Origin of the sequence: Chryseobacterium sp. C3, from assembly GCF_014218905.1 — a bacterium.
Classification (GTDB): Bacteria; Bacteroidota; Bacteroidia; order Flavobacteriales; family Weeksellaceae; genus Chryseobacterium; species Chryseobacterium mucoviscidosis.
In genome coordinates this window covers 150,528-265,870 of record NZ_JACLCU010000002.1, presented here as the reverse complement: position 1 = coordinate 265,870, position 115,343 = coordinate 150,528, and the positions used below count along the sequence as shown (strand labels likewise).

General features: G+C 34.1%; 109 protein-coding genes and 1 riboswitch (2 of these 110 cut by a window edge). Of the genes, 44 read left to right on the top strand and 65 right to left on the bottom strand.

Annotated elements, in window-relative coordinates; translation table 11 throughout:
- The 4 genes from H6W53_RS05025 to H6W53_RS05010 all read right to left on the bottom strand — a co-directional run.
- Positions 1-107, bottom strand: the beginning of a protein-coding gene (locus H6W53_RS05025) for an alpha-amylase family glycosyl hydrolase (RefSeq protein WP_185205068.1). Its footprint begins 1,243 nt before the window's first position; 107 of the gene's 1,350 nt are visible here — the first part of the coding sequence; the start codon lies at positions 105-107; its stop codon lies off the left edge, out of view.
- A gap of 316 nt (positions 108-423) precedes the next feature.
- Positions 424-1,017 carry an IS1096 element passenger TnpR family protein gene (locus H6W53_RS05020; protein WP_087709095.1) on the bottom strand — a complete coding sequence of 198 codons (594 nt, stop codon included), beginning with the start codon at positions 1,015-1,017 and terminating at the stop codon, positions 424-426.
- Between the two features lie 132 nt (positions 1,018-1,149).
- A complete protein-coding gene (locus H6W53_RS05015) occupies positions 1,150-2,181 on the bottom strand; it encodes a sensor histidine kinase (protein ID WP_087709096.1) in 1,032 nt (343 codons plus the stop codon).
- Positions 2,182-2,232: 51 nt separating this feature from the next.
- A complete protein-coding gene (locus H6W53_RS05010; RefSeq protein ID WP_076396546.1) occupies positions 2,233-2,910 on the bottom strand; it encodes a response regulator transcription factor in 678 nt (225 codons plus the stop codon).
- Positions 2,911-3,097: 187 nt separating this feature from the next.
- Between H6W53_RS05010 and H6W53_RS05005 the strand changes: the two genes are divergently transcribed.
- From H6W53_RS05005 to H6W53_RS04995, 3 genes are all read left to right on the top strand, one after another.
- Positions 3,098-5,710, top strand: a complete 2,613-nt coding sequence (locus H6W53_RS05005; protein ID WP_185205067.1) for a TonB-dependent receptor plug domain-containing protein — start codon at positions 3,098-3,100, stop codon at positions 5,708-5,710.
- Between the two features lie 31 nt (positions 5,711-5,741).
- Positions 5,742-6,965, top strand: coding sequence for a hypothetical protein (locus H6W53_RS05000; protein WP_185205066.1), 1,224 nt, complete (start codon positions 5,742-5,744; stop codon positions 6,963-6,965).
- Between the two features lie 192 nt (positions 6,966-7,157).
- On the top strand, positions 7,158-8,321 hold the full coding sequence (locus tag H6W53_RS04995) for a hypothetical protein (RefSeq protein WP_194304446.1): 1,164 nt from the start codon (positions 7,158-7,160) through the stop codon (positions 8,319-8,321).
- A gap of 103 nt (positions 8,322-8,424) precedes the next feature.
- On the opposite strand, the gene hemL is transcribed toward H6W53_RS04995, so the two are convergent.
- From hemL to H6W53_RS04975, 4 genes are all read right to left on the bottom strand, one after another.
- Positions 8,425-9,708, bottom strand: coding sequence for a glutamate-1-semialdehyde 2,1-aminomutase (hemL, locus tag H6W53_RS04990; RefSeq protein ID WP_185205065.1), 1,284 nt, complete (start codon positions 9,706-9,708; stop codon positions 8,425-8,427).
- A 73-nt stretch (positions 9,709-9,781) separates the two neighbouring features.
- Positions 9,782-10,840, bottom strand: coding sequence for a glucosaminidase domain-containing protein (locus H6W53_RS04985; RefSeq protein ID WP_185205064.1), 1,059 nt, complete (start codon positions 10,838-10,840; stop codon positions 9,782-9,784).
- Positions 10,841-10,855: 15 nt separating this feature from the next.
- The gene (locus H6W53_RS04980; RefSeq protein WP_185205063.1) at positions 10,856-11,764 is read right to left on the bottom strand and encodes a 1-aminocyclopropane-1-carboxylate deaminase/D-cysteine desulfhydrase; all 909 of its coding nucleotides are present in this window, start codon (positions 11,762-11,764) and stop codon (positions 10,856-10,858) included.
- A 225-nt stretch (positions 11,765-11,989) separates the two neighbouring features.
- A complete protein-coding gene (locus tag H6W53_RS04975; protein ID WP_185205062.1) occupies positions 11,990-12,322 on the bottom strand; it encodes a hypothetical protein in 333 nt (110 codons plus the stop codon).
- 40 nt (positions 12,323-12,362) lie between these two features.
- On the opposite strand from H6W53_RS04975, the gene H6W53_RS04970 reads away from it, so the two are divergent.
- Both H6W53_RS04970 and H6W53_RS04965 read left to right on the top strand, forming a co-directional pair.
- Positions 12,363-12,545, top strand: coding sequence for a DUF5522 domain-containing protein (locus H6W53_RS04970; RefSeq protein ID WP_029294953.1), 183 nt, complete (start codon positions 12,363-12,365; stop codon positions 12,543-12,545).
- A 1-nt stretch (position 12,546) separates the two neighbouring features.
- Positions 12,547-13,071, top strand: a complete 525-nt coding sequence (locus tag H6W53_RS04965; protein WP_076396528.1) for a DUF4136 domain-containing protein — start codon at positions 12,547-12,549, stop codon at positions 13,069-13,071.
- Between the two features lie 63 nt (positions 13,072-13,134).
- Here H6W53_RS04965 and H6W53_RS04960 read toward each other — a convergent pair whose 3' ends face one another.
- A complete protein-coding gene (locus tag H6W53_RS04960; RefSeq protein ID WP_185205061.1) occupies positions 13,135-13,449 on the bottom strand; it encodes a hypothetical protein in 315 nt (104 codons plus the stop codon).
- A gap of 222 nt (positions 13,450-13,671) precedes the next feature.
- Between H6W53_RS04960 and H6W53_RS04955 the strand changes: the two genes are divergently transcribed.
- Positions 13,672-15,207, top strand: a complete 1,536-nt coding sequence (locus H6W53_RS04955; protein WP_185205060.1) for an endonuclease — start codon at positions 13,672-13,674, stop codon at positions 15,205-15,207.
- Between the two features lie 71 nt (positions 15,208-15,278).
- Here H6W53_RS04955 and H6W53_RS04950 read toward each other — a convergent pair whose 3' ends face one another.
- Genes H6W53_RS04950 through namA form a run of 3 tightly spaced genes read right to left on the bottom strand, consistent with a single transcriptional unit; the run spans position 15,279 to position 17,011 of the window.
- The gene (locus tag H6W53_RS04950; RefSeq protein ID WP_185205059.1) at positions 15,279-15,611 is read right to left on the bottom strand and encodes a CCC motif membrane protein; all 333 of its coding nucleotides are present in this window, start codon (positions 15,609-15,611) and stop codon (positions 15,279-15,281) included.
- Between the two features lie 17 nt (positions 15,612-15,628).
- Positions 15,629-15,922: a DUF2752 domain-containing protein gene (locus H6W53_RS04945; protein ID WP_185205058.1), complete on the bottom strand. Its 294-nt coding sequence runs from the start codon at positions 15,920-15,922 to the stop codon at positions 15,629-15,631.
- A 36-nt stretch (positions 15,923-15,958) separates the two neighbouring features.
- Positions 15,959-17,011, bottom strand: coding sequence for an NADPH dehydrogenase NamA (gene namA / locus H6W53_RS04940; RefSeq protein WP_185205057.1), 1,053 nt, complete (start codon positions 17,009-17,011; stop codon positions 15,959-15,961).
- A 99-nt stretch (positions 17,012-17,110) separates the two neighbouring features.
- On the opposite strand from namA, the gene cdd reads away from it, so the two are divergent.
- From cdd to H6W53_RS04925, 3 genes are all read left to right on the top strand, one after another.
- Entirely contained in the window at positions 17,111-17,593 is a 483-nt protein-coding gene (cdd, locus tag H6W53_RS04935) for a cytidine deaminase (protein ID WP_185205056.1), read from the top strand.
- 1,320 nt (positions 17,594-18,913) lie between these two features.
- Positions 18,914-19,090, top strand: a riboswitch (cobalamin riboswitch).
- Positions 19,091-19,120: 30 nt separating this feature from the next.
- Positions 19,121-20,950 carry a TonB-dependent receptor plug domain-containing protein gene (locus tag H6W53_RS04930; protein ID WP_185205055.1) on the top strand — a complete coding sequence of 610 codons (1,830 nt, stop codon included), beginning with the start codon at positions 19,121-19,123 and terminating at the stop codon, positions 20,948-20,950.
- A gap of 16 nt (positions 20,951-20,966) precedes the next feature.
- Complete coding sequence (locus H6W53_RS04925; RefSeq protein WP_185205054.1) at positions 20,967-22,013, top strand: DUF5074 domain-containing protein; 1,047 nt, start codon at positions 20,967-20,969, stop codon at positions 22,011-22,013.
- 58 nt (positions 22,014-22,071) lie between these two features.
- On the opposite strand, the gene H6W53_RS04920 is transcribed toward H6W53_RS04925, so the two are convergent.
- The 12 genes from H6W53_RS04920 to H6W53_RS04865 all read right to left on the bottom strand — a co-directional run bounded on the left by H6W53_RS04920 (position 22,072) and on the right by H6W53_RS04865 (position 33,217).
- Positions 22,072-24,417, bottom strand: coding sequence for a hypothetical protein (locus H6W53_RS04920; RefSeq protein WP_185205053.1), 2,346 nt, complete (start codon positions 24,415-24,417; stop codon positions 22,072-22,074).
- Positions 24,377-25,420, bottom strand: a complete 1,044-nt coding sequence (locus H6W53_RS04915; RefSeq protein ID WP_185205052.1) for a hypothetical protein — start codon at positions 25,418-25,420, stop codon at positions 24,377-24,379. The genes H6W53_RS04920 and H6W53_RS04915 overlap by 41 nt, the downstream gene beginning before the upstream one ends.
- 397 nt (positions 25,421-25,817) lie before the next feature.
- Positions 25,818-27,239, bottom strand: coding sequence for a CCA tRNA nucleotidyltransferase (locus H6W53_RS04910; protein WP_185205051.1), 1,422 nt, complete (start codon positions 27,237-27,239; stop codon positions 25,818-25,820).
- Between the two features lie 24 nt (positions 27,240-27,263).
- Positions 27,264-27,608 carry a nuclear transport factor 2 family protein gene (locus H6W53_RS04905; RefSeq protein ID WP_185205050.1) on the bottom strand — a complete coding sequence of 115 codons (345 nt, stop codon included), beginning with the start codon at positions 27,606-27,608 and terminating at the stop codon, positions 27,264-27,266.
- Between the two features lie 96 nt (positions 27,609-27,704).
- Positions 27,705-28,253: an L-threonylcarbamoyladenylate synthase gene (locus H6W53_RS04900; RefSeq protein ID WP_185205049.1), complete on the bottom strand. Its 549-nt coding sequence runs from the start codon at positions 28,251-28,253 to the stop codon at positions 27,705-27,707.
- Positions 28,254-28,293: 40 nt separating this feature from the next.
- Positions 28,294-28,602: a GIY-YIG nuclease family protein gene (locus H6W53_RS04895; protein WP_185205048.1), complete on the bottom strand. Its 309-nt coding sequence runs from the start codon at positions 28,600-28,602 to the stop codon at positions 28,294-28,296.
- Between the two features lie 72 nt (positions 28,603-28,674).
- Positions 28,675-29,178 (bottom strand): DinB family protein, encoded by a 504-nt coding sequence (locus H6W53_RS04890; RefSeq protein WP_185205047.1) that lies wholly within the window; start codon positions 29,176-29,178, stop codon positions 28,675-28,677.
- Between the two features lie 87 nt (positions 29,179-29,265).
- Positions 29,266-29,706, bottom strand: a complete 441-nt coding sequence (locus H6W53_RS04885) for a GNAT family N-acetyltransferase (RefSeq protein WP_185205046.1) — start codon at positions 29,704-29,706, stop codon at positions 29,266-29,268.
- Between the two features lie 60 nt (positions 29,707-29,766).
- Positions 29,767-30,246 carry a nuclear transport factor 2 family protein gene (locus H6W53_RS04880; protein WP_185205045.1) on the bottom strand — a complete coding sequence of 160 codons (480 nt, stop codon included), beginning with the start codon at positions 30,244-30,246 and terminating at the stop codon, positions 29,767-29,769.
- Positions 30,247-30,623: 377 nt separating this feature from the next.
- Positions 30,624-31,814 (bottom strand): cystathionine gamma-synthase, encoded by a 1,191-nt coding sequence (locus tag H6W53_RS04875; protein WP_317169734.1) that lies wholly within the window; start codon positions 31,812-31,814, stop codon positions 30,624-30,626.
- A 37-nt stretch (positions 31,815-31,851) separates the two neighbouring features.
- Positions 31,852-32,178 carry a gliding motility protein GldC gene (gene gldC, locus H6W53_RS04870; protein WP_076396489.1) on the bottom strand — a complete coding sequence of 109 codons (327 nt, stop codon included), beginning with the start codon at positions 32,176-32,178 and terminating at the stop codon, positions 31,852-31,854.
- A gap of 55 nt (positions 32,179-32,233) precedes the next feature.
- Entirely contained in the window at positions 32,234-33,217 is a 984-nt protein-coding gene (locus tag H6W53_RS04865) for a gliding motility protein GldB (RefSeq protein WP_185205043.1), read from the bottom strand.
- 51 nt (positions 33,218-33,268) lie between these two features.
- Here H6W53_RS04865 and H6W53_RS04860 point away from each other — a divergent pair, with 51 nt between their 5' ends.
- The 7 genes from H6W53_RS04860 (at position 33,269) to H6W53_RS04830 (ending at position 37,634) form a co-directional block, all read left to right on the top strand.
- Positions 33,269-33,907 (top strand): leucine-rich repeat domain-containing protein, encoded by a 639-nt coding sequence (locus tag H6W53_RS04860; RefSeq protein ID WP_185205042.1) that lies wholly within the window; start codon positions 33,269-33,271, stop codon positions 33,905-33,907.
- Positions 33,908-33,911: 4 nt separating this feature from the next.
- Positions 33,912-34,439: a GNAT family N-acetyltransferase gene (locus H6W53_RS04855; protein ID WP_185205041.1), complete on the top strand. Its 528-nt coding sequence runs from the start codon at positions 33,912-33,914 to the stop codon at positions 34,437-34,439.
- 58 nt (positions 34,440-34,497) lie between these two features.
- Positions 34,498-35,289 carry an NAD(+) synthase gene (gene nadE / locus H6W53_RS04850; RefSeq protein ID WP_185205040.1) on the top strand — a complete coding sequence of 264 codons (792 nt, stop codon included), beginning with the start codon at positions 34,498-34,500 and terminating at the stop codon, positions 35,287-35,289.
- Between the two features lie 304 nt (positions 35,290-35,593).
- Complete coding sequence (locus H6W53_RS04845) at positions 35,594-36,094, top strand: ribonuclease domain-containing protein (RefSeq protein WP_185205039.1); 501 nt, start codon at positions 35,594-35,596, stop codon at positions 36,092-36,094.
- Positions 36,095-36,161: 67 nt separating this feature from the next.
- Positions 36,162-36,470 (top strand): GIY-YIG nuclease family protein, encoded by a 309-nt coding sequence (locus tag H6W53_RS04840; protein WP_185205038.1) that lies wholly within the window; start codon positions 36,162-36,164, stop codon positions 36,468-36,470.
- 66 nt (positions 36,471-36,536) lie between these two features.
- Entirely contained in the window at positions 36,537-36,848 is a 312-nt protein-coding gene (locus H6W53_RS04835) for a barstar family protein (protein ID WP_185205037.1), read from the top strand.
- A 189-nt stretch (positions 36,849-37,037) separates the two neighbouring features.
- A complete protein-coding gene (locus H6W53_RS04830) occupies positions 37,038-37,634 on the top strand; it encodes a Crp/Fnr family transcriptional regulator (protein WP_185205036.1) in 597 nt (198 codons plus the stop codon).
- Between the two features lie 61 nt (positions 37,635-37,695).
- Here H6W53_RS04830 and pafA read toward each other — a convergent pair whose 3' ends face one another.
- Positions 37,696-39,342, bottom strand: a complete 1,647-nt coding sequence (pafA, locus tag H6W53_RS04825) for an alkaline phosphatase PafA (RefSeq protein ID WP_185205035.1) — start codon at positions 39,340-39,342, stop codon at positions 37,696-37,698.
- Between the two features lie 142 nt (positions 39,343-39,484).
- Between pafA and H6W53_RS04820 the strand changes: the two genes are divergently transcribed.
- The 6 genes from H6W53_RS04820 (at position 39,485) to H6W53_RS04795 (ending at position 44,615) form a co-directional block, all read left to right on the top strand.
- Positions 39,485-40,159, top strand: coding sequence for a hypothetical protein (locus H6W53_RS04820; protein WP_185205034.1), 675 nt, complete (start codon positions 39,485-39,487; stop codon positions 40,157-40,159).
- A 161-nt stretch (positions 40,160-40,320) separates the two neighbouring features.
- Positions 40,321-40,644: a hypothetical protein gene (locus tag H6W53_RS04815; protein ID WP_185205033.1), complete on the top strand. Its 324-nt coding sequence runs from the start codon at positions 40,321-40,323 to the stop codon at positions 40,642-40,644.
- Positions 40,645-40,647: 3 nt separating this feature from the next.
- Positions 40,648-41,184 carry a GNAT family N-acetyltransferase gene (locus H6W53_RS04810; protein ID WP_185205032.1) on the top strand — a complete coding sequence of 179 codons (537 nt, stop codon included), beginning with the start codon at positions 40,648-40,650 and terminating at the stop codon, positions 41,182-41,184.
- Positions 41,185-41,448: 264 nt separating this feature from the next.
- Positions 41,449-42,024 carry an ATP-grasp domain-containing protein gene (locus H6W53_RS04805; protein ID WP_185205031.1) on the top strand — a complete coding sequence of 192 codons (576 nt, stop codon included), beginning with the start codon at positions 41,449-41,451 and terminating at the stop codon, positions 42,022-42,024.
- A 473-nt stretch (positions 42,025-42,497) separates the two neighbouring features.
- The gene (locus H6W53_RS04800) at positions 42,498-43,544 is read left to right on the top strand and encodes a hypothetical protein (protein WP_185205030.1); all 1,047 of its coding nucleotides are present in this window, start codon (positions 42,498-42,500) and stop codon (positions 43,542-43,544) included.
- 21 nt (positions 43,545-43,565) lie between these two features.
- Entirely contained in the window at positions 43,566-44,615 is a 1,050-nt protein-coding gene (locus H6W53_RS04795; protein WP_185205029.1) for a C-type lectin domain-containing protein, read from the top strand.
- A 101-nt stretch (positions 44,616-44,716) separates the two neighbouring features.
- Here the strand turns inward: H6W53_RS04795 and H6W53_RS04790 are convergent, their stop codons facing one another.
- From H6W53_RS04790 to H6W53_RS04775, 4 genes are all read right to left on the bottom strand, one after another.
- A complete protein-coding gene (locus H6W53_RS04790) occupies positions 44,717-45,643 on the bottom strand; it encodes a malate dehydrogenase (RefSeq protein ID WP_029294870.1) in 927 nt (308 codons plus the stop codon).
- 203 nt (positions 45,644-45,846) lie between these two features.
- Positions 45,847-46,398: a biliverdin-producing heme oxygenase gene (locus tag H6W53_RS04785; RefSeq protein WP_185205028.1), complete on the bottom strand. Its 552-nt coding sequence runs from the start codon at positions 46,396-46,398 to the stop codon at positions 45,847-45,849.
- Between the two features lie 26 nt (positions 46,399-46,424).
- Positions 46,425-48,617, bottom strand: a complete 2,193-nt coding sequence (locus tag H6W53_RS04780; protein WP_185205027.1) for an ATP-binding protein — start codon at positions 48,615-48,617, stop codon at positions 46,425-46,427.
- Positions 48,618-49,000: 383 nt separating this feature from the next.
- On the bottom strand, positions 49,001-50,014 hold the full coding sequence (locus tag H6W53_RS04775) for a nucleoid-associated protein (RefSeq protein ID WP_185205026.1): 1,014 nt from the start codon (positions 50,012-50,014) through the stop codon (positions 49,001-49,003).
- 208 nt (positions 50,015-50,222) lie between these two features.
- Between H6W53_RS04775 and H6W53_RS04770 the strand changes: the two genes are divergently transcribed.
- The 4 genes from H6W53_RS04770 (at position 50,223) to H6W53_RS04760 (ending at position 51,403) form a co-directional block, all read left to right on the top strand.
- Positions 50,223-50,387, top strand: coding sequence for a hypothetical protein (locus H6W53_RS04770; RefSeq protein ID WP_165762972.1), 165 nt, complete (start codon positions 50,223-50,225; stop codon positions 50,385-50,387).
- Between the two features lies 1 nt (position 50,388).
- The gene (locus H6W53_RS04765; RefSeq protein ID WP_185205025.1) at positions 50,389-50,745 is read left to right on the top strand and encodes a hypothetical protein; all 357 of its coding nucleotides are present in this window, start codon (positions 50,389-50,391) and stop codon (positions 50,743-50,745) included.
- 79 nt (positions 50,746-50,824) lie between these two features.
- On the top strand, positions 50,825-50,956 hold the full coding sequence (locus H6W53_RS21620) for a hypothetical protein (protein ID WP_256041157.1): 132 nt from the start codon (positions 50,825-50,827) through the stop codon (positions 50,954-50,956).
- 51 nt (positions 50,957-51,007) lie between these two features.
- Positions 51,008-51,403: a hypothetical protein gene (locus H6W53_RS04760; protein WP_087709157.1), complete on the top strand. Its 396-nt coding sequence runs from the start codon at positions 51,008-51,010 to the stop codon at positions 51,401-51,403.
- Between the two features lie 51 nt (positions 51,404-51,454).
- Here H6W53_RS04760 and H6W53_RS04755 read toward each other — a convergent pair whose 3' ends face one another.
- Entirely contained in the window at positions 51,455-51,970 is a 516-nt protein-coding gene (locus H6W53_RS04755) for a thioredoxin family protein (protein ID WP_185205024.1), read from the bottom strand.
- A 113-nt stretch (positions 51,971-52,083) separates the two neighbouring features.
- On the opposite strand from H6W53_RS04755, the gene H6W53_RS04750 reads away from it, so the two are divergent.
- Positions 52,084-52,641 (top strand): hypothetical protein, encoded by a 558-nt coding sequence (locus H6W53_RS04750; protein WP_185205023.1) that lies wholly within the window; start codon positions 52,084-52,086, stop codon positions 52,639-52,641.
- A 107-nt stretch (positions 52,642-52,748) separates the two neighbouring features.
- Here the strand turns inward: H6W53_RS04750 and H6W53_RS04745 are convergent, their stop codons facing one another.
- The 4 genes from H6W53_RS04745 to H6W53_RS04730 all read right to left on the bottom strand — a co-directional run bounded on the left by H6W53_RS04745 (position 52,749) and on the right by H6W53_RS04730 (position 56,770).
- The gene (locus tag H6W53_RS04745) at positions 52,749-53,072 is read right to left on the bottom strand and encodes a helix-turn-helix domain-containing protein (RefSeq protein WP_185205022.1); all 324 of its coding nucleotides are present in this window, start codon (positions 53,070-53,072) and stop codon (positions 52,749-52,751) included.
- Positions 53,073-53,074: 2 nt separating this feature from the next.
- Positions 53,075-53,497, bottom strand: a complete 423-nt coding sequence (locus H6W53_RS04740) for a transposase (protein WP_185205021.1) — start codon at positions 53,495-53,497, stop codon at positions 53,075-53,077.
- Positions 53,498-53,590: 93 nt separating this feature from the next.
- Positions 53,591-55,114, bottom strand: coding sequence for a hypothetical protein (locus tag H6W53_RS04735; RefSeq protein ID WP_185205020.1), 1,524 nt, complete (start codon positions 55,112-55,114; stop codon positions 53,591-53,593).
- A 21-nt stretch (positions 55,115-55,135) separates the two neighbouring features.
- Complete coding sequence (locus H6W53_RS04730; protein ID WP_185205019.1) at positions 55,136-56,770, bottom strand: tail fiber domain-containing protein; 1,635 nt, start codon at positions 56,768-56,770, stop codon at positions 55,136-55,138.
- Between the two features lie 412 nt (positions 56,771-57,182).
- Here H6W53_RS04730 and H6W53_RS04725 point away from each other — a divergent pair, with 412 nt between their 5' ends.
- Both H6W53_RS04725 and H6W53_RS04720 read left to right on the top strand, forming a co-directional pair.
- Entirely contained in the window at positions 57,183-57,797 is a 615-nt protein-coding gene (locus H6W53_RS04725) for a response regulator (protein ID WP_185205018.1), read from the top strand.
- A gap of 16 nt (positions 57,798-57,813) precedes the next feature.
- On the top strand, positions 57,814-59,817 hold the full coding sequence (locus H6W53_RS04720) for a sensor histidine kinase (protein ID WP_185205017.1): 2,004 nt from the start codon (positions 57,814-57,816) through the stop codon (positions 59,815-59,817).
- 324 nt (positions 59,818-60,141) lie between these two features.
- Here the strand turns inward: H6W53_RS04720 and H6W53_RS04715 are convergent, their stop codons facing one another.
- The 16 genes from H6W53_RS04715 to H6W53_RS04645 all read right to left on the bottom strand — a co-directional run bounded on the left by H6W53_RS04715 (position 60,142) and on the right by H6W53_RS04645 (position 85,188).
- Complete coding sequence (locus tag H6W53_RS04715) at positions 60,142-61,215, bottom strand: endonuclease (protein WP_002977387.1); 1,074 nt, start codon at positions 61,213-61,215, stop codon at positions 60,142-60,144.
- A 266-nt stretch (positions 61,216-61,481) separates the two neighbouring features.
- On the bottom strand, positions 61,482-62,222 hold the full coding sequence (locus tag H6W53_RS04710; protein ID WP_228457505.1) for a phosphatase PAP2 family protein: 741 nt from the start codon (positions 62,220-62,222) through the stop codon (positions 61,482-61,484).
- Between the two features lie 200 nt (positions 62,223-62,422).
- Positions 62,423-64,483 (bottom strand): heavy metal translocating P-type ATPase, encoded by a 2,061-nt coding sequence (locus H6W53_RS04705; protein ID WP_002977380.1) that lies wholly within the window; start codon positions 64,481-64,483, stop codon positions 62,423-62,425.
- Between the two features lie 30 nt (positions 64,484-64,513).
- On the bottom strand, positions 64,514-64,966 hold the full coding sequence (locus H6W53_RS04700; RefSeq protein WP_002977378.1) for an MgtC/SapB family protein: 453 nt from the start codon (positions 64,964-64,966) through the stop codon (positions 64,514-64,516).
- Between the two features lie 21 nt (positions 64,967-64,987).
- Positions 64,988-66,946, bottom strand: a complete 1,959-nt coding sequence (locus H6W53_RS04695; RefSeq protein WP_002977376.1) for an LTA synthase family protein — start codon at positions 66,944-66,946, stop codon at positions 64,988-64,990.
- A gap of 160 nt (positions 66,947-67,106) precedes the next feature.
- Positions 67,107-68,000 carry a cation diffusion facilitator family transporter gene (locus H6W53_RS04690; protein WP_002977374.1) on the bottom strand — a complete coding sequence of 298 codons (894 nt, stop codon included), beginning with the start codon at positions 67,998-68,000 and terminating at the stop codon, positions 67,107-67,109.
- 27 nt (positions 68,001-68,027) lie between these two features.
- Entirely contained in the window at positions 68,028-68,906 is an 879-nt protein-coding gene (locus H6W53_RS04685; RefSeq protein WP_002977372.1) for a bestrophin family protein, read from the bottom strand.
- Between the two features lie 17 nt (positions 68,907-68,923).
- Positions 68,924-69,688 carry a methyltransferase family protein gene (locus H6W53_RS04680; protein ID WP_228370503.1) on the bottom strand — a complete coding sequence of 255 codons (765 nt, stop codon included), beginning with the start codon at positions 69,686-69,688 and terminating at the stop codon, positions 68,924-68,926.
- Positions 69,689-69,726: 38 nt separating this feature from the next.
- Positions 69,727-71,040: an efflux RND transporter periplasmic adaptor subunit gene (locus H6W53_RS04675; RefSeq protein ID WP_002977368.1), complete on the bottom strand. Its 1,314-nt coding sequence runs from the start codon at positions 71,038-71,040 to the stop codon at positions 69,727-69,729.
- A gap of 4 nt (positions 71,041-71,044) precedes the next feature.
- Entirely contained in the window at positions 71,045-75,409 is a 4,365-nt protein-coding gene (locus tag H6W53_RS04670) for a CusA/CzcA family heavy metal efflux RND transporter (RefSeq protein WP_002977367.1), read from the bottom strand.
- A gap of 156 nt (positions 75,410-75,565) precedes the next feature.
- Positions 75,566-75,895, bottom strand: coding sequence for a DUF6660 family protein (locus H6W53_RS21700; RefSeq protein ID WP_050791101.1), 330 nt, complete (start codon positions 75,893-75,895; stop codon positions 75,566-75,568).
- A 417-nt stretch (positions 75,896-76,312) separates the two neighbouring features.
- Entirely contained in the window at positions 76,313-77,584 is a 1,272-nt protein-coding gene (locus H6W53_RS04665; RefSeq protein ID WP_002977365.1) for an ATP-binding protein, read from the bottom strand.
- Positions 77,585-77,640: 56 nt separating this feature from the next.
- A complete protein-coding gene (locus tag H6W53_RS04660; protein WP_002977363.1) occupies positions 77,641-82,518 on the bottom strand; it encodes a hypothetical protein in 4,878 nt (1,625 codons plus the stop codon).
- Positions 82,515-83,588, bottom strand: a complete 1,074-nt coding sequence (locus tag H6W53_RS04655) for a ComEC/Rec2 family competence protein (RefSeq protein ID WP_002977362.1) — start codon at positions 83,586-83,588, stop codon at positions 82,515-82,517. The genes H6W53_RS04660 and H6W53_RS04655 overlap by 4 nt, the downstream gene beginning before the upstream one ends.
- A 72-nt stretch (positions 83,589-83,660) precedes the next feature.
- Entirely contained in the window at positions 83,661-84,266 is a 606-nt protein-coding gene (locus H6W53_RS04650; RefSeq protein WP_002977361.1) for an alpha-ketoglutarate-dependent dioxygenase AlkB family protein, read from the bottom strand.
- Positions 84,267-84,411: 145 nt separating this feature from the next.
- On the bottom strand, positions 84,412-85,188 hold the full coding sequence (locus H6W53_RS04645; RefSeq protein ID WP_027383734.1) for an XRE family transcriptional regulator: 777 nt from the start codon (positions 85,186-85,188) through the stop codon (positions 84,412-84,414).
- A gap of 61 nt (positions 85,189-85,249) precedes the next feature.
- Here H6W53_RS04645 and dinB point away from each other — a divergent pair, with 61 nt between their 5' ends.
- Complete coding sequence (gene dinB / locus H6W53_RS04640; RefSeq protein ID WP_027383735.1) at positions 85,250-86,395, top strand: DNA polymerase IV; 1,146 nt, start codon at positions 85,250-85,252, stop codon at positions 86,393-86,395.
- A gap of 8 nt (positions 86,396-86,403) precedes the next feature.
- Positions 86,404-89,478, top strand: coding sequence for a DNA polymerase III subunit alpha (locus H6W53_RS04635; protein ID WP_002977358.1), 3,075 nt, complete (start codon positions 86,404-86,406; stop codon positions 89,476-89,478).
- A gap of 16 nt (positions 89,479-89,494) precedes the next feature.
- Here H6W53_RS04635 and H6W53_RS04630 read toward each other — a convergent pair whose 3' ends face one another.
- From H6W53_RS04630 to H6W53_RS04580, 12 genes are all read right to left on the bottom strand, one after another.
- The gene (locus H6W53_RS04630) at positions 89,495-89,836 is read right to left on the bottom strand and encodes a DUF2511 domain-containing protein (RefSeq protein WP_002977357.1); all 342 of its coding nucleotides are present in this window, start codon (positions 89,834-89,836) and stop codon (positions 89,495-89,497) included.
- 79 nt (positions 89,837-89,915) lie between these two features.
- Positions 89,916-90,437, bottom strand: a complete 522-nt coding sequence (locus H6W53_RS04625; protein ID WP_185205016.1) for a hypothetical protein — start codon at positions 90,435-90,437, stop codon at positions 89,916-89,918.
- Entirely contained in the window at positions 90,418-90,762 is a 345-nt protein-coding gene (locus H6W53_RS04620) for a restriction endonuclease (protein ID WP_185205015.1), read from the bottom strand. Before H6W53_RS04620 ends, H6W53_RS04625 begins: the two co-directional genes overlap by 20 nt.
- A gap of 11 nt (positions 90,763-90,773) precedes the next feature.
- Complete coding sequence (locus tag H6W53_RS04615) at positions 90,774-91,223, bottom strand: hypothetical protein (protein ID WP_002977355.1); 450 nt, start codon at positions 91,221-91,223, stop codon at positions 90,774-90,776.
- 55 nt (positions 91,224-91,278) lie between these two features.
- A complete protein-coding gene (locus tag H6W53_RS04610; RefSeq protein ID WP_002977354.1) occupies positions 91,279-93,024 on the bottom strand; it encodes a DUF262 domain-containing protein in 1,746 nt (581 codons plus the stop codon).
- Between the two features lie 82 nt (positions 93,025-93,106).
- A complete protein-coding gene (locus H6W53_RS04605) occupies positions 93,107-94,132 on the bottom strand; it encodes a hypothetical protein (RefSeq protein ID WP_002977353.1) in 1,026 nt (341 codons plus the stop codon).
- 90 nt (positions 94,133-94,222) lie between these two features.
- Complete coding sequence (locus H6W53_RS04600) at positions 94,223-94,753, bottom strand: hypothetical protein (protein ID WP_002977352.1); 531 nt, start codon at positions 94,751-94,753, stop codon at positions 94,223-94,225.
- Between the two features lie 79 nt (positions 94,754-94,832).
- Entirely contained in the window at positions 94,833-94,955 is a 123-nt protein-coding gene (locus tag H6W53_RS21615; protein ID WP_002977351.1) for a hypothetical protein, read from the bottom strand.
- A gap of 124 nt (positions 94,956-95,079) precedes the next feature.
- Positions 95,080-95,781 carry a hypothetical protein gene (locus H6W53_RS04595; RefSeq protein WP_002977350.1) on the bottom strand — a complete coding sequence of 234 codons (702 nt, stop codon included), beginning with the start codon at positions 95,779-95,781 and terminating at the stop codon, positions 95,080-95,082.
- A 61-nt stretch (positions 95,782-95,842) separates the two neighbouring features.
- Positions 95,843-96,832 (bottom strand): hypothetical protein, encoded by a 990-nt coding sequence (locus H6W53_RS04590; protein WP_002977349.1) that lies wholly within the window; start codon positions 96,830-96,832, stop codon positions 95,843-95,845.
- A gap of 40 nt (positions 96,833-96,872) precedes the next feature.
- Entirely contained in the window at positions 96,873-97,595 is a 723-nt protein-coding gene (locus H6W53_RS04585; protein WP_185205014.1) for a hypothetical protein, read from the bottom strand.
- 235 nt (positions 97,596-97,830) lie between these two features.
- Positions 97,831-98,670: a hypothetical protein gene (locus tag H6W53_RS04580; RefSeq protein ID WP_002977347.1), complete on the bottom strand. Its 840-nt coding sequence runs from the start codon at positions 98,668-98,670 to the stop codon at positions 97,831-97,833.
- A 167-nt stretch (positions 98,671-98,837) separates the two neighbouring features.
- On the opposite strand from H6W53_RS04580, the gene H6W53_RS04575 reads away from it, so the two are divergent.
- The 10 genes from H6W53_RS04575 to H6W53_RS04530 all read left to right on the top strand — a co-directional run bounded on the left by H6W53_RS04575 (position 98,838) and on the right by H6W53_RS04530 (position 105,969).
- Positions 98,838-99,572, top strand: coding sequence for a hypothetical protein (locus H6W53_RS04575; RefSeq protein ID WP_002977346.1), 735 nt, complete (start codon positions 98,838-98,840; stop codon positions 99,570-99,572).
- 442 nt (positions 99,573-100,014) lie between these two features.
- On the top strand, positions 100,015-101,448 hold the full coding sequence (locus tag H6W53_RS04570; protein ID WP_027383737.1) for a transglutaminase family protein: 1,434 nt from the start codon (positions 100,015-100,017) through the stop codon (positions 101,446-101,448).
- Between the two features lie 67 nt (positions 101,449-101,515).
- On the top strand, positions 101,516-102,565 hold the full coding sequence (locus H6W53_RS04565; RefSeq protein ID WP_050791099.1) for a hypothetical protein: 1,050 nt from the start codon (positions 101,516-101,518) through the stop codon (positions 102,563-102,565).
- Between the two features lie 8 nt (positions 102,566-102,573).
- On the top strand, positions 102,574-103,689 hold the full coding sequence (locus H6W53_RS04560) for an RHS repeat-associated core domain-containing protein (protein WP_002977342.1): 1,116 nt from the start codon (positions 102,574-102,576) through the stop codon (positions 103,687-103,689).
- A gap of 10 nt (positions 103,690-103,699) precedes the next feature.
- A complete protein-coding gene (locus tag H6W53_RS04555; protein ID WP_002977341.1) occupies positions 103,700-104,068 on the top strand; it encodes a hypothetical protein in 369 nt (122 codons plus the stop codon).
- 48 nt (positions 104,069-104,116) lie between these two features.
- Positions 104,117-104,461: a hypothetical protein gene (locus H6W53_RS04550; RefSeq protein ID WP_027383739.1), complete on the top strand. Its 345-nt coding sequence runs from the start codon at positions 104,117-104,119 to the stop codon at positions 104,459-104,461.
- Between the two features lie 4 nt (positions 104,462-104,465).
- Positions 104,466-104,816 carry a hypothetical protein gene (locus H6W53_RS04545; protein WP_002977339.1) on the top strand — a complete coding sequence of 117 codons (351 nt, stop codon included), beginning with the start codon at positions 104,466-104,468 and terminating at the stop codon, positions 104,814-104,816.
- Between the two features lie 24 nt (positions 104,817-104,840).
- Positions 104,841-105,191, top strand: a complete 351-nt coding sequence (locus tag H6W53_RS04540) for a hypothetical protein (protein ID WP_002977338.1) — start codon at positions 104,841-104,843, stop codon at positions 105,189-105,191.
- Positions 105,192-105,236: 45 nt separating this feature from the next.
- A complete protein-coding gene (locus H6W53_RS04535; RefSeq protein WP_002977337.1) occupies positions 105,237-105,791 on the top strand; it encodes a hypothetical protein in 555 nt (184 codons plus the stop codon).
- A gap of 28 nt (positions 105,792-105,819) precedes the next feature.
- Entirely contained in the window at positions 105,820-105,969 is a 150-nt protein-coding gene (locus H6W53_RS04530; RefSeq protein ID WP_002977336.1) for a hypothetical protein, read from the top strand.
- Between the two features lie 31 nt (positions 105,970-106,000).
- On the opposite strand, the gene H6W53_RS04525 is transcribed toward H6W53_RS04530, so the two are convergent.
- The gene (locus H6W53_RS04525; RefSeq protein ID WP_002977335.1) at positions 106,001-106,261 is read right to left on the bottom strand and encodes a helix-turn-helix domain-containing protein; all 261 of its coding nucleotides are present in this window, start codon (positions 106,259-106,261) and stop codon (positions 106,001-106,003) included.
- A gap of 642 nt (positions 106,262-106,903) precedes the next feature.
- Between H6W53_RS04525 and H6W53_RS04520 the strand changes: the two genes are divergently transcribed.
- Genes H6W53_RS04520 through H6W53_RS04510 form a run of 3 tightly spaced genes read left to right on the top strand, consistent with a single transcriptional unit; the run spans position 106,904 to position 113,788 of the window.
- The gene (locus H6W53_RS04520; RefSeq protein ID WP_002977334.1) at positions 106,904-109,912 is read left to right on the top strand and encodes a SusC/RagA family TonB-linked outer membrane protein; all 3,009 of its coding nucleotides are present in this window, start codon (positions 106,904-106,906) and stop codon (positions 109,910-109,912) included.
- Positions 109,913-109,922: 10 nt separating this feature from the next.
- Positions 109,923-111,296 carry a RagB/SusD family nutrient uptake outer membrane protein gene (locus H6W53_RS04515; RefSeq protein ID WP_027383741.1) on the top strand — a complete coding sequence of 458 codons (1,374 nt, stop codon included), beginning with the start codon at positions 109,923-109,925 and terminating at the stop codon, positions 111,294-111,296.
- Positions 111,296-113,788, top strand: a complete 2,493-nt coding sequence (locus tag H6W53_RS04510) for an alpha/beta hydrolase family protein (RefSeq protein WP_002977332.1) — start codon at positions 111,296-111,298, stop codon at positions 113,786-113,788. Before H6W53_RS04515 ends, H6W53_RS04510 begins: the two co-directional genes overlap by 1 nt.
- A 10-nt stretch (positions 113,789-113,798) precedes the next feature.
- Here the strand turns inward: H6W53_RS04510 and H6W53_RS04505 are convergent, their stop codons facing one another.
- Together H6W53_RS04505 and H6W53_RS04500 are read right to left on the bottom strand one after the other, a co-directional pair.
- Entirely contained in the window at positions 113,799-114,068 is a 270-nt protein-coding gene (locus H6W53_RS04505; RefSeq protein WP_002977331.1) for a DUF6520 family protein, read from the bottom strand.
- Positions 114,069-114,096: 28 nt separating this feature from the next.
- On the bottom strand, positions 114,097-115,343 hold the 3' portion of the coding sequence (locus H6W53_RS04500) for a MauE/DoxX family redox-associated membrane protein (protein WP_002977330.1). It continues 265 nt past the right edge of the window; the window shows 1,247 of its 1,512 coding nt (coding positions 266-1,512); its start codon lies off the right edge, out of view; the stop codon is at positions 114,097-114,099.

Below are 115,343 nucleotides of genomic sequence, written 5' to 3'. Positions count from 1 at the left end.
GTGTGTTTCCAGTCCTTAGGTAAATCCATCATGTTTTTTGCAGCTTTTTGCGTGGTACAGGAAATGATTCCTAAACCTATCGCAGCGATTAAAATTAACTTTTTCATTAATTCTCTTTTAACAAAAATAGGGATTGTGATCGGAAAAACGGAAATCTGAACCTCTAATTTTGAATAGAAAATTAAATTAAAGTATGCAGTAAGTTCTATTCTGAGCTGTTTTGATCGAAAGCCCGAAATCCTAGCCGGGATTGAGCGGCATGTCTGAGCTCTTTTCGTTTTTTCGGCGCGGCAGCGAAGCTGCCGCGCTGAAAAAAACGAAAAAGCGAGTAGCGAAAGCGCGAAACAGCTCCTGATTATACTACTGCACAAAAAAAGCCCCAAACTTGCGTTCAGGGCTGTATATTTTTAGAAATCCTTCCGGTTATCTTTCATCATCGTTGTCGTCCTCATCATCGAAAGCATCGTCGTTGTAGTCTTCTTCCTCATCATCATCAAAAGCATCATCATCTTCGTCTGCAAAGTTTCCGGTAGCTCCGAAGTCATCAAACCCGAAATCATCATCCATTAATGGCATTGCCGATTTCTTTTTGGATCCTCCACTTCCGTTTTTGCTAGGCGCTTTCAAAGGAACATTTCCAAATCTGTAAACCGTGATCGGGTAATTAACGCCTTTTGTTTCGTCGATAACTTCAACCAATTCACAGAAAAATTCCCAAAGGTCAAGAAGTCCGTACTGGAACTGAGCTTTATCTCCTGCATTTTCGAATGCCTCATCGATGTACACATCCGACATAATTTCTCCGTCGCCATCGTCACTCATATCTTCTAGCGGAACGCTTTTTACAATTGTTCCATCTTCTTCAAGCAGATTAAAAGTGGAAAGCTCGTCTCCCTGCAAGCTGAATGCACTCTTAATGCCTAAATGTAAGTTCCAAAGCGTCTGTTTCCCTTTTACTTCGATATCCCGGAAAATATCTTCTTTTGCATCTAATATTACGCGGATTTTATAAACCATCAGTTTTTAAATTACTTTTTTTGCCGTTGTTATTATGATAAATCTCTGTTGCAAATATAAAATAAATGAGATGTGACAAAAAAATATTTCATCATTTTTTAAAATATTTTTTTTTCATACATTTTGCAAAAATTATTTACTTTTTTCCAGCATGAAACTGAATTTCGTACCTTCAAGATAAACGCTTTCCACAGTGATGTTTTCGTTGTGCGCTTCAAGGATATGCTTTACAATGGCAAGACCAAGCCCGGAACCTCCTTCCCTTCTGCTTCGGCTGGTTTCCACACGGTAAAATCTTTCAAAAATTCTCGGCAGACTTTCGGATTTAATGCCCATTCCGTTGTCTATGACCTCAATTAAGACTTTATTTTTAAGAACGCTGGTTTTTACGACTACTTTTGCTTCCTGTCTGTTGGCATAATGAATGGCGTTTGAAATTAAATTAATAAAGACCTGTGAGATCTTCTGCTTGTCTGCTTCCACAAAAATCTGCGGCTGCAGAGTCTGGATCTGCATACTTGCATTGTGTTTTTCTGCTTCGAGGTCAAGAAGATCAAAAATTTCTTTGATTAACAGATTAACGTCAAATCTTGAGACTGTAAGATTAATTTCGCCGGCTTCAAGCCTGTTGATCATATCGAGATCCGTTACAATGGCAATTAAACGCTCTACGGATTTATCAATTCTTTCCAGATATTTATCGCGGATGGTAAGATTATCCACTCCACCGTCTCGCAGTGTTTCCACATATCCCTGAATGGAAAAAAGGGGTGTTTTCAGTTCGTGGGAAACGTTTCCGATGTATTCTTTACGGTAACTTTCCATTTCTTTCATCATATCCAGCTCGGTAACTTTTCTCTGATTGAGATCTGAGAATCTTTCTCCGAGTTCTTTAATGGTGATATTTTCATCATCATCATGAACAATTTCCTGCGGCAAAAGCTGTGAAAGACCACGAACCTGCTTTTTACCATAATAATTGAACAATAGTTCCAATACGATATAATTGATGATAAAAATCAGGACAAGACAAATAATCAGTCCTATTTTAAAAAATGGTGTACTGTAATAGATATCCTTTAGTGAATCGAAAATGATTACTAAAAGAAACATCACCAATGTCAGAAGACAAGAGGCGACGAGGGTAAGTCTGTAAAATTTCAATTTTACAAAGTTTTATTGGTTGATGTAAAGGTAAGAAATTGAAATTGAGTATTAAACAATAAGTTTATACCCAATTCCTTTTAATGTCTGAATCGTGTTGATTCCCAGTTTTTCTCTCAGTCTTCTGATGTGGACGTCGATGGTTCTTTCTCCCACGATTACGTCATTTCCCCAGACTTTTTCCAGAATTTCTTCTCTTTTGAAAACTTTTTCTGTGTTGGAAGCCAATAAGTACAAAAGATCGAATTCTTTTTTGGGAAGCAGAAACTGCTGTCCGTTTTTAGAAACCCTGAAGTTGTCTTTATCAATAATTAAATCTCCGATTTCGATTAATTTAGAATTATCAGATACCTGAGAAGTTAACTGCAATAAAGCGTTTACTTTAGAGATCAGAATTTTCGGTTTGATTAATTTAACAATGTAGTCGTTTGCACCTGCCTGAAAACCGGCCAATTGTGAAAACTCTTCGCTTCTTGCAGAAAGAAAAACAATTAAAGTTTTTTGCAGTTCTTTAATTTTTCTAAGTTCCTGGCAAGTTTCGATACCGTCTTTTTCGGGCATCATGACATCCAATAAAATCAGATCCGGAACAATTTCCTTTGCTTTGTCGATACCTTCATTTCCATTAGTGGCTGTATAAATGTCGTAGCCTTCCTTTTCCAAGTTGTAAGACAGAATCTCTAAAATATCCAGTTCGTCGTCGATTAAGAGGATTTTCTTTTGGTTCATTTTTAATTTTTACGAGTCAAAGTTAATAATATTTTAATCACTGTTTAACAAAACGGGTATCGTTCACATAAAGTTAACAATTATATTCTTTTCTTAATGTTTAGTTAAGAAAAAATTAAATTTCCCTAAACCATTTACCCCATCAATTCTTTATTCCTTTGCACCGAAAGAATATAGTAAAAAAGAAATGAATTTTAGAAAACTGAGTATCGCAGTTTTGTTTTTAACAACATCGGGAACTGTACTTTACGCTCAAGAGACCAAGACCGACACCGTAAAGAAAGAAAAGAAAATCGAAGGTGTAGTTATTCAAGGAAGCAGTAGTAAGAAAACTGAAACCGCGGTGATGATTGAGCAAAAAAAAGCGATTGTTCAAAAACAAGCAGTAAGTGCCGAAGAAATCTCCAGAAAAGGAATTTCCAACGTAGAGCAAGGTCTTACCAAAGTTACAGGGATTACAACTGTAGAGGGGCGTGGTCTTTTTGTACGAGGTCTGGAAGAAAGATACAACTATCTATTGATAAACGGACTTGGAGCTCCCTCTAACAATCCTTTCCAAAAAATTATTGCCTTGAAACAATTCCCAACGGATGTTGTGGGCAAATTGAACATCTATAAGACTTTCAACTCGAATCTTTACGGAGATTTTGCGGGAGCCACTTTCGATATTGAAACACTAACGATTGACAAGGCTTTTTCTAAAATAGAATTTAGTGTTGGAGTAAATACGCTAAGTACTTTCAGAGATAACTTTAAAGTAGCTGAAGGAGCTAAAGGAATTGAGGCTTATCTTGGACTTAATTCTAGAGACAGAAGGCTTCCTAGCGAAATAAGAGACTACAGACCAAATACTTATAATTTTTCCAAAGAGCAATCTCAGAATTCTTTTAAGGATTCATGGAATGTGGATAATATCAAAACTTTACCTAATACAAACATCAGTTTTACGACGGTTCAAAAAATGAAGGTCGGAGAAACAGGAAATATAGGAGTTTTATTATCTCTGAATCAGGGATCAAAATATACGTACAGAGAAGGTGACAATAATCAGTTCAGAGATAACGGACAGGTTGTGGAACTTAGCAATCTTTTAAGAAAAAAGAGCTATGTATATGAGCTTGAGTCTTCTGCATTGTTTGGAGTAGGATATAAAAATAAAGGAACAAATGTTAATTTAAATGCTATTTATCTTCAGAATTCCTCGAACATTATTGAAGATTTCACTGGATATAAAAACTTCAGTGTTGAAGACAACCGTTTCTTCAGAACCAATCAGCAGGATATTTCAAAATTCTTAGATTTGCAGCTTACGGCATCACAGAAGCTTGGAGAACGCCATTTATTCAAAGCCGGAGGTAGCTATGTAATGAACAACTACAGCCAGCCGGACAGAAAAATCTTTGAACTTACTTTACCTAATGATTACAGCAATGCTGTATTTTCCTATGGAGGAAACAATCTCATCAGACAGTATCTTGATGTAAATGGAAAATTTTATGCTTCAGGTTTTGGAGAATATTCTGTATTTCTTGGACAGAAGGGAGATCGTAAGGACTATCCGCTTCAGCTTACAGTAGGATACAACGGGTTTTCTGATATCAGAAAAAATTCTTACCGTTTTATCTTCGGAACTCCGAAAGGGGTGAACACTCCTGTTTATATTGATGTGGATAATATTCAGTCTACATTGAATAACTCCATCATCAACAACAAGCTCTTTTACAAGGAAGATACCGATGCATATTCTTATCTTTCTAACATTTACCAGTTTGTAAATGCGGGTTACCTTAATTTCGATTACAAACCGAGCGATAGTTGGGATATCTTACTAGGCGGTAGAGTGGAAAATGACATGAGAATCATCCGTTACAGCAAACCAGGAAATTCTACCAGATTAAATCTTACTACAAACAAAAATTATATTCTCCCGTCTCTTTCCATTAAAAAGGCAATTGATAATAAAAATAACATCAGATTATCCGTAAGCAAAACAATTACAAGACCTATACTTATTGAGACAATGCCTATTGAGTACATCAATCCGGATAATACCACTGTAAGAGGTAACGAGAATATTGTAAACAGCGAAAACTACAATATCGACCTGAAATGGGAATACTATCCTACCAACAAGGAAATGTTTACGATCAATGCTTTTGCCAAAAGAATTGATAATGCTATTGAAAAATCCATTGCTCCCTCAGGAAATGCAAGTGGTGTTGTTATCACATTCTACAATGCACAAAAAGCTACAATAGCAGGAGTTGAACTGGAAGGTATTATCAGCTTGGGAAGAATCTCAGATGCTTTGGAAAAATTTACATTAGGAACAAACGCTACTTTTATGTACTCTGATGTAAAGAGAAGTGAAGACCAGCTAAAAACAGAAAGACCTAATATACCGGGATTTACAGACGATCAGCTTCACAAAAGAGGATTGCAAGGTGCGGCTCCGTACACCATCAATGCAGACTTGAAGTATGAGTACAAAAACTCCAAAAATCTCAGCAGCACATTGTCTTTAGTATATAACGTTTCCGGATCAAAAATATATGCTGTCGGAGGTTCCGGTACAGACAATTACTATGAAAAACCATTTAATCAGTTAGATTTTGTTTATCAGAACCAGATCGACAAAAACTGGAACATCAAATTCAGAGTACAAAATATTCTGAACAGCAAATATAGAGTAGAACTTGGAGACAACAGCTACTACCCTGTCAATACAAAAGACAACTACACACTTAACAATTATTTTAACGGAACCAACTTCAATTTTACCGTTGGCTACACATTCTAAAAAATTATTAAAAATTAAATCTTAGTATAAAATGAAAAAGAATCTTTTAACTTTACTTTCTTTAACTCTTGCATTGAGTTTCTCGGTATCTTCTTGTACCATTGATATTAATGATGGAGATAATGGCAGCACAACAGTAACTCCGGGCACAACAGAGAGTGTACTGAGCGGCAGCGGAACGCTTTCCGGAACAATTACTAAAGATATTATTATTAAAAAAGGCACATATATTTTAGACGGAATCGTAAAGGTGACCAACGGGGCTACTATCACTATTGAAGCAGGTGCCATTTTCAACGCAGTAACTACAAAATCAAGCAGCTTGGTTATCTTACAAGATGGAAAAATAAATGCTGTAGGAACGGCTTCAGAACCTATTGTATTTACTACCACAAACAAACAGCCGGGAGACTGGGGCGGAATTACCATTTACGGAAACGCTCCTATAAAAGCTGTAAATGGTCTTTCACAAGCTCTTTCTGAAGATGGAAACAGTGTTTATTACGGTGGTAATGATGCTAATTCCAACTCGGGAACAATGAAGTTTGTTCGTGTAGAATATGGAGGAAAGAAAATAAATGACGGCACTGCCGAAACCAATTCTATGACGTTCTATGCAGTAGGAGCAGGAACAACTCTTGAAAACCTTGTTTCTTATAAAGGAACAGACGACGGATATGAATTCTTTGGAGGAACTGTAAGTGCTAAAAATCTTGTTTCTTACGGAAATTATGATGACTCTTTCGACTGGCAGGATGCGTGGAGCGGACAAAACAATACCAACTGGTATGCTTTCCAGACAGGAACAGGAAACTTCGGAATGGAAGTGGAAGCCTCTGCAAACGTAGACAATACAGCACCGAAAATATCTAACATTACATTAATAAGAGACAATAATACCAACCCTGAAGTAGCAGGTTCTGTGGAAATTTCAGCAATTCAGTTCAAGAGACAAGGAACAGGAATTTTTTCGAACGTTTACATCAGCGGATACAAAAATACAGGTGGAAAAAATGCTTATGCAGTTCTTATTCAGGATGATGCTACAAATACCAATCAGGTAAATGCAAACCCTAGTAAGGTTACCGTATCTCCAATTAATTATTTAAATTCTGATAATGCAGGTGTTTGGGGATATGCACAGACAAACGGCGGAAAAACTTTCACTAACTCAACTGCGGTTACGAAGGTTTCTTTAACTCCGGGAGCTTGGGCTATGGTAGATGGAGTGAACCTTTTGGCTGCATTACAATAAAAAAGTATTTTTCTTCATATTAAATTCAAAAAACGGCATCGGAAAGATTTTTCCGATGCCGTTTTCGTGAATACATTCAATTTTATATTCATTAAAATACAATTGGGAAAATAAGAAGAAAAATGGTAATTTGGTCTTTTCAAATAAAGATCTTAAAATAATCTGTTTGAAAAAGTAAAATTTAAAAACATTATGAAAAACCGCTTTCAGCATATTTTAGCAGCTCTTATTATCAGTACATCGCTTGTTGTTCATTCCTGCAGTAAGGAAGATGAAGATGTAGCCACCATTCCGGTGGTAGGAATTGCAAAAGATCCAAGTAATTTCAAAGGGGAAGTTACAAGTGGACAGGTTGTAACACTGGACGCCACAAAAGTATATGTACTTAATGGTGCTGTTACTGTAAAAAACGGAGGAAAACTTGTTATTCCGGCAGGAACGAGAATTGTTGCCACAGCAGGAGCATCTTCTTATCTTTTAGTGGAACAAGGCGGACAGTTGTACGCGAACGGAACCTTTAATTCTCCTGTTTCCTTCAGATCTTCCACAGAGACTTCGGGAAGTTGGGGCGGTGTCGTTATCTGCGGAAAAGCTCCTGTAAACACTGGTACAACCAACGCTTCGGAAATTTTAAATTCCGCTTACGGGGGAACTTCGGCAACAGATAATTCCGGTTCTCTGACGTATGTGAAAATTGAAAACGCGGGAGTGAGTTTTTCAACCAATGTAAAATTCAACGGACTTTCTCTTTTTGGGGTAGGAAGCGATACGAAAGTAGAAAATATTGCTCTGATTAATAGCGCAGAAGACGGAATCCAGATGTATGGAGGAACGGTAAATCTTTCCAACATCGTCTCCATCGGAAACGAAGATGATGCTTTTGTATGGACAGACGGATGGATCGGAACCGCTACCAATATTTTCACTAAAAGAAAGACAAACGGTTCTGGAAATGCCGCAATAAAAGGACTTAACAATGCTTCGAATCCTGCTGCAACTCCAGTTTCCAGCCCTACTGTTAAAAATGTGACGCTTTTAGGCGGAACTTCGGGAGAATCCAAAGCCATCAGATTATATTCCGGAACGTATGCTAGTTTTGAAAATGTAGTGGTTTCTAACTGGACCAACGGATTTTCTATTGAAAGTGATCCGACTGTGACCTATATTAACGGACAAAGTAAAATTAAAGATGCCTTTTTCGACACAAATGTTACGAATAAAGTAACTGCTACCTCCACTTCAGGTTCCAGTGTAACACTCTTAAGCAATACCTACAACGAAAAAACAGATGCAATCGGGGCAGGAAATAAGCTTGGAAGTCCGGCTTGGGCAATCGGTTGGTCTTCTTTACAGTAAAAATTAATTGTATAACATAAAACAATCGGCTTCAGATAAATCTGAAGCCGATGCTGTTTCAATAAAGGACAGAAATAAATCTACTCCTTCAATATTTTTTCAACTAAGAATATTCGAATTTTCTTACTGCTTCCAGCGTCATATCAATTTCTTTATCTTTAATCGCATCACTGATGAAATACGTTTCATAACCACTTGGAGGAAGATAAACTCCGTTTTGCAGCATCTGATGGAAGAAATTATTGAACAATGCATGATTGGCTTCCTGAGCTTCATCAAAATTAGAAACCCTGTTAATATGGAAGAATACAGACATCATAGATCCTTTTCTGTTGATTTTGTGGGGAATTCCTTTTTCGTTTAAAATTTTGCCGATTTCAAAATCCAAAGTTTCCGTAGTTTTTGCCAGTCTGTTGAAAAATTCCGGATCATTTTTTATCAACTGTAAAGTTTTCAGTCCGGCTCTCATGGCTAAAGGATTTCCGCTTAATGTTCCTGCCTGATAAACGCCTCCTTTTGGAGCCAGATGATCCATAATTTCGTTTCTTCCTGCAAAAGCGCCTACCGGAAGTCCGCCTCCGATCACTTTTCCGTATGTTACCAAATCTGCTTTTACATTGTACAGTTCCTGAGCTCCTCCAAAAGCTAATCTGAAACCGGTCATCACCTCATCAAAAATTAATAAAGCTCCGTTTTCGTCGCAGATTGCTCTTAATTTCTGAAGAAATTCATTTTCCGGCAAAACACAACCCATATTTCCGGCAACCGGCTCAATGATTACCGCTGCAATTTCGCCCTGATTATGTCTGAAAAGATCTTCAACCTGCTCAAAATCATTGTATCTTGCCAGTAAAGTATCTTTTGCCGTTCCAGCCGTTACGCCCGGAGAATTCGGATTTCCGAAAGTTGCCGCACCACTACCCGCTTTTATCAGAAATGAATCTGAATGACCGTGATAGCAGCCTTCAAATTTTATAAACTTATCTCTTCCTGTAAAACCTCTCGCGAGTCTGATCGCGCTCATACAGGCTTCCGTACCCGAAGAAACCATTCTGATCTGATCTACATTCGGAACGTTTTCTGTAATGAATTTTGCGATTTCCGTTTCCAGTTCTGTGGGTGCTCCGAAAGAGAATCCTTTTTCAGCCTGAATTTTCAGTTCTTCCAAAACTTCGGGATGCGTATGTCCTAAAATAGCAGGTCCCCACGAATTGATGTAATCGATGTAGGTATTATCATCCGCATCCGTAAGATAGGCTCCTTTTGCAGATTTCATAAAAACAGGCACTCCTCCTACAGATTTGAATGCTCTCACCGGAGAATTTACACCTCCCGGAATGTATTTGTAAGCTTCTTCGAATAAAGCTGAACTTCTTTGGTATTTCATATGTCGTTGTTGGCTGAAAGTTGATAGTTGTGGGTTTAACAATCAACCCACAACTATCAACCATCAACAAATTTTAGTTTCTGGGTTTTTTATCAATCAAATAAATTACTTGTCCGGCAGAAGGTTTCTGTCCTTCATCCATTCTGTTTTTGGCGTATAATTTATTTAATTTAATTCCGAATTTCTGGGCGATATCATGCATATCTTCGCCTGCTTCGGCTTTGTAAGTTGCAGTAATTCCGTCTGAGTTTTTAGATTCGAGGAAAACAATTTCATTTTTTTTCAGAACATCGCTTTCCAGTTCATTCCATTTCACCAGTTTGCTTTCGCTGATTTTGAATTTTTTGGCAATGAATTCTACGTTGGTATCTTCAGGAATGATGATGTATTTTAATCCGTCATTCGGATGACTTTTAATTAAAATGGTATTAAGAATTTCCGCTTTTGTTTTAATTCTTTCCACTCTTTTCTGTTGCTGAACGTAAGAAGTCTGTTTGTAAGGAACCTCAACGGTTACAGGTGTTTTCGTCTTTTTGATATATTTTTCAGGTTCAAGCTGAGCCATGAAAGTTCTGTCGTCTTTCAGATCCGGATACAATTTCAGAACGGCGTATAAAGCTTCTTTTGAGTTGGTATTGTCGAATTCGTACAATTTATACCTTTCAATTTTCCCGATTAATATTGAAGCGTATCGGGGATTTGTTGCATAACCTGCTTTTTTAAGACCTGTTGCCCACGCTTTATAATCTTTCATATCTAAATTGAAAAGATTGGCGTAATATTTTCTTGTGGATAAAAAGATGGAATGATCTTCATACGACTGTCTCGGATCGTCGTAAACCCGGAAACATTCATTCGGAGCATCATCGGTGTGCTTCATTGTTTTTCCGGTCCAGTCTTCCTTACATTTAATCCCGAAATGGTTTTTGCCTTCCAGAGCCAATCGGCTTTGTCCGCCTCCTGTTTCCAAAAGTCCCTGTGCAAGCGTAATAGAAGCCGGAATTTTATATTTTTCCATTTCTTCCACTGCATATTTTGCAAATTTCTGGATGTACTGATCTTCGGTTGCCCAGGTCTGAGCTGAGAATTTTGATAAAACTAAAAGGCTTACGATGGTGAAAAGTCTTTTCATGTTTTTCAATTTAAATTATATAATTAAATTTCTGTTCTGTTTTTCTAAAAGCAAATTGGCTCCTTCAATCCCCTGCAAACCGCCGGTGTGGAAGCACAAAATTTTGCTGTTCTCAGGAAAATAATCTTCATCTATCAATTCGAAAATTTTCTGCATCATCTTTCCTGTATAGACCGGCTCCAGCGGAATTCCGTATTTCTCTTTAAAATCATTAATAAAACGGACATTTTCGTCCTTTATTTTGCCATAACCTCCAAAACCTGAATCTATTAGATCAAAATTTTTCTTAGAAGTTAGTTCAACGATTTTATTTTCCAGCGAATCGTCGTCAACCGCTTTAAAACCTATAACTTTCTGATTTTCTTCACTGAATTTTAAAATTCCGGCAACCGTTCCTCCTGTTCCGACTGCGGTGCAAAGATAATCAAAATCTTTTGTATCGTCATTCAGCATCATTTTTACGCCTTCTACAGCAGCTTCATTGGTTCCTCCTTCCGGTACGATGAGCGCTTCCGGGAATTCTTTTTGTAAAAATTCAGTCATTTTTTCTTTGTAGCGATATTCTTCCCTCGTTACAAACTTCAGATTCATTCCGTTTCTTCTGGCAAAAAGTAAAGTCGGATTGTCGCGCCATTTGTCTTTCAGCTCCTCTCCTCTTATAATTCCTAAAGTCGGAATATCTGCTAAATTTCCAACCGCTGAAACGGCAGAAATATGGTTTGAAAATGCACCTCCAAAAGTAATGATGTAGGGCTTTTCAGGATTTCCGGACAGATAATTATTAATATTGAAAAAAAGCTTCCAGTATTTATTTCCTGAAATCTGAGGATGAATTAAATCTTCCCTTTTCATAAAAAGTTTTACCTTTTTATCAATGGGAATTTCCTGAATCGGGATTTTTTCGGATGGAATATTTAATACCATTTAGGCTGAATCTTTTTTACAAAAATAGTGTTTTTTGGGTGTTAAGTTTTGCTTTGTACAGGTGAGGTTTATCATTGAAGGTAAGGATGGGCAATTTTATTTTTACATATTTGACCACCCCGTCAAAAATTCTTTCGAATTTTCGCCACCCCTCCAGAGGAGGGGAATTTTGTGACGTGTTATTGGAAATCTAATCTCTGAGAACTATTATCGACTAACTATTTTCTAATTTTTAAGGTATTTTCTGAAACTCCAGAACTTTCTTTTTTTGAGATAGTTCAAATTATGTTCGTTGGAATAAGCTTCTCTTTCAAAAGAAATTCTTTTATAAGCCTGATAACTGTCCTTCAGTTTAAAAAACCAGTAATAATATTCGATTACATAAAAAATATAGAAGAAAATGATGAGCATTTCCAACTGTTGTCTTAAATGTATTTTTTCATGATTAATCAATATTTTATTTTTCTTATCTTCGGGATTCCTAATGAAGATAAAAGGAAACAGAGCGATGCCGTTGATTTTTAATTTTTTTAAAGGCTTTTGGCATATAATTATCATACTAACAAATATAAAGTTTTTTGACTTAGAGATTTAACCTATGGCACTTTTTGACATCAAAGAAGGTGAAGACTTTTACTACAACGAGCAGGGTTATAAAGTTTTTACAGAAAAGTTTCATCTGAAGAGAGGACATTGCTGTAAAAGTGGCTGTAGACATTGTCCTTACGGATACGATAAAAAGACCGATACATTTATTAAAAACGATAAAAAAAATAAATAAAATGAAGCGATATATCTTCTTACTGTTGGCTTCGGCTACTTTGGGTTTAACGTCTTGCAGTCCTTTCAACGTACGTTCTGACTATGCGGACACGGCAAATTTTAATTCATACAAAACTTATAAATTAAGAATTGATGATTTAAAACTGAATGATATTGATAAAGACAGAGTTTTGAATGAACTGTCGAGACAGCTTCAAAGCAAAGGTCTTCAATCCGGAGAAAATCCGGATCTGATTGTAAATGTAAAAGCCAACCATAAAAAAGTAACGGACGTTACCACCACTTCACCTTACGGAGCATGGGGTTGGGGCGGACCTTTCGGATGGGGAATCGGCATGAACAGAACCTGGACGAGCAATTATAATGAAGGAGCCATTATTGTGGATCTGGTAGATGCTAAAACCAATAAACTGGTTTGGCAGGGAATCGGAAGCGGAATTTCTGTTGACAGACCTAAAGCGAAACAAAAGCAAATTCCTGAGATCATGGCGGAAATTATGAAGAATTATCCTCCGATGAAATAAGATATAAATCAATCAAATATATAAGAAAGTCAATGCAGTAATTGCATTGACTTTTTTATTGAATTAATGATGTCTGGTTCCTTTATGATGATAGCCCACATTTTGGGGATGAGCTTCATAATTTTTCTGAATTCTATCATTCTGGAAATTCCGGTTTACAGATTTTTCTGAAATTTCGGGGGTTTTGAGGTGGACTTCTTTTCCGTTTTTGTACATTTTACCATCTGTGGTTAAATAAGTTTCATCCTTCTGATAGACTTTGCCGTCTTCTCCTGTGAAAATTTCAGGTTCATTCTTTGAGTTTTTCATCTTTCGGCTAAGATAAACCAAAGTCCCACCGGTAATTAATGCCAGTGCGATTTTTATTTTGTGATTCATAATGGTGATTTATAAAGAACAGCACAAAATATCTGCCAAAGCGCAGGATGAAAATTATCTTTTTTTAATTCATAAAATCTAAAAGAGACCTTCAAAACAGGTTCATTCTCAACAAAAAGCAAAGATTTAACAGTAGATATAATTCTATGCATAATTAAATTTAACAATTCCGTAATTTTTTATTGATAAATTTATAGTAATCTTAAAGTCTAAAATCTTGACATGAAAAAACATTTACTAATGGTTGTATTTGCTTGTGTTTTAGCAAATGCTCAGGCTCCTTCGGGATACTACAACTCTGCTAACGGACTTTCCGGAGCTTCATTAAAAACGGCATTAAGCACTATTATCACGAATGGACATCTGGACAAAGGCTACAACGGACTCTGGACGGCGTACAAAACAACCGACATCGACAAGAACTATGAAAACGACGGCTCTATTCTGGACATTTATTCGGAAAAACCTGTGGGTACAGATCCTTACAAATTTACTCCGGTTACCAACCAATGCGGAACGTATTCGGTGGAAGGAAACTGCTATAACCGTGAACATATTATTCCTCAGAGCTTTTTTAATGAAGCCTCTCCTATGGTTTCAGATATTCATTTTATCAGAGCTACGGACGGAAAAGTAAACGGAATGCGTTCTAATTATCCTTTCGGAAAAGTGGGAACTGCAACGTTTACTTCAAAAAACGGTTCTAAGCTTGGAAATTCTGTTTCTTCCGGTTTCTCGGGAACAGTGTTCGAGCCTATTGATGAATTTAAAGGTGATGTAGCAAGAATGGTATTTTATTTTGTGACGAGATACCAAAGCAAACTCTCCACGTTTACATCCGGAAATATGTTGGGCAGTTCTGCTTTTCCGGGTTTGCAGACTTGGGAACTGAATGTTTTATTGGCTTGGCATAATCAGGATCCTGTTTCTCAGGCGGAAATTAACAGAAATAATGCTTCTTACACTTATCAGGGAAACAGAAATCCTTTTATTGATAATCCGAATTATGTAAATCAAATCTGGGGCTCCGCTTCTGGTTCGGGAGGTACATCTACTCCACCAAGCTCGTCAAGCTGCGGTAACGAAACATTTGAGACCATTCCTTCTGAAAGTTCGGCTTCTTATTTAACAAGAACATGGACAAATAATGGTATTACATGGACAGCAACGGATGCAAGAACAGATCAGACGATTTCCAACAAAGCGATCACGATAAGAGACGGTGCATTAACATCAAGCAGTTCAGCCAACGGAATTGGCTCATTAACGGTAACTACCCAACTGAAATTTACAGGTTCCAATGACACCTTCACCGTTAAAGTAAACGGAACAGCGGTAGGAACCGTACCTTACAATACATCTGCAACCACCACCACTATCAGCAATATTAATGTTTCGGGGAACGTCGTTATAACTTTAGAAAACAATTCTACCACCAACAGAGTTGCTATTGATAATCTGAGCTGGACATGCTATTCTGGAACGGCAAGACAGGTTCAAAGTATTTCTTCCGAATTAATTTCAGATCAGAATACGTTACAGATTTCGCCTAATCCTGTTTCCAACAATGAAATTTTTGTGAAAGGTGAAACGCAGAATATTAAGAAAGCGGAGATCTATAATCTTCACGGAAAAGTAATGCAGACAATCGATCAGCCTTTTAAAAACAGTAAAAATTCTATTAAAATTAAAAATCTGGAGCAGGGAATTTATATTTTAAAATTAGATGCTTCTTCATTGAAGTTTATTGTGAAATAAATTTTTCTTTAAGAAATAACAAAGCCTTCTCTCGATTGAAAGAAGGCTTTTATTTTTAAATTAATAAGGAATTACTGTCCCATCAAATCTCTCATTCTTTCCTGCATCAGTTGCGGGTCTTTCATAGCGTCCCATCCAAGGGTAGAGATCATGACAACAACGTAAACTACATATAAAATACTTAATACAATTCCGATGATTGCCATTATTTTTCCGGCATTCAATTGCCCGTAGTTTGAATAAACCGTCGGGTTTTTTCTGTAAAGTTCTCCGTCTTTTTTAGCCAGTACCAGTGCAATGATCCCTGCAATAAGTCCCGGAAGTCCGTAACAGCAACATCCGACAATTGATACAATTCCTAAGATTAATACCGCCGTTGCGTTAGGTAATTTTTGTTGTTCCATAGTTATAATTTAATTGATTAATGTATAGATAAGTATAAATGTTTATAAAAATAAGAAGTCACCATAATAACTGCATTGATGATAGCAAGAAAAACCAAAATATTACTGTAATTCCGTTTTCTGTCTACGAAATTCAGAAAGACTGTTCCGAAAAAAAGCAATAAAGTGTAGACCGCAGGAAACATATGAAATGCTTCTCCAAACCTGCCTTCAAAAACCATGACAATAGCTCTCTGCGTTCCGCACCCAAAACAATCTATTCCAAAGAATTTCTTGATGGGACAAGGCAGCATAAAGTCTTCTATTTTCATTGTAATATATGGTTATGATTCTCAAATATATAAAAATTATTTAGAAATTTTTGCTCTTAAATACTGATGAGGAAAAAAGCAGTCTTCATCCATTTCAAATGAACCCTGAACGGCGATGTAAGGATTTCTTAAACTTTCTCTGGCAATAAAAATTAAATCTGCCTCTCCTTTCTGCAGAATTTCCTCTGCCTGATTGACTCTCGTAATTAATCCTACTGCTCCTGTTTTTGTTTCTGCCTCATTTTTAACCTGCGAAGCAAGTGGAACCTGATAACCATCATGAACCGGAATTTTTACTCCGTGAATATTTCCTCCGCTGGAAACATCAACAAGATCAACCGAATGGTTTTTAAGGATTTTAGCAAGCTCAGCACTGTCTTCTATTTCCCAGCCGTTTTCTGCATATTCTGTTCCGGAAATTCTTACAAATAAGGCAACGTTTTCATTTAATTCTTCATTAACTGCGTCTACGATTTCAACTAAAAACCGTATTCTGTTCTCAAAGCTACCGCCATATTCATCGGTTCTGATATTGGAAAGCGGTGATAAAAACTGATGGATAAGATAACCGTGTGCTGCGTGAATTTCTATGACATCGAAACCTGCATCTACAGATCTTCTTGCTGCCTGTCTGAAATTCTCAACCTGTTCTTTGATTTCCTCGATGGTTAAAACATGTGGAATTCTTTCAGTCGGATGATACGGAATCGGACTTGGTGCAATGGTTTCCCAGCCTTCTTCAATCGGGATCTGTACATTGTTCCATGTAGATCCTTTTCTTCCGGCATGCGCAAGCTGAATTCCTATTTTGGTTTCTGAATTCCGGTGTACAAATTCTACAATTTTCTTTAGTTTTTCTGCCTGTTCGTCGTTCCAGATTCCCATACAGTGGTTGGTAATTCTTCCGCGGGGTTCTACTCCCGTTGCTTCAACGATGATTAATCCTGTTCCGCCCTGCGCTCTGCTTCCGTAATGCACAAAATGGAAATCGTTGGCTAATCCGTTTTCGGAAGAATACATACACATTGGAGACATTACCCAACGGTTTTTCAACTCAACATTTCTGAATCTGATTGGAGTGTATAACATTTTTTGATCTGATTTTTAAAATTTTTAAAGAATGTGATGGTGTTGCCCACCTCATGAAAAAAAGGTAAATTTATCCCCCTTTTTTTAAACCTACAATATATGAAAAAAGAAACTCATATCAGTTACGAATATTTTAACAATAAAGGCGAACTGAACGATATAGAAAAAAAATTATTTGCAAAAGCGAAAGAAGCGCGCGAGAATGCTTATGCTCCCTATTCTCATTTTCTGGTTGGCTGTTCTGTGCTTCTGGAAAACGGAGAAATTTATACCGGGAACAATCAGGAGAATGCAGCATATCCTTCCGGACTTTGCGCTGAGAGAACGGCTTTGTTCTGGATCGGGGCAAATTTTCCGTCCGAAAAAATAAGGAAAATCTTTATTGTGGGCGGACCGAAGGAGTTTTCTGAGAAAAATCCACCGATTCCGCCATGCGGATCGTGCAGACAGAGCATTATTGAATATGAAACGAAGCAGAATGAAAATATTGAGCTTTATTTTTCTAATCTGAATGATGAGGTGGTGAAGGTACATTCTATTAAGGATCTTCTGCCGTTTTATTTTGACGGTACTTTTTTATAGTTAAAACTTGTTTAAACTAATTTCAGAATTAACCGCAAAAGGGACAAAAGATAATATTAAAGTGAATTTCCTGAATAATCAAAGCGCTCAAAAGAATAAAAATCAAAGATTTTTAAAAACTATTGTTTTCTTTTTTATTTATAATAATCAACTTTAAGTAATTGATTGTCCGTTTATTAACCTAAAGCTTCGACAGGCTCAGCTTGACATCGCTAGAAATCAAGCGTTTAGTATTAGAGGTGTCACACTGAGCTTGTCGAAGTGCCTGTTATAAATAATTGATTTTCATATCAGTGCATAGTAATAGGTTGTTTAACGGATATTCAATTAAGTAAAAAATTTAGTAGATCTTTTGTGACTTTTGCGGTTAAATAAAGTTTAAACAGACTTTTAAAATGTTTAAATAATAGTAAATAAGAATTCAAGGTTGGATTTTCGCAAAGGCACAAAGTTGTTTAAGATAGTATGCTTTAAGGCGCAAGGATTTTATCTGCGATAAAATTTTATCAGCATTATAAAAGATAATTTTTGATTTTCTCCTTGCGTCTTAAAAGAATAGAACTTTTATCAAACCTTTCACCTTAGTTTTTTTCAATAAGAATATCTTTATTTTAACAAGTTTAAACAAACTCTTAACTTCTGTTTGGACTTTTATTTAAGGGAAAGTTTTTTAAGAAGGGACTTTCTTTCATCACATAAGTCACATGAGATTTTGAATGATGCGTATTTAAAATAGAAGAACCCATTAGTTTTTGAAAATCTTTGATTTTCTTCCTTAGTGATGCTTATTTTAAAGTAATTAAAAAACTTGTTTATGCTTTTTACCACAAAAGGATGCAAAAGATTTAAACACTTTAGTTTTTTAAGTTTAATCCTTGAAATGGAAAAAAAAGAGCACATAAGTTTAAAAAATCAGAGATTTTTTCTCTTTGCAGACTTTTGAAATACTTCAAATCAATTCAATAAAGTCTTTTGTCTTTTTTGCGGCTAAATTTAAAATGAATTTAAAGAAACTTAAAGTAAGTTTTTAATACATTTTAAATAATTCTGGCTGAAAATAATTATTTATCTTTCAATAGAATCTGAATTGTATAAAAATTTTTATTTTCTGCGGTTTTATTTTCCTAGCCCAGATTGAGCGGCATGTCTGAGCTCTTTTTTGGATTCGGCGACGGCAAAAGCCGCCGCCGAATCCAAAAAAAGCGAGTAGCGAAAGCTGGAAAAAGCTCCTGAAATTGTTTTTCGTATGTAATGCAACAAATCATTGTTTTATTAAAAAGGTACTTAACGGGTATTTTTTTGTCAATAAATTAAAAAAGTTATCTTTGCAAAAATTTTGGTTTCCATTAATTTGGAATGAAAAGGGAATTGGGCGAAAATCCCAAACTGTCCCCGCAACTGTAAATCGCATATAAGATTTCTACGATAAACCACTGTGAAAACGGGAAGGTGTAGAAAGCGAAAGTCAGGAGACCTGCCAAAATGTAATCTTAAAAACATTGCTTTCGGAGGAAAAGTAAAATAGGAATGGCATTAAAAAGATCTTTAGTACTGCTTTTTGCATCATACGGTTGTTTTCTTTACGCGCAGGAGAAAACTATTGACACCGTTTATGTTTTTGACAATCAGATGAATAAGGCAAAACTTTTTCATCCGGTTACTACAATTACTCCCAAAGACATCGAAAAAAATTCCGCTAATCTATCTGAAACGTTACGTTTTCAGTCGCCTGTTTATATTAAGGAAAATGGCCGCGGTGCGGTTTCTTCACCTTCTTTCAGGGGAACAACGGCGCAGCAGACTGCTTTTGTGTGGAATGGGATTAACATCAATTCTGTTCTTTTAGGACAGGGAGATGTTAATAATATCGCGATTTTCGGCTACGATGCGCTTGAAGTGAAAGCTGGCGGCGGAAGTGTGCTTTACGGAAGCGGAGCGATCGGAGGAAGTATTCACCTTAACAATGAGCTGAAATTTAATGAGGGTTTTCATGCAACTTTACATAGTGAAGTGGCTTCTTATGAGACGTTCCAGAATTATTTCAAAACTTCTTTCAGCAATGCGGATTTCAGTTTTAAGGCATCCGGAAATTATTTCATCAGTCAAAATAATTATGAGGTTCCTGAAAAGCAGTATATCAACCGAAACGGTAAATATTTTAACGGTACAGCGAACATTGGCTTCAGTTACAAAATTGCCCGAAATCAGAAAATTTCTTGGCAAAGCCAGTTGTACGACGCGGAACAGAATTATCCGATCTTCACGGAAAACGGCAATCGTACGAAATATGCAGCGCAGACTTTCCGAAGCCTTCTTACCCACGATGTGAATTCGAAATCGATCTCAAACAGTCTGAAAGCGGCTTACACGGAAGAAAATTTCCAGTATTTCGGAGTGTTTGAAGCTCCTAAAACCAGTGGCGGAACGGGAAAAATCCTGATTTTTAAAGATGATTTCAATTATTTCATCACGCCTAAACTGAATGTTAATCTTATCGGGGAGTTTCAGATCAATAAAGGAGAAGGCTATCAACCCGGAATTGAGAATGTAAGAAGAAATATTTATTCTGTTGCAGGATTGTTGAGATATTTCCCTACCCAAAAGCTGAGACTGGAAGCCGGAATCAAGAAGGATTTTATTGAAAATATAGAATCGCCTTTACTCTATTCTTTTTCAGGCAAATGGAAGGTTTCTGACTGGTACAGTTTAGGGACAAGTTTTTCAAAGAATTTCAGGTTTCCTTCTTTTAATGATCTTTACTGGAATCCGGGTGGAAATTTAGATCTGAAATCTGAAACGTCTTTGCAGACTGAAATGAGCCACGAATTGGCGTTCGGAAAATTCATGTTGAGTCTCACGCCTTATTACATGAAAATAGAGGATATGATCCAATGGATTCCCACTTCTATGGGATATTGGTCACCAAGAAACGTAAGAAATGTTGAGTCATATGGTCTTGAGTCTAAAATTGGGTTTCAGCAAAAGTTTTCAAAGGAACATTCTTTAAAAATAAATACGGGATACAGCTATACGAGATCTGTAGATCTTGAGACGAAAAATCAGCTGATGTATGTTCCTCTTCATAAGGTTTTCGGGAATGCAGATTATCAGTACCGATTTATGAATCTGTATGTTCAGGGAATGTTTACGGGTAAGACTTTTACCACTTCTGATGAGAATAACGATTATCTTATAAAACCATATTTCGTCCTGAATGCAGGATTGTCTGCAACTGTTGCCAAAAAGTATACTTTAGGATTGAGGGTAAATAATATTACCGACGAGATCTATGAAACGATGGCTTATTATCCATTACCTAAAAGAAACTACAGTTTTTACATCAACTTAAATTTTTAAAATCAATTATTATATTATGAAATTCAACAGACTTTTTCAGCTTTTACTGGCTTTGATCCTTGTGATTAATGTTTCATGTAGTGATGATGAATATGTAATGCCGTCGCGAGGTGATTATGAAAACGGATATTTTATTGCGAATGAAGGTAACTTCGGAACACCTACAGCGAGTGTTTCTTTTATTTCTAAAGATCTTTCTGTATTGGAAAACGATATTTATAAGAAAAATAACAACGAAAATCTGGGTGATGTTTTGCAGACGATCACATTCAGTGATGACAGGGCTTTTTTGCTTCTGAACAATTCGAATAAAGTACAGGTTGTTAACCGTTATAATTTCAAAAAAACCGGAGAAATTACGGCTCAGTTGGATAACCCGAGATACATGACGATCAGCAACGGAAATCTTTATGTTTCCAACGATAAGTATAACGGAGGAAAATATGTGAATGTTTACAAGCTTTCTGATCTTTCTTTTGTGAAGAAAATTCCTTTCGCTTCCACTTCTACAGCGGAAAGAGTGGTAGAAGCAGGAGGAACAGTATTTGTGCAGAATGCTACTTACAGCTATGGAAGTACGCTTACGAGAATCAATACTTCAACCAATGAGATCATTAATACGGTTGCTGTTCCTAACGGTGAGATCGAAAAAACCATCAGTTACAATAACAATGTGTATGTAATTGCTTCAGGAGCATCTAATTCTTACATTTATGAAATTTCTCCTGCAGGAACGATTACAAAAACTACGACTTTAACTGGTATCGCCAATGCAAGAAATCTTGAAATTGATGGTGGAAAATATTACTTTACTTCTTCGAACAAGATTTATACAATGGATATGAATTCGACAACGGCTCCTTCTGCTCCTCTAATCAATAATTTTGTAGACGGAGGACAATATTTTACGCTGTATGGCTTCTCTGTAAAAGACGGAAAAATCTTTGCAGCCGATGTAAAAGGTTTTACCGCTCCATCTGAAGTTACAGTATATAACACTTCAGGAACAGTTCTGAAAAAATTCGTAACAGGAATCGGATCTAATGCCGCTTATATGAATTAATTTTTTTTGAAATAATATTAAATAATTACGGCGGAGCTGAAAGCTCCGCCGTAATTATTTAACGCCTTGCCTTAAAGTAATCCTCAAAAAATTCGCATCCGCTCATCATATCTTCATACTGTCCTGCATATTTACTTTTAAGATCCTGATAATATCTGTTTTTTTCAAGTCTTCTGTCTTCATATTCGTCAGATCGGGAAAAACGGTCAGAATTTTCCTCACCATTAAAATCATAATTATAATTTTCACACCTTCCCTGCATTCTGAGACATAACGCTTTGAATTTTTCAGTTTTCGCATTTTCCAAAGCTTTTCCGTAGTATAATTTTGCCAGACCAGCCGTATTAAATTCCTCATTATCTTCACGGATAGAAAAATTTCCTGCTGAACTTACGAAATATCTTCTCATCATCCACGCATTCCCATACTGTGACATGTTGTAGTAACAGTTGGCAACCAGAAAATAGTAATAATCCCTGTCTTTTTCCTGTGGATTATTGGCTTTGCCGAGATATTCGATTAGTTTTTTGGTTACAGATAATTTAGTTACTCTGAATTTTTCTCTTTCCTCAATAAAATCCGGAGTATATTTTAGATGATAGAAAGGATTCTGATCAAAAATTTTACCTGAAGAAGAATAGCTGTCTTTTCCATTATTCTCCCAAAGTGTATTCTGTGCTTCATAATATTCTGCACCCAGTTTTTTAAATATATGTAAGGCTGAATTCAGTTTATTCTGTCTTATATATTTTGTTCCCAGAAGATCGTACAGATTATTAACCGACTTTTGTTTCATTTTAAAATTATTGAAAAACAAATCGTTTCCGGAATTTACTTTTTCAGTCTTTTTAATGAAACTCTGCACCTGCTCAGGAGAATAGACTGCATCGATGTAATTAAAATAATCTACAAAATAATCTCCGTAAGTATGATGGTCACTTTTTAACGATTTGAAATAAACCAGACTGTTTAACCTCTCATTCAGAGAAGCATACAAAAGTGCTGCATCATCCGTATTTCCGAGATATTCCAGTTCTCTTCCCAGTGCAAAAATAAACCGTTCGTTTTTTCTGTTTTTAATGATAATTTCTTTTGCAGCAGCAGGAATTACAGCTTTTCCGTAAGTCTGATTTGCAAAAAGATTTAATGCCTTGATCTGCTCTGCATTTTCCCGGATTTTAGAATCTGCCGGCAACGTTCTTTCCAAATTATTTATTTGCTTCAGACTTTCAGAATAATTTTTCGTCATAAACAAAAGTTCAGCTTTTGCAAACTTCCAGAAATCAGGATTCTGTACTTTCGATAAATCTGCGGAATTGATAAACTCTAAAAGTTCTTTTGCATATTCTCTGTCCGCTTCCACTCTTCCAAAGACATTCCTTACCGACTGATATTCCTGGTCATACTGAGAACTATATCCGGAATCCGGAATGGCTGGTTCAAACAAAGAATAATAAGGTGTAAAAATCCAGTCTTCCAGTTTACTGATCTCGCGCGACACCAAAAAACCCAGTCCGTCAAAATTAGAATTTAAGGCATAAATTTCTTTAAGATTATCAATATTTTTACCGGAATTGTAGATGCTGTACATCATTAAAACCCGGGCTTTATCTTTTGGATCATCTATCGATTGTAAGACCTCATCTTTTGATAATTTATGATCGAAAGCCTGCCATGAAACAAAACGCTTTGCGGGACATTTGGCAAAAACTCTGGCAAAGTAAATATTTTTAAGCACCTGATTTTTCTCTTCGATTGCCTTAAAATGTAAAGCCCAAGTATCAATAATATCATTTGATTTTTCCACAGAGAAATATTGAGCATAAGTCTTCGCCAAAGACTTCATATCCCCATTGTAAAAAGCGAGACGAACCGCAAGAAACGCATATCTTTTTCTAATCTCTGAATTTTTAGTTTTGGAAGCTAAAGCAATTGCCTGATTTAATAAAACTGTTCTCTTCTGAGCAGCTGTATTTTCATTTCTTTCCCACGGATCTTCCTGCCATGAATTGAAAAACTCACAGTTTTTGGCAAATTTCAGATAATTAACAGCTTCATTATCTTTAGCTGAATATAAATATTTTATAAAAGTATTGCTGCTTTTTTCATTGATATCCGAAAAACCATATTTTTCCAGAGCAAAACTAATTTCATCTATTGAAACTTTATTCTTACAGTATTTTCTCCAAAGAACTTCATTCTGCGAATCTTTAATTTCAGGTTCTTCATCGTCATTGTTATAGCCAAAATAAAGAGATGAATAGTAAAAAGACCGATATTCCTGATAAGAAAAATTATCCGGGTCAAGAAAATAAAACCGTACATCATCGCCGTAAGGATAAAATCCACACGCAAAAAACAGATTACTTAGTAAAGTCGCTATAAAAATGGCTGATCTCTTCATTGGTGTAATTATTTAACTGATTAGCATCTAAATGAAAAAGCGATACGGTAATTTCTTTATCCAGCTTTATATTTTTTCTGATTAATGCAATAGCTTTATTGATTTGTTCTGGTGTAATTTCTTCATATTTGATCTTATCTCCTACTCTCAGATAATCCTTATAATCAATCACGGTATCTTTTGTTACTTCGTACCACAATGGTTTTGTTTCTTTCAGTACTTTTTTCAGATCATTTCCGTTATATAAAACTCCTTTAAACTGATTGTTCTGATAAAACTGCATCCAGGAATATAAAGGAAGCGCAATATCCATATGCAGCGGATATTTTTTCTTTGTATTGAGATAACTTTCCATCTCTTTAAGATCTAAAATTGAATTTTTAGAATCATCCGCCAAAGGATTGATTAAATTATAGCACATTAATGTAACTTTATCAACTGGTGGAACTCCCATTTTTTCAGGATATTTGTATGGATACAATCTCAGAGTAACAGAAATTTCTTTTTGTGAAATCGGCTTTAATTTTTTTAGAAAATAAAAATATTGATCTTTTGTAGAAGCTGTCCAGTCACAATCGATCTGAATTTCATTAACAGCAATGGAGTCAAACTTCTCGTTGGTAAATTTATTGATGAGAAAGTTGACATTATCTGCCAGTTTATCAAGATCCTTTTCCGAACTTTTTTTAAATACAATATTTTTAATGTAAACAGTAGGAATAACAGTGTATTTCTTCGGTAAATTTTCTTCGCAGTAAGATGATAGCCTTACATTGGTTTTTGAAATCGGAAAACTTCCCATCGCTTCGGTGTAATCAACTTCAAAATATTTTACATACAGCTTTTCGACATTCTGCTGTTCAAGCATATTTTTTTCGGGAAGAGAAACTTCAGAATATGTATCTGTTTTCCAATAGTAAAAGGCATTATGAACTTTTTCCACCTTATTTTCACAGGAAAGAATAAGGAAAAGAAGAGGGAGAACTAAAAAGATTTTTTTCACCAGTAAAATTTTAAATAGGTTACAATTGAAGTAAAACATTTCCGCAAATGTAACAACAAAACCAATATATTTTTAATAATTCATTAACGTTTTATTAAGATTTTATTTTTGATAGTAAATTCCTCAAAATAAAAATTTCAATGATCCCAATAAACCACCAAACAGGAAACCTGAAATAGGTATAAAGCAATGTAAAATTATCAACAATGGGCTGATCTTTTGTCGCTTTTTCAATTTCAAAATCAACAGATAAAAGCGGAATAACAAATCCGAAAAATAAAAACGCAACCAGATATAAAATCCAGTTGCGTTTTCTAATTATTTTAAATTTCCAGACAACAATGTTAATAAGGAAAATTAATGCTAAAATGATATAATCAAATGTCCCGAAAAGCATCTAGGCAAGTGTCAATCCCAGTTTTTCCGCTTCAGCAATCACAAAAGTTCTCGCTTCCTCGCTGTCGTTTCCAATTTCGCCTTCCAGAATGGCTTCTTTTACTTTTTCCTTTAAAATTCCGATCTCGCGCCCCGGTTTTAAATTAAACATTGCCATAATTTCTTCTCCTGAAATCGGCGGCTGAAAATTTCTTACCTGATCTTTTTCCTCAACTTCTTTAATCTTAACAGCAACATATTCAAAATTCTTCTTGAATTTCTCCTGCTTTTTAGAATTTTTGGTCGTAATATCGGCTTTACAAAGAGTGAAAAGATCTTCCATATTTTCTCCTGCATCAAACAGTAATCTTCGCAATGCAGAATCCGAAGCATCATCAGTAATCAGAGCAATCGGTCGCGACGAAAGTTTTACCATCTTCTGAACATATTTCATGTCCGGACCTAAAGGCAGTTTCAGTCTCTGAAATAATGTTTTTACCATTTTTGAGCCTAAAAACTCATGTCCATGGAATGTCCATCCTATTCCTTCAACGAATTTTTTGGTCGGTGCTTTTCCGATATCGTGGAGCAATGCAGACCAACGAAGCCACAGATTATCGGTGTTTTCAGAAATATTGTCTACCACTTCCAAAGTGTGGTAAAAATTGTCTTTATGGGTTTGTCCTTCCACTTCTTCTACTCCTTTCAGATCAATCAGTTCAGGAATAATTAATTTCATTAAACCTGTCTGTTCCATTAATTTCAGACCAATAGATGGCTTTTTGGAAAGCATGATTTTATTAAATTCCACCATGATTCTTTCCATCGAAACAATTTTGATCCTTTCGGCTTCCTGCTTAATGGCTTCCAGTGAATGTTCTTCTATTTTAAAATTTAAAGTGGAGGCAAAACGAACGGCTCTCATCATTCTCAACGGATCATCAGAATAGGTTTGTGCAGGTTCGAGAGGCGTTCTTAAAATTCCTTTTTCCAGATCTTCCACTCCGTTGAAAGGATCGATTAGTTCACCAAAATTATCCTGATTTAACGAAATTGCCATTGCATTTACCGTAAAATCTCTTCTTTTCTGGTCGTCCTCAATGGTTCCTCCTTCAACTTCCGGTTTCCGGCTGTTTTCGGTATAACTTTCTTTTCTTGCGCCTACAAATTCCAGCTCAAGATCTTTGTATTTGATCATCGCTGTCCCATACGTTTTGAAAACCGAAACTTTCATTTTCGGATCAATTTCTTTTCCTACGTTTTGCGCAAGCTCGATACCGCTTTGTTCGGTCACAAAATCAATATCCGTTGATGCTTTTCTTTTCATCAAAAGATCGCGTACGTAGCCTCCGACGACATACACAGACTGGTTGTTTCGGGCTGCAACCTCCGAAATGATTTTGAAAAGTTTTAAATTTTTATTTTGAGTAAGGTTAATTTTCATTTTCTAATACGCTAATGCCGTTCATTAATCGTAATGAGCATACATTTTATTAATTTTTCCGTCTTCATTAAAAAACATCACTTCCATCGCATGCTTATCCATAATGGATTTGTAAAATAAAGCCACAGAATCTACTCCTGCCGTAGATTTTATAAGCTCGAAGTGAAGATCAGGATATTTTTCCAGCGCTGCCTTCCAATATCCGCGAACCGCAGATTTTCCTTTAAGTGAACTTTCTTTTCCTCCTGTTGCTAATTTTATCATCGGCGTCACGATCTCTATATCATCCGAATAATGAGATAAAATAATATCCAGATCATGCGAATTCCATGCTTTGATCCATTCTTCAGCAAACTTTTGATGATCCATCGCAATTGTTTTAAAATTGAAGTTCTGCAAAGATAAAACTAAAAAAAGAAATCCTGCCGATGCGAATGAATAAGACTATAAAATAATAAACGCCGATTATTCTCTCAGAACTTTTATCCTGTTGTCACTCCAGACTTTTATTACCGACGAACCCGAATATTTTGAAACTTTTTCGCGGTCTTCTTCTACTGCATAATCTACAAGATCAATCATTTCATGAGAAATATCCGAGAATTTTAACGGACTTTTTTCTCCACTGAAATTGGCAGAAGTAGAAACCAAAGGTTTGTTGAGTTTTGTAATCAGTTTTTTGCAGAAGTCATTTTTTACCAGACGGATTCCGATGCTTCCATCTTCAGCTAACAATTCTTTTGGCAATCCTCTCGGGTTTTCATAAACAATTGTTACGGGCTTTTCGCTAAGATCAATAATTTCCCAAGCCATTTCCGGAACATCAACCAAATCCTGTAATCTTTTTTCAGATTCCACCAGAATGATCATGGACTTATTTTTTTCCCGTTTTTTGATGTCGAATATTTTGTTTACCGCTTCTATATTTGTGGCGTCACAGCCAATTCCCCAAATGGTGTCTGTTGGGTAAAGAATTGTGCCGCCGGATTTTAAAATTTCTATTATTTTTTCCATTGTTTTCTGTCATTGCGAGGAGCGAAGCGACGAAGCAATCTCAAAAAGGATTGAGAATATCTTTAATATCTTCTGTCAAATCTCTCCACTCCGGATTAATTGAATTTATTAAATCAATTTTTTTCTGTCTCGAACCTGCTTTAATTTGTTTTTCTCTAAAAATAGCATCTCCTATTTCCTGAAATGATTCCCAATAGACAAGTTTGTCAATATTATATTTAGATGTAAAGCTTAGTTCAAAAATCTTTTCTTTATGCTGATAAATTCTTTTTGGTAAATTTGATGTTACCCCAGTGTAAAGAACCGTATTGTTTTTATTGGTCATAATATAAACAAAGCCTGGTTTCATTTGTGTTCATCTTTAAAATTATGAGATTGCTTCGTCGCTTCGCTCCTCGCAACGACATAAAATTAAAAAACTTTACACCTTCGGCAAATACCTTTCTTCAATAATATTCAGATGATGAATATTGTGACCAACAATTAATTTTCCGATGGTTTCGGCAGAAATTTGGTTTCCGTTGGCGGATCCTACATTTTTTAAGGCTTCGGAATTTGCAGTTTCCAACAGAATCTGAGAAGATTTTCTGATCAGTTGATATTCTTCCAACAGTGAACTCAGTGTTCTTTCATTCGCAAAAGACTGTTTAGCGTACAATTCCTCATCAAAACCAGGCAATTCATTTTGGTCGCATCTTGCAAAAGCCAGTATTCTGTACTGAAAGATTCTTTCGGTATCGGATAAATGCAGAAGGAGTTCTTTCAATGTCCATTTTCCTTCGGCGTAAGCAAAAAGAGATTGTTCTTCTGAAAGTTCAGAATAAATTCCTACAGTTTTTTCTCCGGATTTTTTCAGTTCTTCCAGCCAGATTTCTGAGGGAATTAAATCTAAATATCTTTGAACGTATTTTTGAAAATCAGACATATATTATGAATAATAAGTAATTGGTAATGAGTAATATTTTAGTAACAATTAAGATTTCTTAAACTGTTACTCTGGTAAATTGTTACGTTATGAAATCTTCCATTCGTAAAAATTCACTTCATCGTAGATTTCGAATCCGCAGCTTGGGTAAAGCTTATTTCCGATATCATTGGATTTTCCGGTTTCAAGAAGAATTCCGGCGGCATCGGTTGATTTTGCAAGTTCTTTGGATGCTTCAATCAGTTGTTTTGAAAATCCTTTTCCACGGGAATTTTCATTCACATACAAATCATTTAACAGCCAATATCGTTTCATTCTTGTAGATGAAAAAAGTGGATATAACTGAACAAAGCCGACTAATTTTCCTTCATTTTCGGCAACAAAAATTTCGGAATCGTTATTTTCAATTCTTTCTGTTAAAAATTTTTCTGCGGCAGGAATATCGGAATCTTTATGGTAAAAAATTCTGTACTGATCGAACAGTTCAGCTAATTGCTGTACATCTGCAAGTTGGGCTTTTCTTGTCATAATGGGAATTTAAAAATTTGTCAAAGCGCAAAAAACTTCATAAAGCTTTAACAAAGTAGATTATAAATGATGGTTGTAGCTGAGAACGCGTTTCATTTTCCAGTCTTTTCCGTCCAGAATCCAGAGAATGGTAAATTTTGCACGGCTTCCCTTGTTCCATTTTCCGTTGTAAAATTCAGCAAAATCATGTTCTCCTTCTTGAATAAAAGCATACAGAGCATTATTGTTGTACAAAGGATATACTTTCATGGAATTTGGAATCAGTTCGCGTTTCACTTTGTTGGGTCCGCCACAAATATTATTTTTAATGGAGGCTTTGAAGGCTTCTTTTCCGGAAGTAATTCCGCCTTTATCGTGGTAGAATTCCAAGTCTTCGCTTACGATAGAATCATAATGAGAAAGATCGCATTTATTGAATCCGACATCGAATATCAGACTGTCTAATTTTTTCGCCGTTTTGTACAGTTCGTCAGTATTTTTAACCTGAGAAAAAGCAATCTGGCTTACTATTAACAGGAATAAAATCTGGATTTTTCTCATTATGTTTTTATTTTAAAATGTTGTTCAACACTCTGTCATTCTGACGTTAGGAAGAATCTTTTTTAATAAATTTTTGAATTTCTATTCCAACGTTTGTCATTCCGCAGGAATCTTGGCTCTAATTTTTTCAAGCGACTTTCTAACACTATCTAAAGATCCTTTCAGGATGACAAACTTTAATTGTATTTTTCAAATACTGAAAGAATTGACTACAATCCTAGCCACGATTGCAACGGCATCCTTTTGTGAAGCAAAGCGTAGCAAAAGATATAGTGGAAAGCGGGAAATAGCTCCAAAAATTTAAATAAATTCTATTTAGATTCTTTACTCCAATTCGTTCTACACAGAATGGCAAAGTGTTATAAATTGTTTTTAAACTAAGAAAAAGCTCTTTCCAGATCTGCGATAAGATCTTCTGCATCTTCGATTCCTACGCTTAAACGAACCAAATCGTCTGTAATTCCCAATTCTGCACGTTTTTCTGCAGGAATGGAAGCATGAGTCATCAAAGCAGGATGATTGGCAAGAGATTCTACTCCTCCTAAAGATTCAGCTAAAGTGAATACTTTTACTCTTTCTAAAAATTTGATGGCATCTTCTTTTTTACCCGATTTAAAAGTGAAGGAAACCATTCCTCCGAAATCTTTCATCTGAGATTTTGCCAGTTCGTGTTGCGGATGAGATTCTAATCCCGGATAAATTACCTGATCTACAGCAGGATGAGATTCAAGATATTTTGCTATCGCCATTCCGTTTTCAGAATGTCTCTGAACTCTTAAAGCCAGTGTTTTAATTCCTCTCAACACCAAATAAGAATCGTGAGGTCCCAAAATTCCTCCGCTTGCAAACTGAATGAAGTGAAGTTTTTCTCCAAGTTCCGCATCTTTAGCCACTAAAGCTCCCGCAATAACATCGGAGTGACCTCCTAAGTATTTTGTTGCAGAGTGCATGACGATATCGGCTCCCAAATCAATCGGTCTCTGAAGATAAGGCGTTGCAAAAGTGTTATCCACTGCAACCAGAATATCTTTTCCTTTGGCAACTTCAACAACCGCTTTAATGTCTACCAGTTTCATTAAAGGATTGGTTGGCGTTTCTACCCAGATTAATTTTGTTTTATCTGTAATAACGTCATTGATTTTAGAAACATCATCAAAATTCACGAAGGTAAATTTCAACTGATATTTTTCGAAAAGTCTGGTGAACATTCTGTACGTTCCTCCGTACAAATCGTCTACTGCAACCACTTCATCTCCCGGATTTAATAATTTTAAAACACAGTCGATTGCAGCCAAACCGGAACCGAAAGCTAAACCTCTCGCTCCGTTTTCGATGCTTGCCAAAGAGTCTTCCAAAGCCTGTCTTGTAGGGTTTGCCGCTCTGGAATACTCGTAGCCGGAATGTACTCCCGGACTTTTCTGTGCGAAGGTAGACGTTAAAAATACAGGTACATTCACAGAACCCGTTGCAGATTCGTGATGCTGTCCTCCGTGTATTACTTTTGTATTGAAATTCATTGTTTTATATTTTTGATTTGAAGCGGGATGATGGAAGCTGGATGTCTTTATATACTTCCAACATCAGACTTCCTTCATCCCGCTTTTTTTACATTTTTATCGCCGATTTTACTGCGAACTCTTCTGCCATCTGCTCCAACCATTGTGCCACATCTTCTTCTCCTGTTGCTCTTTGGTAGGTATTCCCCATAGAAACAAGCACCTGATGAATGAACATTTTCATCTGATCCACCGGCATTTCTTTTGTCCAGAGATCAATTCTCAAAGCTTCCATATTTTTTTCGTCCCAAACGGAGATCATGGTTGCCTTTGTTTCTTCTTTTTCAATTCCGCCGTCCTGTGCGTTCCAGGTGATGTTTTCCGGAATGTGGTTTTCATCCAGTTCTACATCTATCGTAATCTGAGTTTTTCTCATAACGTTCTTTTTATTCTACTATATATTGTTTGCCGAATATTTTACATTCAGCGTATTATCTTACTTTCGGTTTATAGCCCGACTGGTTAAAGATCACCGTTGCATCCAATCCTAAGAAATCCTGAAGTTTGGTTTCCGGTTTCTGTTTCAGATATTCTTTACAGATCTGCCATCCTGTGAAAATGGCAATCTGCGGAGAAGATTCGTTATCAATTTCCGTATAAAATTTCGAGAATGGTCCCGGAGCGATAAAACGGTCTTCCAATCTGTGATCGTCTCCAAAAATGATATTATTTTCCACGAAATAATTCCAGATGTTAGCTTCGTTGGAAACTGCCCATTCATACTGCTTCTGGGTGTAGTTCATTTTCAGATATTCCGGATATGTCGGTAAAAAAGCGTCTTTAAGAATCATGATTTTACCATTGAGAATAATCATATCGATAAATTTCTGATGATCCGGAGATTCTTTTACAAAACCTTCAGCGAAAATCTGTGCGACTTTCGGAACAATATTATTGGGGTTCATGGATTTCTGGAAATACATTTCCAAACCTTTATAATTGGGATTTCCGTCTCCCATAAAACCTGTAATATCAATAAAAAGCTGATTTCCCTTCGCATCATAAAAAATAGGATCCTGAATCATCTGCAAAGCCGATGAAAATAAAAATACTTTCGGACTTTTAAATGCTGGAAAATAAAATTTGATGTGCGAAAACAAATCCTGAAGATCGGTCTGCAGTTTTTTCTGATCTATTTTTGCGGTAGCCTCTTTGTAAATTTTAATTTCTTCAGCATCTGCTCTTCTTTTGGCAAAATCTGCATCGCTTACCGTTCCCTGAAACCAAGGAAATTTAGCTTTAAAGCTTTCCGATGAAACATTTGGATCGTAAAGTTCTTTGGAAATATCTGTAATTTCTACTTTTTCCGCCGGACTTGTAATCTCTACGTTCCATTGATTCCCGGATTCTTTTTTGCAGGAATTCAATCCTAAAATTAATACTAAAGAAAGTGCAGTAATTCTGAAAATCTTCATACTTTTACATGAAATTTAAGTGTACAAAAATACGGATTTAAACATAATGTAATGATGAAAAATAAAATAATTCCGGTCCTCATTCTGATTTTCTCTGTATCCTGTTTTCACAGTCAAAGCCTTATTTTTAAAGATAAAAATCTTGAAAAAGCGGTGATTGAAAATTTTGATCTGAACAAAGACGGAAAAATAAATCAGTTTGAAGCCGACAGAATTGAAAATTTATTTTTAGTGAATAAAGGCATTACAAATGCAGAAGATCTTCCTTATTTTAAAAATGCAAAAATGATCGTACTGGACGACAACAGCATTGTAAATCTTTCTCTGAAAAATTTGGATCATCTGCAGCTTTTTTCGTGTACAGGATGTAAAATTTCAAATTTTAAGGCAGAAAATCTTAAAAATCTGGCTTCATTATATCTTGACAACAACCAGATTGAAAATATTTCACTGAAAACGACACCCAGAATTAATCAATTAACCGTATCTTTAAATAAAATAAATACCATTGATCTAAGTTCGCTCAAATATCTGAAAAAGTTAAATCTTGAGCATAATCAGATTCAAAAACTTGATATTTCCGCAAATATCAATCTGGAAACCTTAAACGTGATGAAAAATCCCATCAAGGAAACAGACATTAAGAAAGGAGCAGCCAATGTAACGATTTTCGGATTTCAGCAACAATAATTTTATGTATTTAGAAACACAAAGACTTATTCTGAGAAAATTTGAAGAAACAGATGCAGAACGTCTGTTTCTCCTCGATTCCAATTCTGAAGTGATGAAATACATCGGAATGCCTCCTCTTTCCGACATCACCGAATCTGAAAATGTAATTAAAATGATTCAGCAGCAATATCTTGATAACGGTGTCGGAAGACTTGCTGTAATTGAAAAAGAAACCGGGCTGCTGATCGGCTGGAGCGGACTGAAATTAATTACTCAGGAAATAAACGGTTACAATAACATTTACGATCTCGGCTATCGTTTCATCCCGGAATACTGGGGAAAAGGTTATGCGCTGGAATCGGCAAAAGCTTCGCTTGATTTTGGATTTAATGATCTGAAAGCTGAAACCATTTACGCTCATGCTCATTCTGAAAACGAAGGTTCCAATCATATTTTAAGAAAATTAGGCTTCGAAAAAACCGGCGAATTCACTGAACCGGACGGAATCTGCTTCTGGTATGAGCTTCAACATAAAAATTACATCAAATAAACATTCAGAATTTTTAATTTTGAATTCCTTTAAATAAAAACAGACAAAAATATAAACAATGCAGACACAAAAAGTTATAGACCATATTGTAAACTGGCTGAAAGATTATGCAGTAAAAGCAAAAGTAAACGGATATGTAATCGGAGTTTCGGGAGGTGTGGATTCGGGTGTCGTTTCTACTCTTTGTGCGATGACCGGGCTTGAAGTTCTTGCGCTGGAAATGCCGATCCGTCAAAAAGCAGATCAGGTAAACAGAGCGCAGGATCATATTGAGGATCTGAAAAAGAAATTTCCAAACGTAAAATCAGAAACCGTTAACTTAACTCCTGTTTTCGAAAGTTTTGAAAATATTGTCAGCGCACATTCAGAAGGAAATCCCAATAACAATCTGGCTCTTGCGAATACAAGATCACGCTTCAGAATGTTAAATTTATATTATTTCGGTCAGCTTCACGGACTTTTGGTGTGTGGAACAGGAAATAAAGTGGAAGATTTCGGAATCGGTTTTTACACCAAATACGGCGACGGCGGTGTGGATGTTTCTCCAATCGCGGATCTTTACAAAACGGAAGTGTATGAACTGGCGAGAGCTTTAAATTTAATTGAAAGCATTCAGAATGCGATTCCTACGGACGGACTTTGGGATGCAGAAAGAACGGACGAAGACCAAATCGGGGCAACCTATCCTGAACTGGAAAAAATTCAGAAAGAATACGGAATAAAAACAGCAGAAGATTACGAAGGCAGAGATAAAGAGGTTTTCCAGATTTTCGACAGAATGCATAAAGCGGCAAAACATAAAATGGTTCCGATCCCGATCTGCGATATTCCGGAAGACTGGAGAGCATAAATTAATGTAACAATTTAAAAGTTTAACAATGCAACAATGGATTGCTAAACAGATAGATTGATACATTGAAGTTGTTTAAACTATTTCAGAATTAACCACAAAAGTGACAAAAGATGAACTAAACTTTTATTTAAAGTTGATCATTATAAATGAAAAAGTTCACAATAGTGTTTAAAAATCTTTGATTTTTATTCTTTTGAGTGCTTTGATTATTATAGAAATTCGCTTTAAGATTGTCTTTTGTACTTTTGCGGTTTAATAAAAGTTTAAACAAACTTATTATTACATTTTTTAATTTAATACTATGAATGGTAAAATAAGATCTGTATTTTTCATTTGTTTAGGGCTTCTTTTCGGGATGTCTGTAATGTACGTTTATAATAACTTCATTGCGGATAAAAAGGAAATTTCCTCTAAAAATCCAAGAATTGAATACGGCAGTTCTGAGATTTCGGGTTCGGCATATTCGAGTCAGGAATCTATCGATCAGTTGACGGAAGAAAAAAAGGTTATTGCTTACGTTAAAAAAAACCATCAGCTTCCTGAGTATTACATCACCAAAAATGAAGCGAGAAAGATGGGTTGGAATCCAGCCAAAGGAAATTTGTGTGAGGTTTTGCCGGGAAAAGCGATTGGCGGAGATCACTTCAGCAACAGGGAAAGAACATTGCCTGAAGGTGAAAAGTATTTTGAAGCGGATGTAAACTATCATTGCGGAAACAGAAATGCAGACCGGATTGTTTTCACGAAAGACGGTGATGTTTATCTCACGAAAAACCATTATAAGAGTTTTGAAAAGCAGTAGTTGTTAGTCATTGCGAGGAACGAAGAGAGCCTGTGCTGAGCGAGTCGAAGTAAAGCAATCTAAAAATATGAAAGCAGGTTTTATTTACATTATGACTAATAAAAACAACACGACTCTATATACAGGAGTTACTTCAGACTTACCCAAACGCGTTCAACAACATAAGGAAAATCATTATCAACAAAGTTTTACTGCAAAATATAATTTACATAAATTAGTTTATTGGGAAGCATTTCAGGAAATCGGAGATGCGATTTTTAGAGAAAAGCAAATAAAAGCTGGATCTCGGCAAGACAAGTTAGATTTAATTAATTCATTCAATCCTGAATGGAAAGATTTAATTGAAGACATTAGAGATATTATGAATCCTTATTGAGATTGCTTCGTCGCTTAGCTCCTCGCAATGACTTACATTCACTGATTTAAAATTAAAAATAAAGTTATGAGTACAATATATATAGATTTTACGGAGATCGGAGATTATGAAGATTTCTATGTCCAACTGAAAGAAAAGATCAAACTTCCTGATCATTTCGGAGATAATCTGGATGCACTTTCTGATGTGATTACAGGAGAACTGGAAATGCCTCTTCATATTGAATTTGTAAATATGACGGTCGATCAGCTTGAAATTTTTGAAGATCTTCTTCTCACGCTTGAAGATGCAGAAGAAGAAATGGAAGATTTTACTTTCACTTATTTTCTTGAGCAGTATGAAGATGATGAAGACGATCTGAACGAAGAGGAAGAATAAAACAATATACAGCCCGCAGATTAATCTGCGGTTTTTTTATGCATTAAAGTTTAATCTTAAAAAAAGTATCAATAGCAATGATTCATTTCTTAAAATCAAGGCATATTTAAGGCATCTATGTGGTATTAATAAATTTTCAATACACTTCACAAATTGTTAACTTTAGATCAAATTAATACTAAAAAACTTATGATCATTTGTGAAAACCTTTTGTTTTCTCATGGCGCTGAACTGCAACACTATAATTCCGGCGATTATGTTTTTAAGGAAGAAAGCACTCCGAAATATTATCTGCAGATAAAAACCGGAACAGTAAAAATAAGCAGCTTTTTGGAAGACGGCAAAGAATTCATTCATGGAATTCCTTTCGATGGTCATTGCCTTGCCGAAACGTATATTTTCCACAATAAAAAGTATGCTGTAAGCGGAGTTGCAATTACAGATTGTGAAATCATCAGACTTGAAAAAAATAAATTCTTACAACTTTTATTAGAAAAACCTGAACTTCTTCTCACTATGTATTCTTACACCGCAGACCGTATGCGTTACAGACACATCACTGCTGCACCGTTTTCGTTCAGAGATCCGATTACAAAGCTTACTCTTATTATGTCTCATGTAAAAGCTCATTTTGGTTTTGAAGAACAATTTTCCTTTGTGATTCCTTATACAAGACAGCAATTAGCCTCCCTCACAGGAATGCGGATAGAAACCGTAATCCGCGCAATTAAAAAAATGGAGCAGCAAAACATTGTAAAAATAGACAACAGTAAAATTTATGTTTAAAAACAAAAAAATCCTTAACTTTTTGGTTAAGGATTTTATCATTTATCTTTAAAGGAAAGTACTATTTTCCAATAACTTCCGTAATCGGATTTCCTACATTTCCGCTTGGAAACTGAATTTTAAGCAATGAAGAAACGGTAGGTGCAATATCGGTCATGAAGTACGCTTTATTGCTTTCACCATGTTGAATTCCCCATCCCATAAAAATTAACGGAATATGCGAGTCATAAGAATTCCATACACTGTGCGTTGTCCCTGTTTTTGAATACGGAGGAAGCATGGAATCATGTGAAATCAACTGAATATCTCCGCTTCTCTGCCTGTTGATTCCGTTGATGATTCTTTGTTTAATCGGCTCCGGAATAGAAGCTTCCGAAACTTTATTTACCGGAACAGCATACAAATCTGAAGGATCGCTTTCAATTTCTTTTACGGTGAAATCTACAACGTCTTCTAATTTAATATTATTTTCTTTGAGTAATTTCCTGTCGAAATAAATCTGGTAATTATCCACTGCATTGATCAGTTTATCTACCCCGAATTTTTCTTTTAACTTAAGATTGACGTTTTTATCCATTCCGTCTCCGAAGAAACCTGTCGTGATCTTATGTTCCTGTAAAAATCCTACAGAATGGGCACCACCATGATCTGCCGAAAGAAAAACAGTGTACTGTCCTTTTCCTACTTTGGAATCCAGATAACTGAAAAACTGGGCTAAATCTTTATCAAGTCGTAAATAAACATCTTCCACTTCGATGGAATTCGGACCAAATTTATGTCCTGCATAATCCGTCGATGCCAAATTGATGGCTAACATATCCACAATATCGTCTCCTCCTAACTTTTCACCTTCTATTGCGGCTTCAGCTAATTTCAGTGTCAGTGTATTCCCAAATGGTGTGTAACGGATATTGTCTTTTTTAGCCTGATAATCAGCTGCTAAATTACTGTAAGGAAACGTAGGCGTTTTGGCACTTCCCAACAATCCTTCCCATGAAGAATTATCCGGAGAACTTTCTGTGTACTGCTCGATGGGAAGCAAGGTATTCCAGCCATTAGCAACCAATTTATCCGGTAAATCCTGAGAATTGAAGGTTTTTACCCACTGTGGAAGATCATTCATATACCATGAACTTGTAATAAAGTCTCCCGTAGAATCATCAAACCAGAACGCTCCGTTCGGCGTGTGTCCAGCCGGTAAAATGGAAGCTCTGTCTTTTAAAGAAACCCCAATTACTTTTCCCTGAAAGTTGGTCGCAAGTCTCAATTCATCGGTAACCGTTGTCGACCATAGATTTTTCGGAGAATGACTTCCTACTTTTGCATTGGTTGTTCCTACAGGCTTTACACTTTCATCTGTGGTACAGTAGACATTTTGCCCGGTTTCCTTATCCGTCCAGTCGTTTCCTGCGATTCCGTGAATTGCCGGAACAGAACCTGTGTAAATACAAGTGTGCCCTAAAGCTGTAACGGTAGGAACATAGGGAATATGAACGTTATTTAAAGAATATCCTGTATTTAAAAGTCTTTTGAAGCCGTCGTTACCGTATTTGTTATAAAAACGGTATAAATAATCCCACCTCATCTGATCCACAACCAAACCTACTACCAGTTTTGGTCTTTCCAACTGAGAATTTTTGTTCTTCTGCGCATTGATTGTAAGTACGGACAAAAAAGCAGCCGCCGCAACCGAAATTTTCCTAAGCATCCAGTAAAATTTTTATTGACCACAAATTTAAGGGTTTTGAAAGTTTTGATGTGTGAAATTATAATTAATTTTAAAGTTCTAATTTGACTTAATAACTATGAAATATTTTGTGTTGTTTTTAATAGCCTTTCCGTTCATAAAATTGTCTGCTCAAAAATATATTCCATTTGATTGCGATGATTTTAATTTCAATATTGAATCCAGTGCAAATACTTCTATAAGATTCATCAATCAGTCGGATTACTTTTCATCATTAAAAGATACGGTTCTATTACCCAAACAACCGTTAATAAAAGAAAATGAGAAACTTTACACAGAATTTCAGAAAAAATTTCCCAATAAGATTTCCACTCATTGCATCAAAGCTAAAACTTTTTCCAAAGGAGAAATTTCAGAAACCTCTTATTGTAGTCAAAGACAAAACATTTTTCTCATTACAAAAGAAAAAAATTTTTACATTTTCAAACTGAATGCATTTGAAATTGATGATTTTCTATTATTTAATGAAGATAATGAAACAATATATTTCACAGAAAATTATCCGTTAATTCTGGATGAAGGTAAAATTATTTTTGATGTAGGACACTCTTATCCGGGAAAACAAATCATTAATTATTATCAATTCGAAGATAAAAAAGTTAAATATGCATCAATCGATCTACCTTTCGATTATAGAATTACCAAGTACAATATTGTTAAATATTCTAACTACAAAGTAATTACAGAACTTACAAGACATCAATTAAAAGAAACTTCTCCTAATTATTTTGAAAAAGACAAAGATGTTTTTTGTAAAAAATTCATGATCATCAATTGATTCTGATGGAATGATCAAATTTCAGAATTTACAACAATATTATTTTCAAGTAACTTCTTTAAAAAACATTTTCATTATTTTATTGAAATTAAATCAATTTTAATTAGCTTTGAAATTAACGTAAAAACACAACTTATTGCATCCCAAAAACATATCTAATCATGAAAATTATCAGACCCTTTCTTTTTTCAGTATCTCTGTTGCTATTCGGTTGGCTGTTCATCAGCAATATCAACCTCATTAATGTTGCAGCAACGCTGAATGAAGCCGAAATCAATTCTGAAGTGGGAAAGGTAAATGCTTTCAGTAATATAGATCAGCTTAAGGAATTTACCATTGAAAAGATCAATTATCTGGAAGTGATTCGGGAAAGATTTTCGGAAAATGCCATGATACGAATTGTTATGATTTCCGTTCTTGTTATAATTCAGATTTTGCTGTACGCCACAAAAAGCAGATTTCATGCCCAGAATTCTAAATTTTAATTCATGGAAATCAGAAAACTAAAAATATTTGAAGAAAATTTCATTCCTGATCCTGATTATAAAAGCTACGAAACTGAAAAGATTTTTGTGGTTTCAACCATCGAAACCGCAAATTCTTTTGAATTTAATCTGAGAGAAAAAAATCAATATTTTAAAAAGATTGAGAATTCAGAAATTGATGACATTACCTGTTTTAACGATCTTATTCAGCAAGGTCATTCGTTCGGCATTTTTGATGATGAAAAGTTGTGCGGATGGATCATCTGCGACTACCGGAAGAAAAACAACAGTCTTTTTATTGAAGATATCTGGATCAATAAGGAGTTGAGAAGACAGAATCTCGGGAGGTTACTGATCAAAAATATCAACCGTGAAGCTCGGAATCTGCAATGCAGAATTGTGGAAGCGGAACTTAGCAATACCAATTATCCTGCAATAAAATTTTTTCTGAAAGCCGGATTTCAATTTACAGGAATTAATACAAAATTATACAACAACTCCACTGAAACGGCTTTGTTTATGAGCTTTGATTTGATTTAATCAATATTTATTTTCTGTTTAAATTTAACTTATCCACAATTTTTAAAAGTTATCCACAAACAACTAACAATTTTAGAACCGCTAATGATTACAAAAGCTTACATTCAGGAGTACGGCAATGGTAAAACAGAACCTGAATTTCTGGAGGTAAGAACTGTTTTGTAATCAAGAGGAGTTGACTGCGAATTTTTTACCATCAAAAAATTACATCGAAATCACATCCAGTTTAGTGAAGAAACGCTGATTGTCGGAGATCACTCAGCAATGGTATATATTTTTAAAAGATTGGGGATCACTTCATTCACCTTATCTTACCCTCAAAGTTTAAGGCATTATTTAAAGCGAAGTGTTTGGGAAAAAACTGTGAAAAAACTCATGATGCAAAGTCATGAAGACTGTTTAAACATCTTTGTAAAGCCAAAATCTAAAATCAAGCTTTTCACAGGATTTGTCATCAATTCACAACATGATCTTCTCCGCCTTGAATCATTTTCAAAAGAGACGGCGTTATTCTGTTCATCAGCCGTTGAATGGCTTTCTGAGTTTCGGGTTTTCGTGAATCAGTCAGAAATTGTCGGAATAAAAAATTACAGCGGAGAGAGAAATCTTAAACCGAACATGGACACGGTAAAAAATGCCATTAAAGATTTTGAAAATTCACACGAAAGAACGAATGCTTACGGAATTGATTTCGGAATTCTGAGCAGTGGAGAAACTGCATTAGTTGAATGGAATGATGGTTTTGCATTGGGTTCTTATAGTTTGGACAAGGGTATTTATACGGATCTTTTAATAAACAGATGGAAAGAACTCTTTAGCATTTCAAACCTTAATTTATAGAGTTATTTTTTATTTATCCTTTATTATTAAGCTCAACCGCTTTTAAGTTCGGAATGGTGTTTAAATTTATCTAATCTTTAATTTCACTCAGCTCAAATTCCATTTTTTGACAGTAAAAATTGCGGACAGTGACTTTCTGATAAAAAACAACATCAATATTTTCTTATTTTTCACTGAATTCTTTAGTAAAAAAAGCACTTTTAACAGGTTTAAAATTAAAAAATTACAGATTTCATATTTAATTACATAAATAATTACATTTAAATTATTTACATCTTTTCTATTATATGACTAATAAAAAAGTCGTAAAACAGCACATTTTTGACATTTCAACAAATTCAAAAAATAGTGATTTAACATAATTAAATACACTTTTTTGTGAATTAAATAAAAAATTATCATAAAATAACAAACTAATCATTCATAATTTATTGTTTTATTTATATATTTACAATTGTAAAAAAAATATGATAATGAAAAACAAATTTATTTCAGCAATAAGTCTGGGTATTGTATTTATTTGTAATGCACAAGTTGGAATTAACACAAGCAATCCTGCAAGTACACTCGACATTAAAGGATCTTTTGCAACGCCTTACAAAGCCGTAACGGCAACCACTTATTCATTATTAAATTCAGATCACTATTTAGACTACAGAGGAACCTCTGCTGCTGTGTGGACTCTTCCGGCAGCTTTGGCATCTCCGGCAACTTTCGGAGGAAGAATCTATGAAATCCGTAACGGAAGTAATTTTGATGTAACAATTAATCTTAGTGGTACGGAAAAAATAGATGTTTCCACCACAGCGGTCAATCAGTCTGGTTTTACGATTCCCGCAGGATATTATGCAACTGTTAAAAATACAGGGCTCACCTCCGGAACAACCTGGGTTGTAACACTTCTTACTGCAGGCAATAGCAGTTCTGCAAATTCTACAGGTTTCAGTACATCAATTTTAGGGTACATTCCTGTTAAAACTTCTCAGAGAGCAGTACCGGCAACCTTTGGAGGAGTTTCCGTTACAGAAAGAGGATGTAAAAAATGGTCCGGAACAGGAGCAAATGGTCATACATATTGCGCTTATCAGTTGGGAGGTGCAAAAAACTTCTACGACACATTTACTTTTGCAAAACAAGTGGGAGGATATATTTCTACAATTACTTCCAATGCGGAAAGAACATTTATTTACAACAATCTTTTATCAAATACAACAGGCTACTCGCTTAATAACAGCATCTGGATAGGCTATAACAAGGTGGCATATCCTGGTAACAGCAATCAGTTCACATGGATCACCGGAGAAGACTGGACGATCGACTGGACGACCTCTCCAAATTCAACCCCGCAAAACTTCTTTGCAACCGGGGAACCCAACAACAGCGGGGGAACGGAAGGCTCATGCCATATTTTCCCAACTTCCGTCAACAGTTCAAGACAATGGAATGATCTTACAGGAAGTCTTACGGTAAGCGGAGGTGTGAGTTTTGATCAGGTTATTTTAGAATTTAATGAAGACTAAACAATAAAACATAAATTAAACATGAAAAATAAAATTATAACTATAAGCTTTGTATTGTCCATTTTTTCGATAGTAAACAGTCAGGTAGGTATTAATACCAATACTCCCGGAAGCACCTTAGATGTTAAAGGATCTTTTGCTACTCCTTATAAACAGAGTACAGCCACTTCATATAGTTTTTTATCTACTGACGAATATCTGGATTATAGAGGAACCGCCGCTGCAACATGGTCTCTTCCTGCAGCCGTAGCCTCACCTGCTACATTTGGCGGCAGAGTGTACGAAATAAGAAACGGAAGTGCTTTTGATGTTACGATTACCCCTAATGGTACTGAAAAAATAGATGTTTCCAATGTTGCAACAGCTCAGGCAAGTCTCACAATTCCTGCAGGTTACTATGCTGTAATTAAAAATACAGGGACAACTTCGGGCACAACCTGGGTAGTATCTTTGCTTACTTCAGGAAACTCCTCATCATCTGGTTCAGCAGGATTCAGTACATCTATTTTGGGATACGTTCCTGTGAAAACTTCACAAAGAGCTGTTCCTGCAACATTCGGAGGGGTAAGTGTTTCAGAGAGAGGATGTAAAAAATGGTCAGGAACAGGTTCCAACGGACATACTTACTGTGCTTATCAGCTTGGAGGGGGCAAAAACTTTTATGATACTTTTACTTTTGCGAAGCAGGTAGGAGGATATGTGGTTACCATTACTTCCAATGCAGAAAGAACATATATTAATACCAATATTTTAGCAAACACAACAGGTTACAATCTTAATAACAATATCTGGATCGGATATAACAAAGTGGCTTATCCGGGAAACTCCACAGAGTTTACATGGATTACCGGTGAAGACTGGACCATCGACTGGACGACTTCTCCAAACTCAACCCCTCAAAGTTTCTTTGCAACGGGAGAACCCAATAATAGTGGAGGAACAGAAGGATCCTGCCATATTTACAGTACATCAGGTAATGCCTCAAGACAATGGAACGATCTGATAGGAACTTCAACTACATTTAACTTCAGTGCTTTTGATCAGGTTATTTTAGAATTTAATGAAGATTAAAAACTGAAAATTCTGAATTCACATCTTTATTATATTCAACAAAAATAAAAGGCTGTCTCAAAACAGAGAACAGCCTTTTTTATATCTAAATGTGAGTCTACTTAAAACTTCAAATCTCCATTTACTTCTCTTACTGCATTCGCAGCTTCAGCAAATTTCAACTGCTCTTCCGCAGTAAGCGTTACGTTTACGATTTTTTCCACACCGTTTGCTCCGATAATTGCAGGAACACCAAGGCAGATATCATTTTGTCCGTATTCACCTTCAAGCATTAAAGAACAAGGGATCATTTTTTTCTGGTCGCAAGCAATTGCCTGAACCATTACAGAAACTGCTGCTCCCGGAGCGTACCAAGCTGAAGTTCCTAATAATTTAGTAAGTGTTGCACCTCCTACTTTAGTTTCTTCAATAACGTATTTCTGCTGTTCTGCATCTAAGAATTCTGTTACAGGTACTCCGTTTCTTGTTGCTTTGCTTAATAGAGGAAGCATTCCGGTATCACTGTGAGCAGCGATTACCATTCCGTCTACGTCAGAGATCGGAGCTTCTAACGCTTCAGCCAATCTGTATTTGAATCTTGCAGAATCTAATGCTCCACCCATTCCGATGATTTTGTGCTTAGGAAGACCTGAAGTCTTGTGTACCAGATAAGCCATTGTATCCATTGGGTTAGAAACCACGATAATGATTACTTCCGGAGAATGTTTTACTAAGTTTTCTGTAACTTCTTTTACGATTCCCGCGTTGATTCCGATTAATTCTTCTCTCGTCATTCCCGGCTTTCTTGGAATCCCCGAAGTAATAACCGCTACATGAGAACCTGCAGTTTTGCTGTAATCTCCTGTTGTTCCGGTAATTTTTGTATCGAATCCGTTAAGCGATGCTGTCTGCATCAAATCCATTGCTTTACCTTCTGCAAAACCTTCTTTAATGTCTACTAAAACTACTTCTGAACAGAAGTTTTTCATTGCGATGTATTCTGCACAGCTTGCTCCTACAGCGCCTGCACCTACTACAGTTACTTTCATAATATACTTAATTTATTGTTTTTTAATGGTATTATGGAACTTTACAGTTTCATAATATAACTTTTAAAATTTATTTATTTGAATTGTTTATCCAAATTTGGTTTACAAATGAGAACTCCCAAATTTAATAATTCCTGAAAAATTGGGCAATCTTTCAGGAATTTAATTATCTTTAAAAGTGATATTTATGTTTTATACCGTAATTAATGGACGTTCAGAAGAAAGGTATACAGTTTTTTAGCTCCGGATAAAACCTCATCATAATTTTTTTCAGAAACCTCATTATCCAGAACTTCTTTGAAATTCTTCCACATAAACCCTGTATTTTCACGGTAACAGCCAAAGAAATTGAAAGTAACATCATCAAATCCTTCTGTTTTGGAAAGCTGTTTTGCAATAACATTTCCTCCCAGAGTAGAACCTTCGATCACATACATTGCTCCCAAAGCTTCATTTTCACTGGAAAAACTCAATTCTTCAGTAGCCTTTTGATGATCGAGATCCAGACTTTTAAGATCCTGCTCAATTAAAGGAAGTTTTTTTCTTTCCTCAAGCTGAAGTTTTTCAGAGAATTTTTCAGAAAGACTTTCGAAGATCTGATCTTCGGAATGAAGAAGCATAAGATAATTTCTGCCAATGATCTTTTTATAATCTTCCAGCGTAAAAGTTCTGTCGAATATTTTTTTAGAGTTAAAAAGTTTTTCCGCGGCATCATGAAATTCTGCCGTATTTTGTTTTAGATATTCAGATACCATACCGGAATTTTAAAGTAAATTTTTAATTAAGGTTTTTTAAAGGTGAGGATAAAAGTAGTCCCGTTTTTACTGCTTTCATAGTCTACATTTCCGCCAAGTCTCTGCATAATTCTGTGTACGATGGATAGTCCTACTCCGTTTCCTTTAAACTTCTTCGCATTATCCATCCTGTTGAAAATTTTAAACATTTTATGCTTATTTTCTTCTGGAATTCCGATTCCGTTGTCTGTAATTCTGTAGACTACCGTGTCTTCTTCTTCCGTTCCGCCGATAATTACTTTCGGTTTTTCCTGATGAGAAGAATATTTAATCGCATTATTGATAATGTTTAAGAATACCTGATGAAGCATTGTTTTATCGGCAAGAACATCGGGACAATCATTAATGACCACTTCGCTTTCTGAAGTATCAAATGTTATTTTAGCATTTTCAGAGATCTTCGCGATGGTTTGTGCCGTCTGTAACCTTTCGAGTTCTATTTCGCTGTGTTTTGCACGGCTTAACTGGAGTACATCATGCATCATTTCCGCCATATTGTCGATTTCCTCGATAATGGAATTGATCTTATTTCTGCTTTTGTCTGAGCCGTCCGTAAGACTTTTCAGAAGCATTTGGGCGTTCAGTTTCATTACTGTAAGCGGAGTTCCCAGATCGTGTGAAATCGTATAAGAGAAACTGTCAAGCTCCTCATTCACCTTTTTAAGCTCATCATTAAGCCTTTTTATGGTGATATAATTTTTATGGGATGTTTCAAGGATCAGATCACGAACTGCCTGTAATGCGGCAACGTTTCTGGAATTCCATCTTTTAGAATTTCCTTTGATGTCCTCGGTAAAGATCTGGAAAGACGTTCTTGGAGAAACTACCTGTGTCTGTTCTCCGTTTTTCACAATCACATCTATTTTCTTTTCAGGATTTCCTGCCCAGTCGATGTGTTCATCAAATTCTTTACGGAACCAGATCAGCAGATTATTTTTAGATTTTTCAATAAAATAAAAAGCCACTCCTGCACATTTTTCGTCAAGACCGATCTCTTCTCCATGGTCTTTCAGAAAACTTCTGCTGAGATAGATATTTTCGTCTATATTTTTGTGCGCCCACTGTATGAGATTTTCAATAATACTCTCATCGGGCGTTTCTCCATCCGTAACGATTTTTTCATCTGCTACAATTGCCAGTCCGTCTGCTTCGGGAAGATCTTTTATTTCAGATTTATTCTCGATTAAAGAATCAAAAAGATTGTTGTATTTTAAGAATTCTTCTTTTAAGCGGGAACATTTTTCATTAAGATACAGCCGGTATTCCAGTTCTTTTTTTGATCTGAATGACGAGTAGGCATTGGACGCCAAAGCCGTAAAAATTCCTGCCTGAACACGGTCTTCAAGATCAATGTGTTTCGGTTCGGAATTCTGGCAGGTAACCAGTCCCCAAAGATAATCATCAATAATAATAGATATACTGAAACTGGAAGACGCCCCTGAATTTTTAATGTACTGCGCATGAATAGGTGACATTCCGCGTGATCCCGAATAAGTAAGATCTATTATTTCATCAGATTTACTGTATATAGGAATGGTCTCCGAATGAACGTTGCTGAAAATTCTTTTTCTTTTTTTAAGATAAAGTTCTCTTGCCTGTCTCGGAATGTCGGATTCCGGATAATGAAGACCGAGATAGCTCTCTATGTTTTCATCTCTTTTCTCAGCGATTACTTTTCCGGAGCCGTCCATCATGAATTTGTAAACCATCATTCGGTCGTAATTCACGATTTTTGAGAGGGTATTTAAAAGCTGATCCCAAATTTCCTGTTCATCATCAATGATGTAAAAATTATCGTATTTATTGGAAATTCTTTTGTTGGGATTAATGATCACTTTTTCAAATTCAAGGAAAATTTTCCCTTTGCTTCTGAAAACGGAGAAATGGTACTCTATACCATCAATAAAGATCTTGTCAAAATATGTTTCGTTTTCTCTTCTGGTAAAGTCGGCTAAAGAGTTGTATATCTCAGATTCTATAATGCTTTTAAAGCTTTCCGGAAAGTCCGTAAGCTTCTTATCAAAAAGCACATTTGCGTTTTCGATATTAAATATATCCTCAATATTCTTACTAAAAAAAGCTATGGAATGAGACCCTGCATCAATGCCAATCAGATAACCAAAACTTTGTATGTAGCCCGGAATATGGATAGGCTCCTCATGACACTCAACAAAATTCATATAATATTTTGACCTATCAAATATACGACTTTTTTTATCTAATCGGATTTTTTCTCTATAAACGCATACCACAAAAAGTTATAAAATTTCAGCAGAATATGGGTTTTAAAGAATATTTTTCTCTGTTCATCGGATATAAAGAAAATTTAAAACCAACATTATCATAATTATCGTTAACTAAATTTAACCATAAATCGTTATAAATTCTCCCAATTAGTATAAATCCGGAAAATTCACCTAAAAAACACATCAAAACACTTTTATTTTTACAGAAAAAAAAACATATCCTCGATTATAAATATTTAAAATCAGGGATATGTTTAAATTATTGAGGCTTTTCTACTCCTGCGAAATTTCAGTTCGTTGAAAATAAATTCCTGTAGTTATACTTCTTTTTCGAAATAAAGCATATAATATTTTCCGTTTTCATCTTCTCCCTGAGCGAGTTTCTGTCTGTCGCCGTGAATGTAGATATGGAAGTTTTTGTCTAATTTAATAATGCTTTTAAAATGTCTCTGCGTTTTCTTTACCGCGGCTTCGCTAATGGGAAATTCTTCCGCAATGTTAATCTGCATATCCTGTTCGTAATCGGTTTTAAAGTTGTTGAAACTTTCTATGACATGTTCGTCGCCCAAAACTTCGTCAGCAAACTCATCCAGTTTAAACTCTTCCTTTTCTTTGAAAAAATTGATTGATTTATTTAAAAAATCTGCCTGATCTGCTTTGGAAACTTCAAATTCCTGAGGCAATTGCTTTGTGATGTAATCTTTATACACCATTAAAGCTTCCTGCGTATGAAAATATTCGTCGTCTCGTTGTTTTACCTTTAAAAAATCTTCGAACCAGTAATACATATCTCCATTTTTGTTGTTGTCTACAACTGAAAGAACGTATCCTGTTTCTTTATCGTTGTTATAGATTAAAGCCGCTTTATCTATTTTAGACAACCCGATTCCCTGATCCTTTTCGATATCGAATGTTTCTTCATTAGGAGAAATTTTAAGGAAAGATTCTCTTTTTTCGGTCTTAAAAATTCCGATCTTGTCTACTCTTTCGGTTCCTTCTCTTTCGTCCTCGAAATATACAATGAACAATTCTCCGCCCTGAACTCTTGGGTTTTCAGCGGCTTCAAAAAGATGTTTGGCGATGTTTTCAGATTCCCAAAGGAATTTCGACTTGTCATCAAAAATTTCGGAAACAGAACTGTAAACGGGATTATTTACGAGATAAGAATCGCTGTAAAAATGGAAGGTTTCTTCTGATTTAAAGGAACCTAAGAAGTAATTTTCCAGCAGTTCCGCCATTCCTTCTTCCAACTGTAATTCTTCCTGAGAAAGCGTTAAAGATTCTCCGTTGATTTTATTTCCGACTCTGTGTACTACGATTTTTGAAAACATTTCCTGAATATTTTTGGACTGCAAAGATATTAATTAAATCAGACAATCACGAGGATTTCCATAATGATAAATATGCTATCATTATGATAAGATTTTGAAGGATTTTTAAAATCAAAACAAATAAACAAAACATTAATAATCAACACTTTAATTTAAATTAAAATTCAAAGGCATTTCTTTGGCAGCATCATTCTCAAAACATAAGAATATGGACTTAAAAACTTTGAACAGAATAGATAAGCTGAGAAGATTAAAAAGCAGAGGACCGCAAACTCCGAAATGGCTGAAACCGTATCATCTTCTGATTGTTGCCTTTTTGGCTGTTTTTACTTTCGGGGCATTTATTAAAATTTTAGAACTTAATCAACAATAATATGAACTATTTAGAAGCCGCACAGGAAATCAAAGAAGTGATTCCCGAGATTGAAAATGAGCTGAGACAGAACAGAAAACAAAATTCCTACAGTGTCATTCAGACGTTTACAGACAATATTAAAGACAGAATTAAGCAAAATGACCGGAATATTCTGTTTCTATGTCTGAAAAAGATGGATGAGATTTACAGAAACGGAGATGCCGTACTTAAAAACGCTGTGGAACATACGTTTATTTATTCACTGGACAATTCTACTGCTTTCTGCAGTGAGGAATACCGAAAAATGATCTTTAGTCATATTTCCAAGGATCTTCAGACGGTCTATTCCAGACAAATTTACAATCATAGCATTTAAGTTCATTACATTTTTTGCAGATTTTATTACAAAAGCACGAAAATTCAGAACATACAACCTCATTAAAAATCAACTGTTTATGAAATCTAAAATAAGAAGAATTTCCGACTGGAAAACGCTCCAAACCACCACCAACAGACATAATATTGAAATTCTGGCAACGCACATCGCTGTGATCGTAGGAGTTTTTGTTTTTGCAGCCATTCTGTAAACTTTGGTACAGTTTTCGCCGCAATAGAAAGTGTTACGAAAAATATTAATTATGATGAATGTACAGATGCCAACTATTGATCAAAAAATAGCGAGTGAGTATTTAAAATTTTTCTATCCACCCCTTCGCACAGAAATTACCCAATTGTCTATACAGGATAATTTTGCCGGGATTATGCAGGCAACCATTAATTATCTTAAAAAGCTTCTTCACGAATCTAAAGTGAATATTATTGCCCATCACATCAAACTGATGGAAATGATCTATAAAGGAGGAGATTCTTATGTGAAAGATATGATTGAAAATCTTTTTGTGCGGTCTTTTGAAAGCTTTAAAAAGCACGCTAAGATTTCCCACTGGAAACTTCTTTACCAATATATGCCCGTCACTTTTCAGGTGATCTACAACGATCAGCGAAAGCAGGACAAGATCTTTTTTGGGAAATAAATTAATTTTTAAACACAGTTTCGGCGAAGCCTTTGGCTTCGCCGAAACTTTTTAATTCTTCTTTAAAAAAGTCTGTTTTACTGTTTGAAGTTCATTGTCGTTCATTTTTGAAGACTTCTTCAGTTTGGCTACAAAAACATCTACTTCTTCAGCAGTTGAAGGACAGCCCAGATTTTCGTTTTTATCGTTGAAAGAATCTGCAAGCACTTCCCCTTTCGGATTCAAAACGAGCCAAAACGGAAGCCCCGCGTCTTTGCCTTTGTACTTTTCCATCAATGCTTCTCCCCCGGGATTTTCAAGTTTTTTCTTTTCGCCCATTTCCTGAACATCAACATAAGTGGTAACAAATTTTTTATCAAAAATCGGTTTTGTTTCGGGTAGATTCATATTCTTTTCCATAACGTGGCACCATTTGCACCATGAAGCGTGAAACATCAGCAAAACATTTTTATTTTTGGATTTAGCCTCGGTAAGCGCTTTGTTTAAAACAACATCCGCTTTTTCCTGAGCAAAATGTAACTGGAATAATAATAAGCCTAAAAATAAGAGGATTTTAGAAATTTTCATTTTGGATCTGATTTAATTTCTACGAATGTAAACATTTTCTCTGTGCTTTAAAATATTCAGGCAAAAAATTAAATTACCTCCAATTCTTTTATTTTTGTAAACAAATATTTTAAATGAAGTGGAACAGTACAATCTTCCTACTTTTTACAGTTATCTTTTGTGAAGCGCAGATTTCTGAAAAAGTAAAAATGTTAGCCAAACCTTTAGATACAATACAGTATGCAGAATCTTCACATATCGGAATTGGTGGTGAAAGGAGTAAACTGTATGATGATTTCAGAAAATTAGCGAAAACTGCTACCAATAATGAGCTTTTTTATCTGGCGAAGAACGGAAGCAATTCTTTAAAATTGTACTCAGGGAAAGAACTTTTTAAAAGAAATGATAAACGATTTCTTGAAATCTATCAATATTATAACGATCATCCTGTAATGATGAAATATGTAAACGGCTGTGTCGGAAAAAAAGATAATATTGCGACGCATTTGATGGATGAAATGTATGCAGCAAAGGAAATTATTTCCATTCGAGATTCTATTTCAAAAGAAAAAACAGATAATTTTACTAAAGCTCAACTGAAAAGTATTGAGGATGAAGGGTATAAGAAATTAAAAATAGAAAATGTAAAATATTTTTTAAAGGAAATTAAAAAAATTGATTTCAAAAAATAATTTTCCGAAATCAAAAAAATCCCCAAGCTTCCGCTCGGGGATCTTGCCTGATTTTTCACTCATCAAACATTACACAATTAATAAATTAATCATATAAACAATTACTATTATTTACAGTAATGCTTTTTCCACTTTGAAACTGTATTTCGACTCAATTTAAAGTAGTTGGCTAATTGTGTGTTATTCAAATTATTTTCTCTTTGGTAACGAAGAATTTCTAATATAGTATCAACATCATAAGATTTGTGCTTTTGGTTGAATGAGTTTACTTCTTTATCACTAAACCCAACAATAAGCCGATTAAGTTCAATAATATCTAATACTGACAACCATTTTTTCTGTAAAATACGCGTACATTTTTCACTTTTTTGATTCTGATATTTCATTTCGATCATATCATAATAAATTTTTTTAAAATCAGGTCGTGTCATTTCTATTTTTTATATTTTGTAATCCATTTATATAAGGTTGTTTTAGGAATTTTATATTCTTCTATAACCTGATGTTTCGTTTTCCTATTATTCTCAATCAGCTCTAATATAAATTCTATAATTTCTTTAGTATATATGTTTTTTCTAAATTGCGGAAGTACAGTATTTTTAGGCTTTATAATTCTATTTTCTCTGCATGGGGGAGCATATAGAATTAAATGCTGTGAATAGAGCCTAAAAAAATCGTATTCCAGAAGCTTACTCCACTTCAAAATAATTTCAGATCCCAGACTTTTGGACTGATACATTTTCTGAATTTCGTCTTCTGAACAATCTAAAAAATTACAGATACGCAGTATTTCTATTTTGCTTTCAGCTGCCTTTTTTGCGATGAGATTTCCTATGTGAATATCTTTAAAATTCATATACTTTTAAATTTCTATGATGCACTTTCAATTATATATTACGCTAGTATTGATATTTCTGTCTATAGAAAAATTAAAATAAATAATGTAAAATTAGTTCAGCCTTTGAGCCGTGAAATAAAAATAAATATTAGTAGCATCTCTTGTAGCAAAATAAGTTATCTGATACCATTCACCTGTTGAAAAAGTTAACATCGCGTTTACATACTCATTATTACCACCTGCTCCGGACTGCACGGAAAAACTATCATTCCCATCCACCCTATAAGAATATGTATCTGCTGGCAAAACACTGTTAGCACCAGCAACAAATTGATCATTTGTGGACAAAGCAGATATAGAAAATGTGACCGATGTACTTTTCGTATTAAACAAAACAGGAGCAATAGAACCAGCAGTAAAAGGTGTTTCCATAAAGTCTAATCTTAAGCCATTTATAACAATATATTTTGATTGTACGGCAGATGATTGAAAATCGTATGAAACTTGCTCAGAGACATTAATTGTTGATCCGGTGGCATTTGTAGCTTTTTTTCTTGCATTTGTAGGGGAATTTGTGAAAAAGGATGTCGCATTAACAGTAGCTGCAAAAGACTGTGTTTCGCCAATAGAAAAAGTATTACCGGCTCCAACTACTGCGGTACACCCTGAAGCACCAAATATACCCGGAATATCAAAGCTAGCTGTAGATGGAGAGGAGCCACTTGGAGTACCTGTAATATCATAAATCAACATTCCATCTCCAACGGCTAATGTACCTGCTCTCAGTGTTGCTGTTAAGCCAGTGACTCCTGTTGAAGATATTGGAGTCCCACTTCCATATGATGCTCCATTACCTCCTGTGTATGCAACTGACATGGAACCAATGTAAGGAGAGCCTGCTACATAAGTTTTAGGAGAAAGCACAGTACTAAGACAATTTATTGATGATATGCCTGGAGCCACTGATGAGGAATTCTTTATATTTCTCCACTCTGTTCCATTCCAAAAATAATATCCTTTTTCTAATGTGCTTCCAGAATTAAAAACCAGCAATCCTTCTGGTTGGTTGGCAACACTATTATCTCCATCTCCATTCAAATCTTGTGTGCTTGAAGTTAAATTAACTCTGGGAATAAGAATTCCTTTATCTGAAGATGACATATCTAAGATAGAATTTGTATTTGGCGCATTTGTACCTATACCTATATTATTATTTGTACCATTAATCACAAAAGTGTTAGTATCAAAGTTTACATTATCGGTAATACCCACAGTTCTTCCAGATCCTATCGTACCATTATTCTCATAAATATTGGTAGCTCCCAATTTTGTCCAGGCGTTCCCATTCCAATAATGAAATCCTTTTGTAAAAGTTCCTGCATCTGCTATCAGATATACTAATTGTCCGTTGGTACTTCCGCTGGTAGCCAAAGAGTTTACTCTTGGAACCAAAATACCATCGTTTGCACTTACTGCTCCTGGTATCGAATTCCCTAAAGAGCCTGTATCATTCTTTCCTCTTATATCTAATGTTGCCTGTGGAGAAGAAGTATTAATACCAACATTTCCAACCTGGCTCAACGTTTTTATACCAATAAAAAATAATGATAATGGAAGTAATTTTAATTTTTTCATTCTTGTTTTTTATATTTGTTTCTATTTATGCTTTTTAGCGAGTTCTTTGAGTTCGTCAATTTGTATTTGCTGTTCTTTTATTGCGTTAATTAAGATTGGAATTAAAGAGGAATAGCTTACTGAGTAATAACCATCCTTATCTGTAAATACGGCATCAGGTAAAACGTTAAGTACTTCTTGTGCTATTACTCCATATTCTTTGCGTGGATCGCTGGCATTTTTTTTAAATCTGTAAGAATATCCGGTTAATTGCAAAATTTTAGAAAGGCTATTTTCTTCTTTTACAATATCCTGTTTCAGTCTTTTATCAGAATTTACAGATCCTCCTGTTCCATTGAAGCTAAAAGTTTTACCATTACTGGAAATTGTAAGAGTATTGGAAGAGGCATTATCCACAACAATTCTCGCAGATTGGGTGTTGTCTGGAGAATAAATATCTAAGTCCCCTCCATTTCTAATAGCTATTGCGGTTCCTCCCGAGTTTGCAATCACTAAACCGTTATCACTTCCCAACGAAGAAAAATCATTGGTACCTAAACCAAATCTACCCCAGGCAACCACATTAGGTTGGGATGCATCTGCACCACCTGGATTATCTCGAAAATGAAAGGTATTATCTTTATATCCTATAAAATCTTCTGAAGAAGCGCCTGTAGCATCTTTAAAAGTAATGTAGTTATTATCATCAGCATAGGTAGGATCTACTGAAAAGGCTCCATTCCCCAATGCAATTCCTCCGTTTATCATTAATCTATGAATAGGATTGGTTTCATTAACTCCTACATTTCCGTTCGCTAAAATAGTAATCCGCTCCGTTGCGTTAGTATGTAAAGATAAAGAGGTAGATTCTAAATTCTGAATTGAAGCAGCTCCAGTAGAAGAAACACCAATCTTTAAACCATCTGTAGCAAGTGCTCCTACCTGTCCGTTTGTGAATTGTTCATAAGTATCTGTAATGCCAAGTCTGTGTATCTGTAATGCATTATTAACTGCAGCGTTTCCTACTCCTATTCCTACATTACCTAAAGTGGCTGTGTTGGCATCAATTCTCATATGCTCCAAACCATTAACACCTAAACGCAAAGATGCATTAGTACCGTTATTCGTAGTAATGTAGGGACCATTATTCGTTGCTGATACTCCAAAGGCTATTCTTTGTATAGAACTTCCAATTCTTGCTACATCTGCATTAGAAAAATTAGTACGGACATCTAATTGACTATTCGGAGTCGTAGTTCCTATTCCTACATTACCTGCATCAGTCATAACAAACTCACTAAAAGCTGCTCTGGTTGTTGTTCCGTCTGCATTGGTTCCCAACTCTATTCTAGGCGGGGTAGCACCGCTGTTATTTATCCATGCATCAGCTGTTGTATCTGCCCTTGCAGGAATGAGTATAGGAGTCCATACGGTTCCGTTCCAATAGTGGAATCCTTTTGTGAATGCTCCTGCATCTGCTACTAAATATACTAATTGTCCATTGATGCTTCCATCGATAGCCAGAGAGTTTACTCTCGGAACTAAGATACCATCATTGGCACTTACAGCTCCCGGTACTGCTACCCCTGAAGTACCTATATCATTTTTCCCTCTAATATCAAATGTTGCCTGTGGAAAAGAAGTATTAACCCCTATATTTCCAGCCTGACTAAACAATTTTATACCACTAAGTAGTAAAGATAACTGTAGTACTCTAATTTTTTTCATTTCTCTAAATATTTTAAAAGGTTATGCTAAAAAAGGTTGACCTTTCTTATCGTAATAAATGTGGCAATGGTGGCATAGAAATATTCTAAATATCAAATGATTACTTATAAAACCGGATAATAGATTAATCCGGTTTTACTTTTCATCATTTCGTTAATTATTTAGAATCATATAAGGTCTATCATTTGTGTTTTTGTAAAGAACAAAGTAATAGATTTAGAAAAAAGTTGTCAACAATCAATATTGATTATTTTTTTTAACTAATATTAATTAGTTTTATATCACTAATAGTAATTACTCTACTTTAAATGTTTAAACTTTAGCTTTGTAGAGTTCTGTTGTATAACATTTTTTACATATTATGAAGATTTTATTATTTGACGACCACACCTTATTTGTGCAATCTTTTAAAATCCTTTTGGAAAGTAATTTTTCTGTTCAGCATGAAGTATTCGGATGTACAAGCATAGAAGAAGTGAATGCATGTATGGAAAGACAAAAAATTGATTTGATTTTTACAGATTACCTAATACCGGGACTGGATATCTTCCATATTATTAATCAATGGAAAAAAGAAAATGAATTTATAAAGATTGTAGTACTCAGTAGTATAAACAGCTCAAATTTGATTGCAAGATTATTGCTTAATAGTGCAGACGGCTTTTTATCCAAATCTGCATCCCAAGATGAAATTTATAAATGTATCAATTACATAAACAATAATAAAAAATATGTCTGCAAAAACTTGGAATCGGATGTTATGCAATATTTACTGTTAAAAGAAAATAATATTTTCAGCCAGAGAGAACTGGAAATCATCGAACTTATTAAACAGGGAAAATCAATCAAAGACAAAGCAAAAATTCTAAGCCTGAGCGAAAATACAGTTATAACACACAGAAGAAATATTATGCAAAAAGCGGGTGTAAAATTTGTCACTGAGCTTTTGGCTAAATTGGGAGATTTCGGTTTGTAATTTAATGTCTATTTTTATGATGAAAAACTATTTTTTTTTCCTTTATCTCTTTTTTTTCGGTCACTTCTTTTCTCAGAATTTTGGATCTGTTGAGGATGTAAAATCTTTTAAACAAAGTGAAAAAATTGATAAGATGACCAAACCTGAATTACTGAAGGTGATAAATCAATTAGAAAAATTTAAAACCAAAGAACAATATAAAAATACTGATAACCTAAATAAAATTATCATTCTCAGTACTCTTGCAGATTGCTATGATTTTGTACAGAATGAAAGAATGCAAGATAAATACAACAAAGAAATTATATCCTTGTACGAAAAAAGCACAGAACAGATGGTAAATAACAAGACCGATGACTGGGATACCTATTATTCTAATGCTCTTATGCAGTATGCTAATTCTTTATGTAAAAAAACGCAAGATTTAAAAAGTATAAGTACTATTCTTTATAAGCTGAAAAAAGTAGTGATGAAAGAAAAAAAAGAAAGCGCCAGTCTGAATTACTATGCATTAGAAGGCAATATATTTTATCAGGCTAAACTTTTTAAAGAATCTGTAAAATCCTATCAAAAAGCGATTGCTTTTTATAAAAAATCAAGCTATAAAGGTAAAATTCCAAATTATCACGAAACTATCTTAAATAATATTTCCAATTCAGTATTAGATCTGGTACTAAACAATGATAATTTAAAAAAAGAAGAAAAGCTAAAATACTTAAGCATCATTGATTCCAATACAAAAGAAATAGAAAGTTTACATTACAAAGAAGCCAATATGCTTAGAACTTATTTTGCACAAGCCTACTCAGAATATCTAAAAGAGGATTATCAAAATGCAGAAAGATTTATTGAAAAATCACTAAAGCAAAAAAAAGAAGGAAGATTCATTATCACAGAGGATTATGTTTTTGCTAAAATGATAAAAGTAATGATTCTTATTAAACGGAAAAAATACGTTTTAATCCCTAATCTAAAATCTGAAATAGAGGAATCAAAACCTTTTAAAGATATTATTTCAGTAGACAGCAACTTTAAAAACAATTTGGCTCAGTATTACAAAGTCGTCTCAGAATATGAAAAAGACCGTAATAATTTTCGGGAAGCTTATCGTATAAAAGTAAAAGAAATTGAGATTATAAAGCAAGACAGAAATGAAAAACTAAATGTACAATTCAGAGAACTGGAGAAAAAATACAATATCTCTAAAAAGAATGAACAGATTGCAGAATTAAATGTAAAAAAAAAGAATTTAACCATTACTCTTATCTTCTTGTGGAATCTGATTTTGATAAGTACAGTCTTCATATTTTTCTATATTCGAAAGAAGAAAAGACAATCTCAAAAATTAGCTCAACATCTTAAAAATATCACAGAAAACGAAATTCATAAAATTCATTATGCAAAACAAGCGGCTGTTAATGAATTAAAGAAGACATTTTCTTTGCAACTACATACAGATATTGGATCTTCGTTAATAGCAACGGCTAATTTTCTAAAAGTAAAACGAAAGCTGGAACCTGATGTAAAAGCACTAAAATTATGGGAGTCTTTGGAAAAAGAATTGCAAAAAATTTACGCAATCATCCGTAATGAGAGTCACAAAATCTATGAAAGCTGTCGTAATAGTGATTTTTTAGAAGAATTAGAAAAAAGTATTCAATTAATTTTCGTGAATTCAAAAATTATTAATCTTCAAACCCAATTTGATCTTAATCCTCAAATAGAACTATTTCCGGAAACAAAAGTTTCTATTCTAATGATGATTAAAGAAGGTTGCACAAATATTATAAAGTATTCTACCGCCCAAAATGTATTCATCAAAATAAATAATGATGAAAATTTCATCTACATAGAAGTAAAAGATGATGGTAAAAAGAAGTTTTTTTCAGATAAGCGCAAACAAGGAATAGGACTTCAAACGCTAAAAGAAACTATTGAAAATCTTAATGGTAAATTCTCAATTTCCAAAACAGAATCTGGGTTCAGTATCAATGCCAATATGCCTTACTCATTAAAATAATTGAAAAAAATATAACAGATAGCATCCAGAATTGGATTCGGCATGTAATAAAAAACCGCCCTGAACATTCGTTTAAGGCGGTTTTAAATTATTTTGTTTTTAAATAATTATTTTACTTCTTCTAATATAATAACTACTATAAATCAAATAGTTATATTTTTATGGTACAAATATGGTACAAAAAAGTTATTCTTTATTTATGTATTAAATATTTACACATAAAAACCTTCTCAACTAATGGGAGATATTATAATTTACAATCTAACCAATATTATAATTTTTTTGACTTAGAACAGTATTTTATAAATAATCTTTTTTATTGATTTATTTTATAATAAACTTTGTATTCAGATCGCCAGTTTTCAAAATATAAATACCCTTAGGAAGATCTGTAAGAATAATTGTATTATCTTTTTGAAATGGATTTTCAATTGTCTGTACTAATTGACCAGTCATATTATAAATCAAAGCAATTTTATATTGTCCTAGATTTTTTCCGCCTAACACATAAATCTTATTATCTTTTACGGGATTAGGAACGATCACAAGACTTTTTGACAAATCTACATCTGCAACTCCCATATAAGCACCCCAAATTAAAGCGACGAACTCAGGACGATCGATGTATGGATTTCTATTACCTTGGTAAGTGAATGCCGCATTATTTCTTGCTATCTCAAAAGGAGAAACAGGATCTAAATTATTCCACTCGAGTAATTGTTTTAATTCCCATGTCTGTAAGCCAGGGTAGGCTGTACTACCTAATATGTTTCCGCTGCTGAAACCTGATAGCTGCGTCTCGTATCTGGTTACAAAATATAATATCATTCTGGCAATATCACCTTTAAACTCATCAATTGGTTCAAAAACAGTCCCCGCATAACCTGCAGATACTGAACTTCCCAGTTTAGAACCGTTTAGTGATGTAAATGAGGTTGATCCTACTTTTCCAAAAGGATAATTTGATCGCATTCCGTTGACTTTTCCGTCAGTAGGTGTAACAAAATGGACATCAGATCTCATCGGTAAATTCTGATTAAATAAACTTTGCGGTACGACATGTTCTCGGTTGTAACAGTCTCCTTCAACACTATAATTTCCACATTGTTTGACTCCATGATTATAAATATATGGATCTGTTCCTGTCGGATTTTCAGAATACATATCCATTACAGTTCCATCATTTTCGTAGAAATAATCCCTATCTGTGCTTTGAAAAGCTGTCAGCAAATTGCCATAGCCATTATCTTGGTGGCCGTTGGTAATGATAGTTTTCAACTTTGACTTTAAAGAAGCTCCTGATAATCCCGCAGTGCCATCATAATAGTTTGACGGAGCCTGTCCATAAACAGAATTTAATACAAGGCTTACCAAAAGAGTTAGTACAAGTTTTTTCATTTTGATTTAAATAAAGGGTTAATATTATGGTTTAAAAAATTTGTTGATAATTTGTCATTTTCCGTCATTATGAGTGTGTGTTTTTTCCGAAGGATGCGAATGAATCTTAACATATTTGATATTAAAATTGTATACCTGATGAATTACCAAAAGGAGCATAAAAAGAAGCCAGCCAACAATAAAAAAAAGATCTTGAGAAGTAAGCCTGTGCTTACCTCTTCGAATAATTTTTCTTCTAAAACGTCGTTTAAATCCCATGTTCTAAATTAGAAGGTTATCTGATAATTAATCCCAAAAGTATTGCTATGACCATTCTTTTGATAAAGAGGGGCAAGCATAGAGACAGATTTTTTGTTTTTATTAGCTGATAAAAACATATTGATTTTCGGAAATAGCCAATAAGCTAATTCGGTTGAAAGTATTCCTACCCCAGCGCCCGCTACTACATCTGTTACCCAGTGTTTGTTATTAATAACTCTGTAAACACTTGTGAATATTGCAAATGGATATCCTGATAAACTGAGCCAATAATTACTGTCTCTATATTCTCTATACATAAACTGCGCTGTTGAAAAAGCAATTGCTGCATGCCCAGACGGAAAAGACATATTGTTGGATTTATCTGGGCGTTCTTCTCCAATTAAATATTTTGAAGGTATTACGATTGCTGTCGATATTAGCTGCGATGTTGCAAGAATAATTGTTCTTTCTCTTAAATTATGCTTGCCTTTCAAACCTGAAATATTAAATCCATAAACCATCACGGCAGGTATGAATTGGGTATAATTATCCAATGTAGAATTATGAAGATTATGGTCTTTTACTTCTTTTCGTACTCCTGCATCAAATTCTTTCATTTTAGGAATAGCGAAACTCATCGCTCCTATGGATATTAAACTTGTAGGGGCTATAAGTCTCTTATAACTAAAATTATTTTCAGGTTTTTGGACAGCAATCGTATCCCCAATTTTTTCACTTACTGTTAAGCTATCCTGTGCTAAAGCCAAATTGCATACTAGCATAAAAAAAAGAACTGGAATCTTATTTATAATATTGATTATCATTGCATTAATTGAAAAATTAGAGTAAATAGTTTTGTTGAATATTTTCAATAAACAACCTGTTCTCGGTTTGAGAACTTTATTTTAATTGATATTTGTTGGAACTTTTCTTAAGTGATTAGTGAAATTAGAATGCTATGTTATTTTTATTTGAAATTCATTCGTTGGATGCGTACAGCATTTAGAATTGCAATCAATGCAACACCTACATCTGCAAAAACAGCTTCCCACATTGTTGCCAATCCTCCGGCTCCAAGAATTAAAACAATTGCTTTGACCACAAATGCTAAAATGATGTTCTGCCAGACAATTCTTTTAGTTTTTTTGCCAATGTTAATAGCCATTGGTATTTTTGAAGGTTTATCATCTTGAATCACGACATCAGCAGTCTCAATGGTCGCATCACTCCCTAAGCCGCCCATGGCAATACCGACATCACTTAAAGCAACCACTGGGGCATCATTAACACCGTCACCAACAAATGCAACGCTCTCATTTTTGGATTTTATTTCTTTCACCTTGTTCACTTTATCCTCAGGAAGAAGGTCACCGAAAGCGTTGTCAATTCCTATTTGTTCTGCGACATATTTTACAACGCTTGTTTTGTCACCACTAAGCATTGTTGCCTTTACATTTAAATTATGTAACAGTTCTAAAGTTTTTTTAGCATCGTCTTTAATACTATCAGCGATAGTTATGTAGCCTGCAAATTTTTTATCATAAGCAATTGCAATAACGGTGTAAACAATTTTTGAAGGATCAACATCATATTGAATATTGAACTTATCCATAAGCTTGAAATTCCCTACGAGTATATCCTTACCGTTGATTACAGCTTTAAGACCATGACCTGCAATTTCCTCAGAATTCTCAACATTAATTGATGTATCCAAATCGCCAACATATTCGTGGATAGCAGTTGCCACAGGATGGGTACTCTTGCTCTCTACAACATTAACCATCTTAAGGATTTCATTTTTATCAAATTCTGATTTAATATCGACTTCCTGAACTTTAAATACTCCTTCCGTCATAGTACCGGTTTTATCCATCACAACATTTTTTATTTCGGCAATCTTATCTAGAAAATTACTGCCTTTAAATAAAATTCCGTTTCGACTTGCTGCACCAATACCTCCAAAATACCCTAAAGGAATTGAAATGACTAAAGCACAAGGACAAGAAATTACCAGAAAGATCAAAGCTCTGTATAACCAATCTCTAAAAATATAATTATCGACAAAAAAATATGGAATAAGACATATCAGTACTGCTAACACAACAACAATCGGAGTATAAACTCTTGCAAATCTTCTTATAAACAGCTCCGTAGGTGCCTTCTGCGCAGTCGCATTTTGAACCAATTCTAAAATCTTACTGAGTTTACTGTCCTCATAAGCTGTATTGATTTTTACCAAAGCAACACTATTCATATTAATCATCCCTGCAAGAACAGTCTCTCCTTTATTTTTTGTATCAGGTTTACTTTCGCCGGTTAGTGCTGCCGTATTAAAAGATGCTGAATCTGAAATAAGCTCTCCATCCAAAGCAAGTTTTTCTCCAGGTTTTAACTGTATGGTTTGCCCTATCTCTGCATTGGAAGCTTTAATAGTTTTTGTTTCGTTATTTTCAATAATTGTCACCTCATCCGGTCTTTGATCAAGAAGAGCTTTAATATTACTTTTTGCTCTTGTTACTGCTAGTGTTTGAAAAACTTCCCCTACAGCATAAAATAACATAACAGCTACACCTTCAGGATATTCACCAATTATAAAAGCTCCTATAGTTGCGATACTCATCAAAAAGAATTCAGAGAAAACATCACCATCCTTAATGCTTTCAAAAGCTTCTTTTAAAACAGGAAGCCCGACAGGGGCATAAGCTGCTGCATACCAAACAATACGAATCCAATCTTTAAACCAGTCTGGTTTAAAATAATTATCTAACGCAATTCCCAACAGAAGCAATAACAATGAAACTATTGCGGGAAGGAACATCTGAAAAGTACTCTTATCACTATTGTCATGATCGTGGTTATGTCCATCGTCATCGGAATGATGCTGTACTTCTTTCTTTACATTTGTTGAACAACAGCCATTATCCTCAACAATGAGTTTTTTGGCTCCTGCATCCTTATAAATCTTGCCTTCCTGAGGCGTACAGCAAAGCTGGTTACCTTGCTCATCGTAAGTGTGTTGATGTTTCATAGAAGTATATTTTAAGTGATTTTTAATTTTTTATTTTAAATTTTTACTTTGCTCCTTCTTTGCAATCCAGTTTTTATACCATTTGAATTTATTCAGGCTTAATACAAAAAGGGTGAGAACAGTTGCTAAAAATGACAATAAAAACATATTTAAGGCAAGAGCCGCTCCAATAGCTGACGCTGCCCATAGTGCTGTAGATGTTGTTAATCCCTGCATATTGCTTGATTTATCTTTTAATGCTAATCCAGCACTTATAAATCCAAGTCCTGCCGGAATTGCTGCAAGCATTCTGGCTATCGCTGATTTATCATCTGTAAGATGAGAGGCAACCGCAACAAAAAGACAAGATGCCAAGCAAAGAATAGCAAACGTTCGTATACCGGCATCTTTATGAGCTGCTTCTCTTTCATAACCTATAATGCTGCCGAATAATATAGATAGCAGCAATTTGCCTGAAAGAATAAGTTCAAATTTTATATCCATGTTGTATCTAACATTACTTGATTATTTTTGTTTCAAACCTTGATTTTTATAGAGATAATATGCAGTTTGATAATTTGCGACAGCCTTGTTAATATACTGATCAGAAAAAATCTTTGGTATCTGTTGATTTTGCGTTTTATTATATAAATAAGCTTCCACTTTCTGCTGAGGGCTCAATATCACAAGTTTATCGTTTTCCATATATCCCAACTTTTGATAGGTACTTACAAAAATTCTAGGAATATAATTGTCGCTCAAAACATTCTTACCATAAAGGTTACTTCTGTAGTTCCATCCCATTAAATCAAATAAAGTTGGATAAAGATCAATTTGTGAACACATTTTTTCAATTTTTAAAGAGTTTTGGTTCGGAAGATTTATAATCATTGCTGGGATATGATATTTGGAAATATCAATTTCATTTTTACCTGCGCTACTTGCGCAGTGATCAGCTACAATCACAAATACTGTATTTTTAAACCACGGCTTACTTCTAGCTTTTTTAAAGAATTGTCCGATAGCATAATCTGTATATTTTATTGCACCTTCCCTACCCGAACCGGATGGTATATCAATTTTGCCATCAGGATATGTAAACGGACGGTGATTGGAAGTGGTCATCACAAAATCATAAAAAGATTTTCCTTGTTTATATTTCTGGTCTGCCTGTTTAATCACTTGATTGTATAAATCTTCGTCACAAATCCCCCATGCATTTTCAAACGTAATTTCTTTCTGGTTGATCGGCGTCCTCAATGCCTGATAGTTTTCTTTTGCCAAAGGATTTCTCTTCTTATCTATAATATCATATCCGTTATTTCCAAAATATTTATTCATATTATCAAAATATCCATCTCCTCCATAAATAAATGTGTTATCGTAACCTTGTGCACTAAAAATTGAGCCTATAGTTGTAAGATGATCATTATCTTCTCTTCTGACAATACTGTTGCCTGGCGTTGGTGGGACAGCTAACGACAAAGCCTCCATTCCACGCACTGTTCTGGTTCCTGTAGCATACATTTGTGAGAATAAAATGCCACCGCCGGCTAAAGAATCTAAATTTGGAGTAAGCCCTTGTTTATTCCCGAAAGTACCCATAAAGTCCGCGCTGAAACTTTCCATTGTTATCATTATAACATTTGGCTTTATAAGATTTTGTTTGCTGGATATTTTTCGTTCTATAGAAAGGTTATTTGAGAAAAATCTTTGATTATCGTTCAAATCAGTTCTAACTATTTTAAAAGCGCTTTCGTTATCAATTAGTTTGTAAAAATGATCGTAATTGATTTCATTGTTTTTATAGGCGGAGAAAAACGAATAAATTCCTGCCTTAGAAATTTCATTTTGATAACGATTGACACTTTTATCTGCTAAACTATTACTGATAAACAAAGAGTATATTATGGTAAGGCAGAAAAATCCTAAAAAAACAATTAGTCTAACCGAAAATTTATGTTGTCCGTTAAATGAAAAAAAGAATATTTTGCTTTTGTAAAACAAAATAAATATTAAGGTCATAAGCAGAAGTATCGATGATATCAAAACGGGTAAAGGGTAAGACTCATTTATGTTATTAATAACTTCGTAAGTATATACCAAATAATCTACAGCAATAAAATTAAATCGGCTCTCAAACTCCTGCCAAAATGTAACCTCGGCAAAAAATGAAAATAAATGTATAAGAAGAAAAATAATAAAAGTGCTGTAGGTAATAATTTTATTGAATAAAGACCTTATGTATTTCTGAGGAAAAATCAATAGATAAAAACTGTATGGTAGCAGAAAGAATAATCCAACTCCAAAGTCAAACAAAAATCCCAGAAGAAAAATTTTCATTATAGGTAACAGAGATAAATCAGCCTTTTGAAAACTGACTGCTAAAAATCCAAATCGGAGAAGTAAAGACGATACCAGATAAAATAAAAAAGAATAAACCAGTAATGTGTAATTGCCCCAATAGTTTTGTTTTAATTTCATATATCTAAATATTTGAAATGATTAATTGCGTAAAAAAATACGTAAGTATGTAATTCATCTTGAATAGACCCAGATTTTTATAATTCATAGTCTATTTGATGTTTTAGAAATTTTCCCATTTACTTATTTCATCTATTAATGCAAGATGGCACAACTGCTATTATAGATGAACCTCCCCCTCTTGGTGCCCTTCAGTTTCAATTTGGAATGTAGTATGGCTAATTTTAAATTCAGAGGTGGCTTTATCTGACAAATTTTTCAAAAGTTTATTGAGATCTTCCTGATGGTCGGCTACTACGTGGGAACTCATCGCATTAACGCCGGAAGTCAATGACCAAACGTGGAGATCATGAAGTTTAATAACTCCTTTTACAGATTCCAAAGAATTTCTAAGCTCTTCTATATTGACATCTTTTGGAGTTCCTTCTAATAAAACATTCACAGCTTCTTTCAAGAGCTTCCAGGTTCTCGGAAATATTAATAACCCTATCACAGCGGAAATAAGGGGATCAGCATAATACCATCCTGTCGTCAACATAATAACTCCGGCAATCATTACTCCTACTGAGGTAAGCGCGTCAGAAAGAACCTCAAAGTAGGCACCCTTCATATTTAGGCTTTCACCTGAATCTTTTCTAATAATCATGATTCCGATAATATTCACCAGCAAGCCTATTCCGGCAACGATCATCATAGCTGTGCTCTGTACTTCAGGGGGATTTTTGAACCTTTGCCATGCTTCAAACAATACATATACAGAAATTCCCAACAGAACTACCGCATTGATTACTGCCGCCAGAATTTCTGTTCGGTAATAGCCGAATGTTTTCTGTGCATCGGCTTTTCTTTCACCAATTTTGATTGCTATAAAAGCAAGGAATAATCCGACCACATCAGTAAGCATATGAGCTGCATCGGCAAGTAGCGCAAGACTTTTAGTAGCTAAACCGCCAATAACTTCGGCAATCATATAAGTGCCACTTAAACATAAGACAATTAAAAGATTTCTTTTATGTTTTGCAGAAGCCGAAATATTTTTATTCTGATCGTTCATAACACTAAGATTTGTATTAGATTAAGCCTACATTTCATAATAGCTTGTACTCACTTCTTTAACTGGTACATTCTTCTCTCCGATCATTTGCAAAAGATTGATTTCAATTGTTTTTGCTAATGATGTCATTGGAGTATCTACCGGTGTATTTTCAAAGGGGTCCTGCATTATGATTGCTGTTTTCTCAATAGCTATAAAAATCACAGGTACAATAATTGTCGTGGCAATCTCAACACCAAGTTGTGAGTCTTCCAGTCCAAATGGCAGAAGAAATGCAAAAACGTAAATCAATGTATGCAGCAAAATGCTGTAGGCACGAGGGAAAACAGTATTTTTTAAACGCTCACATTTTCCCATACTGTCACAAAACCTGATGACCATATCGTTCATCTGTACCAATTTGTATTCAGATAAATTCTCCTGTTCTGCCAATTTCCTAAGGTGATCAGAATGTTTATCTAAAAGGGCATTGGGAATATTTAAAGCATTGATGTTTTGCGATTCTAAGTATTCTCTTACTCTTATTGAAAAAGGTACTTTTCTTAAACTTTCTCCTAAAGCATTCAGCCAGATGATATGTCGTTCTGCAAACTCAGATGTATCGTTTTCTGAGTTAGGGAAAAATTGTTTTATTAATCTCATAAATGATCTTGAATCATTCACAATAGCGCCCCAAACGGTTCTTGCTTCCCACCATCTTTCATAAGATTGTGCAGTCCTGAATGCTAAAAGTAAAGAGACAGCAGTTCCTAAAAGTGCAGGAATACTCAATGGTATGGTAATTTTTTTCAAAAAATCAATGTCGTCTAAAAAGCCTATTAGAAAAGCAAAGCTGACAATCAAAACGATCTGAAATTTAATCTGTTTAACAAAATACCAAACCGAAATTCTTTTGTTTAAAAGCATAATTGAGGATTTTTTAATTATTGACTAAATTTATTTTGCAACATTGTTTTACGTTTTTTTATTACTTTTAAAATAATGTATAGAATCATAGTAAGAATACAGCCTACAATAAAAATCATATTATAATGCGTATGTCTTAGGATAATTTCTCCGGTAATTTCAAAAACAGTAAAAATCAGAAACATGGCAAAAAGTCCGTTTTTTTCTTTTAATAGAACTTTTTTTAAACTGAAGCTAAGATGAGTATTTCTGAAAAGGTATAAATTCGGTATAAAAACCGGTACTTTATCAGCCCACTTAGTATATTGCTCTCCAAATTTTCTTTCTAAAAATTGCTCTTCAGCAAAAACAATCCTTTCATAATAGACCCAATAAAAAAACACAAATGAAATTACAAACCACAGATTTTCAGTAAACATCGCAAGCCCAAGCCACATAAAAAAATTACCTAAGTACAATGGATTTCTGGTTGTACTGTAAATACCTGTAGTGTTTAATTCATCTGCAACCTGCCCTGCTTTTGTATTTCTTCCTGAAGTATTATGCGGAGTAAAACCAACAGTATACACTCTTATAATCAAACCTAAAATGCTTACAGCTAAACAAAGCATCTCAAAGAAAAGTGAACAATCATTATCGTTTTTCAGCAAAACATTTTGGATAAAAACTCCTAAGCCAAGCGCCAGAACGATAATCGGCAAAAAACTTCTGTATCTGAACAGCCAATTTCCCTGGGTTTCTAATTCTTGTTTTAAAGGCATAACTAATATTTTTAAAATCAAGTGAAATCAAGATAGGATTTCACTTGATTATTGATTAATTAATGTCCGTGGTCTCCTGCATTAGAAAGCTTAGCATTCACGAAGAATGCGCCTTTTACCACAATTTTTGCATCAGGTGCAATTGCACTCACAGGCGTAATCGCTGTGTAACCCATATCTGAAGTCCCTTTTACCACTTCAATTTTTTCAAAATTCATTTTCTTAGCCTGCTCCTTTGCATGGTTTCCTGCTTCGGTTTCATTTTTGTGACCGTGTTCCGCCTCTCCTTCATCATGCCCGTGACCATGATCGTCATCTCCTTTTTCTTCAGCGTGCTCTTCCACTTTTTTAGAAGTTTGTACAAATACATAGAATTTACCATCGGCTTCTACAATAGCTTCATTTGGAACGGCGGGAGTTTGTGAATTTCCAAGGCTTACATTTCCTGTAATATTCATTCCGTCAATCAAGCCAGCTTTGTTCCCGGTAACCATTGCATGAACTGAAATCGTTTTACTTTCATTTTCAAAAGATGATCCGATGCTGTACACTTTTGCATTAAAGGTTTCTTCCGGATTGTTGGTGAGCTTAAACTGCACAATCTGACCAACTTTCATTTTGGGAAGATCTCTTTCAAAGACTTGTAAATCCAAATGAATTGAGCTGTTATCGATGATCTCCAAAACCGGTGACGATACATCAACATAACTTCCTATCTGTGCATTAATCGTACTAACTGTTCCGCTGATTGGCGATGTAATGACCAAGCCTGATCTTAGGTTTCCATTGCTTACTTTCCCAGGACTGATTCCCATTAGCTGTAATTGTCTTTGTAACGATGATCTCTGGGTTCTTAAACTTTTTAGCTCCGCATCAGAACTTTGCAGATTCTTTTTTGCTCCGGCATCATTGTCAAAAAGCTCCTTTTGCCTTCTGAATTCCTGCTCTGCATAAGTTATTCTGCTGTTAATAGTCAGATATTGTTCCTGTAACTGAATGTATTCAGGGTTACTGATTGTAGCAATAACCTGTCCCTGTCTTACATAATCTCCTATCTGAACGGTTAATGTCTTAATGACACCTCCATACAGTGAAGTGACCGTTGCCTTTCTGTTATTGGGTACACGAAGAACACCATTTGCCTTAATAGTTGAGGCTAAATCTTTCATTTCTAAAGTTCCAAGACTGATTCCTACAGATTTCATCTGTTCTTCAGTCAGTTCCGCAATAGTTTGCGGAGCTTCTTCGTGACTTTCTTCTGCCTGTTCTGTTTTTGGTTTCTCTTCTCCTTCTGCCGGAGCATCTTTTTTTCCACAGCTGACCGCTAGAATAGAAATTAAGGCTAGAGATACAATGCTATATTTGATTTTCATTTGTCTATTTATTGATGATTGAATTAATGATAACTACAGATTCGTTGACCTGTTGAATAGATTCCAGGTATTTAAGCTGAATATTGGTGGAAGTCTGCAGTGCAAAAAGATATTCTACATAAGAAATTTCTCCTGTTTTATAACCTAATTGTCCTGCTTTGGCAATTTTCTCAGCATTTGGAATCGCTTGATTAACGTAGTAGTCATACTGATTAACATTTTGCTGATATTGATTAAATGCATTTTGCAATTGCGCTTCAAGCTGCTTTTGCTGGAATTTTGCATTTGATTCTGCCATTTGTCTCTGATATTCATAAGACTGGATTCTTGCTTTCGTAGCTCCAAATGTCAAAGGAATAGAAACACCAATTGTTGCCGAATGAAACCTGTTTCCTCCATTGAAATACTGATCCATCCCGTTGATGGTTTGAAATCCTATCAATGACTGATTAGTATATCCGATGGTAAAGTCAGGAAGTCCCAAAGATTTTTCAACTTTCTTATTTTTTTCCGCAATCTGCATTTCCTGATAAAAAGCTTTTACGGTAGGATGCTGTGCAATGGCACTGCTGTCTAAAACATATTGTGCTTGTAGCGGATGATAGTTCTGATCAAATGGAACTGAAATATCCTCTTCAATATTTAGCAATGTTTTTAAATTTTTATAGGCATTGGTAAGATAAACCTCATTCTGTTTAAGCAATAAGTTGATTTCCCCTCTCTGTGTTTCAGCTGTATTGATTTCAATTTTTTTAATATCTCCGGCTTTAAACCTAACCGTTGCAACTCTGATAAAGTCATTGTATAAACTATCCAGATTGCTAAGCTTGGATTTATTAAATTGTAAATACTCAATTTGATAATAATACGTTCGAACCTGTTTCGCTAATTCATTCATAGAAACTTCCCTGTTGATTTGCTTTCCTTTAATCTGTTCCGCAATCAACTCTTTTCTTGCTTTGAACAAAGTTGGAAATGGAATCGTTTGGGAGATCGAAAATGATTGGTCAAATTTCTTAGAGTTATACTGCCCCAATTGAGCATCCACATTCATTTTCGGGAGCTCTTTGGACGTTGGAATCAATGCCTGTGTAGCTTTAATATCCAGATCTCTCGATCGGATTGATTGATTATTCTCAATAGCAGTACGTGTAGCTTCTTCGACTGTTATGGTTCTTCCCTGTTGTGCACTAAAAGTCTGTCCTAAAAATAAAAATCCTAAAACCACAATGGCGGTTACCGATTTGTTATTGATCTTTTTTAAATTAATCTTGGTATTAAAAATAATATACAACATTGGTAAGACAAATAATGTTAAGAAAGTCGCCGTAACCAAACCTCCGATAACAACTGTCGCCAAAGGTTTTTGCACTTCAGCTCCTGCACCTGTAGAAATAGCCATCGGTAAAAATCCTAATGAAGCTACTGTTGCAGTCATTAAAACAGGTCTTAATCTTGTTTTTGTACCTTCCATTACTCTTTTCAGAATATTGGTCTCGCCTTCCTTTTCCAATTGATTAAATGTTCCAATCAATACAATTCCATTCAAAACGGCAACACCAAATAAAGCAATAAAGCCAATTCCGGCACTGATACTGAATGGCATATCTCTCAATAATAATGCGAATACACCACCAATCGCACTCATAGGAATAGCCGTAAAAATTAAAGTGGCTTGCTTAAATGAATTAAATGTAAAATAAAGCAGCATAAAGATTAAGAATAGCGATACTGGAACTGCAATCATTAATCTCTTACTTGCTGCCTGAAGATTCTCAAATTGACCTCCATAGGTAAAATAATATCCTGCAGGAAGTTTTACTTCTTTATCGAGCTTTGATTGTATGTCCTTAACTACACTTTCAACATCACGGTCTTTCACATTGAAACCTATTACAATCCTTCTTTTTCCCGCTTCGCGGCTGATTTGGGCAGGCCCTAATTTGTAACTAATATTAGCAACCTGGGCGAGTGGAATTTGCGTTCCAGAGGCAGTAGAAATCATTAGATTACTAACATCGTCAATATTTGTTCTGTGTAAACTGTCTAATCTTACAACCAGATCGAACCTCCTTTCATTTTCAAAAACCTGACCTGCTGATTTACCTGCAAAAGCTGTACTTACTGCATTATTAACGTCTTCAATGTTTAATCCGTAATTGGCCATTCTGGTTCTGTCATACTCTACGTTAATCTGAGGGAGTCCGCTTACACGCTCAATTTGGGGAGATGTAGAACCTTTAACAGACTGTATTACCTTAGCAGTCTTATCAGCATAAATTGCCAGAGAATCTAAGTTTTCACCAAAAATTTTAACTGCAACATCTTGTCTAATACCTGTCATTAACTCATTGAAACGCATTTGGATAGGTTGGTTCTTTTCAAAGAAAACTCCAGGAATCACTTCTAATTTCTCTGAGATTTCATCAGCGAGTTCGTCATACGTTTTCTTTGTTTTCCATTCTTTCTGAGGTTTCAAGATAACCATCATATCAGTAGCTTCCGGTGGCATTGGGTCGGTAGGTACTTCAGCAGCGCCAGTTTTACCAACAACCATTTTTACCTCATCAAACTGTTTTATAATTCTTGAAGCCTGCATTGAAGTTTCAATACTTTGATTTAAGGAACTTCCTTGTGGAAGGATACAGTGGAATGCAAAATCGCCTTCCTGCAACTGAGGTATAAATTCACCACCCATTCTCCCAAAAACAAATATTGCTACAGCAAAGAGAGCTACGGTTCCTCCAACCAGCCAATATTTTATTTTTAATGCTTTTTCCAATAAAGGCTGATAAACTTTCTGAATTCTGTTCATCATTTTATCAGAGAAATTTTCTTTGTGGCTCATCTTTTTTGATAAGAATAAAGCACTCATCATCGGAATATAAGTCAATGATAAAATCAGAGCGCCCAAAATAGCAAATCCCACAGTTTTAGCCATAGGCGTAAACATTTTACCTTCTACTCCCACCAATGTTAAAATCGGAATGTATACAATTAGAATAATGATTTCTCCAAATGCTGCACTACTTCTGATTTTGGATGCAGAAAGAAAAACTTCTTCATCCATTTCTGCTTGGGTAAGCATTTTTTTTGATTTATTCAAGCCTAAATGATGTAAGGTAGCTTCCACAATAATAACTGCCCCATCAACAATAAGCCCGAAATCAATCGCTCCTAAACTCATCAGGTTAGCACTCACACCAAACACATTCATCATTCCTAATGCAAACAGTAATGATAATGGAATAGCTGATGCTACAATTAAACCTGCTCTTAAATTACCCAAGAAGATAACAAGTACGAAGATGACAATGAGTGCACCTTCAATTAGGTTTTTTTCTACTGTGTCGATTGCTCTTCCAACCAGGTCGGTTCTATCTAAATAAGGTTCAATTACAACGTCTGCAGGAAGAGATTTTTGTATAACTGGTATCTTTTCTTTAATTCTGTTCACCACTTCATTACTGTTGGCTCCCTTTAGCATCATAACAACACCTCCCACAGCATCGACCTGACCATTAAAAGTCATTGCACCATATCTCACAGCACTTCCCAGACGCACTTCAGCAACATCTTTTATGAAGATTGGAACACTGCCCGTATTATTTTTAACTACAATGTTCCCTGCGTCTTCTAAAGATGTTACCAAACCGATTCCACGGATAAAATATGCATTTGGCTTTTTATCAATATAAGCACCTCCTGTATTCTGATTATTTTTTTCGAGAGCGGTAAAAATATCAGATATACTTACGCCCATCGCTCTTAATCTGTCTGGATTTACAGCGACCTCGTATTGTTTTAACTGACCGCCAAAACTGTTGATCTCTGCAACTCCAGGTGTTCCATTAAGCTGTCTTCGCACAATCCAGTCCTGCATTGTTCGCAGTTCTTTAGCATCATACTTTTTCTCACTGCCTTTTTTGGGATGCAGGATATATTGATAAACTTCTCCAAGTCCAGTACTAACAGGGGCAAGTTCAGGAGTTCCAACACCTTGGGGAATTTCTTCTTCTGCTTGTTTTAATTTTTCAGTAACCAGTTGGCGAGCAAAATAAATATCTACCTCTTCTTTAAAAACAACTGTAATCACTGATAGACCGAATCTAGAAATACTCCTAGTTTCCTCAATATCTGGTACATTTGCGATACTTTGTTCAATTGGGAAGGTAACAAGTTGTTCTACTTCCTGTCCAGCAAGTGTGGGACATACTGTGATGATCTGCACCTGATTATTGGTAATATCCGGTGTAGCATCAATTGGCAGTTTGGTTGCGCTCCAAACTCCCCAAATAATCAATAACAAGGTCATGATACCAATGACAATCTTGTTCTTGATACTAAATCTTATGATTTTATCTAACATTGAATTTAATTTTTATTGGATTGCCCAAAGTTAAAATCAGTATAAAACTGAATTTAAAAGATGATGCAAAGATGAATAGGATTACAGTGCAATGATATTGCAAAGTTTCCAAGACAATTTAGATGAAAGGGAATCCTTCCATCATATCAATAAAAATTATATTTTAGGCGGTTGCCAGATTTGGTCGTACACCAAATAAGCGAAGTCGTTTTTCTGAAAATGGATTTTCTTAGAAAAAAACGCAGTAGCGATTCTTGAAAAAACTAGAATTGGTTCGATTTTATAAGATGCCACCGTGGTTCTGCAACAGTTGCAAGAACAAAATGGAGAACAAGAATCTGCCTTCGAATGTGAATCTTCTTGTGTCTTTGAACTTAAAGAATAATTGAAATCTTGCTTAAAAGACTGAGCATTTGCACTATCTAGACATGGCATTATGGATAACGCCACAAAATAGATGATGAAAAGTAGTCTTACAAATTTCATAATGCAAATGTATAAAATATAATTACCAAAAAAATATTTTATCCTAAAATTTTAAGGAAATTATACATTTGATTATGCCGAATCAAAAAAATAAAATACCTACAATACATCTAAGTCATTTATAATTATAGAAAAAAACTGATGCTTTTAGATAAAATTAGATATGTACATTTAAATAATATTGCCACCATAATTTAATTTTAACTCAATTTTTCAGTAAACTAATTTTCATTTTTTTCAAAACAAAATTATATATTAATTTACACTTGATTTTTAGATGAATAATATATTAAATTCTTATATCAATATTGGTCTTTCCAAATTATAATACTTCTTTAATATAGATGTACATATTAAATATTCAAAAAATCATCTTAAAATAGGTTCTAAAATTGAACTGAATTTACGTAATTTTCTTTAGTAACCTTTTTCTAAGAACTGTTTCTGAATCTGTAAAACTGACTCTTTTGAAGGGTAAAAACTAAAGTAATCTAAAACTTTTAAAATTATAGAACTTGAAATATTTATACCTCCCTCCAGAATTTCTAATCGTGAATATTCCTCATTAATAGTGATTTTATCTGTTTTTGTCGTTCTTATCTTCATAAGCGGCATGTGATTCTCGCTGTCCAAATGTAATCTTCTATCTTTTAACTCATTAAATATAATAGAAATACTCAAACCTTCTTTATATAATCCTTCTATTGTTAAGTGTTCAATAAAAACATATAGTTGAGTAAGATAATGTATAATACTTGTATAATAAAACAAGTATTGACCAGAAGGAAATTTTGATGCCCAAGCCCCTCTCAAATGATCACCTTCTAGCCAGTCTTCTACAAAGCTGTTAATCATGCAAAAACTCTCTGACAAATACATTCTCCACAGTTCTTTTCGAGCTCCTAAATCGGAAAAAGCCTCGTAAGAATTTTCAGCAGTAACTAAACTACCCTCGTGTAACGTTCTTGGTATAAATGGCAATGACCATGACGCCTTTACCTGTGCTTTTTCGACAACTTCAAGACATCTTTTAAGACTATGTAAATTACCTTTTTGAAGAGGAGTTATATAAACTTCGCAATTGCCTTTCGATTTTATTAATTCATATGATGATGTCTGCTGAAAAGCTTTTATTTCTGCGTCAAATATTTCTGCGTCAATATTGGGAATGGTATAGCCAAAACTTTTTCTGCGTTGCATTAATCTAACGGCTGCCAACTCAATGAGATCTCGCAAATCGCTGACATTTGATATGGCTGCGCTTTCAGGTCTCTTATTTGTATTTCTATAATACAAAGTACTTGCTCTCATTTCTCCGTCCAGAGTTTTTTTACAAAGAGTTGGAATTTCTTTGAAAGAGAAGATCTTGATTACCACATATTTTAATTCGTTTCTATCTTCCGGAAAATAGACATTGAAATCTACCATTGGTTCTGCATATTTTGAAACCTGATCTCGCATTTCATCATATTTGTAAGTGATAATATTTTTCTGGTCAACTCCTACATTAATAAATTCATTATCCTTTTCCTCAATTCCAATTACAATGTGACCTCCATCTGGTAGATTTGACATTGCCAAGATATCTTTTGTTAGCTTCTTATAATCCCAAGGACTGTTTGCTTTAAAATCTAGTGAAGGGCTTTCCGTTTGACCCTCAATCAATCTTATAAAATCTTCTGTATTCATTTATTTTCCAATTTTATTAATATATTTCCCAAAAATATCTCACGACAAAATGTTAATTATTTAAATTGAAGTAATTCTTCTCGTAACATATAGGCTTTAGGAGAACTTCTTTTGACTAGAAAATCTAAAATAAATAGAAAGTCAGCTAAAGTATTTTTATCTCTTTTTATTTTACCACCATATTTATAAAAAGCTTTTTCAACGAATTTTTCTAAAATATCGTTCTCGACCAGTTCAGCATTTTGGCTTTGGAGCATGGGAACAATCCATGATATTGAGTTAGGCATAAAATTATAAAATGCAATGCCACTTAAAAATTTTATCGATGAATTAATTCTGTTAAATCCTAAAGTAATTATAAAATCTTTGAAATATAAGCTTTTACCATCCAATACTGACCATTTTTCAGAGCTCTCCACCCAGTCAATGTCAAAAAGAAAAATTGGTAGAAATCTCGCATTGCTGTTATTGATCATCCAATCTTTCAAAAATTCCCAAAATATCCAGAAATTTTCGAGTTGAATTCTACCTATCGCTGCTCTAATAAACTCTTCAACTAACTTATATATAAATTTTAAATAATCATCAGGGATACTTTTTTCAGGTGTTTCTATACTTGAATCAAGTATTTTTTTTAAGAGAGGTAATGATAATTCTGTAGGCTGATTCAGCAGATATCGTGGATAATAAAAAGTAAATGCATGTCTACTTTCATAAAAATCCAGCATGCTTGATTTGGGATCATTTAAAAAAACAGTGTGTAGTGTCAGAACATCCTGAATAAATTTGTGGTGAGCAGGAAGAGCCGTATTCCATGGGATGATACGAAGCATGTCATCCAAGTACCACTGAGTATGTAAGTCTAATGAAACGATAATTTCATCAGGTATGTTTATACTTCCTTTGATAACAGAATTAATTAGTACTTCCGACCAATTGTCTTCTTCCGACTTATTAAAATCACGAGCACTTAATTTCCCTTGATGATATAACATTCGCTTTCTCTCGCTTTCTTTATTTTGTGCCTTTAGAATTACGATGGCTTCTGCTAATCCATACCAACAGTTTAAAACAAAATCAGGTTCAAATAATACTAATTCCTGTAAAATAGCGTGCTGCAAAGCGATTCGTTCCCTAGCGTCAAGACCCTTTAAAAGTAAACGGAAAATTAATTCTTTAACCTTCAATTTTAAATCTTGCTCAATATCAACTTTAAAAATATAGCATAATCCTTTAAGAGAAGGTATATTATCCAATAAATCAAAATTAATAGCGTATGGATCTGTTTTCGCTAATTTTTTTGCTTCTAAATTGATAATAGTTTCACAACACCATGCAATTTCATCAGGTTGAAGTTGATTTGAAAAGTCACGAAGAGCAATAGACGCCATAGTACCTGGAGAAACCATAATTTCTCGTCTACCATCTAGTTGCAAAATAAATTCATATCCTATTTTCCAAGTTTCATAGTTATGATCATCAACTTCTTCGTATTCGAAAACTTTTCTTGCCCAAGTCGTATTAGCTGTCGGAACTGTATAATCATTCCCACTTTCTACAACATTTCTAATTGTATCATCATATCCGGGAACTACCTGAACATAATTTTCATATCCCTTTTGATTAAAATGTTTAAATTCATACTTTCTAGCATCCATATCAAACAAAAACTTTTTAAAAAGCCAATCATCTTCCTTGACATTCTCCCACATTCTGTCGACCTGTTTGAATAAAAGTTCATTATACTCTCGTTGATAAAACATATAGTCAGCCACAAATCCAACTAAACCTACATAATACTTATTGCGATGAATTCTTTGATTTGCGGCAATTCGTTCTTTTCTTTCGAATTCTTCGTCATTATAGACATTGCTTCTCATCATATCCGAAGTAGACCTTGTAGAATCCCACTTAAAAAACAGTGGGACACCTAATAAGGAGACAGAAGTTTCATCAACTAAATTAGGAAATGCTTGTAAAATGCTGCAGACCACTCCTAAAATGGCAATATTGTTAGACTCTCTTATCAACCTGTCTAAAAATATGCGTGCTGTTGAAAAATCTTTTTTATCCCCAATTTCTAACAAAGTCTTTTCCAAAGCCATCAGCACTGATATTAAGACCTTATCATAAATTGAAAATCCTCGGTACATAGACCAGTACTCAGGATTCCCATAGTATACACCACACGATCCATCTTCAAAAACAACCTCAATCCTTTCCACCCCTCTCTTTTTTAAAGACAGAAGAATTTCATAATTTTTTTCAAAAGCATCATTTAAAAATGGAATAAGGAAATCAAGAGCTTTTTCACCGTGATACAAAAACATCCAATAAAAAAAAGTCTGATAACCTGATGGTAATCCATAATCATATTCTAAATCTTTATTTAAACCAAAATCATTTACTTTAGGCTCTCGAATAAGCATACTATTAATACTCCCCGGTGCATATTTCTCTTCCTTTTGAGCCCAGTCTTCAGTAGCCATTTGAATAACTTCTTCAGGGAAAAAGCGACAAATTTGATCTGAAATAACACCTCCGGTAATATAAGCTCTTATTTCTCGTAGAAAAGCAGGATCAGTCCATCTTTCATTACCTGTTTCAGGAATCAAGCAAGCTTGAATAATCGAAGCAATAAGTTCCTGATCGGCTGCCGTCAATTTAAAAAGAATTTTAATATATTTTTTTAAATATTCAGAAGATCTCCTGCCTAATCTCCTCTGAATTGAACGACCCTGCAACCTAAAAATAAAATCTTCCAACAGAAAAGCAGCGCTTTTTGCACCAGATGGAAGTATGCCTTGGTTAAATTCAGGGAGCTGTTTTGACCATGATTCAATAAGAGTCAAATGTTTTAATTCAAAATTTTGCAGCTTAATTTCATTAATATTAGCTTTGATAAAATCAATTATATAATCCCATCCGGAGCCAATAGGCAGAAGATCATTAAAATTTCTTTTTTGAGGATCTATTTTTTTACAACTCGTTTGTAGTAAATAGATTATGCGATCCAACAATTTCGCTTCATCTTCAAGAAGCTGTACTTTTAAACTATCCAGTAGTACTTTGGAATGATTTGATCTAAGTGAAACAATCAGTAGCTCATCTTTCCATGAAGGGGACAAAGTATCATCACTTAAGAGCTCGTGCATAAAATATACGGAAGCTTCCGGTTCATATTCATAAAACTCTTCCATCCATAATCTGAATGCCCTTCTCATGGCGGGAGTATTTTCTATCGAAAGTAAAAAATCTTTTGAGTTTGCAATCTCCGATTTTTGATTTCTTATAAATCTGATCAATGCCCAATCTTCCAATATGTCGTGAGAAGGACTGTAAGCACTGGTATCGGACATATCATCCAACTGTAGAATATTATCTTTAACAAGATCAGCAGTCACACTGTTATCGCTCTCATATGTTGTAAAAAGAGACATTTCTCTAGATCTTTTAAGACAAATCTCATAGAAAACAGTTCCTCGTCGTGATTGATTGTCTTCAACAATATATTTCCACATTAACCTTTTAAATTGTAACTCGTCCAAGTGTTCCTCACTTAATAGTTCTGGTATAATTCGTACAGCTTTATCAAGATAATAAGGAGTTCTCAAAAGATGCTTAATCTTAGAATTTTCCATCAATGGCAGTAAGTCAGGAATTTTTTCAACGATTAATTCAACCTCAGCATCATTAAATTCACCTACTTGAAAATAAGCAATATTTTCTGGCAGCTCATAATAGTAATCGATTTTAAACTTCTGTAATAAGTAGTCTCTTATTGTTAAAACTATAGTTATATTTTTATTTTTTTCCAGTATCTGAAGTAGTTCATTAAATGCTCCCGAGCTACCTGACTCTATTAGTTTTTCAAAGCTTTCTATCCAAATTAAAAAATACTTATTTGATAAAGGACTTGCCAATATTTGTTCGATACTAACTTTACATCCGGCTTTTATCAAAGCTTCACTAATTGTTTCACAATACAGGTTTTCAGCGGTAAAAGTTAAAACACTACGATCTCCAGACATTTTCAAATCACTTACAGCTGATTTTGTCAAAGCCGATTTTCCAACTCCCGGGTTTCCATGAACCACTACAAGATTCTTTTCTTTAAGCAATTGCAGGAGGTCTATATTATCACGAGGAACATTAAAATCTCCGATTTTTTCTCTAGTTCTAGAATTAGTGGTTTGTTCATTTTTTTCCATTTCTTCATAACTTAAGAGAACATCTTTATCTGTCTCCGGTTTGATAGAATTGATCAGACTGAACTTAGGATATGGAATCAGCTTATTGTATGCTAAAACTTTGGTCGCCAAAAAAAATCCACCGTCCTCGTATGTATGAATAATACCTGTAAAATAAGTTTTTCCATACAAGATAGAATAAGCGCCACTTCCAGACAATCCTTCAACATTTTCCAAGGCCTGTTGATAATATGTATCGAGAGAATTTTCAGACTTTAGTGTAAATTTATATCGATTGCTCTTGATATCTTCGATAAATTTCATAGGAAAAGATCGATCTGCCTCTTGATCATTAAAATTAGCATACCCTCTAATTTGATAATCTTCCACCATTTCATCAGTATCAATTACCTGACAAAAAAATTGTTTACCTGTAAGTGGAAGAATATTCTTTTTAGAAAGAATCAACAATGCCATATCCTCATCATCATCTGACACAATAACAATATCTGTTTCGGTCAAATTGTATGAATGAAATTCTGATGTTTCCTGATTAAAAATCTCTTCAAGTTTAATATCCGTATTTACATATTCTTTATCGAACTTTTTACCTTCTAAACAATGTTTTGCAGTCAAGACATACACGTCATCAACATCAGGACTCGGGTAGAAAATTACTGCTGTAGCAATTTCGTGGTTACATCTGATTTTGATTGTAGAAAGCTGTGGTATATTTTCATTCATATTTTATGAGTTAAGGGCAGGTACGAAAGTTCTAAGCTGTCAGGTCCTATTTGTGAATAATCACATTCAAATGTATATCTTTCAAAAGCGTCGTCATCGACCTCAAAGATATTTCTCAATTCTTGAGTATCACAAGCAAAATGAATTTTGATAATTTCAGAATTTCTTCTCTCGTTCGTAATGATTCTAACTATAGTCTCTTTATCCGGATGTCTGTTATGGATACCGTTTCCAGTTATCACATAACAATTGGTCTGAACTATTTCCAGCAATTTAGGGCAGGTATTGGCTTTACTGCCATGATGTGATAATTGCATAAACTTCACGGGCAGTGGCCGATCTTTATTATACCCCAATGCATCTAAACTGTCAATTATATCAGAGGGATGACTGTCGGCTAATAAGAGTACTTTTACCTTATCAAACTCGGCAAGAACAGCAATAGAGCTTCCATTAACAGGATCTGTATCCGGTTTAAATTCATTCCCTGTAAGTTCTTCAATTATTTTTTTATGGTCGGATTGATTTTCTTTTCTACCAATTTTACCATTACTTTCTTCTTCTTTCCACAATTCTGTTGCAGCAGCTTCCTTTTCAGGTGTAGGTGAAAGAATGGTCATTTTAAAACCAAAACATTCAATTGGTAATGTTTCAGTATTTATTGGCACTGTGGTAAGAAGATTATTTGCAGTTAAAAAATCCCTAAGTAAAATCCCGTCACCGACTGAGATTTTCCCATTAGATTCCTTTATCATCTCAGGAGAATGATTAAATAAAAAATTCTTTACAGCGTCTTGTTTATTTTCAATTTTTTTGTCCACGACAAAACCTTTTACGGCACCGATATGGTCGCGATCTATATGGCTGATAATCCAATTTTCAATTTGTTCGCCAGAAGACAAAATTTCTTTTATTAATGGGGCAAAAGAATTTTTGTACTCTTTACCATATCCTCCATCAATAAGTATATTATGCCATTGGGAATCTGTTCCTAAAAATCTGATAAAAATAGCATCACCGCCGCCGATATCGAAAAAATGAAAACTAATCCGATGTGTTTTTTGAGTCATAAAATAATGGTTATTAATACTTTCTTATTTTTTCTAAAATAGGAAAAGTTAATTGGATAAGTAAGAGTTTATTTAAATAATTAAACGAAAGGTCAAATTAATCCTTTCTTTCATTTTTACTGTTGATTTAGCAATTCGATGTTCCCAGTTTTCCTGTAAATCCCCTTTCATAATGAGTAACGAACCGTGAGGCAATGGCAAACTGTATTTGCTCTGATGATGGTCTTTTTTTCTGAAATCAAAGTTTCTGGTTTGACCTAAACTGATTGATGCAATCACAGGTCGTTTTCCATAGCGGCTTTCTTTATCTCTGTGCCATGCCACGGAATCATTATTATCACGATACAGGTTTAATAAAACACCATTGAACTGATACCCAAATTCTTTTTCTATCCTTTCTTTTAAAGTATAAAGCTCGGGAGTCCAAGGATTAGTTCCTGAAACATTTCCGTCTGAATCGTAAGAGCTATCATTTCCTCCATACCAAGCAGTAAGGCGGGGTGTTACAACTGTTTTATCATACATCTTCTGAGTTCGCTGTTCCCAAGGTGTCGTTTTCAGCAGTATATCTTTCAATTCATCGGCTTCTTTGCTGCTCAGGAAATGTTCCTTGTATTCCAAAAGGTCTTTTGGAAATTTATAAAACTCTTCCGTATCAAATAAACTCAGCTGACTCATTGCAATTTTCTATTAAAATATTTATATTTGATCTGGCCCGTTTATACGGGATTTTTTTCATCATTTGTGTTTTTGCTTCCCTTAGGAGATTTTTTTTTATGAAGTAATGTTAGGAAACTTATTTTTGAGCTTTATTCAAATGAATTCAATTCTTATCTCCTATTTTTTCTTTAATCTGTTTGATATCGGTCTTGATCTCTGTCATAAAGTTTTGAATATTACGTTCTGCAAATTCATCAGCTCCATATTCTATCGTATTGATACTACAGGCAAATTCCCAGATCTCTTTAATTTCAGATAATGGAATTTTATATGGCTCATAAAATTGATTGTCAGCTTTTACCCATATACTGTCTGCTTCATGAAACTGGAATCTTTTGTAACTGATTCCATCATTAGTGGTGATGAAAATATAAGTCCGGTCCGTTTTCAGATCAGAAAGATTTTCTACATATTTTCCAACAATATAAGTTCCGTTCTTATAAGGCGGCATAGAATCTCCGTCCGCTGGAAACGCTCTAAACTTCCCACCTTTTAAAAAAGGTAAGGATATCGTTTCCAAACTTTCTATGTATTCCGGATCTCCATAACCGTTCAGATAACCCATAGAGGCTTTTTGTGGAATAATCTCAATCTGATCGTTTCCATCCTGATCAACCCTGATAGGCAGAACAATCCTATTGTCAGGGAGCTCCATAATCTCATCAATCGAATATTTGCTGACGTTGATGGTCAAAAGTAAATCGATGCTGATATTATAATATCTTGAAATTTTCACTAAAATATCAAGGGGTGGCGCTGCGGCATCATCTTCATACTTACTATATCGGCCTCGGGTAATTAAAAGATCATCGGCAACCTTTTGTTGAGACAGATTGAGCTTACCTCTTAAATACCGCATGTTTTCTGATAAAATTGACATTGCTATAAATTATAGCAACAAATATACAATTTTTTGCTACAAATCGTGATAATTTTGTCAAATGGAACGAGCGATTGCACATATGGATCTGGATACATTCTTTGTTTCCTGTGAACGGCTGAGAGACTCTGTATTGGAGAATCAGCCCGTGATCATAGGTGGCGGAGATCGTGGTGTAGTAGCATCTTGTTCCTATGAAGCCAGGAAATTTGGGGTTCGTTCTGCGATGCCTTTGCGAATGGCTTTACGCTTATGTCCCGAAGCGCAGGTTATCAAAGGTGATATGGAGTATTATTCCAAAATGTCACATTTGGTGACTGAAATCATTCAGGAAAAAGTTCCTGTTATGGAAAAAGCAAGTGTAGACGAGTTCTATCTTGATCTGTCGGGCATGGATAAGTTCTTCGGCTGCTATCAATGGACAACCGAAATTGCGGAAGCGGTAAAGAAAAATACAGGTCTACCTATTAGTTTTGCATTGTCTACCAATAAAACAGTTTCAAAGATTGGAACAGGTGAAGCAAAGCCAGCCGGTAAATTAGAATTAAAACCGCTCGCAATACAGCCTTTTTTAAATCCTTTATCCGTCAGAAAGATTCCTATGGTTGGTGATGTGACCTTTGAACTCCTTTCAAGATTAGGTGTAAGAAAGATTGAAACACTTGCTAAAATGCCAGTGGATGTGCTTCAGGAATTAATTGGAAAAAATGGAACTGAGTTATGGAAAAAAGCCAATGGCATTGATTTAAATCCTGTGATTCAATATTCAGAGCGTAAATCCATATCAACTGAAACAACTTTTTCCGAAGACACCATCGATATTCCGAATATCAGAAGTATTCTTTCCGGAATGGTTGAACAGTTATGCTACCAGTTAAGACAGGAAAAATGGCTGACCTCAACGGTATCAGTAAGAATAAGATATGCCAACTTTGATACAGAGACTAAACAATGTAAGGTGGCTTATACCTCAGCAGACCACACATTGCTGAAATATATTCTGGAACTCTTCAAGAAAGTTTATACCCGAAGAATGAGAATTCGTCTTGTAGGTGTCAAGTTTACAGGACTGGTTCACGGAAGCCATCAGATGAATCTTTTTGAAGATACCGAAGAGCTGATCTCATTATATCAGACCATGGATAAAATGAAAGACCGTTTTGGTGCTAAAAGCCTTGGAAGGGCTTCCGGTTTTTTGACTCAATAAATAAAATTATGTTCCTCAATTGTCATACCTATCATAGCCTTCGTTATGGGACTATTTCTGTTGAAGAATTAGTTGATCTGGCTATGGATTATAAGCTGAAAGTTCTTGCGCTAACTGATATCAATACCGTAACGGGAATCTATCAGTTTTATAAACTGTGTGAAGATAAAGGCATTAAACCTATTGTAGGCGTTGATGTCAGAGTTGAAAATGAGCAGTATTATATATGCTTAGCGAAGAACCCGAAAGGAATAGCTGAAGTCAACAGGCTTTTGACCGATTATAATTGTGAAAATATTGAAATTCCAAAATCTAATCCTCAATTAGAAAACTGCTTTGTGATTTATACTTTACAAAATAAACCTGATATATTATTGGAACACGAGTTTATCGGAATCAGACAAGATGAGTTAAACCTTTTAATCAATTCTGAATTCAAATCCCTCACTCATAAAATGGTTATCCTTCATCCGGTAACGTTTAAGACTGATGACGAATACGAACTTCATAAAATATTACGAGCCATAGATGGTAATATTCTTTTTACAAAACTGGCTGAAAAAGATTATTGTAGAAAAGATGAGTTGTTTATGAGTAAGAAAACTCTTCTCGATCAGTTTAAGCATTACCCAGAAATCGTTGAAAACACGAAATTTATCGTCAGTCAATGCAGTTTTGATTTTGAATTTAAAACCCCGAAGAATAAAAAATATTATACTGACAGCAAGGAAAATGACTTTAAATTGTTATCCCAGCTTGCTTATGAAGGTTTATCTCATAGATATCCTGATAATAACAGACAGGCTATTGAGAGAGCTGAAAAAGAATTAACAGTTATTCATCAACTTAATTTTTGCGGCTACTTCTTGATTACTTGGGATATTATTCAATACAGTAAGCGTATGGGTTTTATGCACGTCGGAAGAGGAAGTGGCGCTAACAGTATTATAGCTTATTGTTTAGGCATTTCCGACATATGTCCTCTAGAGCTAGATTTGTACTTTGAGCGTTTTCTAAACTTAAACCGTAAAAGTCCTCCCGACTTCGACATCGATTGGAGTTGGAAGAATCGTGACACTATTTTGGAATACATTTTTGATAAATATGGAAAAAATCACGTTGCTTTTTGTGGAACTAATGTGGAGTTCAAGAGAAAATCGAGATTCAGAGAACTGGGAAAAGTCTTTGGACTGCCGAAAGATGAACTAGATCAGCTTTCAAAAAAACCGAGAGAACTACACGATCAAAATTCAATTGTTCAAGAGATTTATAAGTATGAACAGTTGTTAGTTGGATTTCCCAATCAAAGAAGTATGCATTCTTGTGGGATTCTTATTTCCGAAGAACCTATTACAAATTATTCAGTTTTAGAATTTCCTCCAAAAGAATTTCCAATTGTTCAGTTTGATATGCATACAGCTGAGGATATTGGTCTGGAAAAGTTTGACATTCTTTCACAAAGAGGATTGGGAACGATTAAAGATACCGTTAATCTAATTAAAGAAAAAAAGGGAATCAATGTAGATATTGAAGATACCAGAATCTCTAAGGATGAAGTCAAGTGCAATGAATTTTTGAGCATTGGAAAGACCATTGGTTGTTTCTACATTGAATCTCCAGCTATGCGTGGACTTTTGAGAAGATTAAAATGTGATAATTACAAAGTATTGGTTGCTGCATCATCAATTATTCGTCCAGGAGTTGCACAGAGTGGAATGATGCGGGAGTACATTTTCCGACACAATCATCCCGGTCAATTTGAATACTTCCACGATGTATTTGAAAAAGAATTAGGCGAAACCTATGGCATTATGGTTTATCAAGAAGATGTCATTAAAATTGCGATGCACTTTGGTGGAGTTTCTGCAGCTAATGGAGATGTTCTTCGAAGAGCTATGAGTGGTAAAGGACGATCACTTTCAGCTTTACAAAAATTAAAAGATGATTTCTTTGAATCCTGCAAAAGGAAAGGACATCCTGAGCAGCTTTCTCAGGAAGTATATCGACAGATTGAATCTTTTGCCGGCTACTCCTTTTGTAAAGCACACTCTGCTTCTTATGCCGTGGAGAGCTATCAGAGTCTGTTTCTGAAAGCCTATTACCCTATCGAATTTATGGTATCTGCTATTAATAATGGCGGTGGTTTTTACCGAACAGAAGTTTATGTACACGAGGCGAAGATGTCAGGTGCTAAAATTCATAACCCCTGCATTAACCTAAGCGAATTTCATACAACATTATATGGAACAGATGTGTACTTAGGTCTAATGCATATTGAAAAACTTGAAGCTTCTATCAAAGTAAATATCCCGGAAGAAAGGAAAGAAAACGGCGATTACGGATCATTAGAAGATTTTATAAAAAGAGTCAACATTGGTATTGAAACTTTACAGATATTAATTTTTGTCGGGGCTTTCAGATTTACCGGAAAGCAGAAACACGAACTTTTAATTGAAGCAAGATTCCTACTTTCAAAGAATCAATATAAAAGCAAGATCATATCATTATTTGAGGAACCTCAAAAAGATTATAAGCTACCGACAATAGATAGAAACCCTTTTGAAGACGCTTTTGATGAAATTGAAATTTTAGGATTTCCAGTTTCCTATTCGATCTTTGATTTACTCAAGACTAAATACAGAGGTCACGTTTTGGTTAAAGATCTCTTGAAGTATCATAAAAAACAGGTTAAAATGCTGGCATATTTAATTTCCAGGAAACACGTTCCTATCAAGATGAGAAATCATCCTGGAAAGAAAGACGATATGTATTTCGGAACATGGATCGATGCTGAAGGTGAGTATTTTGACACGGCACATTTTCCCGACAGTTTAAAACAATTTCCCTTTAAGGAAGGAGGAGTCTACCTTTTATTAGGAACTGTTGAAGTAGATTATCATTTTCCTACTATTACCATTACTAAAATGGCAAAAATGCCTTTGATTGCCGATCCGCGATATTCGATGGATGATGAAAAATCTAAAGAAATGGAAAGAAGTCTACGGGAAGACGTTAGTATGACTCACCGAAATCCCTATCCACAGGAACATGAAATTGGATTACCAAGAAAAAAGATAAACTGATTCTTTAGTATTCTTGTTATTTATTTTCACAAAGTTCCAGACCTTTAGTGATAAAATCTCCGTATGAAATTTTTAATCCAGCCCATTTGGGATCATCCAACCATATTTCATCAACTTTACTGATAGCAGCATTATTATGTGAAACACCTTTAGCAGTTCCATTTAAAGCATATGTCTTTCCATTGCTGGCCTTGCAGTAAATTTCTTTATATCCAGAACAATAAACTTCAACTTCATCAACTGAAAATGGCCATTTTTCTCCATACTCCAGCTTTGAAAATTTTATTGTATTTCGCTGGACTGGGTTAGAACACGATAATATTAATACTAAAAGTAATAAACTGTAAATAGCTTTCATTTTTTAATTTTGTCAAAGATAGATTTGAAAACTAAATTGACATTACGGGAAACCGTATTACTAAGAACATAAATAGTATTTATGACAAATCTTCTTTATTCACAACAATACCAAGCTGGGTTATAAGAAATGTCTTTTGTTCAAAGATTTGGTTCATAATCATCCATACTTTATCCACTAGAGAAAATGTTTTTTGATGGTCCTTATTAATAATAGTTAGTAAACCTGTGTAGGTAATGCTTTTTATCTTTTGATAATTTCCATTAAAAAACAGTCTATGATCTGTAAAATCGTAAGATTTCAAAACCATTTCAAAAGGTTTTTGAGTGTGTAGATTTTTTTTAAAAACCATTACAGAATCATACAATCTTATTTTTGTGCCATCTTTATTTTCAATATAAACCAAATATTGCTGTGTTTCAGGAAGTATAATTTCATTATCGTCATTTGTTTTAACAACTATTCTTGTGACCTCTGGTCTGCTCACATTGATCTTGAAAAATAAATCTAAAATTCCAAATTCAACTTCCTTCTGTTCATTATCATTATTTTCAGATTCTCTCAGCTGCACTATCTTTATATTATGATGTTCTGCAAACATTTGTGCATCCCGAGTAAATCCATTCCTTGACAATAATTCCTCTTTGTATATCGGTATCATTGATGATAGAAAGAAGCTTCATAACTGTATCTTTAGTTACTTTTTTTTTCCAGTATTTACATTCGATAGCCGTTTTGTAAGTTTGGCAACCATCAAACTCAGCGGTCAGCACATCAATTTGATGCATAACCCCTGAATTACCTTTTATTTTACAATTCTGCCCATAACCCTCCACTGGAATATGATATTCTTTTTTTAAAGTATCATAAATATATTTTGTCAGAGATTCATAAATCTTCCAATCAAGACTGTTTAATTCATCCATCGTATTTCACATCAAATTACAACATATAGGTCTTCATCTTGATCATATATAGCCTTCCCTGATTTTACCAAAGGATTCCAAACTTTATCAATTGCTTCTGGCGTATTCCACTCACAATAATTATCAGATTTTTTCAAATTACTACTGGAAATTATCCTCTTTCCAAAAATTTCTCTACACTTTAGAAGAAGGCTGATCGAAATTCCTTTCCCCAAATAGTACTTACTACTGTCAGGATATAAGTCAACTACTTTTAAATCAGTTTCATTTTCCATCTCTAATAAAATGAGACTAAAAGAATCATCACTTTCCTTTGACTCTTCATACACTTCAAATACATAAGTAAAACCGTTATATGTCTCATTAAACATATAAGTACATCTAGAAGTAAATTGATAAGTCACATTATTTTTAGTACTTATAAAAATAAACTTTCTGGATTCATTAATCTCTAATATCATAGTGTACATTTTATTAAAAAATAAGATTATCAAACTGTTAACTAAACAAAAAAAATTAGAATTTAAGTTCCTCCATTAGTTTTACTGTCAAAATAACTTGACGCTGTTTTGCAAATTTATCAAATGATGAAAAATTTAAATCATTGGGAAAATAGTACTTTTTCTTATTAATTTTATTTGTAGAAACCCAATCTGCAAGTTGCTTTGCACCTTTTGACTTGTTTTCATTACCATCTAACATTTGGAGATTAATAATGGAATTAAAATACTCCGGATCTGTAAAGTATTCTCTATTAGAATCAGTCAATTGGATATTATTTAATTTTAGCTTTTTTTCATTGAAATTTGATATCGGATGACAATGATCAAGATTAAAATCTCCATCCTTATATTTTAAGTTAGGATAAAGTAATGCGAGTATGGGAAAAGCGTATCTATTTTCTTTCTGAGTATATAAAAGATTTTCTACAAACTCTTTATCGACGTTTATACTTTTATTGGTTTTAGAAAGCCTCTTTGCAATAGCGGCAGCAGGGAAAACTGCCGGAGACTTAGCAATTTCTTTTTTCAAAGTATCTCTGATAGCTTTTAATACACCTTCAGCTTGCCCGCCAAATATTTGATGTAGCAAAACAACATGAAGCCATTTTTTAATAATTGCTCTATCATCTTTATATGCAACTTTCTTATGAAAATCTTTTACTTTATCAGTTTTGTATAAATAATATATAATCGGAAGAACAGCATTTAATGATGTCAGTGTTTTTGGAGCATATCCAAAGTCTACAATAAGTTGAAAGACTTCTTTAATTGCTTTCCTAATATTTTCCCATTTACTTTCAAAATCTTTAGCATTCTTAATACTGAAATTGGTTACTCTAAATTTAATATCATCGTTGTACAAAATCAGATAGGTACGCAAAATCAAATCTTTGTTTACGGCAAAGCCGTATTCCTTTACAATTTCATCAACTAATCCATTAATTTCTTTGCGGGCATCTAGAATCATCCAACCTGAAATAGTTGTTGACATTACTAAATCCGAATAACTTAAGTTAATACCGCCTGAATTTATTCGTATAAAAATATCTAATGCTCTGGTAAAATCAGAACCTTTTTCAAGATAGTAGTGAATAAGTTTCTCAAGATGAACAATATCGTGAAGCCGACTCAATATCTCCTGAGCATCCTGATCTTCTATTTCGTGTTTCTTACAATAAGAATTCAGCTGTGCCATTCCGCGAATACCCAAAATATCTCCGACTTTGAACCATTTATTTCCATCTTCATTTTTTGCTTCTGAAGGTTTTAAAAACAAGAATTCATATTTTCTATCATCGTCACTATCGTTTAAGTCCTTGCTAGAATCCTTTTTATATTTAAGATTTAAATAAAGATATCTTGTAGGAATAGAGTGTTCATTATCTTTCCAAGCCAGATTATATTCGTGATAAGCATAAGAACCTTTCAACCCCAGATAAAGTGCAGTAAGGCGCTGCTGCCCGTCTAAAACGACTTCGAAGCTAGGAAGTTTTTTTGTATCAACTTCTTCTGATCTATTGAGGAATCTTTCTCTATATTTTTTTAAGATCCCATAAAATCGTTGGTTTTGTGTGTTATTACCTTCAACTCTCCAAAGCAACATTGAACCAATTGGATATTGTTGCATAAGTGAGTCAAATAACATCTCTATTTTTCCAGATGACCAAACAAAATCTCGTTGAATTGCAGGAAGTAAATATTGATTGTAATCTATTTTATCGATTGCATCTGCAATTGAAAGCGGAGGAAAAAATGACATAATTTATTTTTTAATTTTAATGTTTTTAGCTTTAAGAACTTTATGTTGATCACTTATAAAGGTCGAGATAACAAAGAGAATATCAATTACTACTCTTTTTATCAAACAAATATTTGCCTTCTTGTATTTCGAGATAGTCGATTACAAAATGCACAACTTTTCTGGCATCCTTCAGGACTTCTGGTGCTAGTCCAGGCACTTTAAATTGATTAATCTCTGAATTATAATTAATCATTTCACTATCAAAATTTTCAATCCCTTTTGGTTTACGTAATCTACAGTAAGGATTTATAATACTTAGATTTAAGGTTTCATTCAAGTTCCAGGAATTCTCAATATTTTTATTATAGAAATCTTTGTGCTTGTAATATAAGTTAGTTAAAATCACTAAGTCTACATTATTGTAATCAGCAGGGTCGCAAAAAGAACCATTAGTAAACAGACCTTCGGGGCCGTTAAGATAACCTACCCAGCTCTGCATATCCTCTCTATCACCACAGCATATTAATAAAATATTGATCTCATTTTCTTTTGATAAATCATTAAATTTTTCGTGCGCGTTAATCAGAAAATCTTTAAGATTATTATCCATACTTTTTAACTCAGAATGTTCTTTCAGAGATTTACCTTGCTTTATTAAACCTTCATCTATCGCATTGGAAAGTATTGACATTATGTCTAGCCTATTGTCAAGTCGACCATAAGTTTGATATTTGAAAGATTCTGTATTTTGTACCTTCTCTCTATTAGTAAAAGCCGCACATTTTACTTCAATATTGTATGTGAAATTGTTAGACTGAAATTTAACGTCTACATCTTTTTGATTTTTAGGGTTTACTTTAGCTTCGACCCTGAAACCATTTTTCTCACAAAAATAATTTGCAACTGCCAGCTCACAGGCACTTTGAATATAAGCTTTTTCGTCAAATTTTGCTTTTTTTAGCTGTAACTTATTTCCCCAGAGATCCTTGAAATCTCTATTGGATATAAACTGTTTAATTTTTGAAACAGATTCAATAAATTCATCAAAATAAATATTTCCGGAATTTTTTGCAATTTTAAGGTAATGACCATCCGGTACATTTAATTCATTAAATTCTTCTCTCATGAAGTGGCAATTAGTTTTGGATTTTAAGAAAATAACTTTTAGAATCACTGGGAAAGTGACTCTTAGATTTAGAGTGAATGACTTAGTTTGCTAAAGTCTCGCAAAGAAATATGCAAGATCAAAGATTTCAATTTCTTGTTTTTGATTATTAATATCATCAATATATATTCTCAAATCACCAACTCTTGTTAAAACACCTTCCATTTCTTTCTTATCGTCATACCAAGAAGTTGAATAAACTACATATAATTCTTTACCAACAACAGTTTCAAAATCAGCTTTTTTTACACTAAAGGGATCAAGAATATATTTATTAAAAATAAATAGAAAGTCAAATTCAAAGTACATATTATCGTAGAACCAATCTTTTACTGAGAGTCTAAGTTTATTACCATGCAAAGAATGATCTATAATATGTTCGTACCCAAAACGATATTCTTTTGGCTTTGGAGCATTAATCCTTAAAAGAACGACTGACTTTTCTTGGAAAATGATTCTGAATGGGCTTTTCTCTACTTGCTTTATAGAATCATGTTTCTTGATAACTGAGCAAAAACAATTGAAATCCTGATCAATTTTTAAATTATTTCTTCTCAAGAATTCAATAATGGAATGTTGCATAACGTAAATTATTAGTTTTTTATAAATTTACAAAAAAAGCCTGAATAGATATTCAGACTTTAGAATGTTTTAAACAGAGTTATTTTTTAGGTGTAGAAGGCTTACTACTTCCTCCACTTGAAGTTTTAGCAGGATTGTTTCCCCTATTTCCTCCAGAAGGATTTCCTGTTTTACTTGGCCAGTTTTTGTTTGAATTACTCATTATTTTAATTTGTTTTAGTGCCTACTACTTTTAACGTCGATGTTGGGCTAGTTTTGACATGATCATGTAATCGAAATACGTGCCAAATGTTAAAAAAAGTTAAAATAAGAAATTATTTTAGGAGCTATCCATTATAATCAAAATCAGCCAATGGATGTTTTACTCTTTCAGCGGTCGGAATTAGAGAATTGAATCTTATTATAACTTTAATTACCTGCTCAATTAGAAGAAGTTGTTCTTTACCAGTAATATTATTAGGTTGGTTTTGAATCAATTCTAATTTAACTTTTGACTTATTTATTACGGAAGTGTTATCTTCAATTTCTAAACTATGATTCGGCTTAGTGTGAATTCCAAAATTGTGCATTGTATTTCGCAAATAGAAAAAATAGATAATCACATCTCTTTCATAAGCTGTAATACCTGCAAAAAAGGAAATCATACTTAATAACTTTTCAAAAGTCTCCTTTATAGAAGTTTTATTAATTGTATTAGCCCTTGCCTCAAAGTGCTTTGCTATAGCTCTAAAGTTGGTTTCAATGGAAATAAACAGAGCATTATAAAAGGCATCTTTAATGAATCCATTAAAATTATGATCTAGATCAACCAGATCATTTTCTACAAATCCTTCCCAAATATTTTCTTGAAGATATTTAATATCACTTAAGTGTGTCGATAATTTAAGAGCAATCAGGTAATTTTGAATGCTTGATGCAATAGCATCCATTGTTATGTTTCTAACATCTTCCAGATCACCGTGATTATTATTAGAAGATGCAAAATTTAGTAATTTCGATACTAGTTCAATCTTTTCGTCAAATTCCATAGATAGTTTTTTAATTTTTATATTTTATTTATTTCAATCCGCTTTACTTCAAATACGAAAGTTATCTGAGTTTTTTGTCTACTAAAGCAAGATATTTCATTCCTGATTGGTCAAAGACATTTTCCGTTTTTTCAATTTTCATCGCGGAATATACAGCATTTGCAAATCCTGGTAATCCCCAAAGCATAGATTTTAAATCTCCGGTGGCTACAATTCCTTGCGTGGCACCAATAATCCCACATACTGATCCGAAAATAATATTTCCTATTTGACTCTCTCCCATTTTTGCGGTTAGCTCACCTTTTCTAATCACCAATTCTCTGATCTTTTCGTTAAATAAATCTGTCCCCTCTATTACTGTGGGATCAAGCACAAGTAATTCAACTCTGCTTGTAAAAGCATCTAACAGATCACCATGCTTCTCCTTGAAGCGCAACATTTTATCTAACTTTATATTTTGTGGAAATGGGATCAAACTTTCTAAAATCGTCTGCCTTTTTTTTTGGTTTTTTAGATTTTTAATACTGTAAAACCTTGACCTTAAATTATCAGTCATAGGAATTCTGTTCGTCTTAGCTCCAATTATGGTAGCTACGAACTTCATTAATTGATCTGCCGTTTTTGTTTCCACTGCATACCAATTTCCCTCTGCTCTACTGGCAAGCCCTAAATTTTCAAGACTATAGAAGACATTATCATCAAACTTATCAGCGTGTATTCTGGCAGAAGAAAACTTCTGAGAATGCACTAAATTCCTTTGACTATTATAGAATCGATTTTGTGCTTTTTCAAGTGAATTTTTATTCTTCTCAATCTCGGTAACGAAAGGTTTTGTTACTTCCCAAGGTTCATCAAATATCTCAATAGGATTTATAGGAACTATCAGAGACATTCTAACAAGCTCCATCATAAACGGGTCATAATTCCGTTCTGGTTGCCAAAGATATTCCTGAGGTACAATCGCAGCAATATCCTTGTAATAAAGAAGAGTTCTTATAGTCCAGTCATTATCCGGTACATTGATATAAGGGTAATATAAAATATCACTCATAGTAATTAGTTTTTAGTTTTTAGTTTTTACAATAATTTGGTTATTCTTTATCTAAGTCATTTCTTTTTTTAACCTGTTCGTCATGATGGTCATTAATTATGGCAAATAAATCTTTCATATTCCAAAGGTTTGTAAACATAAAAGTGGAATTATTAAATCCAGAATTAAAGCGGTTATAGATTCCCTCCGCAATATCAGAAAGTTGCTTTATTTCAGCGAGGCTTTCAACTTCTATCTCACCAAGTTTATCAGGATCGAAGTGAGCATAATAAGAGTCTCGTCTTGCTTTAATTTTCTCAACCAAAAACTCCGCCTGATTAATCTCTTCTCTGGAAATAGCAATAGCATTTTTAATATCTGCTTTATGTTTAAACAGATAGTCATATTCACCTTCACTACCATTTTCAGAAAGCTTACGATTTTTAGTCAGCATCTCTTTGAGTTCTTCGTCAAAATCGCTGTTTTCTAACTTATTCATCAATTTTTTCAGGCTGCGTTTTTCATCCTGAACAAACAGTTTAGACAATGTTAGTGTTGCAAAGGAATAAGCTAGTGCTACATAATGCCCTAAAAAATAACTAAAAGGAGCAATTTTTTCTCTGCTTTCATTATTTTGCTCAATAATCTCGTCAATATTTGAAGTGCAGATAACTAGATCACGAATCATAATTTGGAAATACTGCATAAAGCTATTCAGCTCATCTTTTGTAAAAATATTTTTCATTAAACTAATATAAAAAATTGTTTTTAGTTGTTTCTCCAAACATTTACATCCGTGTAGACAAGCTTTTTCAGCTCATTAAATCGAGTATCATCCAGATCTTTTCCGCAAATGACTTCATGCAAGACCCCCGCGTAATCTTTAATTTCTTGGTTAACAATTTTTGCAACTGTTTCCAGTTGATCTTCTGTAAGATTTATATTTTTATTTTATTATTATCTAGGTTGATAATCTTTAAGGTTTAGTTATAGATTTGTTACAGTATTAAAGAATTTTTTTACAATTTTAGTCCAGCTGCAATACCTAATCCAAAGAATCTTTTTCCTTGATATGCCCAAGCATCTGCATTACTTCCTGTCATAAAATCATATCCATAACTAAAAATAATTCCTATATCATTTCTTGCAATCGTTAAACCTGCTGAAGGAGAAAGAACAAGATTACTTGGATTATAAGTAGTAACAACTTTTTTCTTCAGCGGTTCTTTTCCCAAGCTTGCTGATGAGAATCCGAATGAAGCTCCGGGAGTTACCGACCAGCTGGTACTTGACCTGTGTGAAAAAGTTGTCCAACCCCATGAATATCCAACAGAAAAACCCAAATTAATATTCCCAGTTACGACATTAGCAGAGTACTGATTATTATTATAGTCGACAACTGAAGGTCTAACTTTTACACCTATAGCGTTAATTCCGACAATAACGGTCTGGTAATGCAGAGTAATGCTTCTTGTAGGATCGCCCACTTTATCTCTACTCAATTTCACAAGTTTAAGTTTATTAGGAGTAGCTGCATTAATAATTCTTTCCTGACCGTAACAGGGATCTACTGCGCCTTTAGCATCAGAGCCTCCTTTATCATGCTCTATTTGCCAAGGGTCAATAAATAATTCTCCATCCTTATTGGTTACTAAACATTTAAAAGATTTATTTAAGGCAGGACAAAAACTGTAATTAGTCGTAGTACCGTCAGTAATCACATACCCTTGATCATTTAAATCTTTCAATTTTTCTTTAGAAATGTGATAACGAAATTTGAGTCTGTAGCTGCTAGTTTGTGAATGTAAAAAAGTGATCATGCTGAAAAGCATAAACAATCCCAGAATAATTGTTTTCATGTTTTATTAGTTTTTTGGTTATGAGGTAAATATACAAATATAAGTTCTCAAAATAGAGAAATTTTCATATCCAAATTACGAACTAACTTAATGTTATTAAAATTAAAATATTTCTACTTTTAAACTAATAAATTACAAATACAAAACAATTTTAAAACGAAATAAACATGAACAGACAAAGATTAATCCGAAAATTAAGAATTATTAATCATAAGTTGAATAAAAAATACATTCCAGTAGAGGATAAGCCGTTTGTGAAAATTGCCGAATTAACAGCTATATTGCCTGCACTTGGATTATTTTATTTGTGGCATTATTTTGATTTATTAGGAATTAGCTACTATCGATATTTCAATCTGTCGGACGCAATTGCTGTACTATATGAAAACCTAATGTTAATGATTTTAATTGGAGTGTTATTCTCACCAGGAATCGTCTGTTTGTTGCTGACTGACTTAAAGTCAAGAAGCAAAGGTTTATCAATAATTACATTAATTGTAATTATCGTATTATTAATTTGTGGTTTCGGTGTACTAATCAATATGTACAAATTTGCTACGCCAGTAAATATTGTTTTTATAACAATTATCACTATTTCCAGCTATGTTTACTTTTTTGAAAGTCGAAATCTTGGATTTTGGATGCATTTAGCATTCGCATTTATCTATATGTACGCAACCGCTGCACAGGAAGCAAAGTATATATTAAAAGAAAAACCAAAATTTACAATATACTTAAAGCAACACTCGGAGCAACCAATTCTTACGGAGGAAAGTAGTACAAGGTTCTATCTTTATAAGACTTCTAATTACTATTTTATAAAAGATGAAAAAGAAAATAAAATATTTGGATATTCAATATCAACTCAGGAAGAAACAGTTGTTGTACCACTAACCAGATAGTATTAATGTAATTGTCAGTCCTTCGGATTTTTTTGATCCACTTAAGACTTTGCTCCATGAAGTATTCTTAATATATTTGTGGTAAACAAAAAATAAAAAAAGTATAAGAATAAATAAATCTTAAATACATATAAAAACATTGCGTTAAGCAGTTATTTTCTAAACTCAAATACTGGTACTATAAGAATTCTAAGAAAATGTAACTGCAAGATTCGCCCTTCTGGGGCGTGTTTTGCTGCATTTCTTAGAGGGATTATACCAGTATCCTGAGTTTAGAGTGTCAGTTAATTCACGCTCTTTTTTTATGCCCAAAAACTACAACCAAAAACTAAAAATATAATGAAAATCCCTGAAGTAATATTGGACGGAATCACCGTAATACTACGGTATCAATTTAAAATGACATCCAGTAATATTGCAATAAAAAAACAAAACACAAATTATGCGAAACAGTACAATTTCTATTATACTGCTGTATTTTAGTACAGGATTATCCGCTCAGATTCCAAATCTGCCGACAGGACCAAGTGCATCGACTTCCCCAATTCAAAATTATTCTGAAATATCTTTCAGAAACAATTCTACGTCAAAAAATACGGTATCCATTCCCTCAGTTAATAATTCTTCAAGAAAGTCAGAAATTGAAAGAAGAAACTGGGAAATGCAGCAAAACGATTTTAAAATCGTAGAGAAAGAAAATCGAGAGAAAGAGCAAAAACAGTTTGAACAAAAAGTAAATAATCTAGAAATTTCCGGTTATAATCTGCCATCACTATCAGCTAATTCAGGAACTAACTTCTATTATGATGCCTTGTCTCAACTTAATAATTTAGATCAAAGCAATTATTCATTAGCTGAAGCGAATTTCATTGTTGAAAATGCTTATTCTGAAAGGAAGCTACACTATTCTAATTTCAAAGCCAACATTTCAAAAATAGCTTCTCAGGTTTTGCAAAAAATGAAATCCGGAAAGGTGACCCCAGTCGATAATACTCTGAAAAACATTGCTTTGTTTAAGCATTTCTCAAAGAATTACAAATATGATTTTGATGATTTTATGGGAAAGAAAGAATGGAACAAAATGTTTGTTTCCAAATTACTAAAAACAGGAAAAGGACAATGTCACTCAATGCCTCTACTTTATTTGATGGTAGCAGAATCAATCGGGGCAGATGCTTCATTGGCTATGGCTCCCAATCATACGTATATCCGTTTCAAAGACGATGATAATCAATGGCAGAATATAGAATTGACTAATGGAATCCTTAGTACAAATGCTATGATTTTAGAATCCGGTTACATTGGCTCCGAAGCCTTACTGAATGATGTCTATATGAATAGTTTAAGTAAAAAACAGCTTATGTCATTGTTATATGCAGACTTAGCCAATGGCTATATTCATAAGTACGGAATGGATGAATTTGTCGGAAAAGCATTGGATAAATCTCTTGAACTTTATCCCAATAATATGTATGCTAATTTACTTAAATCAATGTATCAGCAGGCGCGATTTGAATATGTAGCAGCAGAATTAGGAATTCAAAATGTAGAAAATCCTGCAGAACTTGAAAATATAAAATATTTCCCGAAAGGTCTGGAACTTTTAAAAGAAACAAAGATGCAGTTCAACAATATCGACCAGCTCGGATTCAAATTTATGCCAGATGGAGCTTATTCAGAATGGTTGAGCAATATGAACCGTGAAGCCAACAAACAAAGGAGCGAAGAGCTTGCCGAGAAAATTCGTCTTACCAATTTAGAAAAACAGAGAAAAAAGAAGGAAGAAGAACAAAAGAAATTGGAGGAAGAGCGTAGAAAAGCAAAAGAGAAAAAAAGAGAGGAGGAAAAAAATAAACCTAAACCTCTTCTAACATAAAAACATCAAGATGAAAAATCAATATTTTAGAAAATCAATGCAATTTGCTTTGCTTGTAATAGTCTCAATGGTTATTACTGTCAAAGCTCAGCGTAATCAATTTTACGAGGAGGCCTATGCACACATTGACAATATGCTAAGTGGCAAGGAAAAGTATAGTTTTAAGAAAGCTGTCTTAAGTGTTGAGCAGTCTTATTACCAGGGAAAGATTGACACGATAGCGATTAATAATGAACTCAAATTCCTGAAATCATTTGCAGAGCAAATAGTTAAAAGCAGAGAACTGACCTATCAGGGAAATGATAAAGATAAAGTCAGCAAATATGCGGCTCTTTACTCGATCATCTGCCAACCGATACCAGTGATTGTGAAAGACTCTACCATTCAATACAAACCTTTCTCTTACGATTTTACCGACGTCTTTGGTCACGATGATTTACCCAATCTCTTTGTTTCCAAATTACTTGCAACAAAAAAAGGAAATTGCAACTCGATGCCCTATTTGTACAAAATCCTTGCTGAAGAATTGGGAGTTGATGCCAATCTGGCTTTAGCCCCTAATCACGTCTACATCAAGCATAATGTAAAGTCTTTAGGATGGTTTAATACCGAATTGACGAGTGGAATTTTCCCTGAAGATGGTTGGTTAATGGCATCTGGATATATCCATCTGGACGCCATCAGAAACGGTATGTTTATGAAAGCTTTGGATAACAAAGAAAGTTTAGCATTATGCCTATTTGATCTAGCACAAGCTTACAACAGAAGCTTTCCTTCCAACGATGGCGAATTTCTCCTAAAAGTCCTCAATAAAGCTCTCGAAGTTTATCCAAATTTCGCAAAAGCACGCATTCTAAAAGCTGAAACGTATAAAGCCAGATTTCAAAAATTAATGGATAGACAAGATCTAAAGAGTGGGTCTTCAAATAATATCAAACTGGCTTTAGAAAATCCGAAAGCAAAAGAAATATATGATCTGATGGTTCAGGAATACAGTACGCTTTACAAGCTTGGTTACAGACAAATGCCTGAAGGAATGTATTTGGATTGGCTTGTATCTCTGAAAACAGAAAGAAATAAATATGAAAATAAAAAATTAAAAAACAACTTCAAATAACCACGAAAATGAAAAAACTATTTTATGTATTCTTTTTGATAATCGCAGTTTTTCTCAATGCTCAAGTAGAAAAGAATGTTTCAAACAATCCTGAAAAGATTTACGTAAATCCCGTAAAACTTACCAAAGAAGAAAGATTGCGTCCTTATATGGACGAAGTTCTAAAAACGAGGGATACTTTAACACCAGCCGAAGCAGAGCGGAGAAGACAAAACATTGAAGCAGGAAATCCTTTTAAGAAATATGGCTTCTATCCTAAAATTGCTACATTAAGCAAAGGTAAATATTTAGAAGCTCACGACTTAGACAGTATTGTAAGCATTGGATCAGTCCGTTACAATGCAAGAACCAATGAAATTGTTGAATTATTAGATATCAACATAGAAAATGCTGACTCACAACCATATCTTGATACTGCAGGTCGCTGGTTTTCTCCTGATCCACTAAGCGAAGAATACAGACGTTGGTCACCATATAACTACGCAATGAACAATCCATTGCGATTTATTGATCCGGATGGAAGGTCTACCGAAGATGCAGTTGAAGAATCAGAACAATGTTGTCTTTTTGGTATAAGTGGATTAGTGAGATTTATGCCAATCTTTGAAGGTGGCTCAAATGTGAGGCCTAATCCTGTTGTTGAAACAATGACAAAAACTAGTGAAGCAACTACAAAATCTCAGGAACATTTTAACAGAGGTAGGCAGATGGAACCAGAGCAAATAAACAGAATGAATGAAGAAGGACAAAATGTTACAAAGAATACTAAAAATTTTGAAGCAACAGATTCGAAAACAGGTAAAACAGGAGGAACGAGACCTGATGGATTCACCAAAGAAGGAAATCCTGTGGAAATAAAAAATGTAAAAAATCAATCTCTTACAAGACAATTAAGATTTCAGGACAATTTAGTTGATGGAAAAAGGCTAATTTTGAGGATAAACAAGGATGCAAATTTATCAAATCCTTTAAAAGATTCAGGGATTGAAATTCAACCTTATAACCTAACAGGACCAGCTCCTGCAAAAACAGATAACATTAGAGTAAATAACAACCCAGCTCCAAAAATTAAACCTGTCCCAGTAAAAAAAGATCCTTGTGCAGGAATACCAGGTTGTATTTAATTAAAATATTATGGAAGACAAATATATTACAGGCATAAAACAAGTTGTCAAAACTGCTCAAGCATTTTTAAATGAATTTAAAGAGTTTGCTCCATTTGGTTTAATATTTAAAAATAATGAATGGATTGATCTTGGCGCATATGACGAAAACCTTACATCGGATCAAATGAAAAATTTTTTAATTAGTACTATTATAGAAGATTTTAATGAGGGTAACACTGAGTTTGGAGCAGTTTGCGTAGATGCTAAAATTAAAGAAATCGGCGATGTTATTATTATTTACAATACATCAAATGGTAAGGATTGGTTTGAATTAGTTTATAAGTATTATCTCGAAGGAAAGTCGGTTAAAATTATCGAAGAAAATATCGAGTATTAATCCCAATGACATTATTGAAAATGTCTTATAATATTTTTGACTAAAAGATTGGAAATAAGCAGAACAGAAATAGAAGAGAAATTTTTACAACATTCAGTTCAACACGGAGTACTTTATGTAAACGGAGATTATAAAAAAGCAAATAAACTTCACAAAGAATTACATAACCTTTATAACCATGCAAAGGAGCAACGTGAAGAAGAGCTTTTTAGTGAAATGTTGGATAATCCTGACGAATATGTAAAATTGTGGGCGGCCATTTTTACTTTAAAATCAAAACCTGATATAGCTGAGAACATCCTAAAAAAATTATCTACAAATTCGAAAGTAAAAATGACAGCCTCTGCGACTCTTCATTTGTGGAAAGAAGGAAAATTAGAACTATTATTATGAGATTATGAAGAAAATAGTAGACATTGAAACTGCATTAAAAATGTTTGAGGAGGCTTCAATTATTCAAGTAGAATCTACAGAAAATGGTAATTTTAAAGTAGGAAATAAAAATTACGAGAAGGTAATGAATGCAGCTTCATTTCTTAAAAACCAAAATTCAATAGAAAGTTTATTTCAGTTTTTAAACCATCAGCATAAAGGTCCGCGATTATGGTCTGCCTGTTATATCTTACATCTTGATGAAAAGAAAGCGGTCAAAGTTTTAAAAGAAATAATAAAGCAATCGGGAATAATTGGTTCAACAGCTGAAATTACTTTAGACGAGTGGAAAAAAGGAAATCTAACATTTATATAAAATAATTATAGAATCTCAAAAAGAATGGATACTCAAGATTATTTACAAGACCAATTGAAAATTTGTGAAAAGAATTCTCAAATTTCTGATGTAGTAGAGTTAAATACCGTAATTGCATTGGGTCGAAATTTTAATCCCAACATTCAAATAAATGGACTTAGACATCCCCGAACAAAAGGTTTAACTGGTTGGTATATTTGGTCAGGTGAGTTTTCTTATGCAGATGATTTTTTTCAGCCTTCTCACGCCTATCATTTGTTGGAAGATGCTTCTTTTATAATTCAATATCTCGGGCTTCCGGCTGGTAATCGTTTTTTAATAGATAGTAACGGCTACGAGGATATTTGGTATGATGAAAGTTTGTTGGATGTATAATCTTATAACTTTTAATTAATTTCAATCATCAACAATAAAATAACTATGAAAACAAAACTTCTTTTCTTGCTACTAATACAAATTATATTTGTTAGCTGTCAAAAAAAGGTTACTGATTTTAAGCTCGTAAGCTATGATATAAAATCAAACAACGAACTGTCCATTAGTGCTTATACCACTTTGGACAAAGATGGAGTTCTAAATGTTTATCTTGATAGAGAAAGAGATAAAGTATATTATCAATATAAATTAAGCCAGAGTGAACTTGATGAAATCAATAGCTTATCAGATAAAAATTTGGATAAATATGTAATAAAAAAAGCGCTGGATGCAAATCAAGGTTATGCAGGCAGTAGAAATTACTTAAGTTTTAAGGTAAATGGAAAGGAAGACAAAATATGTTTTATTTTACCTTTTATGGATTCTGATTTTAAGAAGGTAATAGATTCGCTGGAAGACAAAATTTATTTGCAGGACGAATCTCAAAGAACTGAAGCATCTCCTATAGATTTCAAAAAAGTAGAAAAAGAAATCATTACACAGAACCAAATTGATAATTATCTTCCAAGCAAGTCATTACCACCTCCTCCGATGCGATAAATTTCATATATTTACAAAAAGCATAAATATGAAAGCAATAAAAATCTACAGTATTGTAGCAACATTGGTAATAGTTGGACTTTCAGTCTGGGTTTACTCAACTAAAAAAGAATTAAAAGAAACAGAAGAAGTTCTTGATCAATGCTCTGATCGGTATTATCAGGAAATTAATAAGTAAAAGAAATCCTAACAAATTAGTTAGGATTTTTTTATTCGTCAATCTTATATTTATTAATATCGAAATCAAAGTCAAAAAGTTCTTTTGGGGTAATACCAAAAGCTGATGACATTTTCAACATCGTTTCTATAGTTGGATTGCCCTTTCCATTTTCAAATTTATTGTAATTGCTTGAATCGAAATTTGAATTCTGCGCAACCTCATCCATTGAGTTATATTTTGTAGCTCGAATCTTTTTCAAATTTTCTGAAAACTCAAGCATAAATAATCTTAAGACTTCTTTGCTATCCATAAATAATGTATTTATGGGCAATTTTGGATTTTTGATTTGAAAATTCGTGGTAATATATTACCATACAATAAATAAAATTACTATATTTGTAAAATAAGTTACAGAATATGTAATTTTGCGATACTTCAAAGAATAATAGAAGCTATTGCTTAGAATCTCAATTCGAAAACTGGTAATTTTAGTATACGAGACGATAAGCAGGAAGCTCACGACCTAGGCGTGGGCTCTCTTATCTGTATACAAGGTATACCAGTACCCCGAATTGGATAATGTAGAGTTCCACGCCGTCTTTTTCCAATGCTGTTCGCTTTTCTACTTCTAAGCACCTTCCAAAAATAGTATCAGATTATATGATACAATGAGGTGTACAACTCATTGCGGCTTTTAAAGCTTTCTCGGGACACAATTTCATTCATATTAAATGGCTTTTAGGTGCCTTGCGGTTAACTAACGACTATCCCCTATCCAAAAGGCACTAAGAAAGTTTTGTTTTCAAATACCTGAATCCAGAAGTAATAATAACTAAAAAATGAAATAAAAAATAATCCTTATAAATAAGAAAGCCCTTCCCTATTCAGTTTGCAGACTTCAGGAAAGAGCTAGGTTTATCAAGGAGTTTAATCAAAAAACCCATACAAAACTATGAAAAAATCCTATTCTAAAATAGGAAGCATTGGTATTGTCTTTTTGTTAACTGCATTATGCAGTAATGCAAAAGCACAAACCAAGACAGTGACCGGAACAGTTACTGTCGGCGAGAATCAGACACCACTTTCTGGAGTCAATGTATCTCAGGAAGGCAGTGATCAAGTTACACAGACCAATTCGAAAGGATTTTACATCTTACAAATAAACGGTGAAAATCCCATCATAATTTTCCGACATCCTGAGTATGCAGAAAAAAGAATTACCGTAAATGGTAAAGCTGTTATTAATCTTTCATTAGATCAGAAAGTACAGGGCATTGAAGAAGTTGTTGTCAATGCCGGATATTATAAAGTAAAAGAGAAAGAAAGTACCGGTAGTATTGCAAAAGTTTCAGCGAAGGATATAGAAAATCAGCCTGTGACTAATGTTCTATCTAGTGTTCAGGGACGACTTGCGGGTGTTACTATCACTCAAAATTCAGGAGTTCCCGGAGGTGGTTATGATATTCAAATAAGAGGTAGAAACAGTTTAAGAAACAAGGACAACAGCACAATTGATGGAAATCAGCCACTTTATGTGATCGATGGTGTTCCGATGGGTGGAGAAATGACATCACTCTATTCGACTGTTATTCTACCCGGAAGAAGTCTTAATCCTCTCAACAGCATCAATCCAAACGACATTGAAAAAATTGAAATTTTAAAAGATGCTGATGCAACAGCAATATATGGCTCCCGTGGTGCTAATGGTGTTGTTTTGGTAACTACTAAAAGAGGAAAGTCAAAACGACTGAATTTAAATTTTAATACATCCTATGGATTAAGTACAGTGATTTCTAATCTCAATTTGATTAATACATCAGAATATTTATCTATGAGAAAAAAAGCATTTGAAAATGATGGAATCAGTACTTATCCTGCAACGGCTTATGATATCAATGGAACTTGGAATCAAGATAGATATACAAACTGGCCGGATAAATTAGTTGGGAACACAGCAGCTTTGTCAAACACACAATTATCATTAAATGGCGGTGGAGAAACAACCAATTTTTTATTGAGCCTTTCAAATAATGAGCAGACCACTGTTTTTGGGGAAGACTTTAAATACAAAAGCAAAAACATTTCCAGCCATATCTCGCATCGATCTGCAGACAATAAATTTCAGATGAATATTGCCAATAGTTTTTCAATTCAGAAAAACAATGTCATTAGAACAGATATTACGAGGCAGGCGTACAATTTAGTTCCAAATGCACCTGAGCTTTACAATTCTGAAGGTGGATTAAACTGGCAGAATAATACATTTGCCAATCCTGTGGCAGCCTACAATAGCACCTATACAAATGAAAACAAGCAATTTCTTAATAGTATTACAACACAGTATGAGGTTTATAAAAACTTATTGCTAAAGCTTAATGGTGGATTTAACTACCAGACATTTGAAGAACTTTCGTTACAGCCCAATACAATTTATAATCCGGCTTATGCTGCGGGTCAGTCAAGCGCAACTTCGACAGCATCTAAGAATAATCAGGACAGATTTTCTTTCATCATTGAACCACAAATTAACTGGAATTACCAATCTGAACATCATAAAATCGATGCTTTGGCGGGAGGAACATTTCAAAGAGAGACAAACGAACAAGGGTCAATTGTAGGTGTAGGCTTTGAAAGTAATGCTTTTATAACAAATATCGGTGCTGCAAGAACAAAAACAGTTTCAGACCAAATCACAAATGAATACAGATACGCCGCATTTTTTGGGAGGCTTAATTATCAATATTTAAATAAATATATAATTAATCTGACTGGCAGACGTGATGGAAGCAGTCGCTTTGGTCCAAATAAAAAGTTTGCCAATTTTGCAGCAGTTGGAGGAGCTTGGTTATTTAAAAAAGAAAAATTTGCCGAAAATCTAGAATGGTTAAGTTTTGGAAAGCTTCGCGGAAGTTATGGTACTGCAGGTAGTGACAACATTGGAGACTATCAATATTTAGATACTTATACTGTCTCATCATCATATATCTATAATTCAGTTACAGGATTGATTCCGTCAAGACTCTATAATGGTAACTATAGTTGGGAAAAAACTAAAAAGCTAGAAGTTGCTTTAGAACTTGGGCTCTTCAAAGACCATATTAATATTACGACAGCTTGGTATAGAAATCTTTCTTCAAATCAATTGGTGGGCTACCAGCTGCCTTCAATCACTGGCTTTACAAGTGTATTGGCAAATCTTGATGCTACGGTCGAAAACAAAGGATGGGAATTTGAGTTGGCAGCTCAGCCACTAAAAACAGGGTCTCTTAAATGGGATACTAATTTCAACATTAGTTTTCCAACAAACAAATTAGTTTCATTTCCGGGACTGGAAGGTTCAACGTATGCCAATCAATTTATCATTGGGCAATCTACTTCAATTATCAAATTGTATCAACTTGAAGGTATCGATCCTAAAACAGGAAAATACAGTTTTACTGATTTCAATGGAGATGGAAAGATATCTTCACCTGAAGATAACAAAGTTGCTCAGGACATAAGTGTAAAGTTCTTCGGTGGGTGGTCGAACAGTTTCAGATATAAAAATTGGGACGTTTCATTTTTGTTTCAGTTCGTTAAGCAAAAAAACAGAAATTACAACAGTATTATAACTGTTCCTGGCAGTATGAATAATCAGCCAGTCGAAGTTTTAGATGTCTGGTCAACGGACAACCCTACTGGTACATATATGCCATATACTTCCGGAGTAAACACGCTTCACACATTTTTTCAAAACAGTACAGCATCAGTGTCGGACGCATCATTTATCAGATTAAAAAATGTACAATTGGGATATCAGATTCCATTAAAAAACAGCGTCTTCAGAAATGTCAAAATATACATTCAAGGACAAAATCTTCTCACGGTAACCAAATATTTTGGTGTTGATCCTGAGTTTTTAGCACTGGGCTATCTGCCACCTCTGAAAACATACTCTTTTGGGTTACAGTTCAATCTTTAAAAAATTTGAAATGAAAACAATTACAAACATTACTATATTATTATTCTCACTATTACTACTCAATCTGATTTCTTGTGAAGAGATGCTGGAAGTTGATGTACCGGAAAATCAAATTGATAAAAACAATGTTTTTCAGGACACTCAAACAGCAAATTCCGCATTATCGGCATTATATTCGAGTTTACGAGATAATTCTCTACTGGCAGGTGATAAGATGGGATTATTTTTGAGCAATTATACAGATGATCTCACTTGTTATGCAACTACCGCAACAAATGGAATCTATGAAATTTCACAAAATCAACTCATTTCCAGCAATGCTGCAGTTTATTCACTGTGGTCAAATACATATCAACAAATCTATTTCTCCAATTCTATCTTAGAAGGTCTTGAAAAATCATCAGGAATTTCAAACACAGACAAAAGAAGAATGAAAGGTGAAGCATTACTGATACGCTGTATTTTATATTTCTATTTACAGCAAATATATGGAGATATTCCTTATTTAACTACAACTGATTACACTGCTAACAACACCTCATCAAAATTGAGTTCTGATGATGTTCTTGTTCGACTTGAAAACGATTTGAACGAATGTTATATATTATTAGCAGACGAATACAGTAACTCCGAAAGAATTTTTGTCAATCGTAAAGTTGCAGAACTGATGATGGCAAAGGTATATTTTGCAGAGCAGAGACCAGCCGATGCGGAAGCTAAATTAAAATCAATAGCTCAAAGTTCTCTTTATACTTTCGAAACTGACATTGCTAAAGTCTTTCAAAAGTCAGGAAAACATATTTTGTGGCAATTAAAACCTAAAAATTCAGGAGATGCAACAAAAGAGGCAAGTTTATATTATTTCACAGGTGCAGCACCTTCGAGCTACGCACTATCGACATCTCTTATGTCCTCCTTTGCATCATCGGATTTCAGAAAATCGAACTGGATGGCAGTAATTACTGTGGGCGCAAACACTTGGTATAGAGCCGATAAATATAAAAATCGCTCAAATAATACCACAGAGTACTCCATTGTTTTCAGGCTTGAAGAAGTTTACCTACTATTATCCGAAAGCTTGGCAAAACAAAACAAACTCAATGAAGCACTGCTATATTTAAATGCTACAAGACAACGTGCTGGACTTTCGGCGGTAACTTCAGGCATTTCACAGTCTGATTTAATTACTGAAATCGCAAGTGAGAACCGTAGAGAATTCTTTACAGAGATGGGGCATCGTTTCTTTGATCTCAAAAGGAATAACAATTTAAATTCTCTTATTTCCTCAAAACCTAATTGGCAGACTAATCATCAACTGTGGCCAATTCCTCAAAAAGATCTTGAACTAAATTCAAATTTAAATCCCCAAAATCCAGGTTACTAATGAGATCATTTAAAAATATAATAATTTTACTGTTACTTGTAGGGATTTCTTTTTGTCAAGGTCAAACGTTGAGAGGCACATTAGAAAAAAAAATGGCTCAGCAATATCGAATAAAAATTCTTGCGATGTCTCCAAAGGGAAACTGGGTTATAGCAGGAAAACATTATGATATTAACAAAGATACTATTGAAATTTTTTCAACAAAGAATAAAATTCAAAAACCTCATCTGTTAACGAAAACCTTAGATATTCCAATTTTTTTACAAGAAGAAGCTGTGGTAGCATTGGCAAAAGATAAAGCTGTCTTAGTTAGTCTGAATGATAGAAGACAGAAGGTTTTTGACAATATTAAAAGAGTTTTTGCGTCTTCAGACACAGGAACTTTTGCATTACTAAACACTGCCGATAAATTGTCTGTCTATAATAACAAAGGGGCATCATACTACGAAATAGATAGTGTAGTCAATATTACGAAAGATAATGTAAGTAAAATTTTTGTCGTAAGAAAGGGTGAAAATAAATACGAAATCTACGACACTTCTTCCCAAAATAAAAAAAAGATCTACGAGAGCCCTGTGCTTATCAAGAGAATTGAAATAAGTGATTCAAAGAAAACACTTTATATAATTGAACAAAACAGTACTGATAAAACGGAAAGTTTAGTTTTATTAGATATCAAATCTGGCAATATCTCAAAACCAATTTTACAAGATATAGATACTGGAGATTACATTGTAGTTAGTGAAATGAATGAAGAAGGAAAGTATTTTGTAAATGGCCAAACGAAGATACCAAAAAACAAAAATGTCGAAATATGGTATGGAAATGATGGTGATTTAAGCAAGCATGACACTGGTTTTGATCCAATTGACAAATATTGGATAATTACAAACAATAATCATGTAAGCGCAATTGATAATAAAGATTCGAAAAAGATTTTTTTATCTGGCAGTGATAAATATCTTTTCGCTTTTAAAAGAGGAAAACTTCAAAATTATACAGTAGATAATCAAAATATTGATTTACAGATTTTAGATACTCAGAATAATACAGCCAAACCCTTTGATATTGTAAAAAGTGCATATTTCACTCTATCCAAAGATGGAGAATTTAGTATTTACAGAGACTTGCAGGATAAATGGGTGTTATGTAATCTTTCTACGATGAAAAAAGGATATATTCAAGATCACAGTCTGCAAAATCCTGTTTTTAGTAAAGACGCGTCATTAATTTACTTTGATTCTCAAAAAGGTATTTTCGTTTATAATATTCAGAAGGATAGACTGATCAAAATTAGCGAAAATCTAAGTAAAAAAGTTAAAATTTTGAATAAAGAGAGTCTACCATTAATTGGGAGCTATTTCAAGATTTACAGATCGTACCTAAAGAATGATAATTCAGTTTTAATAAAAGTCAGAGATGACGAAGAAAACAAAACGTCATATTATACCATTGTAAATAAAGATTTAAAATCAATAATAAAATCCTCAGAAAATTATATTAGAGATTTCTACTACAACAGAAACGCAAATTTTTTTGCTTATACATTAGAAAATTACAACAAACCGATGTCTTTATATTACGTTGATGATCATAAAAAAGAACCAATAATTCTTTTAACCAATGAAAATCGAGATGCTGCAGTAAAGAATCTTAAAATTGAAATAATAAATTATATTAATTCGGATTATCAGAAGTTGAAGGGTATTTTATATTACCCAACTAACTTTGAGCCTAAAAAAAAATATCCTATGATTGTAAGAATTTATCAAATTCAGAATGATTCGGCAAATCAATATGATATTATAGGCTATAATAATCCTGCTTCTTTTGATTTGAGAACTTTACTTGACCAAGGCTATTTCGTTTATTTACCCGATATTGTATTTGGTCCAAAAGGAACAGGTCTTTCAGCATTAGACTGCGTCAATAAAGCATTGGATACAATTCAGAACAGACCGTATATTGATCAGTCGAAAATCGGATTAACAGGGCATTCCCATGGGGGATATGAGACAAACTTTATTGCTACACATTCAAACCGTTTTGCAGCGTATTTATCTGGTGCTGGTAATAGTGATATTGTACGTTCCTATTTTTCTTACAATTATAATTTCCACAGCCCATTTTACTGGCAATATGAAAATGGACAATATGAATTGAAATTTCCTTTCAGTGAAAACAAAAAATTGTACTTTGACAACAACCCCATTTATAATGTTGAGAAAGTGAATGCGCCCATTCTTTTATGGGCTGGTAAAAAAGACGAAAACATAAAATGGGATCAGGTCATGGAATTTTATATTGGGTTAAAAAGGAATAATAAAGATGTTATAGCTCTGTTTTATCCAAATCAGGGGCATAATCCAAGTTTTAATTCAGAGGATAGAAAAGATCTTTATTATCGAACATTAGAATGGTGGGATTATTTTTTAAAAGATAAAACAAACATAGATTGGATTAACAAACAAATGAAAAAGGATGCTTTATAGCATCCCTTTTTTACTGCAGTCTGAAAAGTTCCTCTCCGCACATTGTCGGGTTGTCCGAAATTTTCTCGTGCAAAGACGAACTGCTGTCGCCCGACCAAACACATGGGGCTGTGCCCACTGTGTTACACTGTTGTTGTGCGTTTAGACATTCGCCAGTAACGGCATCAATTCTGTAAGCGTCAACAATTGCTTTTGCTGAATTGCTTTTTGCAGCACTAGTTGCAAATGCTGCGCCTGTGCCAAGTAATACTGTGACTACAGGAATCATTAATTTTTTCATATTAAAGAAATTTGAATTATTGCCTACTCTATTTTAGGTTTTCGGCATTCCCCTTTTCATATAAATTAAGAATCAGTCTAGTAAACTTGTATCTTTTCAATTCTTTGTCAATTAAAACAAAAAGATACATGTCGGTTGCATACATCTGTGTTAGCGCTTTATCATCCTTTTTAGGAATATAAAAGCTTCCTACATATTCCTGTCGGTCAATCCTGTAGATATCAATGATTGAATTTTTCTTCCATGCTTTCTTAGACTCATACTTGCCAATAAGCTTTGATTCCACAAAAAGGAGGTTTTGATTAGTTGTAGGATTTTGATTGTTTTTTAAACTTGGAACATTCATTTTATGTCGACCGTCTGGAATTTTAACCACATTAAATCTAGCTCGGCTTATGGTGTCAATTGTTTTTAAGCGAGATTTCAATTCAAGATCCTCATCCATGATCATATATTCATTTCTGTAATTATATATGTATATAAGATTTTTAAAATTTTGGTTGAGCAACAATTTTCCGTCACTGTCAAATACTCCGTCAATTTGTTTTTGAAGAATATCTGGATTCAATACAACTTTTGGATTTCGATTTAAATCAAGGCTACCCAAAGTGTATTGCTGTGTACTTTTACTCTGCGTTCTTAGTGCAAATCTAGCCGAATCTAAAACGGATAATTGAGTAAAGTATGCGTTCTGATAACTTATTGTTTCTGCATATTGGTCACCAATTTTACCTCTGTAAATTATTGGGACACTTCCATCGTAAAGAAAATAATCGTTTTTAAAGGTCTGAAGCCATAGATTTTTAAAGGAATAGTCTTTCTCATCCAGCTCTATCCTTTGTTGGCTTAAATTTGATAAATCATAATTAATTTCAGAAAATAATAATGGAGCTGTTATATTTCCAAGATATATTTTTTTACTATCTGAGCCTGCAATATAGTATGAATCCAGCTTTAAATCTATTGATTTATCTTCTAGTACTGGATGTATTAGAAATCTTCTAACAAAATTATTCTCTTTTTTTATAATGTATTCTGAAGAATAAAATAGATAAACAACAAGAGAAGTACTCGCGACAAAGACTACAAAAATTTTCACAAAATAGATGATGAATTTTTGTCTATTAATAACCTCAACTAGAATTACGGAAATAAAAGAAAGTAAAATACATCCAAGATTAAATAATAGATGTTCTGTCCAATCCATTTTCTCAAGTATCCCGCCGCAAGAACAGGGAACAAAGTCGCTAAAATTTAGGATAAGATAAATATAGA

Excerpts from the sequence above, each read along its gene's own strand:
- H6W53_RS04905 (WP_185205050.1), bottom strand. The coding sequence starts at position 27,608 with ATGGATCATCAAAAGTTTGCTGAAGAATGGATCAAAGCATGGAATTCG.
- H6W53_RS04635 (WP_002977358.1), top strand. The coding sequence starts at position 86,404 with ATGTTCCTCAATTGTCATACCTATCATAGCCTTCGTTATGGGACTATT.
- H6W53_RS04665 (WP_002977365.1), bottom strand. The coding sequence starts at position 77,584 with ATGAATACAGAAGATTTTATAAGATTGATTGAGGGTCAAACGGAAAGC.
- H6W53_RS04630 (WP_002977357.1), bottom strand. The coding sequence starts at position 89,836 with ATGAAAGCTATTTACAGTTTATTACTTTTAGTATTAATATTATCGTGT.
- H6W53_RS04705 (WP_002977380.1), bottom strand. The coding sequence starts at position 64,483 with ATGAAACATCAACACACTTACGATGAGCAAGGTAACCAGCTTTGCTGT.
- H6W53_RS04555 (WP_002977341.1), top strand. The coding sequence starts at position 103,700 with ATGGAAGACAAATATATTACAGGCATAAAACAAGTTGTCAAAACTGCT.
- H6W53_RS04760 (WP_087709157.1), top strand. The coding sequence starts at position 51,008 with ATGATGAATGTACAGATGCCAACTATTGATCAAAAAATAGCGAGTGAG.
- cdd (WP_185205056.1), top strand. The coding sequence starts at position 17,111 with ATGAAAAAAGAAACTCATATCAGTTACGAATATTTTAACAATAAAGGC.
- H6W53_RS04675 (WP_002977368.1), bottom strand. The coding sequence starts at position 71,040 with ATGAAAATCAAATATAGCATTGTATCTCTAGCCTTAATTTCTATTCTA.
- H6W53_RS04980 (WP_185205063.1), bottom strand. The coding sequence starts at position 11,764 with ATGGTATTAAATATTCCATCCGAAAAAATCCCGATTCAGGAAATTCCC.
- H6W53_RS04950 (WP_185205059.1), bottom strand. The coding sequence starts at position 15,611 with ATGGAACAACAAAAATTACCTAACGCAACGGCGGTATTAATCTTAGGA.
- H6W53_RS04800 (WP_185205030.1), top strand. The coding sequence starts at position 42,498 with ATGAAAAACAAATTTATTTCAGCAATAAGTCTGGGTATTGTATTTATT.
- H6W53_RS04745 (WP_185205022.1), bottom strand. The coding sequence starts at position 53,072 with ATGACACGACCTGATTTTAAAAAAATTTATTATGATATGATCGAAATG.
- H6W53_RS04575 (WP_002977346.1), top strand. The coding sequence starts at position 98,838 with ATGAACAGACAAAGATTAATCCGAAAATTAAGAATTATTAATCATAAG.
- H6W53_RS04970 (WP_029294953.1), top strand. The coding sequence starts at position 12,363 with ATGGCACTTTTTGACATCAAAGAAGGTGAAGACTTTTACTACAACGAG.
- H6W53_RS04565 (WP_050791099.1), top strand. The coding sequence starts at position 101,516 with ATGGTTATTACTGTCAAAGCTCAGCGTAATCAATTTTACGAGGAGGCC.
- H6W53_RS04785 (WP_185205028.1), bottom strand. The coding sequence starts at position 46,398 with ATGGTATCTGAATATCTAAAACAAAATACGGCAGAATTTCATGATGCC.
- H6W53_RS04890 (WP_185205047.1), bottom strand. The coding sequence starts at position 29,178 with ATGTCTGATTTTCAAAAATACGTTCAAAGATATTTAGATTTAATTCCC.
- H6W53_RS04590 (WP_002977349.1), bottom strand. The coding sequence starts at position 96,832 with ATGAGTGATATTTTATATTACCCTTATATCAATGTACCGGATAATGAC.
- H6W53_RS04620 (WP_185205015.1), bottom strand. The coding sequence starts at position 90,762 with ATGGATGAATTAAACAGTCTTGATTGGAAGATTTATGAATCTCTGACA.
- H6W53_RS04615 (WP_002977355.1), bottom strand. The coding sequence starts at position 91,223 with ATGATATTAGAGATTAATGAATCCAGAAAGTTTATTTTTATAAGTACT.
- H6W53_RS05020 (WP_087709095.1), bottom strand. The coding sequence starts at position 1,017 with ATGGTTTATAAAATCCGCGTAATATTAGATGCAAAAGAAGATATTTTC.
- pafA (WP_185205035.1), bottom strand. The coding sequence starts at position 39,342 with ATGCTTAGGAAAATTTCGGTTGCGGCGGCTGCTTTTTTGTCCGTACTT.
- H6W53_RS04865 (WP_185205043.1), bottom strand. The coding sequence starts at position 33,217 with ATGAAGATTTTCAGAATTACTGCACTTTCTTTAGTATTAATTTTAGGA.
- H6W53_RS05010 (WP_076396546.1), bottom strand. The coding sequence starts at position 2,910 with ATGAACCAAAAGAAAATCCTCTTAATCGACGACGAACTGGATATTTTA.
- H6W53_RS04650 (WP_002977361.1), bottom strand. The coding sequence starts at position 84,266 with ATGAGTCAGCTGAGTTTATTTGATACGGAAGAGTTTTATAAATTTCCA.
- H6W53_RS04535 (WP_002977337.1), top strand. The coding sequence starts at position 105,237 with ATGAAAACAAAACTTCTTTTCTTGCTACTAATACAAATTATATTTGTT.
- hemL (WP_185205065.1), bottom strand. The coding sequence starts at position 9,708 with ATGAAATACCAAAGAAGTTCAGCTTTATTCGAAGAAGCTTACAAATAC.
- H6W53_RS04805 (WP_185205031.1), top strand. The coding sequence starts at position 41,449 with ATGGTATATATTTTTAAAAGATTGGGGATCACTTCATTCACCTTATCT.
- H6W53_RS04995 (WP_194304446.1), top strand. The coding sequence starts at position 7,158 with ATGAAAAACCGCTTTCAGCATATTTTAGCAGCTCTTATTATCAGTACA.
- H6W53_RS04670 (WP_002977367.1), bottom strand. The coding sequence starts at position 75,409 with ATGTTAGATAAAATCATAAGATTTAGTATCAAGAACAAGATTGTCATT.
- H6W53_RS04955 (WP_185205060.1), top strand. The coding sequence starts at position 13,672 with ATGAAAAAACATTTACTAATGGTTGTATTTGCTTGTGTTTTAGCAAAT.
- H6W53_RS04830 (WP_185205036.1), top strand. The coding sequence starts at position 37,038 with ATGATCATTTGTGAAAACCTTTTGTTTTCTCATGGCGCTGAACTGCAA.
- H6W53_RS04985 (WP_185205064.1), bottom strand. The coding sequence starts at position 10,840 with ATGAAAAGACTTTTCACCATCGTAAGCCTTTTAGTTTTATCAAAATTC.
- H6W53_RS04735 (WP_185205020.1), bottom strand. The coding sequence starts at position 55,114 with ATGAAAAAATTAAAATTACTTCCATTATCATTATTTTTTATTGGTATA.
- H6W53_RS04975 (WP_185205062.1), bottom strand. The coding sequence starts at position 12,322 with ATGATAATTATATGCCAAAAGCCTTTAAAAAAATTAAAAATCAACGGC.
- H6W53_RS04725 (WP_185205018.1), top strand. The coding sequence starts at position 57,183 with ATGAAGATTTTATTATTTGACGACCACACCTTATTTGTGCAATCTTTT.
- H6W53_RS04545 (WP_002977339.1), top strand. The coding sequence starts at position 104,466 with ATGAAGAAAATAGTAGACATTGAAACTGCATTAAAAATGTTTGAGGAG.
- namA (WP_185205057.1), bottom strand. The coding sequence starts at position 17,011 with ATGTTATACACTCCAATCAGATTCAGAAATGTTGAGTTGAAAAACCGT.
- H6W53_RS04900 (WP_185205049.1), bottom strand. The coding sequence starts at position 28,253 with ATGGAAAAAATAATAGAAATTTTAAAATCCGGCGGCACAATTCTTTAC.
- H6W53_RS04515 (WP_027383741.1), top strand. The coding sequence starts at position 109,923 with ATGAAAACAATTACAAACATTACTATATTATTATTCTCACTATTACTA.
- H6W53_RS04790 (WP_029294870.1), bottom strand. The coding sequence starts at position 45,643 with ATGAAAGTAACTGTAGTAGGTGCAGGCGCTGTAGGAGCAAGCTGTGCA.
- H6W53_RS04755 (WP_185205024.1), bottom strand. The coding sequence starts at position 51,970 with ATGAAAATTTCTAAAATCCTCTTATTTTTAGGCTTATTATTATTCCAG.
- H6W53_RS21615 (WP_002977351.1), bottom strand. The coding sequence starts at position 94,955 with ATGAGTAATTCAAACAAAAACTGGCCAAGTAAAACAGGAAATCCTTCT.
- H6W53_RS04960 (WP_185205061.1), bottom strand. The coding sequence starts at position 13,449 with ATGAATCACAAAATAAAAATCGCACTGGCATTAATTACCGGTGGGACT.
- gldC (WP_076396489.1), bottom strand. The coding sequence starts at position 32,178 with ATGAGAAAAACTCAGATTACGATAGATGTAGAACTGGATGAAAACCAC.
- H6W53_RS04775 (WP_185205026.1), bottom strand. The coding sequence starts at position 50,014 with ATGTTTTCAAAAATCGTAGTACACAGAGTCGGAAATAAAATCAACGGA.
- H6W53_RS04965 (WP_076396528.1), top strand. The coding sequence starts at position 12,547 with ATGAAGCGATATATCTTCTTACTGTTGGCTTCGGCTACTTTGGGTTTA.
- nadE (WP_185205040.1), top strand. The coding sequence starts at position 34,498 with ATGCAGACACAAAAAGTTATAGACCATATTGTAAACTGGCTGAAAGAT.
- H6W53_RS04885 (WP_185205046.1), bottom strand. The coding sequence starts at position 29,706 with ATGACAAGAAAAGCCCAACTTGCAGATGTACAGCAATTAGCTGAACTG.
- H6W53_RS04570 (WP_027383737.1), top strand. The coding sequence starts at position 100,015 with ATGCGAAACAGTACAATTTCTATTATACTGCTGTATTTTAGTACAGGA.
- H6W53_RS21620 (WP_256041157.1), top strand. The coding sequence starts at position 50,825 with ATGAAATCTAAAATAAGAAGAATTTCCGACTGGAAAACGCTCCAAACC.
- H6W53_RS04770 (WP_165762972.1), top strand. The coding sequence starts at position 50,223 with ATGGACTTAAAAACTTTGAACAGAATAGATAAGCTGAGAAGATTAAAA.
- H6W53_RS04715 (WP_002977387.1), bottom strand. The coding sequence starts at position 61,215 with ATGAAAAAACTTGTACTAACTCTTTTGGTAAGCCTTGTATTAAATTCT.
- H6W53_RS04600 (WP_002977352.1), bottom strand. The coding sequence starts at position 94,753 with ATGCAACATTCCATTATTGAATTCTTGAGAAGAAATAATTTAAAAATT.
- H6W53_RS04530 (WP_002977336.1), top strand. The coding sequence starts at position 105,820 with ATGAAAGCAATAAAAATCTACAGTATTGTAGCAACATTGGTAATAGTT.
- H6W53_RS04740 (WP_185205021.1), bottom strand. The coding sequence starts at position 53,497 with ATGAATTTTAAAGATATTCACATAGGAAATCTCATCGCAAAAAAGGCA.
- H6W53_RS04720 (WP_185205017.1), top strand. The coding sequence starts at position 57,814 with ATGATGAAAAACTATTTTTTTTTCCTTTATCTCTTTTTTTTCGGTCAC.
- H6W53_RS21700 (WP_050791101.1), bottom strand. The coding sequence starts at position 75,895 with ATGAAATTTGTAAGACTACTTTTCATCATCTATTTTGTGGCGTTATCC.
- H6W53_RS04625 (WP_185205016.1), bottom strand. The coding sequence starts at position 90,437 with ATGTTTGCAGAACATCATAATATAAAGATAGTGCAGCTGAGAGAATCT.
- H6W53_RS04920 (WP_185205053.1), bottom strand. The coding sequence starts at position 24,417 with ATGAAGAGATCAGCCATTTTTATAGCGACTTTACTAAGTAATCTGTTT.
- H6W53_RS05000 (WP_185205066.1), top strand. The coding sequence starts at position 5,742 with ATGAAAAAGAATCTTTTAACTTTACTTTCTTTAACTCTTGCATTGAGT.
- H6W53_RS04945 (WP_185205058.1), bottom strand. The coding sequence starts at position 15,922 with ATGAAAATAGAAGACTTTATGCTGCCTTGTCCCATCAAGAAATTCTTT.
- H6W53_RS04560 (WP_002977342.1), top strand. The coding sequence starts at position 102,574 with ATGAAAAAACTATTTTATGTATTCTTTTTGATAATCGCAGTTTTTCTC.
- H6W53_RS04645 (WP_027383734.1), bottom strand. The coding sequence starts at position 85,188 with ATGTCAATTTTATCAGAAAACATGCGGTATTTAAGAGGTAAGCTCAAT.
- H6W53_RS04930 (WP_185205055.1), top strand. The coding sequence starts at position 19,121 with ATGGCATTAAAAAGATCTTTAGTACTGCTTTTTGCATCATACGGTTGT.
- H6W53_RS04910 (WP_185205051.1), bottom strand. The coding sequence starts at position 27,239 with ATGAAAATTAACCTTACTCAAAATAAAAATTTAAAACTTTTCAAAATC.
- H6W53_RS04695 (WP_002977376.1), bottom strand. The coding sequence starts at position 66,946 with ATGAAATTAAAACAAAACTATTGGGGCAATTACACATTACTGGTTTAT.
- H6W53_RS04595 (WP_002977350.1), bottom strand. The coding sequence starts at position 95,781 with ATGGAATTTGACGAAAAGATTGAACTAGTATCGAAATTACTAAATTTT.
- H6W53_RS04510 (WP_002977332.1), top strand. The coding sequence starts at position 111,296 with ATGAGATCATTTAAAAATATAATAATTTTACTGTTACTTGTAGGGATT.
- H6W53_RS04525 (WP_002977335.1), bottom strand. The coding sequence starts at position 106,261 with ATGGATAGCAAAGAAGTCTTAAGATTATTTATGCTTGAGTTTTCAGAA.
- H6W53_RS04655 (WP_002977362.1), bottom strand. The coding sequence starts at position 83,588 with ATGACTCAAAAAACACATCGGATTAGTTTTCATTTTTTCGATATCGGC.
- H6W53_RS04795 (WP_185205029.1), top strand. The coding sequence starts at position 43,566 with ATGAAAAATAAAATTATAACTATAAGCTTTGTATTGTCCATTTTTTCG.
- H6W53_RS04835 (WP_185205037.1), top strand. The coding sequence starts at position 36,537 with ATGAGTACAATATATATAGATTTTACGGAGATCGGAGATTATGAAGAT.
- H6W53_RS04520 (WP_002977334.1), top strand. The coding sequence starts at position 106,904 with ATGAAAAAATCCTATTCTAAAATAGGAAGCATTGGTATTGTCTTTTTG.
- H6W53_RS04700 (WP_002977378.1), bottom strand. The coding sequence starts at position 64,966 with ATGGATATAAAATTTGAACTTATTCTTTCAGGCAAATTGCTGCTATCT.
- H6W53_RS04610 (WP_002977354.1), bottom strand. The coding sequence starts at position 93,024 with ATGTCATTTTTTCCTCCGCTTTCAATTGCAGATGCAATCGATAAAATA.
- H6W53_RS05005 (WP_185205067.1), top strand. The coding sequence starts at position 3,098 with ATGAATTTTAGAAAACTGAGTATCGCAGTTTTGTTTTTAACAACATCG.
- H6W53_RS04845 (WP_185205039.1), top strand. The coding sequence starts at position 35,594 with ATGAATGGTAAAATAAGATCTGTATTTTTCATTTGTTTAGGGCTTCTT.
- H6W53_RS04540 (WP_002977338.1), top strand. The coding sequence starts at position 104,841 with ATGGATACTCAAGATTATTTACAAGACCAATTGAAAATTTGTGAAAAG.
- H6W53_RS04925 (WP_185205054.1), top strand. The coding sequence starts at position 20,967 with ATGAAATTCAACAGACTTTTTCAGCTTTTACTGGCTTTGATCCTTGTG.
- H6W53_RS04810 (WP_185205032.1), top strand. The coding sequence starts at position 40,648 with ATGGAAATCAGAAAACTAAAAATATTTGAAGAAAATTTCATTCCTGAT.
- H6W53_RS04860 (WP_185205042.1), top strand. The coding sequence starts at position 33,269 with ATGATGAAAAATAAAATAATTCCGGTCCTCATTCTGATTTTCTCTGTA.
- H6W53_RS04605 (WP_002977353.1), bottom strand. The coding sequence starts at position 94,132 with ATGAGAGAAGAATTTAATGAATTAAATGTACCGGATGGTCATTACCTT.
- H6W53_RS04750 (WP_185205023.1), top strand. The coding sequence starts at position 52,084 with ATGAAGTGGAACAGTACAATCTTCCTACTTTTTACAGTTATCTTTTGT.
- dinB (WP_027383735.1), top strand. The coding sequence starts at position 85,250 with ATGGAACGAGCGATTGCACATATGGATCTGGATACATTCTTTGTTTCC.
- H6W53_RS04660 (WP_002977363.1), bottom strand. The coding sequence starts at position 82,518 with ATGAATGAAAATATACCACAGCTTTCTACAATCAAAATCAGATGTAAC.
- H6W53_RS04895 (WP_185205048.1), bottom strand. The coding sequence starts at position 28,602 with ATGAAACCAGGCTTTGTTTATATTATGACCAATAAAAACAATACGGTT.
- H6W53_RS04505 (WP_002977331.1), bottom strand. The coding sequence starts at position 114,068 with ATGAAAAAATTAATGATTCCTGTAGTCACAGTATTACTTGGCACAGGC.
- H6W53_RS04765 (WP_185205025.1), top strand. The coding sequence starts at position 50,389 with ATGAACTATTTAGAAGCCGCACAGGAAATCAAAGAAGTGATTCCCGAG.
- H6W53_RS04580 (WP_002977347.1), bottom strand. The coding sequence starts at position 98,670 with ATGAAAACAATTATTCTGGGATTGTTTATGCTTTTCAGCATGATCACT.
- H6W53_RS04780 (WP_185205027.1), bottom strand. The coding sequence starts at position 48,617 with ATGAATTTTGTTGAGTGTCATGAGGAGCCTATCCATATTCCGGGCTAC.
- H6W53_RS04855 (WP_185205041.1), top strand. The coding sequence starts at position 33,912 with ATGTATTTAGAAACACAAAGACTTATTCTGAGAAAATTTGAAGAAACA.
- H6W53_RS04880 (WP_185205045.1), bottom strand. The coding sequence starts at position 30,246 with ATGAGAAAAATCCAGATTTTATTCCTGTTAATAGTAAGCCAGATTGCT.
- H6W53_RS04815 (WP_185205033.1), top strand. The coding sequence starts at position 40,321 with ATGAAAATTATCAGACCCTTTCTTTTTTCAGTATCTCTGTTGCTATTC.
- H6W53_RS04690 (WP_002977374.1), bottom strand. The coding sequence starts at position 68,000 with ATGAACGATCAGAATAAAAATATTTCGGCTTCTGCAAAACATAAAAGA.
- H6W53_RS04685 (WP_002977372.1), bottom strand. The coding sequence starts at position 68,906 with ATGCTTTTAAACAAAAGAATTTCGGTTTGGTATTTTGTTAAACAGATT.
- H6W53_RS04840 (WP_185205038.1), top strand. The coding sequence starts at position 36,162 with ATGAAAGCAGGTTTTATTTACATTATGACTAATAAAAACAACACGACT.